The organism is Bradyrhizobium sp. RT6a, assembly GCF_040547675.1.
Classification (GTDB): domain Bacteria; phylum Pseudomonadota; class Alphaproteobacteria; order Rhizobiales; family Xanthobacteraceae; genus Bradyrhizobium.
Genome location: NZ_JBEPQC010000001.1, coordinates 725,881 through 838,803 on the forward strand (window position 1 = coordinate 725,881; position 112,923 = coordinate 838,803).

General features: G+C 63.6%; 109 protein-coding genes (2 of these 109 cut by a window edge). 47 read left to right on the plus strand and 62 right to left on the minus strand.

Features of this window, described 5'->3' with window-relative positions:
* Nucleotides 1–80 carry the 3' portion of a beta-ketoacyl-ACP synthase gene (locus ABIC03_RS03675; RefSeq protein ID WP_354055608.1) on the plus strand. 1,198 nt of this gene lie to the left of the window's left edge, so only the last 80 of its 1,278 coding nucleotides appear in the window; its start codon lies off the left edge, out of view; its stop codon occupies nt 78–80.
* Nucleotides 81–88: 8 nt separating this feature from the next.
* Nucleotides 89–1,021, plus strand: coding sequence for a lipid A biosynthesis lauroyl acyltransferase (locus tag ABIC03_RS03680; protein ID WP_354055610.1), 933 nt, complete (start codon nt 89–91; stop codon nt 1,019–1,021).
* 126 nt (nt 1,022–1,147) lie between these two features.
* Here the strand turns inward: ABIC03_RS03680 and ABIC03_RS03685 are convergent, their stop codons facing one another.
* The 7 genes from ABIC03_RS03685 to ABIC03_RS03715 all read right to left on the minus strand — a co-directional run bounded on the left by ABIC03_RS03685 (nt 1,148) and on the right by ABIC03_RS03715 (nt 9,942).
* Nucleotides 1,148–2,254, minus strand: a complete 1,107-nt coding sequence (locus tag ABIC03_RS03685; protein WP_354055613.1) for a polyamine ABC transporter substrate-binding protein — start codon at nt 2,252–2,254, stop codon at nt 1,148–1,150.
* Nucleotides 2,255–2,257: 3 nt separating this feature from the next.
* Nucleotides 2,258–3,436 carry an aminotransferase gene (locus tag ABIC03_RS03690; RefSeq protein WP_275167422.1) on the minus strand — a complete coding sequence of 393 codons (1,179 nt, stop codon included), beginning with the start codon at nt 3,434–3,436 and terminating at the stop codon, nt 2,258–2,260.
* An 8-nt stretch (nt 3,437–3,444) separates the two neighbouring features.
* On the minus strand, nt 3,445–3,771 hold the full coding sequence (locus ABIC03_RS03695; RefSeq protein WP_063996571.1) for a rhodanese-like domain-containing protein: 327 nt from the start codon (nt 3,769–3,771) through the stop codon (nt 3,445–3,447).
* 303 nt (nt 3,772–4,074) lie between these two features.
* Nucleotides 4,075–6,003, minus strand: coding sequence for a potassium transporter Kup (locus ABIC03_RS03700; protein WP_275167423.1), 1,929 nt, complete (start codon nt 6,001–6,003; stop codon nt 4,075–4,077).
* A 140-nt stretch (nt 6,004–6,143) separates the two neighbouring features.
* Complete coding sequence (locus ABIC03_RS03705; RefSeq protein ID WP_354055617.1) at nt 6,144–8,042, minus strand: potassium transporter Kup; 1,899 nt, start codon at nt 8,040–8,042, stop codon at nt 6,144–6,146.
* A gap of 272 nt (nt 8,043–8,314) precedes the next feature.
* Nucleotides 8,315–9,145 carry an OmpA/MotB family protein gene (locus ABIC03_RS03710; protein WP_007608835.1) on the minus strand — a complete coding sequence of 277 codons (831 nt, stop codon included), beginning with the start codon at nt 9,143–9,145 and terminating at the stop codon, nt 8,315–8,317.
* Between the two features lie 23 nt (nt 9,146–9,168).
* Nucleotides 9,169–9,942 (minus strand): motility protein A, encoded by a 774-nt coding sequence (locus ABIC03_RS03715; protein ID WP_275167425.1) that lies wholly within the window; start codon nt 9,940–9,942, stop codon nt 9,169–9,171.
* Nucleotides 9,943–10,252: 310 nt separating this feature from the next.
* On the opposite strand from ABIC03_RS03715, the gene ABIC03_RS03720 reads away from it, so the two are divergent.
* A complete protein-coding gene (locus tag ABIC03_RS03720; protein WP_502916911.1) occupies nt 10,253–10,564 on the plus strand; it encodes a hypothetical protein in 312 nt (103 codons plus the stop codon).
* Between the two features lie 18 nt (nt 10,565–10,582).
* Here the strand turns inward: ABIC03_RS03720 and ABIC03_RS03725 are convergent, their stop codons facing one another.
* The 4 genes from ABIC03_RS03725 to ABIC03_RS03740 form a co-directional block, all read right to left on the minus strand.
* On the minus strand, nt 10,583–11,302 hold the full coding sequence (locus ABIC03_RS03725) for an RraA family protein (RefSeq protein WP_354055620.1): 720 nt from the start codon (nt 11,300–11,302) through the stop codon (nt 10,583–10,585).
* Nucleotides 11,303–11,484: 182 nt separating this feature from the next.
* Nucleotides 11,485–12,366, minus strand: coding sequence for a CDP-alcohol phosphatidyltransferase family protein (locus ABIC03_RS03730; protein ID WP_354055622.1), 882 nt, complete (start codon nt 12,364–12,366; stop codon nt 11,485–11,487).
* A gap of 86 nt (nt 12,367–12,452) precedes the next feature.
* Nucleotides 12,453–13,157, minus strand: coding sequence for a phosphatidylserine decarboxylase (locus ABIC03_RS03735; protein WP_256379932.1), 705 nt, complete (start codon nt 13,155–13,157; stop codon nt 12,453–12,455).
* A 77-nt stretch (nt 13,158–13,234) separates the two neighbouring features.
* Nucleotides 13,235–15,190 (minus strand): ABCB family ABC transporter ATP-binding protein/permease, encoded by a 1,956-nt coding sequence (locus ABIC03_RS03740; protein WP_354055624.1) that lies wholly within the window; start codon nt 15,188–15,190, stop codon nt 13,235–13,237.
* 202 nt (nt 15,191–15,392) lie between these two features.
* Here ABIC03_RS03740 and ABIC03_RS03745 point away from each other — a divergent pair, with 202 nt between their 5' ends.
* Nucleotides 15,393–15,998: an LOG family protein gene (locus ABIC03_RS03745; protein WP_354055625.1), complete on the plus strand. Its 606-nt coding sequence runs from the start codon at nt 15,393–15,395 to the stop codon at nt 15,996–15,998.
* Here the strand turns inward: ABIC03_RS03745 and ABIC03_RS03750 are convergent.
* The 4 genes from ABIC03_RS03750 to cysS form a co-directional block, all read right to left on the minus strand.
* Entirely contained in the window at nt 15,995–16,372 is a 378-nt protein-coding gene (locus tag ABIC03_RS03750; RefSeq protein WP_354055627.1) for a VOC family protein, read from the minus strand. The genes ABIC03_RS03745 and ABIC03_RS03750 overlap by 4 nt on opposite strands.
* A gap of 145 nt (nt 16,373–16,517) precedes the next feature.
* Entirely contained in the window at nt 16,518–18,116 is a 1,599-nt protein-coding gene (gene cimA / locus ABIC03_RS03755) for a citramalate synthase (protein WP_354055629.1), read from the minus strand.
* Nucleotides 18,113–18,622: a GNAT family N-acetyltransferase gene (locus tag ABIC03_RS03760; RefSeq protein WP_354055631.1), complete on the minus strand. Its 510-nt coding sequence runs from the start codon at nt 18,620–18,622 to the stop codon at nt 18,113–18,115. The genes cimA and ABIC03_RS03760 overlap by 4 nt, the downstream gene beginning before the upstream one ends.
* A gap of 115 nt (nt 18,623–18,737) precedes the next feature.
* A complete protein-coding gene (cysS, locus tag ABIC03_RS03765; protein ID WP_354055633.1) occupies nt 18,738–20,120 on the minus strand; it encodes a cysteine--tRNA ligase in 1,383 nt (460 codons plus the stop codon).
* 293 nt (nt 20,121–20,413) lie between these two features.
* Between cysS and ABIC03_RS03770 the strand changes: the two genes are divergently transcribed.
* Together ABIC03_RS03770 and ABIC03_RS03775 are read left to right on the plus strand one after the other, a co-directional pair.
* A complete protein-coding gene (locus ABIC03_RS03770; protein ID WP_007592521.1) occupies nt 20,414–20,719 on the plus strand; it encodes a hypothetical protein in 306 nt (101 codons plus the stop codon).
* A gap of 130 nt (nt 20,720–20,849) precedes the next feature.
* Nucleotides 20,850–22,040, plus strand: coding sequence for a DUF2865 domain-containing protein (locus ABIC03_RS03775; RefSeq protein ID WP_354055635.1), 1,191 nt, complete (start codon nt 20,850–20,852; stop codon nt 22,038–22,040).
* Between the two features lie 166 nt (nt 22,041–22,206).
* On the opposite strand, the gene ABIC03_RS03780 is transcribed toward ABIC03_RS03775, so the two are convergent.
* From ABIC03_RS03780 to ABIC03_RS03790, 3 genes are all read right to left on the minus strand, one after another.
* Nucleotides 22,207–23,964, minus strand: a complete 1,758-nt coding sequence (locus ABIC03_RS03780) for an NAD+ synthase (protein WP_354055637.1) — start codon at nt 23,962–23,964, stop codon at nt 22,207–22,209.
* A 91-nt stretch (nt 23,965–24,055) separates the two neighbouring features.
* A complete protein-coding gene (locus ABIC03_RS03785; RefSeq protein ID WP_275167439.1) occupies nt 24,056–24,409 on the minus strand; it encodes a diacylglycerol kinase in 354 nt (117 codons plus the stop codon).
* Nucleotides 24,410–24,413: 4 nt separating this feature from the next.
* The gene (locus ABIC03_RS03790) at nt 24,414–25,802 is read right to left on the minus strand and encodes a class II 3-deoxy-7-phosphoheptulonate synthase (protein WP_354055641.1); all 1,389 of its coding nucleotides are present in this window, start codon (nt 25,800–25,802) and stop codon (nt 24,414–24,416) included.
* A gap of 181 nt (nt 25,803–25,983) precedes the next feature.
* Between ABIC03_RS03790 and ABIC03_RS03795 the strand changes: the two genes are divergently transcribed.
* On the plus strand, nt 25,984–26,880 hold the full coding sequence (locus ABIC03_RS03795) for an alpha/beta hydrolase family protein (protein WP_354055643.1): 897 nt from the start codon (nt 25,984–25,986) through the stop codon (nt 26,878–26,880).
* 7 nt (nt 26,881–26,887) lie between these two features.
* On the opposite strand, the gene ABIC03_RS03800 is transcribed toward ABIC03_RS03795, so the two are convergent.
* Both ABIC03_RS03800 and ABIC03_RS03805 read right to left on the minus strand, forming a co-directional pair.
* Nucleotides 26,888–27,151, minus strand: a complete 264-nt coding sequence (locus ABIC03_RS03800; protein ID WP_354055645.1) for a hypothetical protein — start codon at nt 27,149–27,151, stop codon at nt 26,888–26,890.
* Between the two features lie 187 nt (nt 27,152–27,338).
* Nucleotides 27,339–28,823, minus strand: a complete 1,485-nt coding sequence (locus ABIC03_RS03805; protein ID WP_354057492.1) for an aldehyde dehydrogenase family protein — start codon at nt 28,821–28,823, stop codon at nt 27,339–27,341.
* Nucleotides 28,824–28,936: 113 nt separating this feature from the next.
* Between ABIC03_RS03805 and ABIC03_RS03810 the strand changes: the two genes are divergently transcribed.
* Nucleotides 28,937–30,019, plus strand: a complete 1,083-nt coding sequence (locus ABIC03_RS03810; protein ID WP_354055653.1) for a substrate-binding domain-containing protein — start codon at nt 28,937–28,939, stop codon at nt 30,017–30,019.
* A 32-nt stretch (nt 30,020–30,051) separates the two neighbouring features.
* On the opposite strand, the gene ABIC03_RS03815 is transcribed toward ABIC03_RS03810, so the two are convergent.
* Nucleotides 30,052–30,627 (minus strand): hypothetical protein, encoded by a 576-nt coding sequence (locus tag ABIC03_RS03815; protein WP_354055656.1) that lies wholly within the window; start codon nt 30,625–30,627, stop codon nt 30,052–30,054.
* Between the two features lie 159 nt (nt 30,628–30,786).
* Here ABIC03_RS03815 and ABIC03_RS03820 point away from each other — a divergent pair, with 159 nt between their 5' ends.
* Nucleotides 30,787–31,725, plus strand: a complete 939-nt coding sequence (locus tag ABIC03_RS03820) for a LysR family transcriptional regulator (RefSeq protein ID WP_275167443.1) — start codon at nt 30,787–30,789, stop codon at nt 31,723–31,725.
* Nucleotides 31,726–31,747: 22 nt separating this feature from the next.
* Here ABIC03_RS03820 and ABIC03_RS03825 read toward each other — a convergent pair whose 3' ends face one another.
* From ABIC03_RS03825 to ABIC03_RS03845, 5 genes are all read right to left on the minus strand, one after another.
* Nucleotides 31,748–32,332 (minus strand): TIGR00645 family protein, encoded by a 585-nt coding sequence (locus tag ABIC03_RS03825; protein WP_007608795.1) that lies wholly within the window; start codon nt 32,330–32,332, stop codon nt 31,748–31,750.
* 31 nt (nt 32,333–32,363) lie between these two features.
* Nucleotides 32,364–32,999, minus strand: coding sequence for a TerC family protein (locus ABIC03_RS03830; protein ID WP_063992876.1), 636 nt, complete (start codon nt 32,997–32,999; stop codon nt 32,364–32,366).
* On the minus strand, nt 32,996–33,358 hold the full coding sequence (locus ABIC03_RS03835) for a hypothetical protein (protein ID WP_275167444.1): 363 nt from the start codon (nt 33,356–33,358) through the stop codon (nt 32,996–32,998). The genes ABIC03_RS03830 and ABIC03_RS03835 overlap by 4 nt, the downstream gene beginning before the upstream one ends.
* Nucleotides 33,359–33,360: 2 nt before the next feature.
* Nucleotides 33,361–33,834: a tellurite resistance TerB family protein gene (locus ABIC03_RS03840; protein WP_275167445.1), complete on the minus strand. Its 474-nt coding sequence runs from the start codon at nt 33,832–33,834 to the stop codon at nt 33,361–33,363.
* Between the two features lie 435 nt (nt 33,835–34,269).
* Nucleotides 34,270–34,650, minus strand: a complete 381-nt coding sequence (locus ABIC03_RS03845; protein WP_354055659.1) for a nuclear transport factor 2 family protein — start codon at nt 34,648–34,650, stop codon at nt 34,270–34,272.
* A gap of 167 nt (nt 34,651–34,817) precedes the next feature.
* Here ABIC03_RS03845 and ABIC03_RS03850 point away from each other — a divergent pair, with 167 nt between their 5' ends.
* From ABIC03_RS03850 to ABIC03_RS03880, 7 genes are all read left to right on the plus strand, one after another.
* Complete coding sequence (locus ABIC03_RS03850; protein WP_354055661.1) at nt 34,818–36,575, plus strand: MOSC domain-containing protein; 1,758 nt, start codon at nt 34,818–34,820, stop codon at nt 36,573–36,575.
* A 172-nt stretch (nt 36,576–36,747) separates the two neighbouring features.
* Nucleotides 36,748–38,214: a MocR-like pyridoxine biosynthesis transcription factor PdxR gene (gene pdxR / locus ABIC03_RS03855; protein WP_354055664.1), complete on the plus strand. Its 1,467-nt coding sequence runs from the start codon at nt 36,748–36,750 to the stop codon at nt 38,212–38,214.
* A gap of 72 nt (nt 38,215–38,286) precedes the next feature.
* Nucleotides 38,287–38,913, plus strand: a complete 627-nt coding sequence (locus ABIC03_RS03860) for an FMN-binding negative transcriptional regulator (protein ID WP_354055666.1) — start codon at nt 38,287–38,289, stop codon at nt 38,911–38,913.
* Nucleotides 38,914–39,004: 91 nt separating this feature from the next.
* Nucleotides 39,005–39,832: a class II glutamine amidotransferase gene (locus ABIC03_RS03865; protein ID WP_354055668.1), complete on the plus strand. Its 828-nt coding sequence runs from the start codon at nt 39,005–39,007 to the stop codon at nt 39,830–39,832.
* 21 nt (nt 39,833–39,853) lie between these two features.
* Entirely contained in the window at nt 39,854–41,080 is a 1,227-nt protein-coding gene (locus ABIC03_RS03870) for a carboxylate-amine ligase (protein WP_354055670.1), read from the plus strand.
* Between the two features lie 63 nt (nt 41,081–41,143).
* The gene (locus tag ABIC03_RS03875; protein ID WP_354055672.1) at nt 41,144–41,329 is read left to right on the plus strand and encodes a hypothetical protein; all 186 of its coding nucleotides are present in this window, start codon (nt 41,144–41,146) and stop codon (nt 41,327–41,329) included.
* A gap of 336 nt (nt 41,330–41,665) precedes the next feature.
* Nucleotides 41,666–42,805 (plus strand): hypothetical protein, encoded by a 1,140-nt coding sequence (locus tag ABIC03_RS03880; RefSeq protein WP_354055674.1) that lies wholly within the window; start codon nt 41,666–41,668, stop codon nt 42,803–42,805.
* A gap of 5 nt (nt 42,806–42,810) precedes the next feature.
* Here the strand turns inward: ABIC03_RS03880 and gor are convergent, their stop codons facing one another.
* Genes gor through rpiA form a run of 3 tightly spaced genes read right to left on the minus strand, consistent with a single transcriptional unit; the run spans nt 42,811 to nt 45,489 of the window.
* Nucleotides 42,811–44,199: a glutathione-disulfide reductase gene (gor, locus tag ABIC03_RS03885; RefSeq protein WP_354055676.1), complete on the minus strand. Its 1,389-nt coding sequence runs from the start codon at nt 44,197–44,199 to the stop codon at nt 42,811–42,813.
* 55 nt (nt 44,200–44,254) lie between these two features.
* Complete coding sequence (locus ABIC03_RS03890) at nt 44,255–44,773, minus strand: DUF2059 domain-containing protein (protein ID WP_354055678.1); 519 nt, start codon at nt 44,771–44,773, stop codon at nt 44,255–44,257.
* A 2-nt stretch (nt 44,774–44,775) separates the two neighbouring features.
* Nucleotides 44,776–45,489: a ribose-5-phosphate isomerase RpiA gene (rpiA, locus tag ABIC03_RS03895; RefSeq protein ID WP_354055680.1), complete on the minus strand. Its 714-nt coding sequence runs from the start codon at nt 45,487–45,489 to the stop codon at nt 44,776–44,778.
* Between the two features lie 176 nt (nt 45,490–45,665).
* Here rpiA and ABIC03_RS03900 point away from each other — a divergent pair, with 176 nt between their 5' ends.
* From ABIC03_RS03900 to ABIC03_RS03920, 5 genes are all read left to right on the plus strand, one after another.
* Entirely contained in the window at nt 45,666–46,355 is a 690-nt protein-coding gene (locus ABIC03_RS03900) for an HAD-IA family hydrolase (protein ID WP_354055682.1), read from the plus strand.
* Nucleotides 46,356–46,491: 136 nt separating this feature from the next.
* Nucleotides 46,492–46,989, plus strand: coding sequence for a hypothetical protein (locus tag ABIC03_RS03905; protein ID WP_354055684.1), 498 nt, complete (start codon nt 46,492–46,494; stop codon nt 46,987–46,989).
* 110 nt (nt 46,990–47,099) lie between these two features.
* Nucleotides 47,100–48,134: a GTP 3',8-cyclase MoaA gene (moaA, locus tag ABIC03_RS03910; RefSeq protein ID WP_354055686.1), complete on the plus strand. Its 1,035-nt coding sequence runs from the start codon at nt 47,100–47,102 to the stop codon at nt 48,132–48,134.
* Between the two features lie 169 nt (nt 48,135–48,303).
* On the plus strand, nt 48,304–48,885 hold the full coding sequence (locus tag ABIC03_RS03915; RefSeq protein ID WP_354055688.1) for a TRAP transporter small permease subunit: 582 nt from the start codon (nt 48,304–48,306) through the stop codon (nt 48,883–48,885).
* Between the two features lie 27 nt (nt 48,886–48,912).
* Nucleotides 48,913–50,568 carry a TRAP transporter large permease gene (locus ABIC03_RS03920; protein ID WP_354055690.1) on the plus strand — a complete coding sequence of 552 codons (1,656 nt, stop codon included), beginning with the start codon at nt 48,913–48,915 and terminating at the stop codon, nt 50,566–50,568.
* A 76-nt stretch (nt 50,569–50,644) separates the two neighbouring features.
* Here ABIC03_RS03920 and ABIC03_RS03925 read toward each other — a convergent pair whose 3' ends face one another.
* The 3 genes from ABIC03_RS03925 to ABIC03_RS03935 form a co-directional block, all read right to left on the minus strand.
* On the minus strand, nt 50,645–51,733 hold the full coding sequence (locus ABIC03_RS03925; RefSeq protein ID WP_275167462.1) for a TRAP transporter substrate-binding protein: 1,089 nt from the start codon (nt 51,731–51,733) through the stop codon (nt 50,645–50,647).
* 245 nt (nt 51,734–51,978) lie between these two features.
* Nucleotides 51,979–53,397 (minus strand): sensor histidine kinase, encoded by a 1,419-nt coding sequence (locus ABIC03_RS03930; RefSeq protein WP_354055692.1) that lies wholly within the window; start codon nt 53,395–53,397, stop codon nt 51,979–51,981.
* Between the two features lies 1 nt (nt 53,398).
* Entirely contained in the window at nt 53,399–54,073 is a 675-nt protein-coding gene (locus ABIC03_RS03935) for a response regulator transcription factor (RefSeq protein ID WP_007592584.1), read from the minus strand.
* Between the two features lie 309 nt (nt 54,074–54,382).
* Here ABIC03_RS03935 and ABIC03_RS03940 point away from each other — a divergent pair, with 309 nt between their 5' ends.
* Complete coding sequence (locus tag ABIC03_RS03940) at nt 54,383–55,441, plus strand: alpha/beta fold hydrolase (RefSeq protein WP_354055694.1); 1,059 nt, start codon at nt 54,383–54,385, stop codon at nt 55,439–55,441.
* 399 nt (nt 55,442–55,840) lie between these two features.
* Here ABIC03_RS03940 and ABIC03_RS03945 read toward each other — a convergent pair whose 3' ends face one another.
* The 3 genes from ABIC03_RS03945 to ABIC03_RS03955 all read right to left on the minus strand — a co-directional run bounded on the left by ABIC03_RS03945 (nt 55,841) and on the right by ABIC03_RS03955 (nt 58,784).
* Entirely contained in the window at nt 55,841–56,932 is a 1,092-nt protein-coding gene (locus tag ABIC03_RS03945) for a TRAP transporter substrate-binding protein (protein ID WP_027517246.1), read from the minus strand.
* Nucleotides 56,933–57,150: 218 nt separating this feature from the next.
* On the minus strand, nt 57,151–58,293 hold the full coding sequence (locus ABIC03_RS03950; protein ID WP_354055696.1) for an Mrp/NBP35 family ATP-binding protein: 1,143 nt from the start codon (nt 58,291–58,293) through the stop codon (nt 57,151–57,153).
* 53 nt (nt 58,294–58,346) lie between these two features.
* Nucleotides 58,347–58,784, minus strand: coding sequence for a VOC family protein (locus ABIC03_RS03955; RefSeq protein WP_354055698.1), 438 nt, complete (start codon nt 58,782–58,784; stop codon nt 58,347–58,349).
* Between the two features lie 182 nt (nt 58,785–58,966).
* Between ABIC03_RS03955 and ABIC03_RS03960 the strand changes: the two genes are divergently transcribed.
* From ABIC03_RS03960 to ABIC03_RS03980, 5 genes are all read left to right on the plus strand, one after another.
* Nucleotides 58,967–59,839 carry an NAD(P)-dependent oxidoreductase gene (locus tag ABIC03_RS03960; RefSeq protein WP_354055700.1) on the plus strand — a complete coding sequence of 291 codons (873 nt, stop codon included), beginning with the start codon at nt 58,967–58,969 and terminating at the stop codon, nt 59,837–59,839.
* A gap of 22 nt (nt 59,840–59,861) precedes the next feature.
* On the plus strand, nt 59,862–61,139 hold the full coding sequence (nhaD, locus tag ABIC03_RS03965; protein WP_354055702.1) for a sodium:proton antiporter NhaD: 1,278 nt from the start codon (nt 59,862–59,864) through the stop codon (nt 61,137–61,139).
* Nucleotides 61,140–61,276: 137 nt separating this feature from the next.
* Nucleotides 61,277–62,872, plus strand: a complete 1,596-nt coding sequence (locus ABIC03_RS03970) for a sensor histidine kinase (RefSeq protein ID WP_275167470.1) — start codon at nt 61,277–61,279, stop codon at nt 62,870–62,872.
* 44 nt (nt 62,873–62,916) lie between these two features.
* Nucleotides 62,917–63,129 (plus strand): DUF1289 domain-containing protein, encoded by a 213-nt coding sequence (locus ABIC03_RS03975; protein ID WP_354055704.1) that lies wholly within the window; start codon nt 62,917–62,919, stop codon nt 63,127–63,129.
* A 19-nt stretch (nt 63,130–63,148) separates the two neighbouring features.
* Nucleotides 63,149–63,703 carry a TIGR02281 family clan AA aspartic protease gene (locus ABIC03_RS03980; protein ID WP_275167471.1) on the plus strand — a complete coding sequence of 185 codons (555 nt, stop codon included), beginning with the start codon at nt 63,149–63,151 and terminating at the stop codon, nt 63,701–63,703.
* A 33-nt stretch (nt 63,704–63,736) separates the two neighbouring features.
* Here the strand turns inward: ABIC03_RS03980 and dusA are convergent, their stop codons facing one another.
* The 5 genes from dusA to ABIC03_RS04005 all read right to left on the minus strand — a co-directional run bounded on the left by dusA (nt 63,737) and on the right by ABIC03_RS04005 (nt 69,313).
* Nucleotides 63,737–64,732, minus strand: a complete 996-nt coding sequence (gene dusA, locus ABIC03_RS03985; protein ID WP_354055707.1) for a tRNA dihydrouridine(20/20a) synthase DusA — start codon at nt 64,730–64,732, stop codon at nt 63,737–63,739.
* 340 nt (nt 64,733–65,072) lie between these two features.
* Nucleotides 65,073–67,952 carry an ATP-binding protein gene (locus tag ABIC03_RS03990; protein WP_354055709.1) on the minus strand — a complete coding sequence of 960 codons (2,880 nt, stop codon included), beginning with the start codon at nt 67,950–67,952 and terminating at the stop codon, nt 65,073–65,075.
* Between the two features lie 210 nt (nt 67,953–68,162).
* A complete protein-coding gene (locus tag ABIC03_RS03995; RefSeq protein ID WP_354055712.1) occupies nt 68,163–68,516 on the minus strand; it encodes a putative quinol monooxygenase in 354 nt (117 codons plus the stop codon).
* Nucleotides 68,517–68,678: 162 nt separating this feature from the next.
* Complete coding sequence (locus tag ABIC03_RS04000) at nt 68,679–69,020, minus strand: hypothetical protein (protein ID WP_354055714.1); 342 nt, start codon at nt 69,018–69,020, stop codon at nt 68,679–68,681.
* Entirely contained in the window at nt 69,017–69,313 is a 297-nt protein-coding gene (locus ABIC03_RS04005) for a hypothetical protein (protein WP_354057493.1), read from the minus strand. The genes ABIC03_RS04000 and ABIC03_RS04005 overlap by 4 nt, the downstream gene beginning before the upstream one ends.
* On the opposite strand from ABIC03_RS04005, the gene ABIC03_RS04010 reads away from it, so the two are divergent.
* Nucleotides 69,227–69,652, plus strand: a complete 426-nt coding sequence (locus ABIC03_RS04010; protein ID WP_275167477.1) for a hypothetical protein — start codon at nt 69,227–69,229, stop codon at nt 69,650–69,652. The two genes, ABIC03_RS04005 and ABIC03_RS04010, sit on opposite strands and share 87 nt — an antisense overlap.
* On the opposite strand, the gene ABIC03_RS04015 is transcribed toward ABIC03_RS04010, so the two are convergent.
* Nucleotides 69,621–70,631, minus strand: coding sequence for an aldo/keto reductase (locus tag ABIC03_RS04015; protein WP_354055716.1), 1,011 nt, complete (start codon nt 70,629–70,631; stop codon nt 69,621–69,623). The two genes, ABIC03_RS04010 and ABIC03_RS04015, sit on opposite strands and share 32 nt — an antisense overlap.
* 517 nt (nt 70,632–71,148) lie before the next feature.
* On the minus strand, nt 71,149–71,505 hold the full coding sequence (locus ABIC03_RS04020) for a hypothetical protein (protein ID WP_354055718.1): 357 nt from the start codon (nt 71,503–71,505) through the stop codon (nt 71,149–71,151).
* Nucleotides 71,506–71,551: 46 nt separating this feature from the next.
* Between ABIC03_RS04020 and ABIC03_RS04025 the strand changes: the two genes are divergently transcribed.
* From ABIC03_RS04025 to ABIC03_RS04040, 4 genes are all read left to right on the plus strand, one after another.
* Nucleotides 71,552–71,929, plus strand: coding sequence for a helix-turn-helix transcriptional regulator (locus ABIC03_RS04025; protein ID WP_354055720.1), 378 nt, complete (start codon nt 71,552–71,554; stop codon nt 71,927–71,929).
* A 170-nt stretch (nt 71,930–72,099) separates the two neighbouring features.
* Nucleotides 72,100–72,564, plus strand: coding sequence for a (2Fe-2S)-binding protein (locus ABIC03_RS04030; RefSeq protein ID WP_354057494.1), 465 nt, complete (start codon nt 72,100–72,102; stop codon nt 72,562–72,564).
* A gap of 1 nt (nt 72,565) precedes the next feature.
* Entirely contained in the window at nt 72,566–74,821 is a 2,256-nt protein-coding gene (locus tag ABIC03_RS04035; RefSeq protein ID WP_354055722.1) for a xanthine dehydrogenase family protein molybdopterin-binding subunit, read from the plus strand.
* Between the two features lie 102 nt (nt 74,822–74,923).
* Nucleotides 74,924–75,463, plus strand: a complete 540-nt coding sequence (locus tag ABIC03_RS04040) for a hypothetical protein (protein ID WP_354055724.1) — start codon at nt 74,924–74,926, stop codon at nt 75,461–75,463.
* Between the two features lie 124 nt (nt 75,464–75,587).
* Here ABIC03_RS04040 and hydA read toward each other — a convergent pair whose 3' ends face one another.
* Together hydA and ABIC03_RS04050 are read right to left on the minus strand one after the other, a co-directional pair.
* A complete protein-coding gene (hydA, locus tag ABIC03_RS04045; RefSeq protein ID WP_354055726.1) occupies nt 75,588–77,048 on the minus strand; it encodes a dihydropyrimidinase in 1,461 nt (486 codons plus the stop codon).
* Nucleotides 77,009–77,749, minus strand: a complete 741-nt coding sequence (locus ABIC03_RS04050; RefSeq protein ID WP_354055729.1) for a maleate cis-trans isomerase family protein — start codon at nt 77,747–77,749, stop codon at nt 77,009–77,011. Before ABIC03_RS04050 ends, hydA begins: the two co-directional genes overlap by 40 nt.
* A 203-nt stretch (nt 77,750–77,952) precedes the next feature.
* Here ABIC03_RS04050 and ABIC03_RS04055 point away from each other — a divergent pair, with 203 nt between their 5' ends.
* Both ABIC03_RS04055 and ABIC03_RS04060 read left to right on the plus strand, forming a co-directional pair.
* Nucleotides 77,953–78,663: a GntR family transcriptional regulator gene (locus ABIC03_RS04055; RefSeq protein WP_354055731.1), complete on the plus strand. Its 711-nt coding sequence runs from the start codon at nt 77,953–77,955 to the stop codon at nt 78,661–78,663.
* A gap of 2 nt (nt 78,664–78,665) precedes the next feature.
* Nucleotides 78,666–79,415, plus strand: coding sequence for an aspartate/glutamate racemase family protein (locus ABIC03_RS04060; RefSeq protein ID WP_354055733.1), 750 nt, complete (start codon nt 78,666–78,668; stop codon nt 79,413–79,415).
* On the opposite strand, the gene ABIC03_RS04065 is transcribed toward ABIC03_RS04060, so the two are convergent.
* Nucleotides 79,412–80,803: an amidase gene (locus tag ABIC03_RS04065; protein WP_354055735.1), complete on the minus strand. Its 1,392-nt coding sequence runs from the start codon at nt 80,801–80,803 to the stop codon at nt 79,412–79,414. The genes ABIC03_RS04060 and ABIC03_RS04065 overlap by 4 nt on opposite strands.
* An 88-nt stretch (nt 80,804–80,891) precedes the next feature.
* Between ABIC03_RS04065 and ABIC03_RS04070 the strand changes: the two genes are divergently transcribed.
* From ABIC03_RS04070 to ABIC03_RS04085, 4 genes are read left to right on the plus strand one after another with little or no spacing between them, the layout of a single operon-like run.
* On the plus strand, nt 80,892–81,986 hold the full coding sequence (locus tag ABIC03_RS04070; RefSeq protein WP_275167485.1) for an ABC transporter ATP-binding protein: 1,095 nt from the start codon (nt 80,892–80,894) through the stop codon (nt 81,984–81,986).
* A 30-nt stretch (nt 81,987–82,016) separates the two neighbouring features.
* A complete protein-coding gene (locus tag ABIC03_RS04075) occupies nt 82,017–83,063 on the plus strand; it encodes an ABC transporter substrate-binding protein (RefSeq protein ID WP_008138281.1) in 1,047 nt (348 codons plus the stop codon).
* Nucleotides 83,064–83,067: 4 nt separating this feature from the next.
* Entirely contained in the window at nt 83,068–83,931 is an 864-nt protein-coding gene (locus ABIC03_RS04080; RefSeq protein ID WP_275167486.1) for an ABC transporter permease, read from the plus strand.
* Nucleotides 83,931–84,746 (plus strand): ABC transporter permease, encoded by an 816-nt coding sequence (locus tag ABIC03_RS04085; protein ID WP_275167487.1) that lies wholly within the window; start codon nt 83,931–83,933, stop codon nt 84,744–84,746. Before ABIC03_RS04080 ends, ABIC03_RS04085 begins: the two co-directional genes overlap by 1 nt.
* Here ABIC03_RS04085 and ABIC03_RS04090 read toward each other — a convergent pair whose 3' ends face one another.
* Nucleotides 84,747–85,082, minus strand: coding sequence for a hydroxyisourate hydrolase (locus tag ABIC03_RS04090; RefSeq protein WP_354055739.1), 336 nt, complete (start codon nt 85,080–85,082; stop codon nt 84,747–84,749).
* A 26-nt stretch (nt 85,083–85,108) separates the two neighbouring features.
* Here ABIC03_RS04090 and ABIC03_RS04095 point away from each other — a divergent pair, with 26 nt between their 5' ends.
* The 3 genes from ABIC03_RS04095 to ABIC03_RS04105 all read left to right on the plus strand — a co-directional run bounded on the left by ABIC03_RS04095 (nt 85,109) and on the right by ABIC03_RS04105 (nt 89,450).
* The gene (locus ABIC03_RS04095; RefSeq protein ID WP_354055741.1) at nt 85,109–86,305 is read left to right on the plus strand and encodes an MFS transporter; all 1,197 of its coding nucleotides are present in this window, start codon (nt 85,109–85,111) and stop codon (nt 86,303–86,305) included.
* The gene (locus ABIC03_RS04100) at nt 86,286–87,653 is read left to right on the plus strand and encodes an amidase (RefSeq protein ID WP_354055743.1); all 1,368 of its coding nucleotides are present in this window, start codon (nt 86,286–86,288) and stop codon (nt 87,651–87,653) included. The genes ABIC03_RS04095 and ABIC03_RS04100 overlap by 20 nt, the downstream gene beginning before the upstream one ends.
* A gap of 102 nt (nt 87,654–87,755) precedes the next feature.
* Nucleotides 87,756–89,450, plus strand: coding sequence for a sensor histidine kinase (locus ABIC03_RS04105; RefSeq protein WP_354055745.1), 1,695 nt, complete (start codon nt 87,756–87,758; stop codon nt 89,448–89,450).
* 112 nt (nt 89,451–89,562) lie between these two features.
* On the opposite strand, the gene ABIC03_RS04110 is transcribed toward ABIC03_RS04105, so the two are convergent.
* The 6 genes from ABIC03_RS04110 to ABIC03_RS04135 all read right to left on the minus strand — a co-directional run bounded on the left by ABIC03_RS04110 (nt 89,563) and on the right by ABIC03_RS04135 (nt 96,463).
* The gene (locus ABIC03_RS04110) at nt 89,563–90,480 is read right to left on the minus strand and encodes a DUF2950 domain-containing protein (protein WP_354055747.1); all 918 of its coding nucleotides are present in this window, start codon (nt 90,478–90,480) and stop codon (nt 89,563–89,565) included.
* Nucleotides 90,477–92,123, minus strand: coding sequence for a DUF3300 domain-containing protein (locus tag ABIC03_RS04115; protein WP_354057495.1), 1,647 nt, complete (start codon nt 92,121–92,123; stop codon nt 90,477–90,479). The genes ABIC03_RS04110 and ABIC03_RS04115 overlap by 4 nt, the downstream gene beginning before the upstream one ends.
* A gap of 104 nt (nt 92,124–92,227) precedes the next feature.
* The gene (locus ABIC03_RS04120; protein ID WP_354055749.1) at nt 92,228–93,220 is read right to left on the minus strand and encodes an ABC transporter substrate-binding protein; all 993 of its coding nucleotides are present in this window, start codon (nt 93,218–93,220) and stop codon (nt 92,228–92,230) included.
* 149 nt (nt 93,221–93,369) lie between these two features.
* Nucleotides 93,370–94,713 carry a TAXI family TRAP transporter solute-binding subunit gene (locus ABIC03_RS04125; protein ID WP_354055751.1) on the minus strand — a complete coding sequence of 448 codons (1,344 nt, stop codon included), beginning with the start codon at nt 94,711–94,713 and terminating at the stop codon, nt 93,370–93,372.
* Nucleotides 94,714–94,827: 114 nt separating this feature from the next.
* Nucleotides 94,828–96,060 carry an HlyD family secretion protein gene (locus tag ABIC03_RS04130; protein WP_275167495.1) on the minus strand — a complete coding sequence of 411 codons (1,233 nt, stop codon included), beginning with the start codon at nt 96,058–96,060 and terminating at the stop codon, nt 94,828–94,830.
* Nucleotides 96,053–96,463, minus strand: coding sequence for a hypothetical protein (locus tag ABIC03_RS04135; protein ID WP_354057496.1), 411 nt, complete (start codon nt 96,461–96,463; stop codon nt 96,053–96,055). Before ABIC03_RS04135 ends, ABIC03_RS04130 begins: the two co-directional genes overlap by 8 nt.
* Nucleotides 96,464–96,643: 180 nt before the next feature.
* Here ABIC03_RS04135 and ABIC03_RS04140 point away from each other — a divergent pair, with 180 nt between their 5' ends.
* Both ABIC03_RS04140 and ppk2 read left to right on the plus strand, forming a co-directional pair.
* Complete coding sequence (locus ABIC03_RS04140) at nt 96,644–97,096, plus strand: hypothetical protein (protein WP_354055753.1); 453 nt, start codon at nt 96,644–96,646, stop codon at nt 97,094–97,096.
* A gap of 38 nt (nt 97,097–97,134) precedes the next feature.
* Nucleotides 97,135–97,935, plus strand: coding sequence for a polyphosphate kinase 2 (gene ppk2, locus ABIC03_RS04145; RefSeq protein ID WP_354055755.1), 801 nt, complete (start codon nt 97,135–97,137; stop codon nt 97,933–97,935).
* A gap of 91 nt (nt 97,936–98,026) precedes the next feature.
* On the opposite strand, the gene ABIC03_RS39245 is transcribed toward ppk2, so the two are convergent.
* The 6 genes from ABIC03_RS39245 to ABIC03_RS04175 all read right to left on the minus strand — a co-directional run bounded on the left by ABIC03_RS39245 (nt 98,027) and on the right by ABIC03_RS04175 (nt 106,157).
* A complete protein-coding gene (locus ABIC03_RS39245; protein ID WP_502916912.1) occupies nt 98,027–98,458 on the minus strand; it encodes a hypothetical protein in 432 nt (143 codons plus the stop codon).
* A 174-nt stretch (nt 98,459–98,632) separates the two neighbouring features.
* Nucleotides 98,633–99,070: a hypothetical protein gene (locus ABIC03_RS04155; RefSeq protein WP_354055759.1), complete on the minus strand. Its 438-nt coding sequence runs from the start codon at nt 99,068–99,070 to the stop codon at nt 98,633–98,635.
* A 31-nt stretch (nt 99,071–99,101) separates the two neighbouring features.
* Nucleotides 99,102–100,802, minus strand: a complete 1,701-nt coding sequence (locus ABIC03_RS04160) for an aspartate:alanine exchanger family transporter (RefSeq protein WP_275167500.1) — start codon at nt 100,800–100,802, stop codon at nt 99,102–99,104.
* A 15-nt stretch (nt 100,803–100,817) separates the two neighbouring features.
* Nucleotides 100,818–103,571: a decarboxylase gene (locus tag ABIC03_RS04165; RefSeq protein ID WP_354055761.1), complete on the minus strand. Its 2,754-nt coding sequence runs from the start codon at nt 103,569–103,571 to the stop codon at nt 100,818–100,820.
* A gap of 172 nt (nt 103,572–103,743) precedes the next feature.
* Nucleotides 103,744–105,486 (minus strand): SulP family inorganic anion transporter, encoded by a 1,743-nt coding sequence (locus ABIC03_RS04170; RefSeq protein ID WP_354055763.1) that lies wholly within the window; start codon nt 105,484–105,486, stop codon nt 103,744–103,746.
* A complete protein-coding gene (locus tag ABIC03_RS04175; RefSeq protein WP_354057497.1) occupies nt 105,483–106,157 on the minus strand; it encodes a YoaK family protein in 675 nt (224 codons plus the stop codon). The genes ABIC03_RS04170 and ABIC03_RS04175 overlap by 4 nt, the downstream gene beginning before the upstream one ends.
* A gap of 128 nt (nt 106,158–106,285) precedes the next feature.
* Here ABIC03_RS04175 and aspT point away from each other — a divergent pair, with 128 nt between their 5' ends.
* Genes aspT through ABIC03_RS04190 form a run of 3 tightly spaced genes read left to right on the plus strand, consistent with a single transcriptional unit; the run spans nt 106,286 to nt 109,512 of the window.
* The gene (aspT, locus tag ABIC03_RS04180; RefSeq protein ID WP_354055765.1) at nt 106,286–107,974 is read left to right on the plus strand and encodes an aspartate-alanine antiporter; all 1,689 of its coding nucleotides are present in this window, start codon (nt 106,286–106,288) and stop codon (nt 107,972–107,974) included.
* Between the two features lie 11 nt (nt 107,975–107,985).
* Complete coding sequence (locus tag ABIC03_RS04185; RefSeq protein ID WP_354055767.1) at nt 107,986–108,873, plus strand: alpha/beta hydrolase family protein; 888 nt, start codon at nt 107,986–107,988, stop codon at nt 108,871–108,873.
* Nucleotides 108,874–108,900: 27 nt separating this feature from the next.
* Nucleotides 108,901–109,512 (plus strand): invasion associated locus B family protein, encoded by a 612-nt coding sequence (locus ABIC03_RS04190; RefSeq protein WP_354055769.1) that lies wholly within the window; start codon nt 108,901–108,903, stop codon nt 109,510–109,512.
* A 12-nt stretch (nt 109,513–109,524) separates the two neighbouring features.
* Here ABIC03_RS04190 and ABIC03_RS04195 read toward each other — a convergent pair whose 3' ends face one another.
* Entirely contained in the window at nt 109,525–109,899 is a 375-nt protein-coding gene (locus ABIC03_RS04195) for a response regulator (protein ID WP_275167506.1), read from the minus strand.
* 196 nt (nt 109,900–110,095) lie between these two features.
* Nucleotides 110,096–110,719: a response regulator transcription factor gene (locus ABIC03_RS04200; RefSeq protein ID WP_275167507.1), complete on the minus strand. Its 624-nt coding sequence runs from the start codon at nt 110,717–110,719 to the stop codon at nt 110,096–110,098.
* A 323-nt stretch (nt 110,720–111,042) separates the two neighbouring features.
* On the opposite strand from ABIC03_RS04200, the gene ABIC03_RS04205 reads away from it, so the two are divergent.
* Nucleotides 111,043–111,726: a helix-turn-helix domain-containing protein gene (locus tag ABIC03_RS04205; protein ID WP_354055772.1), complete on the plus strand. Its 684-nt coding sequence runs from the start codon at nt 111,043–111,045 to the stop codon at nt 111,724–111,726.
* Here ABIC03_RS04205 and ABIC03_RS04210 read toward each other — a convergent pair.
* Together ABIC03_RS04210 and ABIC03_RS04215 are read right to left on the minus strand one after the other, a co-directional pair.
* Nucleotides 111,704–112,162 carry a potassium channel family protein gene (locus ABIC03_RS04210; protein WP_275167509.1) on the minus strand — a complete coding sequence of 153 codons (459 nt, stop codon included), beginning with the start codon at nt 112,160–112,162 and terminating at the stop codon, nt 111,704–111,706. The two genes, ABIC03_RS04205 and ABIC03_RS04210, sit on opposite strands and share 23 nt — an antisense overlap.
* Before the next feature lie 105 nt (nt 112,163–112,267).
* Nucleotides 112,268–112,923 carry the 3' portion of an acetate/propionate family kinase gene (locus tag ABIC03_RS04215; protein WP_354055775.1) on the minus strand. 553 nt of this gene lie beyond the right edge of the window, so the window shows 656 of its 1,209 coding nt (coding positions 554–1,209); its start codon lies off the right edge, out of view; it ends in the stop codon at nt 112,268–112,270.

Genomic DNA, 112,923 nt, shown 5'->3' on the forward strand with positions numbered 1-112,923 from the left:
GCGTCACCGCTGTGATGTCGAACTCGTTCGGCTTCGGCGGCCAGAACGCCTCGCTGATCCTGACCCGCGAACCGGCCTGACCGGACGCATGGCGCTGCTTCCTGCGAGGACGAAGGCCCGCGCGCGGGAGACGGCCAAATCGATCGGTGGAGGCCTGATCGGCGCTGCCACCGTCGGCATGTTGCGCACCACGCGTTATTTCGATCCGGCCAAGACCTCGGAGTTTTTCGCACGCGTCACCAGGCTGATCGGGCCGCGCCTGCGCGAGCACCGCATCGGCCGCGCCAATCTCACCGCCGCGTTTCCGGACAAGCCGCCCGAGGAAATCGAATCCATCCTGATGGGCGTCTGGGACAATCTCGGTCGCGTCGGCGCCGAATTCGCCCATATGGACCACGTCTGGGATTATGACCGCGATCATCCGGAAAACAGTCGGATCGAACTGCCCAGCCGCAGCATCGAGCTGTTCGATCAAATCCGCGACGACGGCAAGCCGGCGCTGATCTTCGCCGCGCATCTGGCCAATTGGGAATTGCCGGCGCTCGCCGCGGTCGCACACGGGCTCGATGCGGCAATCCTCTACCGCCGCCCGAATATCGCCTCCGCCGACCGCATCATCCAGGAGATGCGCCAGGTCAACATGGGCACGCTGATCCCGGCGGGGCGCGACGCGCCGCTGCGGCTTGCGCAGGCGCTCAAGGACGGCAAGCACGTCGCGATGCTGATCGACCAGTATCTGACCGGCGGCGTCGAGGTCACCTTCTTCGGCCGCAAGACCCGCGCCAATCCGATGCTGGCGCGCCTGTTGCGCCAGGTCGAATGCCCGATCCACGGCGTCCGCGTCATCCGCCTTCCCGGCGGCCGCTTCACCGCCGAGATCACCGAAGAGGTCCAGCCGGTGCGCGACGCCGACGGCAGGATCGACATCCAGGGCACCACCCAGGCGATCACCAGCGTGGTGGAAGGTTGGGTCCGCGAGCATCCCGAGCAGTGGCTGTGGCTACACCGACGTTGGCGGTGATCCTGTTTCGTCATTGCGAGCGACTTGTCCGCCGTAGCTCGAAGAGCGAAGGCGGAAGCGAAGCAATCCAGACTCCCTCTGCGGAAAGATTCTGGATTGCTTCGTCGCTCGCAATGACGGGCGCGATTACCGTCCCGTCTTCACCCTGGTCCAGAGCCTATTGATGACCCGCTGGGTCGCCGGCTCGCGGGCCGTGATGACGAACAGCTTTGCGAGCGTTGCCTCGTCCGGATAGATATTCTTGTCGTTCAATATTTTCGGATCGACCAGCTTCTGGCTGGCGAGGTTGCCGTTGGCGTAGGACAGGAAGTCCGTATTCTTGGCGGCCACGTCCGGACGGTAGAGATAGTTGATCAGCTCGTAGGCTTCCGCGACGTTCTTCGCATCGGCGGGGATCGCGAGATTGTCGAAGAACATCTGCGCGCCCTCCTTCGGGATGGCGTAGCCGATCTCGATGCCGCTCTTGACTTCGGCAGCGCGGGCGCGGGCCTGCATGATGTCGCCGGACCAGCCGGCCACGAAGCAGATCTCGCCGGTGGCGAGCGCGCTTAGATATTCGGACGAATGAAACTTGCGCACGGAGGGCCGCACCTTGGCGACGACATCGGCGGCCTTCTCGAGCTCGGCCTGCTTGGTCGAGTTCGGATCGAGCCCAAGATAATTCAACGCCGCCGGAAAGATGTCGTCGGCGGAATCGAGCATGTGCACGCCGCAGTCTTTGAATTTTGCGAGGTTCTCCGGCTTGAACACGATGTCCCAGCTATCGATCTTCGCATCCGCTCCGAGAATCTGCTTCAGCTTGGCGACGTTGTAGCCGATGCCCGTCGTGCCCCACATGTAATTGGCGGCGTAGACATTGCCGGGGTCGTAGATCGCGAGACGTTCGGTCACCACCGGCCAGGCATTGGCCAGGTTCGGCAGCTTCGCCTTGTCGAGCTTCTGGAAGATGTTGGCCTTGATCTGGCGCTGGAGGAAATAGGCGGTGGGCACCACGACGTCATAGCCGGACTTGCCGGCCATCAAGCGCGTCTCCAGGGTCTCGTTGGCGTCAAAAGTGTCGTAGACCACCTTGATGCCGGTCTCCTTGGTGAAGGCCTCGAGGACATCGGGGGCCACGTAGTTCGACCAGTTGTAGAAGTTGACGACCCGCTCCTCGGCCCCTGCGGGGGCGGAGAGCAACGTCAGCGCGGCGGCGATCGCGAGGCCAAAACCAAAGCGGCTGACGATCGTCATCTCCTACCTCTTGCGCCCGCGCACCGCGTCCGACAGCCGCTCCAGCGCGGTATCGAGCGTCTCGTCCTTCTTGGCAAAGCAGAAGCGCACCACCGAGGTCACAGGATCCTGCTCGTAGAAGGCCGACACGGGGATTGCGGCGACCTTGTAGTCCTTCACGATCCGCCAGCAGAACTCGGTGTCGCTCTCGTTCAGCCCCAGCGGCGACAGGTCAACGGTGAGGAAGTAGGTGCCCTGCGACTTCAGCACCGGGAAGCCGAGGCTCTCCAGTCCCTTGGCGAGACGGTCCCTGCTCCGCGCCAGGTCCTTGCGCATCGACAGGAAATACTCGTCCGGCTTGCCGAGGCCGTAGGCGACGGCGGCCTGGAGGTTCGGCGCGGTGGTGAAGGTCAGGAACTGGTGCACCTTGGCGGCAACGCGCAGCAGCGGCGGCGCGGCGCAGACGAAGCCGATCTTCCAGCCCGTCAGCGAAAAGATCTTGCCGGCCGAACCGACCTTGATGGTGCGGTCGCGCATGCCGGGGATGGTGATCAGCGGGATGTGCTTGTGCTCGTCGAAGGTGACGTGCTCCCAGACCTCGTCGCAGATCGCGATAACGTCGAACTCCTGGCAGTAGCGCGCCAGCAGCTCGAGGTCCTCGCGCGGAAACACCACCGCGGACGGATTCAGGGGGTTGTTGAAGAGCACCGCCTTGGTCTTTGAATTGAAGACGCTTTTCAGCATGTCCTCATTCAGCCGCCAATGCGGCGGCTCAAGCCGGACCAGGCGCGGAATGCCGCCGGCCTGGCGAATGATCGGCAGATAGGAATCGTACACCGGCTGGAAGCACACCACTTCGTCACCGGGCTGGACCACGGCGAGGATGGCCGAGGTCAGGGCCTCGGTGCCGCCGGAGGTCACCATCACCTCGCTCATCGGATCGAGCTTGAGGCCGTGCCAGTGGCCGTAATGGGTCGCGATCGCCTGGCGCAGTTCCGGCAGGCCCATCATCGACGGGTACTGGTTGTAGCCGTTCAGCGAGGCATCGGCCGCGGCGCGGCGGATGTCCTCGGGGCCGGGATCATCGGGGAAGCCCTGCCCGAGATTGATGGCGGCATTGTCGCGCGCGGCTTGCGACATTGCCTCGAAGATGGTGACGGGAAGGTCCGCGAAGACCTTGTTGAGGGACGAGCTCTTGGACATCGGCGGGGTCAGCCGCCGACCTTGCTGGGAAGACCCGCCGCCTTCCAGCCGAGCATGCCTCCGGCCAGATGCTTGTCGTAAGGCAGGCCCGCGGCCTGCGCCGCCAGCGAGGCCGTCACCGAACGCTTGCCCGAGCGGCAGGCGAACACGACCTCCTTACCCTCGGGATCGGGGATCGCTTTGGGATCGAAGGTCGAGAGCGGCACGACCACGCCGTAGGGATAAGCCTCGGCCTCGACCTCGTTCGGCTCGCGCACGTCGACGAGGAGATAGCGCCCTTCCGCGACACCCTTGGAGACCTCGTCCGGGGTCAGATCCTGTACTTGATTTGCCACATCATCCTCCAACGTCGCGGGCCGCTGCCGGGGCGATCCCGGCGGCCGGCAACCTCGCCTCTCGGCCGGTGAAAATCAAGCGCTACAAAGGCTTGAGCTGCCTTGCGCAAGTTAAAGCTAAATCGCAGCGACTTGAAGCGCGACCTTCAGGATGCCTGAAGCTCCTGCTTCACACCCTCACCGCTAACTCAGTGTCATTCCCCGCGAAAGCGGGGAATCCAGTACGCCGCGGCCTCCCCGTATCTACGCATGGTCTCTGGATACTGGATCGCCCGGTCAAGCCGGGCGATGACAGCGGCGGAGCTAAATGGTGACCTGGGTGCCGACCTCAACGACGCGACCGGAGGGGATCTGGAAATAGTCGGTGGCGTCGTTGGCGGAACGGCTGAGCGAGATGAACAGCCGGTCCTGCCAGCGCGGCATGCCGGAATGGGCGGCCGGCTTGAGCGCCCTCCGCGACAGGAAGAACGAGGTCGACATGATGTCGAACTGCCAGCCGAGCTTGCGGGCGATCGCCAGCGCCTTCGGCACGTTGGGCGATTCCATGAAGCCGAACTTCAGCGTCACCTTGGAGAAGGTCGGCGAGATCTGCTCCAGCTTCACCCGCTCGGCCGGATCGATGCGCGGGGTCTGTGCGGTCTCGATGGTGAGAATGACGTTCTTCTCGTGCAGCACCTTGTAGTGCTTCAGACTGTGCATCAGCGCGGTCGGGGCGCTGAGGGGATCGCTGGTCAGGAACACGGCGGTGCCGGGCACGCGTTGCGGCGGCCGCTTCTCGAGCATCGCCACGAGGTCGGCGAGCGGGAATTCGAGCTTGCGCGACTTCTCGAACAGCAGCCGACTGCCGCGCCGCCACGTGTACATCAGGATGATCATGAGCGCGCCGAGCGCCAGCGGCACCCAGCCCCCCTCGAATACCTTGAGCAGATTGGCGGCTAGGAAGGTGAGGTCGAGGAACAGGAACGGCGCGATCAGGGCGGCAGCCGTGAACGGCGACCACCGCCAGACCTTCCAGATCACCACGAAGCCCATCATCGCCGTGACGACCATGGTCCCGGTGACGGAGATGCCGTAGGCCGAGGCCAGCGCGCTGGAGGAGCGGAACAAGAGCACCAGCAGGACCACCGCGACCAGCAGGAGCTGGTTGATGCGTGGGATGAAGATCTGGCCCGAATGGGCTTCGGACGTATGGCGAATTTCAAACCGCGGCAATAGACCGAGCTGGATCGCCTGACGCGTCAGCGAATAGGCACCGGTGATGACCGCCTGGCTCGCGATGACAGTTGCGGCGGTCGCCAGCACGACCATGCAGCCGCGGAAAAAACCTTGCGGAAAGAGCTGGAAGAACGGGCTGACGATCGCGCCGGGGTCGCCGAGCACGAGGGCGCCCTGCCCCAGATAGTTCAATGCCAGCGACGGCACCACGATGAACAGCCAGGCGGTCTGGATAGGTCGCTTGCCGAAATGGCCGAGGTCGGCATAGAGCGCCTCGGCACCGGTGACCGCCAGGAACACCGCGCCGAGCGTCACAAAGCCTATGATGCCGTGGTGGATCATGAAGGACACGGCGTAGAGCGGGTTCAGCGCGAACAGCACCTGCGGCTGCTCGATGATCGGATGGATCGCCGCGATCGCGATCACAGCGAACCAGACGCACATGATCGGCCCGAAGAAGGCGGCGACGCGAGCGGTCCCGCGGGATTGCACGGCAAACAGACCGACCAGGATGATCACGGTCAGCGGTACGATGTAGGGCTCGAAGTGCAGCGTGATGTCCTTCATGCCTTCGATCGCCGACAGCACCGAGAGCGCCGGCGTGATCACGGCGTCGCCGTAGAACAGGGCGCCGGAAATGATGCCGAGCAGGACGATGGTGGCTCCGCGGGTGCCGACTGCGCGCTGGGCCAGCGCCATCAGCGCCAACGTGCCGCCCTCGCCGTTGTTGTCGGCACGGAGCAGGATCACGACGTATTTGAGCGTCACCACGACGATGAGCGCCCACAGGATCAGGGAGAGCACGCCGAGCACGGCTGCCGGCGTCGGCACCCCCTCCGCGCCAGAGGCCGCCATGACGGCTTCGCGGAACGCGTAGAGCGGGCTGGTGCCGATATCGCCATAGACGACGCCGATGCTGCCGAGTGTCAGCGCACCGAAACGGGCGGTGGTGTGGGCATCGCCATGCCCATTGGCCGCCGCCGTTTCCGGGGCGGAAATCGCTACATCACTTGTCATGGGAGAGCCTGATGGCCTCTAAAATGCTTCACTGCACAACGGCAGAAGGGCGCGCGGCTTATAGGCCTGCGCTACCGGCATAGCCTAGCCCGATTTCGGGGCTTAGGCATGCAATTTCGCATAGCTTCGCCGGCCGCCTCTTAGATGGTGACCTGGGTTCCGACTTCAACCACCCGTCCGGTGGGAATCTGGAAATAGTCGGTGGCGTCGTTGGCGGACCGGCTCAGCGCGATGAACAAATGGTCCTGCCAAAGCGGCATGCCGGACTGCGCCGACGCCTTCAGTGAGCGCCGGGACACGAAGAACGACGTCGACATGATGTCGAACTGCCAGCCCTGCTTGCGCGCGATCGCAAGCGCCTTGGGCACATTCGGCTGCTCCATGTAACCGAAGCGCAGGCGGACCTTGAAAAACTTGTCGCTGATCTTCTCCATCCGGAAACGCTCCGACAGATCAACCCGCGGCGTATGCGCGGTCTCGATGGTCAGGACCACGTTATGCTCGTGCAGCACCTTGTTGTGCTTGAGATTGTGCAGCAGCGCGGTCGGCACAAAAGAGGGATCGCTGGTCAGGAACACCGCGGTGCCCTTGACGATATGCGGCGGCCGCTTCTCCAGGCTCCGGATCAGATCGTCCAGCGGCACCTCGATGCGGCGCGTTTTCTGGATCAGGATCCCCGACCCTCGCCGCCAGGTCCAGATTGTCCCGGCCATGATGACGCCGAACAGCAGCGGCACCCAGGCGCCTTCCAGCAGCTTCAGAAGGTTCGCGCTGAAGAAGCTGATGTCGACCACGACGAAGGGCAGGATCACGGCTGCGGCCGTCGCGGCGCGCCAGTTCCACAATTTCCAGATCACGATGAAGCCCATGATGCCGTCGGCAACCATGGTGGTGGAGACCGCGATGCCGTAGGCGGATGCCAGGTTGCTGGGGGTGTGGAACAACAGCACCAGCAGCATCACACCAATGAGGAGCAGCCGGTTTACCCGCGGCAGATAGATCTGGCCGGCGTGGGTTTCCGAGGTGAAGCGCACCTCGAAGCGCGGCAGGAGGCCGAGTTGCACAGCCTGATAGACCAGCGAATAGGCTCCGGTGATCACCGCCTGGCTCGCGATCACGGTCGCGGCGGTCGCAAGGCCGACCAGCGGCAGCACGAAGTGCTCGGGCACCATGCGGTAGAAGGAATGTTCGATCGCGCTGGGATCGGACAGCACCAGTGCGCCCTGCCCGAAATAGTTGATCAGGAGCGAGGGCAGCACGAAGAACATCCAGGCCGACTGGATCGGCTTGCGGCCGAAATGGCCAAGATCTGCGTAAAGCGCCTCGCCGCCGGTCACCGCCAGGAACACCGCGCCCAGCGTCACCAGGCCGATGGTGCCGTGCGACAGCAGGAATTGCAGCGCGTAATAGGGATTGATCGCAGCGAGTACCGACGGATCGTCGGCGATGTGAATGGCGCCCAGCACGGCAAGAACGGTGAACCAGACGACCATCACCGGCCCGAAGGCCGAGGCCACCAGCGCCGTCCCCTTGCTCTGGACCGCGAACAGCAGCGCCAGGATGAGAACGGTCAGGGGAACGACATAGTGCTCGAAGGCAGGAGTTGCGAGTTTCAGACCCTCGACCGCCGACAGCACCGAGATCGCCGGCGTGATCATGGAATCGCCGATGAACATGGAGGCGCCGACGACGCCGAGCGCCGTCAGGAACCAGCTCCGCCGCCCGAGCGCGCGCTGGCCGAGCGCCATGAGGGAAAGCGTGCCGCCCTCCCCGTTGTTGTCGGCGCGCAGCAGCAGCAGAACGTATTTGGCGGTGACGACGATCAGCAGCGCCCACAGGATCAGCGAGAGCACGCCGAGCACCATGACCCGCGAGACCGGCTGGCCATGAGCCGCGCCCCTGACCGCCTCGTGAAATGCGTAAAGTGGCGACGTGCCGATGTCGCCGAAGACGACGCCGATGCTCCCGAGCGTCAGGCCCCAGAAACCAGAGGTGACCGGCCCGTCCTGAGCTTCGGTCGATGTGATGCTCGCCGTCATATGAAACTGGAACGCTTCTGCCCGAGAATTGATCCGGCGCCTTTTGACGGTTCCGGCGCCCCTGTCAATCGGCACATCACCATAGCAGGCGCCGGGGCAGATGCTGTGACGCCGCAGCAACGGTCGTCGCCCACGCGACGACATGCCTCAGGTACGATGGTGGCACAAGAGCCCTGAGCCTTTCCGTCCCGATTGAAGCGGAACGGGCTCTACATCCTTGTTTTGTCGCGTTTTCTTCAGACGAAGCGGCGTCCACCTCGCTCGGAGACGCCCTAAGGCTTCAGATTCGGCGGCAGCGGCGGATCTTCACGCATCAGGGTGATGGTCACCCGCCGGTTGGCGGCAAGCGACGGATCGTCCGGGAACAGCGGCTGGGTGTCCGCCTTGCCGGAGACGGCAAAGACATGGGCGCCCGGCAGGCCCTCGCGTTCGAGGATCTGACGCACCGCATTGGCGCGGTCGGCCGACAGGTCGAAGGCACCGTAGTCGCTGCGGGTCGGCACAAATCCAGCCGCGGTGTGGCCGGCGATGGAGACGCGCAGCGGCGTCGCCTTGAGCGGGACAGCGAGCTTTTCGATCAGGCGGCGGGTGCGGTCATAGGGCACTTTGGAGCCGTCGGCGAACATCGAGCGGCCGTCCTGGTCCACGATCTCGAGGTTGAGACCCTGCTTGGTCTCCTCGAACATGATGTGCTTGGACATCTCGGTCAGTTCCGGCATGTCCTGCAACGCCTGGCGCAGCGAGGCCGCCGCCAGCGCAAAATTGCGGTCGACCTTGATCTTCGCGCCCGACGTGCGGTCACGATCCTCCTGGTCCGGCGTCGGCGTGTTGGAGGAGTCCTCAGGCTGAATGTGATCGACGTTCTTCAGCCGAGGGCGGGTCGGCAGGCCGTCGGACTCGACGATGCCGGAGTAGCGCGCTTCGGTCTGGACACCAAAGGCGTCGCGCATTGAGCCTGCGACGACCTTCAGCTTGTTGGCATCCTGGGTCGAAAACGCGACGAGCATCACGAAGAAGCTCATCATCAGGCCCATCAGGTCGGCGAAGGTCACGAACCAGCCGTGACCGCCTCCGTGTGAATCGCCGCGCTTCTTCTTGGCCATATCTCAAATCCCGGCGGGCAGAATCAGGCCGGAACCGGCTCGCCTTCGGCGTGGCGGTGCTTCTCGGGCAGATAGGCCAGCAGCATTTCGCGGACCAACGTCGGACTCTTGGAGTCGCGGATCATCAGGATGCCGTCGATGATCAGCGTGCGATTGGTCTCTTCGTCCAGGAGCTTGCCATGCAGCTTGTCCGCGATCGGGGTACAGAACAGGTTGGCGACCAGCGCGCCGTAGAGAGTCGCGAGCAGCGCGGTCGCCATGAACGGGCCGAGCTTTGACGGGTCGGTCATGTTGGCGAACATCTGCACCATGCCGATCAGCGTGCCGACCATGCCAAAGGCCGGGGCGCAGTCGCCGATGGCGCGGTAGATCTTGCTGCCTTCGTCCAGATGCATCAAGAAATTGTCGCGGTCGCGCTCGAGATTGTCGCGAATGAAATCGAGGTCGTAGCCGTCGGCGACGTAGCGGATGCCCTTGGCCAGGAACGGCTCGTCGGTCTCTACTTTTTCCAGCCCCACCGGGCCCTGCTTGCGGGCGATCTCGGCGATGCGGGCGAGCTCGTCGACCAGATCGTGCGCCGACAGACGGCTCATTGTGAAGGCAAATTTGGCGCCGAGCGGCAGGCCATGGATCAGCGTCGAGAGCGGAAAGCGGATCATGGTCGCAGCCGTCGAGCCGCCGAAGATGATGATCATCGCATGCTCGGAGACGAACATGTGGAGATCGCCGCCCAGCAGCATCATCGTCGCGATGACGATAATGCCCGCCACGAGCCCGATGCTCGTCATGATATCCATGGGAGACTCCAACGCGAACGCAACAACGGCCGTCCTGGCCGATGGCGCGGCCCAACCCCGAACCGCATCGGAGACCCTAGTGAGCCGCGATTAAAGACGCGTAAAGGTTAAGTTGAGCCGGCGCGCCCGGCGGCCGCAGCGCGCTGAAAGGCGCCGGCTTTTGCCGACTGCCGACAGGCATTTCAACATTTTGCTAACCATACGGCGCCGCGCGCACCCATCACCGTGCGTGCGCGAAAGCTTCGGCTGCGGCCCTGCGCCACATCGGGCGCGACCGATCAGTTGGTATTCTGGACCGGACCGGCCCCTCATGGCGGAAGGCATCGCAATGGTGACGCTGTTCAGTCTTCTCACCGCGCTTCCCGCAGTGCTGGCGCTCCACATGCTCGAACCCGAGCTCGTCCTGCCGGCCTTCAGCGTGCTGCTCTTTGTCGAGGCGGCCCTGGCCGTGATCGCAGCGCGCCTGATCCGGATGCCGGACAATGCGGAAGATATCACCCTGTGGGATTTTGCCGGCGGCTTCACCTTGATCGGATGCGCTGCCGCGGTATTCGGCGAGCCGGATCAAGCCGCCCTGTTCCTGACGGACCAGGGCGGCCTGCGAGCAACGTCGCAGCCGTAGATCGTTCCGGTCCGGCCGTTAGTGGATCTCCGCCGACCGCTTCAGTGCGGCCTTCAGCTTCTCCAGCGAGAAGTCGGGACTGCGGGCGATTTCGAGGATCGGCGTCTCGCGGCGGCCGCAGAGCTCGGCGGCCTCGGGCAGCTTTGCGGCGATGTCGCGCGGGATCACGATGGCGCCGTGCAGATCGGCGTGGATCAGATCGTCCGACTTCACGGTCATGCCGGCAACGCGCACCTCGCCGCCAAAGCTCTCGGCATGCACCCACGCATGCGACGGGCCGATCGAGCCGGCCAGCGCCTGGAATCCAGGTGCCCATTGCGGGATGTCGCGGATCGAGCCGTCAGTGATCACACCGAGGCAGCCGAGCGCCTTGTGCACGTTGCTCTGCACCTCGCCCCAGAACGCACCGTAGCCGACGTCGGGACCGTCGATGTCCTGGATCACCGAGATGCGCGGACCGTGGCCAGTCCCGACATATTCGTAGTAGTCGATGCGGCGCTTGGACTGCTCTTCCGGCGGTAGCGAGTTTTTCAGCACCGAGCGGATCGCGACCGTGCGGGCGTAGCCGACGATCGGCGGCAGATCGGGGAATGGGCAGACCAGTGGCTTGGTGGTGTAGCCGATCAGCCGGCGCTCGGGCGCCACGATCTCCATGGCATTGCAGATCGTCGGGGTGTCATAGCGGCCCAGCGCTTCGAGGACGGAAGCGGGCAGCGGCCCGGTCGCAGTATTCGTCACGGCGTTCTCTCCCAGATTGGCGGCCGCTGTTGGCGCGGTGCCGCCGGCACTTGGCGATATAGCCGAGATCGGGTCTCAACCCAACTCAGGGCGCCTCATGGCAGATATCCAAGTCTTGTTGATCAGTGGCTTGCTGCTCTGTGGCTTGCTGCTCAGCGCCTTGCTGCTTAGTGCCCTGCCGTTCAGTGCAAGCGGTCGGGCCGGTCGTCGTCGCGCGGCGGCTCCGACAGGTTTGTCAGCGTCGGTGCCGACGGCGGCGACGAGACTTCGCCTCCTGCCGACCCGGTGGCTTCCAACGCGCGCGCCTGATCGCGATAGGATTTGTAGCCGAGCGGCAAAGCGAGGAGATACAGCACCGTGCCGATCGACAGCACGTGCCAGGGATAGGCGATCAGCAGCGCGATGAAGACGATGACTGCGACGAACGCAGGCAGCACCAGTTCGGGCGGCACCCGCATGCGCTTGGTCTTGCCGGAGAACACCGGTAGGCGCGACACCATCAGGAAGGCGATCAGCAGCGTATACGCAGCCGTCACCGCCGCAGGCAGCCGGCCGAGATCGAGGAACGCGACATAGATCGGCAGCAGTACCGTGATCGCGCCGGCCGGCGCCGGGACGCCGGTGAAGAAATTGGCGGCGAAGGCCGGCTTGTTGGGATCGTCCATGGTGGCATTGAAGCGCGCCAGGCGGAGGCCACCGGAGATCGCAAACACCATGGCGGCGATCCAGCCGGCATTGCCGAGTTCGTGCAGCTGCCAGAAATACAGCATCAGGCCGGGCGCCACGCCGAAATTGACGAAGTCGGCGAGGCTGTCGAGCTCGGCGCCGAACTTGGACTGCCCTTTGATCATGCGCGCGATGCGGCCGTCGATGCCGTCGAGCGCCGCCGCGAACACGATGGCGTAGACCGCGAGCGACATCCGCCCCTCGATCGAGAGCCGGATCGAGGTCAGGCCGGCGCAGATCGCCAGCAGCGTGATGACGTTGGGCACCAGCATGCGCACCGGGATCGGGCGGAACCGCCGCCGGCGTACGTCTGGATCTCTAGAGTCGTAGGGCGTCATGGCTCGTCCTCACCTTGGGGCGAGATATAGCAAGCCGCGTTCCCCTCCGCCATTGCGGCGGAGGACCCCTCAGGCCGACTTATTGGTTAATTGGAGCGGTAGGCGCGACTCGGGTCGTCTCCGGCGAGATCGGCCAGAATCGTCTCGCCGGCGATCGCGGTCTGCCCTTCCGAGACCAGCGCCTTGGTGCCCAGCGGCAGATAGACGTCGAGCCGCGAGCCGAATCGGATCAGGCCGAAACGCTCGCCGGCGCCGATCGCCTGCCCTTCTTTGACGAAGCAGACGATGCGCTTGGCGACCAAGCCCGCGATCTGGATCACGCCGATCCGCGCCGTCGGCGTCGTGATCACCAGCGAGTTGCGCTCGTTGTCCTCGCTCGCCTTGTCCAGCTCGGCATTGATGAACAGGCCGGGGCGGTAGGCAATACGGTCCACCCTGCCCGCGATCGGGCTACGGTTCACATGGCAGTTGAACACGCTCATGAACACCGAGATGCGCGGCAGCGGCCGGTCGCCGAGCCCGAGCTCGGCCGGCGGCAGCGCCATGGTGATCATCGAGACACGGCCGTCGGCCGGCGACACCACGAGCCCCTCGCGCACCGGCGTCACCCTGACGGGGTCGCGGAAGAACAGCGCGCACCACACGGTCAGGATGGTGCCGATCCACCCCAAAGGCGACCACAGCCAGAACAGGACGAGGCTTGCCAGCGCAAAGCCACCGATGAAGGGATAACCCTCCTTGTGGATCGGCGGGATCTGACGCTGGATCGAATCGAGAATGGACATCGCTATCTGCCGCTCAGGGTTGATGGCGCAGGTCGTCCCGCGCGGTGGTGTTGTTTAGGCCAGAGTTGGGACCGGAGACAAGGTCACTCCGCCGCGGCAGGCGTCGTCAGGACATCGGCGACCGGCGGAGGCTCCCGGTTGGGCGCCTCGCCGGAATCGGCCATCCTGGCCAGTTTCTCGCGCGCCGCCTCGGCTTCGCGCTGCCTGTTCCACATGCTGGCGTAAAGTCCCCCCTCCGCGAGCAGTTTCGCGTGGGTGCCGCGTTCGGCGATGCGGCCCTGGTCCAGCACGATGATCTCGTCGGCGCCGACGATGGTCGAAAGCCGATGGGCGATCACCAGCGAGGTGCGGTTCTTCGCCACGCGCTCGAGCGCGCCCTGGATCTCGTGCTCGGTGTGGGTGTCAAGCGCGGAGGTCGCCTCGTCCAGCACCAGGATCGGCGGCGCCTTCAACACGGTGCGCGCGATCGCGACCCGCTGTTTTTCGCCACCGGATAGTTTCAGGCCGCGTTCGCCGACCTGGGTCTCGTAGCCTTTCGGCGCCATGCGGATAAAACGATCGATCTGCGCCAGCTGCGCTGCCTGCTCGACCTCGGCATCGCTGGCGTCCCAGCGACCGTAGCGGATGTTGTAGCGGATGGTGTCGTTGAACAGCACGGTGTCCTGCGGCACCATGCCGATGGACGCGCGCAAGCTCGCCTGCGTGACTTCGCGAATGTCCTGGCCGTCGATCAGGATCTTGCCGCCGGAAATGTCGTAGAGGCGAAACAACAGGCGTGAGATGGTCGACTTGCCCGCACCGGACGGTCCGACGATCGCGACCGTCTTGCCGGCCGGCACCTCGAAGCTGATGCCCTTGAGGATCGGACGGGACGGCTCATAGGCAAAGCGCACGTCCTCGAAACGCACATTGCCCGCGGAGACCACCAGCGGCTTCGCGCCCGGCGCATCCTTGATCTCGGCCTCGCGCCCCAGCACGTTGAACATCTTCTCGATGTCGATGATCGCCTGCTTGATCTCGCGATAGACCATGCCCATGAAGTTCAAGGGCTGGTAAAGCTGGATCATCATGGCGTTGACCAGCACGAAATCGCCGACCGTGTTGGTGCCGTTGCGCACGCCGATCGCACACATCAGCATGGTCGCGGTCAGCCCCAGCGTGAAGATCACGGCTTGCCCGGTGTTGAGCACGGCAAGCGAAGTGTAAGCCTGGACGCTCGACTCCTCGTAACGCGCGACCGATCGGTCATAGCGCTGCGACTCACGGGTCTCGGCGCTGAAATATTTGACGGTCTCGTAGTTCAGCAGCGAGTCGATCGCCTTGGTGTTCGCCTCGGTGTCGGCATCGTTCATCTTGCGGCGGATGCCGATCCGCCACTCGGTCGCGATGTAGGTATAGTACATGTAGACCGCGACAGTGACGAGGGTCGCGAGCACGTAGCGCCAATCGAACTGCCACAGCAGCACGGCCATCAGCAGCGAGACCTCGACGATGGTCGGGATCAACTGCAGGATCACCATGCGCACGATGACCTCGATACCCTCGCGGCCGCGCTCGAGCACGCGCGTCAGGCCGCCGGTCTTGCGCTCCAGGTGGAAGCGCAGCGACAGCTCGTGCATGTGGATGAAGGTGATGGTGGCGAGCTTGCGCACCGCATGCATGGCAACGCGCGCGAAAATGCCGTCGCGCCATTGCGTCAGCACCGCCATCACGATGCGCATCACGCCGTAGCTCGCGGTCAGCAGCAACGGCGAGGCGATTACCCAGAGGTGCCAATTGTCGGCCTGCACCGGCGCCGTGTTGGCGCCGGTCAGCGCGTCGGTCGCCCATTTGAAACTGAAAGGAACCGTCAGCGTGATCAGCTTGGCGGCGAGCAGCAGCACCATCGACCAGACCACGCGCATCTTCAGGTCGAAACGGTCGCCCGGCCAGATATAGGGCCACAGATGCGCCAACGTGCCCATCAGCGTGGCCCGCTCCAGCGGCCCCCCGGCGGGATCAGGAACGTTGGGGCCGGCGGGCGATTGAGCTTGGTCCATCAAGAAGCCTGAAAAGCCCGTCAGATGCGGGCAGCGTTGCCATTAAGGATTTTCGTTTGTCATATAGAGCCTTAACGATGCCCATGCACCCCGCCAGATGGCGAATCTTCGATTGTTCTTCGTCGTTTACCGGTAGATTTCCGGAAGTCCCGAATCACCGATTGGGCTTGACGCCTCTTCGCTGCAATGCATCATGGCACCAATGAGCACGATCAAAACCGTCTGTGTCTATTGCGGCTCCGGCCCAGGAACAAATCCCCGTTTCACCGAAGGCGCCAAGGCGTTCGGCAAGGCGCTCGCTGAGAACAAGATCCGCCTCGTCTACGGCGGCGGCTCGCTCGGCCTGATGGGCTCGGTCGCGACCTCCGTGCTCGATCACGGCGGCACCGTCACCGGCATCATCCCCGATTTCCTGCGGATGCGCGAAAACGCGCTGACCCGCGTGCAGGAGATGATCGTCACCCCCGACATGCACGAGCGCAAGCGGCTGATGTTCGAACGCTCCGACGCCTTCGTGGCGCTACCTGGCGGCGTCGGCACGCTGGAGGAGTTGGTTGAGCAATTGACCTGGAAGCAGCTCGGACGTCATGCCAAGCCGGTGCTGCTTGCCAACATCGATAATTTCTGGGAGCCGCTGTTCTCGCTGCTGTCGCACATGCGTCAGACCGAGTTCATCCGCGCCGGGCTTTCGGTCGACATCCTCAAGGCCGATCGGATCGAAGAGATTTTGCCGAAGCTGAAGGCGGCTGCGGCACAGATCGACGATGCCGAAAAGCAGCTCGCCCCGGAAATGGCGCGCAAACTTTAGTCCGCAGGAAACGTCACCGCCTCGATCCGGTTACCATCGGGGTCGACGACAAAGGCTGCGTAATAACGCACGCGATCGTGCGGGCGGATACCCGGCGCGCCGTCGGACGTGCCGCCGGCGGACAGCGCGGCAGTGTGAAATGCATCGATTTCGGCGGTCGTCTTGGCCCGCAGGCAGATATGCACGCCGCTCTCCGGCGGCACGCGTGGCATGCCCTCGCGCAGATTGATCCAGACTTCGGGATAGGCCTTGCCAAAGCCGATCGTCCGCGGCCGCGTGACGACGCGCGTGAGCCCGATGGCCCCGAGCGTTGCTTCGTAAAATGTCGCCGAGCGTTGCAGATCGCTGACGCCGACGGAGATGTGGTCGATCATGGGTCACGCTCCCCTCTCTCCTCGTCATTGCGAACGAAGCGAAGCAATCCAGACTGGCTCTGCGGAAGCACTCTGGATTGCTTCGTCGCTTCGCTCCTCGCAATGACGGCATTGATGGCGCCGCCATAGCTCACATCACTATTCCCTACGCCGGCGCGCCCGACTTCACCAGCTTGTAGATCACCGAATCCATCAGCGCCTGGAACGAGGCATCGATGATGTTGGGGGAGACGCCGACCGTGGTCCAGCTGTCGCCGTTCTCGTCCTCGCTCTCGATCAGGACGCGCGTGACCGCGCCGGTGCCGCCGTTGAGGATACGGACGCGATAGTCGATCAGCGTCAGGCCTTCGATATATTTCTGGTACTTGCCGAGATCCTTGCGCAGCGCAACGTCGAGCGCGTTGACGGGGCCGTTGCCTTCGGCCGCCGAGATCAGATGCTCGCCGGCGACGTCGACCTTGACCACCGCCAGCGCCACGGTGACGCGCTCGCCATGCGAATTGTAACGCTGCTCGACATTGACGTCGAACTGTTCGACCTCGAAATAATGCGGCACCTTGCCGAGCGTGCGCCGCGCCAGCAGCTCGAACGAGGCGTTGGCGGATTCATAGGCGTAGCCTTGCGCCTCGCGCTCCTTCAACTCCTCGACCAGCCGCGACAGTTTCGGATCGCTCTTCTCGTAGGCGATGCCGGCGCGGTCGAGCTCGGCGATGACATTGGAGCGGCCGGCCTGATCGGACACCAGGACCTTTCGGTGATTGCCGACCAGCTCCGGCAGGACATGCTCGTAAGTCTGCGGATCCTTCAGCACGGCGGAGGCGTGGATGCCGGTCTTGGTGACGAACGCGCTCTCGCCGACATAGGCTGCATGACGGTTCGGCACCCGGTTGAGCATGTCGTCGAGCGTGCGCGATACCTTGACCAGAGTTGCGAGCTTCTCCGCCGTGACGCCGATCTCGAAGGCGTCGCCATACTCGGCCTTCAGCTTCAAGGTCGGGATCAGCGAGCAGAGATTGGCGTTGCCGCAGCGCTCGCCGAGGCCGTTCAGCGTGCCCTGGATCTGCCGCGCCCCGGCGCGCACCGCGGCCAGCGAATTCGCCACCGCCTGCTCGGTGTCGTTATGGGCGTGGATGCCGAGATGATCGCCGGGGATGTGCTTCGTCACCTCGGCAACGATGGCTTCGACCTCGTTCGGCATGGTGCCGCCGTTGGTGTCGCACAGCACCACCCAGCGCGCGCCGGCTTCATAAGCAGCTTTGGCGCAGGCGAGAGCGAAACTGGAATCCTCCTTGTAACCGTCGAAGAAATGCTCGCAGTCGAGCATCACCTCGCGGCCGGCGGCCTTTGCTGCTGCGACGCTGTCGCGGATCGAGGCGAGGTTTTCCTCCTTCGTCGTCTCCAGCGCCACGCGCACCTGATAGGCCGACGACTTCGCCACGAAGCAGATCGCGTCGGCTTTGGCTTCCAGCAGCCCGGCTACACCGGGATCGTTGGAGACCGACCGGCCGGCTCGCCGCGTCATGCCGAACGCAGTGAAGCGCGCATGCGAAAACTTCGGCTTGGTGCCGAAGAACTCGGTGTCGGTCGGATTGGCGCCGGGATAGCCGCCCTCGACATAGTCGATGCCGAGTTCATCGAGCATCTGGGCGATGATTTGCTTGTCGGTCAGCGTGAAATCGACGCCATTGGTCTGCGCACCGTCGCGCAGCGTGGTGTCGAACAGATAAAGGCGCTCCTTGCTCATTGCAGTGCTCCCGATGCGGGTCCGCTGCCGAGCGTCTTCTGCATTGTGGTGTTGGCCAGCCACTCGTCGTTAACGGTGATGCTGTTGCGCTGCATGGCGACATAGCCGCGCTTGGCGAAAAAGCCCTGCGCGTTGTCGCTGGCGTCGACCGTCAGCTTGTCGGCACCGCGGCCGCCCGCAAGCTTTTCCAGCGCATCGACCAGCATCGTCGCGAGGCCCTGCCCGGCCACGGCCGGATGCACATAGAGCATGCGGATATGATCCTTGCCGCGCAGCGACGCAAAGCCCACGGGCGATCCCTCCAGCGTTGCGATCAGCGTCAGGTCGGAGGCGAGTCGCTTGCCGAACTCTTCGTCCTCCGCCGCCGTCATCCAGGCCTGCTGCTGCGCTTCGTTATAGTCGTCGCCGGTCAGCTCTTCGATGCTGGCCGTGAAGATCGCGGCGAGAACCGGCACGTCCTCCGGCAGGAAGGGCCGCAGGCCGGGCTTGGGGAGTGCTTGTGCCATCGTCTTCACCACATCCCATAGAGTTTCAGCGCCAGCGCCACGGCAGCGCCGAGCAGCAGGATTTTCAGCGCGATGTAATAGAACCAGTGCCGCGGAAAGGGCGTGTCGGGCCGCTTCATCGCGCGACCTCCCACGTCGTCCCTTCCTTGGAATCCTTGATCGCAACGCCCATCGCGGCAAGCAGATCGCGGATACGATCGGACTCCGCAAAGTCCTTGCGCGCTCGCGCTGCCGTCCGCTCCGAGATCAGCCGCTCGACTTCCTTGGCATCGACGCCGCTCGCCAGCTGCTTGCGCCCTTCCCACTGCGCGGCACTCTCGGAGAGAAAGCCGAGCAGACGCAACGAACCCCCGAGAGCACCAACATCGCTGCCGCGCAGGCCATGCAGCGCCGTAATCGCCAGCGGCGTGTTGAGGTCGTCGAGCAGCGGCTCGACCACTGACGGGGCGGGCTTGCCGGCCGTGACGTCAGCCGCAACCCGATACCAGTCGTCGAGCGTCTTGGCGCTCTCCTCAAGCGACTTCATCGTCCAGTCGATCGGCGAGCGGTAATGCGTCTTGAGCATATTCAGGCGCAACACTTCGCCCGGCCAATCCGCGAGCAGCTCGTGAATCGTGACGAAATTGCCGAGCGATTTCGACATCTTCTCGCTCTCGACCTGCAGGAAGCCGTTATGCATCCAGTAATTCGCCATCCGCTCCCGGTGGAAGGCGCAGCAGGTCTGCGCGACCTCGTTCTCGTGATGCGGAAACACGAGATCGATGCCGCCGCCATGGATGTCGAAGTACTCGCCGAGATGCTTCCAGGCCATGGCCGAGCACTCGACATGCCAGCCCGGACGGCCCTGCGCGGCGATGCCGGCCGGTGACGGCCATGACGGCTCGCCGGGCTTGGACGGCTTCCACAGCACGAAGTCGGTGTTGCCCTTCTTGTAGGGCGCGACATCGACGCGGGCGCCGGCAACCATCTCGTCCAGCGAGCGGTTGGACAGCGCGCCATAGCGCGGCAGCCCGGAATTGGCCGCGTTCATCGCCTGCGGCGAGAACAGCACGTGATCCTCGGCAGCATAAGCAAAGCCGCCGGCGACCAGCCGTTCGATGATCTCGCGCATTTCGCCGATGTGTTCGGTGGCGCGCGGCTCGACGCTCGGCCGCAGCGCACCGAGTGCGTCGACATCAGCGTGAAACTGTCTGCCGGTCTGCTCCGTGACTTTTCGGATCGCCTCGTTCAGCGGGAGGCCGGGAAAATCGCGCGCGGCACGGTCGTTGATCTTGTCGTCGACGTCGGTGATGTTGCGGACATATTTGACGTGCGCCTCACCGTAGAGATGGCGCAGCAGTCGGAACAGCACGTCGAACACGATCACCGGCCGGGCATTGCCGATATGGGCGAAGTCATAGACCGTCGGTCCGCAGACATACATGCGGACGTCCTTGGCATCGAGCGGCACGAAGGTGCGCTTTTCCCGGCTCAGCGTATCGTAAAGGCGCAATTCCATAAGGATACCCGTCGGCTGTTGGCCGGGCGTCCAGTGCTCTCAATGGTTTTGAGAAAAGACGGCTCCAGCCAGCGAATCGCTAGCTCGTAATCTCGCGGCAAATGGCGCAAATGACGAGGAGACCGTTCATGACGGAACATATGGGCTATGAGGCGGCCCCGCGTCAAGAGAGCCGCGGAAATGCCGCTTTATCTCCGCACTGCGCAGCTGTCACGCATAGATGGTTCATCTCCTTAACCATTTGAGCCCATTCTGGAACTGGCAGTTCCTTCTTTTTTTGCCCCGGTGTTTTTATGCGATCATTGCTCGCGCTCATTTCCTGCGCCTCAATCCTTGTTGTTTCCAGCGCTCTCGCCGAGACCCGCGTCTTCATCATCCCCAACCAGGCGGACGGTTACGGCGTCGATCAGTGCCTGGCCAAGAGCGACAAATGCGGCGCGCAGGTCGCGCGCACCTACTGCCAGTCACGCGATTTTGCCCAGGCTTCGGCCTATCGCCGGGTCGATCCCGACGAAATTACCGGCTCTGTCCCCAAATCCGGCGCAAACTGCTCCCATGGCCATTGCGACGAATATGTCGCAATCACCTGCCAGCGCTGAATTCGCTCGGAACTGGCGTACTTTAGGCCCAATCGCTGGCCTCTGAAACGACGTGACGATGCCGCAGGAAGCGGCTATGGGAGGGCGCGCTTCGGCCCCCCACATCACGCGTGGCCGTGACCTCGCTAGAATGGCGGATATGCCTGAATTTTTGTCTCTCTCCCGTGCTCGCTCGATCCTTGCCTGCGCCGTGCTCTTGAGCACGGTCATGCTCGTCAATAACGCGTTCGCACAGGCCGGACCGCCGGGACCGCCGCCTCAGCCCGGCCAGAACGGGCTCGGACCCAATCCGATGTGCGCGCGCCTGGAAGGCCAGCTCGCCGGTCTCGATCGTGGCGGCGGCGGTGATCCCGCGCGCGAAGACCAGATCCGCCGCTATCAGGAATCCCAGACCAAGCAGCAAGCCGAGCTCGACCGCGTCACCATGCAGGCCAAGCGCATGGGTTGCGATTCCTCCGGCTTCTTCTCGCTGTTCAGCGGCCAGTCCGCGCAATGCGGTCCGGTCAATACCCAGATCCAGCAGATGCGCGCCAATCTGGACCAGATCACCGGCAACCTCGAACGCCTGCGCGGCGGCGGCCCCGGCGGCTTCAGCCCCGAGCGTGACAACCAGCGCCGCTCCGTGCTGGCAGCGCTGGCACAGAACAATTGCGGCCCGCAATATGCCAACGCCGCGCAGTCGCAGGGCGGCGGCAACTTCCTGAGCAATCTGTTCGGCGGCAACAACCCCAACAATCCGCAAGGCGTGCCGCCGTCCGATCTCGGCCCGCAATCAGGCACCTATCGCACCGTGTGCGTGCGCACCTGCGACGGCGCTTATTTCCCGGTCTCGTTTGCGACCGTGCCCGCGCGCTTCCCCGACGACGAGAAGACCTGCAAGGCACTGTGCCCGGCCGCCGAGGCCGTGCTCTACACCCATCGCAACCCCGGCGAAGACATGAACTCCGCGGTCTCCACCAGCGGCCAGCCCTACACGGCCCTGCCGACCGCGTTCAAATTCCGCAGCGAGTTCAACCCGTCCTGCTCCTGCAAGGCTGCGGGCCAGACCTGGGCCGACGCGCTGAAATCCGCCGACGACAAGGCATCGGCCGAGCAGCAGGGTGACATCATCGTCACCGAGGAGAGCGCCAAGAAGATGCAGCAGCGGCAGCTCAACAAGGGCACGCCTGCGAATGCAAAGAAGGGCGCGGCTCCGGCACCGACGACTGCTGGCGCGCCGGCAGCAACGCCGCCGGCGGAAACGGGCACCCCTGCGACATCATCCGAGAACAAGCCGATCCGTTCGGTTGGGCCAAGTTTCCTGCCGCAACAGCAGAAGTAGGTCACCACGCACAACTGTCATGCCCCGCGAAGGCGGGGCATCCAGTACTCCGTGTCATCACTTGGGTTTCGACAACGCCCGCCGCGGCGTACTGGATCATCCGCCTTTGCGGATGATGACGGCGTCGTACGTGGCGACAGCGTCCATCCACGAACTTCGGCCAGCCTCACCCCTCGAACGCGTCGATCGAGGCTTTGCTCCCACGCGACACCAGCGTCTCGTCCGGGGCGGCGAGCTGCTCGCCTTTGTCGCGAAAACGGTTGGTGATGGGATAGCGGCGGTCGCGGCCGAAATTCCTGGCCGTGACCTTGACGCCGGGCGCGGCCTGGCGGCGCTTATATTCGGCGACATTGAGGAGATGATCGATGCGGATGACCGTCTCGCGGTCGAAGCCGGCGGCGATGATCTGGTCGAGCGGCTCTTCGCGCTCGATGAGACGCTCCAGGATGGCATCGAGCACGTCGTAAGCCGGCAACGAATCCTGGTCGGTCTGGTTCTCGCGCAGCTCCGCGGTCGGTGGACGCGTGATGATGTCGGGCGGGATCACCTCACCGGCCGGCCCCAGCGCCCCCTCGGGCTTCCACGAATTGCGCAAGCTTGCCAGCCGAAACACCTGCGTCTTGTAGATGTCCTTGATCGGATTGAAGCCGCCGTTCATGTCGCCGTAGAGCGTGGCGTAGCCGACCGACATTTCCGACTTGTTGCCGGTTGTCACCACCATTAGGCCGGTCTTGTTGGAGATCGCCATCAGCAGCGTGCCGCGGGTGCGGGCCTGGAGATTTTCCTCGGTGACATCGGGCGGCAGATTCTTGAAGACGCCGGAGAGGATGGTCTCGAACGCGGTCACCGCTTCCGCGATCGGCAGCACCTCGTAGCGGATGCCGAGATGGTCGGCGAGCTCGCCGGCGTCGGCAATCGAGCTAGCCGCGGTGTAGCGATAAGGTAGCATCACGCCGTGCACCTGATCGGCCCCGAGTGCATCGACCGCGATCGCTGCGCACAGCGCGGAGTCGATGCCCCCGGAAATGCCGAGCAGCACACCGGGAAAGCCATTCTTGGCGACGTAGTCGCGCAGACCCAGCACGCAGGCCGCGTAGTCGGCGTGGTCGCCGTCGGGCTGCGCGGCGATCGGACCGGTGCAACGCCAATCGTCGCCGCTCCTCGTGAAGCGCAGTGTAGTGACGCTCTCCGCGAACGCCGGCAATTGCGCCGCAAGCGAGAGATCGCCGTTGAGCGCGAAGGAAGCACCGTCGAACACCAGCTCGTCCTGGCCGCAAACCTGGTTGAGATAGACCAGCGGCAGGCCGCTCTCGGTGACGCGCGCGACCGCGACCGACAACCGCACGTCGGCCTTGTTGCGGGCGTAAGGAGATCCGTTCGGCACAAGGATGATCTCGGCGCCGGTCTCGGCCAGCGTCTCGACCACGTTCTCGTAGTCCTCGGACTCCTCCAGCCAGATGTCCTCGCAGATCGGCACACCGATACGCACGCCGCGCACGGTGACGGGACCGGCCGCGGGGCCGCGCGAAAACAGCCGCTTCTCGTCGAACACGCCGTAGTTCGGCAGATTGCATTTGAAGCGCAAGCCAGCGATACGGCCGCCATCGAGCAGCGCGCAGGCATTGTAGAGCCTGCCCTCCTCGACCCAGGGCGTGCCGATCAGCATGGCCGGCCCGCCATCGGCGGTCTCGCGCGCGAGCGCTTCGATCGCAGCGCGGCAGGCGGCCTGAAACGAAGGCTTCTGCACCAGATCTTCCGGCGGGTAACCGGCGATGAACAATTCCGGAAACAGCACGAGATCGGCGCCGTCGGCGGCTGCCTGCACGCGCGCTGCGCGCGCTTTCGCGGCATTGCCGTCGATGTCGCCCATGGTCGGATTGAGCTGGGCGAGCGTGACCGCGAATGCGTTGAGACGTTCGGTCATGGCGCTCCGATCAGAGCATGATCCGGAAAAGTGTGAAGCGGTTTTCCGAAAAGATCATGCCCAAAAAACAGTCTAAAGCGCGAGACGCGCTTTAGAGAAATCCCAAACGCTCGATGATGGCGATGATCCAGAACGCGCCGGCCATCAGGAGCGCAATACCGACCGCGGCCGAGCCCATGTCCTTGACCCGTCCGATCTGCTTGTCGTGATCCATGGTCAGCCGGTCGGCAAGCTTCTCGATCGCAGTATTGAGCAGCTCGACCACCAGCACGAACGCGACCGCGCAGATCAGCTCGACCGCGCGCATCGCGGTCGCGCCGACGAACCATGCGAGCGGCAGCGACAACAGGAGCGCAACGATCTCCTCGCGGACGGCCTGCTCCGAGCGGAACGCAAAGGCCAGACCGTTACGGGAATTGATCGTGGCCTTCCAGATTCGCAGCAAGGTCTTAGAGCCCCGCCGCGGCCGGCATCGGCCTGACCTTGCCTGCGCGTTCCTGCTTGAGCAGTTCTGCGACCAGGAAAGCCATGTCGATGGATTGCTCGGCGTTGAGCCGGGGATCACAGACCGTGTGATAGCGGTCGTTGAGATCCTCGTCGGTGATCGCGCGGGCGCCGCCGAGGCACTCGGTGACGTCCTGACCGGTCATCTCCAGATGCACGCCGCCGGCATGGGTGCCTTCCGCGGCGTGGATCGCGAAGAACGACTTCACCTCGGACAGGATGCGGTCGAAAGGCCGCGTCTTGTAGCCTGACGTCGAGGTGATGGTGTTGCCGTGCATGGGATCGCACGACCAGACAACCACCTTGCCCTCGCGCTTCACGGCGCGGATCATGTTCGGCAGGTGCTCGCCGATCTTGTCGGAGCCGAAGCGGCCGATCAGCGTCAGCCGGCCCGGTTCGTTGTCGGGATTGAGCACGTCGATCAGCTTCAGCAGCTCGTCGGGCTTGAGCGACGGGCCGCACTTGAGCCCGATCGGATTCTTGATGCCGCGGAAATATTCGATATGGCCGTGGTCGAGCTGGCGGGTGCGGTCGCCGATCCAGATCATGTGACCCGAGGTCGCGTACCAGTCGCCGGTGGTGGAATCGACGCGGGTCATCGCCTGCTCGTAGCCGAGCAGCAGCGCCTCGTGGCTGGTGTAGAAATCGGTCGCGCGCAGCTCGGGATGGGCCTCGAGATCAAGGCCGCAGGCGCGCATGAAATTGAGCGCATCGGAGATCCGGTCGGCCAATTCCTTGTAGCGGCGGGACTGCGGACTATCCTTGAGGAAGCCGAGCATCCACTGATGCACGCTGCCGAGATTGGCGTAGCCGCCGGTCGCGAACGCACGCAGCAGGTTCAGCGTCGCGGCCGACTGGCGATAGGCCATCAGCTGGCGCTGCGGATCAGGGACGCGCGCTTGCTTGGTAAAGGCGATGTCGTTGACGATGTCGCCGCGATAGCTCGGCAGCTCGACACCCTCGATCTTCTCGGTCGACGAGGACCGGGGTTTCGCGAACTGGCCGGCGACGCGCCCGACCTTCACCACCGGGACGGCGCCGGCATAAGTCAGCACCACCGCCATCTGGAGCAACACGCGAAAGAAGTCGCGGATATTGTTGGCGCCGTGCTCGGCAAAGCTCTCGGCGCAGTCGCCGCCCTGCAGCAGGAAGGCCTCACCGGCTGCGACCCGCGCCAGCGCCTTCTTCAGATTGCGCGCCTCGCCCGCGAACACCAGCGGCGGAAAGGTCGCAAGCTGCGCCTCGACGTCGGCCAGGGCCTTGGCGTCGGGATAATCGGGCACCTGTAGCACCGGCTTGCTGCGCCAGGACTCGGGCGTCCACCGCTCGGACATCGCAATCTCTCCGTGAAGCAAAAAGCACAACCTGATCTGTGGGTTGCGAGGGTCGCCTTATACACAGGCTGGCCACCGGCCGCCAGTTGTAAATCCGTCTGGCACTGCAAAGCCTTGCGGGGAAAGCCAAATTCGCATTTGCTGGGAAACGGCTTGGAAACTCGCAAGATACCTTCGGCCCATGGACGTGGCACTGGACGACGTTTTCATCGACGAGATCAGCTTCCCGGCGACCGACGGGTATGCGCTGAGCGGTACGCTATTCTTGCCGCGCGGCACCAAACGTCATGCCGTGTTGGTCAATTCGGCGACCGCCGTCCCGCGAAAAATCTATCGCGGCTTTGCCTCCTATCTCGCCCATCGCGGCTGCGCGGTCCTGACCTACGACTATCGCGGCATCGGCGACTCCCGGCTGCCGGCGATGGTCGGCTACAACCAGCCGAAATCGCTGGTCGGCTTCAAGGCCTCGATGTCGGACTGGGCCGCGCTCGACGTCACCGCCGCAGTGCACTGGATGCGCCAGCGCTACAATACCCTGCCCTTGACCTATGTCGGGCACTCCTTCGGCGGCCAGGCGCTCGGGCTGATCGCCAACAACACGGACATTTCGCGCGCCGCGTTCGTGGCCTCGCAGGCGGCGACCTGGCGGCTGATGACGTCGCCGGAAAAATACCGCGTCTTCGCCTTCATGAATTTTGTCGGCGTGCCGCTCGTCCACGCGCTCGGTTACGCGCCGGGCTGGGCCGGCATCGGTGAGGATTTGCCCAAGGGCGTCTTCCTGCAATGGGCCGATTGGGTCTCGAGCCCGCGCTATCTCTTCGATTCAAAGCTGCCGGCGCTGGAGAATTTCGCCAAGTTCAAAGGCGAGCTGCGCACACTCTGCTTCTCCGACGATCCCTGGGCGACGCGGCCCGCGGTCGAGCTGCTTGCGAGCGGATTCACCGCGATCAAGCCGGAGGTGCTCAACGTGAAGCCGTCCGACGTCGGCGCCAAGGCGATCGGCCATTTTGGCTTCTTCCGCCCCGACCATCGCGACACATTGTGGCGCGGCGTCGCGGAGTGGATCCAGGGAGAGTAGACGGCACTTACCGGAGGATCGTTGTCAGCGACGAGTAGCGCTTGTTCGGCTTGGCCTCGCCCGGCGCAAACTGCGCGAAGGCGTCGCTGACGCGGACGGCCGGCGGCGTATCGCCGGCGAAACGAAACTCCTTCGGCCGCGGCGCGTAGAAGCTGGCGCTGTAATAGGCGTCGTCGAAGCGCGCCTCGCCGATCCCGAACATTGCGTCGCACGCGAACAGAAGTGCGTAGACTCCCGCGATCGCGACGACGATCTCCCTGAGAACTGACATGCTGATGCCCAACCCTGTTGCAGGCAGAATGCACGCCGGTTCCAAAGCCGGGGTTTAAGGCCGCATAGTTCTTGTTCGCAGGGTTTGCCGCCGCTGAGCGGAATGCAGACAACTTTATCGATCTCGAAAAAAGAGCCCGCCTGCACGGGTGGTCAGGCGGGCTCCAGGCTTGGCCGCTCGGGAGGTATCAAACGGCCAGGTTCATCCAGACAGCCTTGGGCTCGGTGAAATTGTCGAGCGCGGCGGAACCGTGCTCGCGGCCAAGGCCGGAGTCGCGCTCGCCGCCCCAGGGCAGGCGCACGTCGGTGTAGCCATAGGTGTTCATCCACACCGTGCCCGCGCGCGCCCGCTTGGCGAAGCGCTGCAGCCTGCCGATGTCGCGGCTCCAGACGCCGGCGGCGAGGCTGTAAGCCGTGCCGTTGGCAATTCGCAAAGCGTCGGCCTCATCCTTGAACTTGATGACGCTGACGACGGGCCCAAAGATCTCCTCCTGCGAGATCCGCATCTCGTGCGCGACATTCGCGAACACCGCGGGGCTCATGAAGTAGCCGCGGTCGCCGACCTTCTCGCCACCGGTGACGAGGGTCGCGCCCTCCTTCCGGCCGATCTCGACGTAATCGAGGATCGACTTCATTTGCTTCTCTGAGATCACGGGCCCGAGCACCGTCTTGCGGTCGAGCGGGTCGCCGATCCTGAGCGACTTTGCGCGCGCCGCCAGTCGTTCGACGACCTCGTCATAGGCCTTCTCCTGTACCAGCACGCGGGAGCCGGCCGAGCAGACCTGGCCTGCGTTGAAGAAGATGCCGGAAGCCGCAGCTTTCGATGCGGCTTCGAGATCGGCATCGTCGAAAATGACGTTGGCCGACTTGCCGCCCAGCTCGAGCGAGACGCGCTTGAAATTGCTTGCGGCGCCCTTCATGATTCCTCGTCCCACGCCGGGAGAGCCGGTGAAGGTGACCTTGTCGACGTCGGGGTGATTGACCAGCGCGTCGCCGACGACGCGGCCGGGGCCAGTGACCACGTTGAAGACGCCCGCCGGCAGGCCGGCTTCGAGCGCGAGCTCGGCGATGCGCAGCGCCGACAGCGAGGTCAGCTCGGCCGGCTTCATCACGAGGGTGCAGCCGCAGGCCAGCGCCGGCGCGAGCTTCCACATCCCGATCATCAGCGGGAAATTCCAGGGCACGATCGCCGCGACCACGCCGACCGGCTCGCGCACGGTATAGGTCAGGGCATCATCGCGCACGGGCACGACGTCGCCGCTGATCTTGTCGGCCCAACCGGCGTAGTAGATCAGCGTGTCGACGGCGGCCGGAAAATCCTGCCGCGATGTCGCGGCGATCGGCTTGCCCGCATCGATCGACTCGAGTTCGATGATCTCCTCGGCGTGAGCCTTCAGCAGCTCAGCCCAGCGCAGCAGGATCTGGCCGCGTTCGGACGCCCGCATCGTGCGCCATGGGCCTTCGAAAGCCCGGCGCGCGGCGGCGACCGCATGCTCCACATCGGCCTCGTTGCCTTCGGCGACGACGGCGATGACCTGCCCGGTGGCCGGATTGAGCGACTTGAAGGTGCGACCGGAGCTTGCGGGGATGCGGCGGCCGTCGATCAGCAGATGCTGTGGCCGGGACATGAACTCGGTGGCCGGCGAGTGTGCAAAGTCATATGCAACAGACATCATATTTCCTCCCGTTCTGGTATACCAGACTAGGCGCCTAGTGCCTGGAGTAAATATGATATGAATTGCAAATGGATCGCCGTCATATGAAGTGTAGTTCATAAGGAAGACCAATGCTTCAGATCGAGATCGAGGCCGTCTGGCGGTTTCGCCGCGAGGGCAATCCGCGCACCGCCATCGTCATGCTCGGCGTCCTCAACGAGATCAGGAGAACCGGGAAGATCACCAGCGCAGCCAAGGACGCGCACCTCTCCTATCGCCACGTCTGGAATCTGATCGAGCAATGGTCGGAGTTCTTCGGCACGCCGCTGGTGGAAACCCAGCGCGGCAAGGGCTCAAAGCTCACACCGTTCGGCGAGCGGCTGGTGTGGGCGGGCGAGCGCATGCAGGCCCGCCTCGGACTTCAGCTCGAAAATCTGGCGCAGGAGCTGGCGAACGAGATCAAGCCGTTCCTCGAGCAGCGCCCGTCGGTGATCCGCGTGCATGCCAGCCACGGTTTTGCGGTCGCAAAACTGCGCGAATTCCTCGACCGCGAGCCCGGCATCGGCGTCGATCTGCGCTATGTCAGCAACCAGCATTCGCTGGTCTCGCTGGCGCAGGGGGCCTGCGATCTCTCGGGCCTGCATCTGCCGCACGGCGCCCTACGCGCCCAGGGCATCAAGGCCGCGCGCGAGTGGCTCGATCCGCGCGAGGATCGCATCATCAGCTTCGTCACACGCGAAATGGGATTGATGGTCGCGCGCGGCAATCCGCTGCGCATCGCGTCTATTGATGATCTCACCGGACCAAAAGTCCGTTTCGTCAACCGCGACCACGATTCCGGCACGCGGCTTCTGTTCGACCAACTGCTCGCGGCAAATGGAATCGACGAGAGCCGCATCAACGGCGCGCAACAGATCGAGTTCACCCACGCCGCGGTCGCAGCCTATGTCGCAAGCGGCATGGCCGATGCGAGTTTCGGCGTCGAAGCCGCCGCCCGGCATTTCGGCCTCGATTTCATCCGGCTCCTGACCGAGGATTATTTCTTCGTCTGCAAGCGCGCGTTCCTGGACACCGGGCCGATGCAGCGCATCCTGGAGATCATCCGCAGCGCCGATTTTCGCGCGGCCGTCGCCACCCTGCCGGGTTATGTGCCGTCGGACACCGGCACCGTCACCGGCGTGAAGGCGTTTCTGGAGATGCACGCCGTGCGATGATGCCGAAGGATTCCATCGCCTGTCCGCGCCGGTCAGATCGCCGGCTCGTCCTTCAGCGCTGACATGACCTGCTCGCCCTGCGCGGTCAGGCGATACGTCACCAGCGGACGGCTCGACGGAGGCTTTCGCGCGAGCTCGACGATGTAGCCGCGCACCATCAGCGCTTCGAAGCTGCCGTAATAGCCGAACATGCTGATCTGGTTCTGCCTGAGCAGCCTGAACTCGCGCAGGAGACGTATCTCGTTGCCCGACAGCAGCGACCGGCGCACGCGCTGAACGAACCGTACGCGCTGCTCAAACCAGACCTGGTCCGGCAGTTCGTGCGAGACTGGTGCCGGGGCCCGTTCGCAGGGACGCGCGTCCTGCGCAATCTCGACCGTCACCTGCGGCAGGCATGGCATGCTGCTGCTGACAACCGCGTCCTTCGCCACGTCGAGCAACACGAGCGGCCAGCGCCGCTTGTTGTCCACCATAACAGGCGGTGGCACGACGCTGTCGCGCACCAGCTGCTCGAAGCGTCCGGCGGTCACGCCGACATAGGCAGCCGCGCGACGGCGATCGACCAGACGCGTGTCCGGCGCGACCTCGCAAACAATGTTCTCGTCCACCCCGGATCCCCTCGCGCCTCGTTGCGCATGGCATGACGGTCCGGCGGGACCGGCCAAGCCGGCGGCGAACCTAGGTGGGAGAAGCGCGCTCGAAAAGCAGAGAATTTCGTACATGTTGATGCCGTTTCGGCAACAGTTATAGTCAGACCCGGGGGTCCCATGCGCTTTCACTCACCGGCCATCCAGTACTTCCACGCCGTCCGCCGCACCGGCTCGATCCGGGCCGCGGCGCGCGTGCTGAACGTTGCCTCGTCGGCTGTAAGCCGCCAGATTCTCAAGCTTGAACAGGAGGTTGGGTCACCGTTGTTTGAGCGCAATGCGCGCGGCCTGACGCTGACGACGGTCGGCGAGATGTTGGCCCGGCACGTCATGAACGTGCTCCAAGACCTCGATCGCTTCCGCTCGGACGTCGCGTCCCTGTCGGGGACCTGGCATGGCACCGTCAGCATTGCCTGCATCGAGTCGCTCACGGAATCGGTGCTGCCGGACCTGATCGCCTCCCATCGCGGCCGGGCCCGGCGCGTCAGCTTCACCGCCGAGGTGAAGGGATCGTCGGATGTGCTGGAGGCACTGAGCCGGGGCGAGGCCGACATCGGCATCGCCATGGCGCTGCGCCATCCGCCGGACCTGCGCCAGGTCGCCTTGAAACGGTTTCGCCTGGGTGCAGTCGTCGCGCGCGAGCATCCGCTGGCGCGCGGCAAGACGGTCACGCTGACCCAATGTCTCGCTTTTCCCGTCATCCACGCGCTGCCGGAGCTGTCGATCTACCATCTGCTCCAGCCGCTGATCGCTCAGCTGTCCGAGACGCCGGAGCCGGCGATCCAGGCCAACTCGATCGACCTGATGCGCGAACTCGCCGCGCGCGGCGTCGGCGTCGCCTTCCAGACCCAGCTCGGCATCGGCAGGCTGTCACGTGACAGCCGGCTCGTCTTCCTGCCGCTCGACAATGCCGGCAGCCCGGTCTGGTCCGATCTCGGCATCTACGTTCGCGCCGAGCGCACCCTGCCCGCCTACACGGAATCCTTCCTCCAAGAGCTGGTGCGCGAATTGGGCGAGCGCGAGCGGCAGGAAAACGCGGCCTACCCGCAGATCGCCTGATCAGGCGCCGCCGGTCGAGTGCTCAGCCGTGGCCGGCTCCCTTGCGCTGGCCGCTCTCGCTGAGGCGGTCGACCCAGGCGATGCCAATGGCGGAGATGATGAAGGTCAGATGGATCAGCACCTGCCACATCACGCCGCTCTCGGTGAAATTGCTACGCGTCGTGCCGAGATTGCCCGCCTCGATGAAGGTCCTGAGCAGCGAGATCGAGGAGATGCCGATAATCGCCATCGCAAGCTTGATCTTGAGCACGCTGGCGTTGACATGGCTCAGCCATTCCGGCTCGTCCGGATGACCGCTGAGGTTCAGTCGCGAGACGAAGGTCTCGTAACCGCCGACGATCACCATCACCAGCAGGTTCGAGATCATCACGACGTCGATCAGCCCGAGCACGACCAGCATGATCTGTTGCTCGCTGGCGTCGAATGAGTGCACGACCAGGTGCCAGAGCTCCTTCAGGAACAGCAGCACATAGACGGCCTGCGCAACGATCAGGCCGACATAAAGCGGAACTTGCAGCCAGCGCGAGCCAAAGATGAGTTGGGCGAACGCGCCGATTTGCGGCGCCGGCACGGAAACCGCCGAAGGTGCTTTGGGTTCGGACGTCATTGATCACTCCGGATGATAGACAGACGTTGCCTCAGAGACTCGCGATCACAGGCGCGAGCTCGAGCGACCCGCGATAGATCATCTCGAAGGCGACGTAAACGATGATGGCGAGGCCGACATAGCCGATCCAGCGCTGCTTCTGGAGCACGCGGCCGAGCAAATCGGCGGCGACGCCCATCAGCGCGACCGACAATAACAGGCCGAAGGCGAGGATGTAGGGATGCTCGCGCGCAGCGCCCGCGACCGCGAGCACGTTGTCGAGCGACATCGAGACGTCGGCGGCGACGATCTGCACGGCCGCCTGTCTAAAGGTCTTTCGGGAGGCAGGAGCAGCGCTGCTGCCGCCGTGGCTGAACGCGAACTCGTTCGCATGCGCGGACTGCTCGCGCAGCTCCCGCCACATCTTCCAGCATACCCAGAGCAGCAGCACGCCACCGGCGAGCAATAGCCCGATCACTTGCAGAAGCTGGGTCGCGACGCCGGCAAAGACGATGCGCAGGGCGGTGGCGGCGATGATACCGACGACGATTGCGCGCCGCCGCTGCTCGGCCGGCAGGCCCGCTGCGGCAAGGCCAATGACGACGGCATTGTCGCCGGCGAGCACGAGGTCAATCAGGACGACCTGAAACAGAGCGGTCAGCGCTTCGGTTGTGATGAATTCAGTCATGATTGGTCATTTTTCGGTGCGGACGAATCGAGCCAATGCGGCTTCTTCCGCTCGACCCAATCCAAAACCTTGGCGCGCGAGGATCGCAGCGCGGGCACGTCTTCAGCGAGCAAAGCCAGGCCGAGCGGGAGCATCCAGACGCCGAGCACCGGCAGGAAGGAGAGCACGCCGCCGACAATGAGCAGCGCGCCCGAGGGAATTCTCACCCAGCGGCTGGACGGCTTGAGCAGATAGGTGACGGTGTCGCCCATGCGCGGCGGCAGGCGAAGGACAAGCTTGTCGAGGCGCGGGTCGCCGCCGGCCATCTGGCCGGTAGCGCCCGCAGTCCCCGTCTTATCCTCGTCCGAAACTGCGCTCATGCTTATTCCTCGGCGGCGATGCGCTGATCGGCACGCACTGCACCCGGCGCCACCTGCTTTGCGCGCGGCAGCACCAGCGTCAGCAAGCGCAACAGCTTGATCGCCTGCACTTCATGGGGATGCACGTCCTCGTCCGCGGCCGCGACGCGCTCCGACAGTTCCATCAAATGAGCCGACAGCGGCAGGTCCGAAACCGGACGCAAATTGTCGATCACGACATTGGCGAAATCCGGTTCTTCGAGACGTTCGGCAAGCTCGTCGAACATCGCGTAGAGCCGGTCGTCAGACATGTGCGGTGCCAGCTTGCGATCCCGGATGAAACGGACGACCTCGTCGCGTTCGACCGGCGAAACTTGCCGGTCGGCGACCGCAACCAGCGCGCCGACGATCACCAGCGCTACCGCAGCCTGCTCGTTCAGGCTGGACGGCTCGGTGATCTCGATTTCGATCGGATTTGAATGCTTGGCGTCGGACATCGTTGCTCCCGTATCTTGCGAAATGACCGCACGGGGCTGCGATGGGGACGATTGGGTCGGAGAGACTCTCAAGAAGGCCCGACGATCGGCCGATCCATCGCATTCGCGCGGGACAGGTCATCCGACATCGCGAGGTTTTGCCGACAACGTCGACTTCCTCGCCAGAGGGGCCCGGATTCTTGTTCCTTTTACACATAAAGGTGGGGCCGTCGGAATCAAGACGACGCGACTGCGACTAGCCGCCGCATCGGGTTCCGTGTTGCCACATTGGCTAAGCAGTTCTGCGTGCTCCGCACCTGCGATCATGTCTTTTGCTGTCATCGCCCGCAGGCGGGCGATCCAGTACTCCGAGACGTCCGTAGTTTGTCGAGAAGCCGCAGCGTACTGGATTCCCCGCCTGCGCGGGGAATGACAGCGGAGTGCGGAGCGCTCAGCCTACCCCGTCCGCTCGACAAGATTCGCCCGCGAGGGCGACGGCTCGAACCTGTCGCCGAAATATTGCGTCTCGTGCGCCACCAGGCCGTCGCGGAATTCCATGATGCTCACGACGTAAGACGGCACAGCGTCATAGGTCAGCACGAACTCGCTCACCCAGAGATCGTTAGCGCCGACGATCCGCCGAACCGTGAAGCGCTTCTTGCTCGGCTGCACGAACCGGCTCTGCTGGATGTTGCTGCGACCGCGGATCCGCTCGCCGGACTGCGGATAGTCGAGCACCGCGTCCTCGCGATAGATGTCGTGCTCGGCCTCGAAATCGTTCGCATCCGAAGCGATCCAATGGCGCTGAAGCGCGGCCAGCTTGCCCTGATCATCCATCGTGATCTCCCGTTGTCCCGACTGCGTCCTCGTTACGCCATTTCAGATTGGCGCGCAGGCAGCCGGTGACAAGACTTGCTCGCAACCTCTAACAAAGACTAACGAGCCAAAAAGGCCCTCCGGATGCAAGGATGGTGCAGAGCCGCGCAGTGATTGGGGAACCCGCAATGGCACGTCTGCTTTCGGTCAATGTCGGTCTGCCGCGCAACGTCGCCTGGCAGGGTCGGACCGTCCACACCGGCATCTGGAAGGCGCAGGTCACAGGCCCGCGCAGGGTGCGCCGGCTCAACATCGATGGCGACGGCCAGGGCGATACGGCCGGCCATGGCGGCGAACATCGTGCCGTATTCGTCTATCAGGACGATTCCTATCGATATTGGCAGGAGCATTTGGGTCGATCGAACCTCGTTCATGGCCAGTTCGGTGAGAACTTTACGGTTGAGGGCCTCGCCGACACCAACGTGTGCATCGGAGACCGCTACAGGATCGGCTCCGCGCTGTTCGAAGTGACGCAGCCGCGCGTCACCTGCTACCGGCTCGGCATTCGCATGGACGAGCCGGACATGGCTGCGCTGCTGGTCAGGCACGGCCGGCCCGGATTCTATTTCCGTGTGATCGAGGAAGGCGACGTCGAAGCCGGCGACGAGATCACGCGGATCGCCGTGGGACCCGAGCGCATGAGCGTGTTCGAGATCAATGCGCTGCTTTACACGCCGCCGCATCCGCGCGAACGCCTGGAGCGCGCGCTGCGGATTCCCGCGCTGAGCCGCGGCTGGCAGCGTTCCTTCGAGGCGCTGCTCGAGCAGCAGAAGGACAACAAGACCGCGGGAAACGCGGGGCTTGGGCCGGCGTCGAGCCCAGCTCCGGCCTGGCGCGGATTCCGCTCCTTTCGCGTAGCGCGCAAGATCGCGGAAAGCGGCAACGTGACGTCGCTGATCCTCGAACCTGCCGACGGACATCCCGTGGCGACCGCGCTGCCCGGTCAATACGTCGTCATCAGGCTCGAGCCTTCCGCTGCGCAGGCGATGACGCGCAGCTATTCGCTGTCGAGCGGCTCCGATGCAACGTCCTATCGCATCAGCATCAAGCGCGAAGCGCACGGCGCCGCCAGCCGCTACATCGCCGACGAGCTGCTGGCCGGCGCTGCCGTGCAGCTCGGTGCGCCGCGCGGCAGTTTCACGCTTCGACCAGGGGCCCGGCCCGTCGTCCTGCTGAGCGCCGGCATCGGCGTCACCCCGGTGCTCGCAATGCTCCACGCGCTCGCGGCGGAAGCGACGACGCAGGTCGTGTGGTGGCTGCATGGCGCCCGCAACGGCCGCGAACAGGCGTTCGCCGCCGAGGCGCGCGAATTGCTAAGTGGGCTCTCTCATCACCGTAGCCACGTCTGCTACAGCGCGCCTGACCCGGGCGATCGTCTCAATGTGGAGTTCGATACAGCCGGACATCTCGACGCACGCCTGCTCCAGAGTCTGAGCGTGCCGCGTGACGGCGATTTCTATCTGTGCGGACCAGCAGCCTTCATGAGCGATCTGAAAGCTGGCCTCACCACGTTGGGCATCGCACCGGATCGCATCCACACCGAATTGTTCGGCGCCGGACCATCCTTGACGCCCGGCATAGCGTCCTCCCCGCAGAAGCGAGTGCACCCGCCGGTCGGCGCTCCCGGCCCCGGCCCTGTGGTTTCGTTCGCCCGCAGCGGCCTCAATGTCTGCTGGGGGCCATCCTACGCCAGCCTGCTGGAGCTGGCCGAAGCCTGCGATGTCCCCGTGCGCTGGTCGTGCCGGACCGGCGTCTGCCACAATTGCGAGAGCGGATTGATCGCGGGGGCGGTCGACTATGCGCCGGATCCGCTCGATCCGCCGGCGGACGGCAATGTCCTGATCTGCTGCTCACGCCCCCGCAACGACGTCGTGATTGATCTATAAAAGTGGAGACCTGTCATGCGAGGTGGCGCCCCGGCCTCCTTGCGTTGTGGGACCAGGGCCGCAAGGAGCATTTTCATCCCTACGGCAAGGCTTACGTCGAAACTCTCGGCGAACGGGATTAGAACCACATTCCGACATGGTCCGCTCGGGCGAATGCCGGCTCGGAATGTGGATGATCCAGATGAAGACCAAACCCGCCCCCCGTGCCGACCGCATGGGCGCGCGCCAGATCTACGAGGCCCTGAGAGATCAGATCGTGGCGCAGGTGTACGGGATCAACGGGTTGCTGCCGTCCTCCCGCGCGCTGGCCGGCGAGATGGGCGTGGCGCGCTCGACCGTCACGGTCGCCTACGAACAGCTCGCCGCCGAAGGCTTCATCGAGACACGCCATGGTGCGCGGCCGCGTGTGGCCCGCGCCGTCGTCGAACGGGGACGCACGCGCGTAGTGTCGCAGCCATCGGCGCGGAAGGTGCGGCTGTCTGCGTTCGGTGAGCGATTGCTTCAGGACCCGCCGCGCTGGACCGAGCCGCCGCGCGGGCTCGTCGCGAACTTCCGCTATGGCGAGCTCGCGCCGTCGGATTTCCCGGTGCTGGCATGGAAGAAGGCCGTGACTGCCGCGATGGCGCGCAAGCCCGAGCGGCTGGCCTATGACGATCCCTGCGGCGCGCTGCGGCTGCGGACCGCGCTTCAGGGCTATCTCTGGCGGTCGCGCAGCGTCCGCTGCGAGGTCGATCAGATCGTCGTCGTGAACGGCTCGCAGCAGGGCCTCGACATCTGCGCCCGCCTGCTGCTCGACGCCGGCGACCGCTTCGTGATGGAGGATCCCGGCTATCAGATGGCGCGGCATACTTTCGCAGCGACGGGCGCCGAGACGAGCCCGATCCCGGTCGATGCGGATGGACTGGAGACCACGCGGCTCGATGGCGTCGAAGCCCGCCTCGCCTATGTCACGCCGTCGCACCAATATCCGCTCGGCGGCGTCATGCCGATCGGACGCCGGCACCAATTGCTCGCCTGGGCCAGGGCAAACGACGCCTACGTGATCGAGGACGATTACGACAGCGAGTATCGCTACGACACCAAGCCGATCCCGCCGCTGCATACGCTGGAAGGCGGCGACAACGTGATCTATCTCGGCACCGTCTCCAAGACGCTCTCCCCCACCTTGCGGATCGGCTATCTGGTGGTGCCCACCGCCCTGCGATCCCTGTTCGCCGCCGCTAAGCAGATCATGGACCGGCACACGCCGCTGATCGAACAGGACGCTCTCGCTTCGATGCTCGAAAGCGGCGCCTATGACGGCCACATCAGGCGCGTGCGCCGGCGCAACGCCGAACGCCAGGGGGCGCTGCTCGACGCGCTCCGCCGCCGGTTCGGGAATCGCGTCCGGATCGAGGGCACGGCCGCAGGCCTGCACATCGTGGCGTGGTTCGATGATCTGCCGCAGAAGCGTGAGGACGCGTTGATCAAGGCGGCCCATGCCAAGGGCCTCGGCATCTATCCCGTCTCGGCACTGTTCGTCGGACCTCGCCGACCGAGGAAGATAGTCGGCCTCGTCATGGGCTATTCGGCGCTGGAGGTCGCACAGATCGAGCGCGGCTGCAGGCTTCTTGCACAGGCCGTCGCCGAACTGGACTGATCAAACAGACGATAACTGGCAGTTTCTTATAGGCCAGATTCCGGCTATCTCCAGATCGACACCGGAGATACCATGTACATCCCTCCTGCCTTCAAAGACGACATCGAGAGCATCCGGGCGACCATTCGCGGCGCCCGGCTCGCCAGTCTGGTCACGGCCACCAGCGAAGGCCCGGTCGCCACGCCGCTGCCGCTCTTTCTCGACGAGAGCGAAGGCGAGCACGGCGTGCTGTACGGACATGTGGCGAAAGCCAACCCGCAATGGAAACTGCCGCCGATCGGAGATGCGCTGGCAATCTTCAGCGGTCCCGACGCCTATGTGACGCCGTCCTGGTACGCGACAAAGCAGGAGACCGAAAAGGTCGTGCCGACCTGGAACTACGTCGCGGTCCATGCTTACGGCCCGGTTGAATTCTTCCAGGAGCCTGAGCGCCTGCTCGATGCCGTGACGCGGCTCACGAACAGGCATGAAGGATCACGCGCCAAGCCGTGGGCCGTTACTGATGCCCCCGAAGATTTCATCGCAGCGCAGCTGCGCGGAATCGTCGGCGTGCGCATTCCCGTCGTGCGGTTCGAAGGCAAGCGCAAGATGAGCCAGAACCGTCCCGAGGCCGACCGTGTCGGCGTCGCACAAGGACTCGCAGCAAGCGAGAGCGCACACGATCGGGAAGTCGCGCCGTTGATTCCGGTTCCGGTGTAGTGACCACTTGGTTCCCGACACTCGCGTCGGGAACCATCGTCCTGTCAGGTTGGTTGATACATTTCAGCAAGCATCTCCTGACAGGATTCCTATGTGCCGCTGGATCGCATACCGGGGCGAGACGACGTCCTTCGAACCCTACGTCACCGAGCCCGAGCATTCGCTGATTGCGCAAAGCATCCGCTCGCTTCAGTCGACGGCCGGCTCGAATGGCGACGGCTTTGGTCTCGGCTGGTACGGCGAGCATCCGGAGCCTGGTCTTTATCGTGAAACACGCCCCGCCTGGTCGGACGAGAATCTCCGCTACCTCTGCCGCCATCTGCGCTCGCATCTGTTCTTCGCTCACGTGCGTGCCGCCACCGGCACGGCGGTCACCCGGCAGAACTGTCATCCCTTTGCCTGCGGCCAGTGGATGTTCATGCACAATGGTTTCGTCGGAAGCTGGAATCGCCTGCGGCGTAAGGTCGAGGCGCTGATCCCCGACGCCTACTACCCCTCACGGACAGGCACGACCGATTCGGAAGCTGTCTTTCTCGCCATGATGGGCGCGGGTCTCGACGCCGATCCGCTCGGCGCAACGCGTCGCGTGCTGCAAGCCCTCGTCGGCCTCGTCAACGAAGGCGAGCTTCGTGAGCGGCTACGCTTCACCAGCGCCATCGCCAATGGCCGGGATCTCTATGCCTTCCGGGTTGCGGTCAACGATGCCGCCAACACGCTGTATTTCCGCGAGGCTGGCGGCCAGGTCATCGTCGTGTCCGAGCCGTTCGACAAGGAAACGGACTGGACGGAAGTGCCCGCGAATCACGCTCTGGTCGCGCGCGCGTCAGAGAGCGTGAAAATTGTTCCGTTCGACCTTGCAATTTCCGGTGGGGCCGACGCGGAACCCGCCCCGGTTAGAAGGATTATCGCCCGCAGGTAAATACCTTGGCCGGGTGGCACGATGACATTTGCTTCAGACGTTTTGAAACTGCTGCGGCTTGATTCATCGGAAGACAAGCAGCACCTCGTCATTCGCTCGGCTGGAGGACGCGGCAAGGCCGCGGAATATTCGTTCGGCATCGAGGAGGAATACTTCCTCGCCGATCGCCGCAGCCTGGAGGTCGCGATCCAGACCCCCAATGAGCTTTTCGAATCTGCGAACTGGTCGACTGGGGGTCAGGCGATGCGAGAGATGTTGCAGTCCCAACTCGAGGTCGCCACCAACGTTCATATCGACGTCGCCGACGCGCGCGAAGAGCTTCGCTTCCTGCGCCGCGAGGTCGCGAACGTCGCGGCACAATACGGCTTCGTGATCATGGCCTGCGGCACGCATCCGACCGCGGTCTGGCGCATGTCGCAACCAAGCCCGAAGCCGCGCTACGAGGAGATGATCGAGGATTTGCGCAGCATCGGCCACCGCAACCTGATGTGCGGCATGCACGTGCACGTCCAGCTGCCCGATCCCGAAAAGCGCATGGCGGTAATGCGAGCGATGCTGCCGCATCTGCCGTTGTTCATCGCCCTGTCGGCCTCCTCGCCGTTCTGGAATTCACACAAGACCGGACTGAAGGGCTACCGGCTCGCCGCCTATTCCGAGCTGCCGCGCACCGGCCTGCCCGAATTGTTCGAGAGCAGGCAGGATTACGACGAATATGTCGGCGCGTTGCAGCGCTCCGGCGTGATCCCCGATGAAAGCCACATCTGGTGGGCCATGCGCCCTTCCATGAAGCACCCGACCCTCGAGCTGCGTGCGCCCGATACCTGCACCTTCGTCGACGACGCCGTTGCCATTGCCTCGCTCTATCGCTGCCTGACCCGCTATCTCTATCTACGGCCTCATCTGTCGAAAGAGGTCACCGCGGTCGAACGCGCGATCGCGGTGGAGAACAAATGGCGCGCCCAGCGCTACGGCACCGATTGCATCTTTGCCTCGAAGGACGGGCCGGTCGAGATCTCCGAGCTGCTCTCCCGCGTGATCGGGGACATCGCCGAAGACGCCGGCGCGCTGAACTGCGCCGCCGAGGTCGAACACTGCCGCACCATCGTGGAACGAGGCAGCTCGGCTGAATTCCAGCTTCGCGCCTTCCGCGACAATGCGGAGGACATCGCCGCCGTGTCGCGCTGGATCGCAGACGCGACGATCTCGGGGACGAGCACCCCGGCCGCAGGCGTCGCCGCGCCCTCATAGCGTCCGCGCAAGCTTCGGGAGCGACAATGTCGGTCCTGAATCCGGAAGGTCGCGGAGAGAACCATGAATCGCATCAAATGTTGCGCCGGCTGCGGCCATGGTCTCATTCCGATGCTCTCTGCCAAAGGGCTCGCGGAGCTCAGCTGCCTGTGGTGCGAGCTCATCGAGGCGCGTGCAGCGGACATGGCGAAGTGGGCTGACAGCCCATACGGCAAGCCCGAGCGGATCGTCCGTCGATCTTTCGAATGAACGGCTTCAGACACCCGGACGCCGACTTCTCCTGATCGGCACGGCTGCACGTCCGCGCCAGAATGCCGACAAATTAGACAAGACACCTCTCGTCGCCGGGTTTGCAGACGGGGCGAACATGGCCATGCAGGCTGACGAAGCTTGTCATCTAACCTCAGGTGCAACCTCGATTTTTCTTCGCGTGGCGGCGGGTGGCAAAGCCTCGGTGCCGCGCGGCGCCTCGACTGGCCCAAAATTCGCAGGGCAGCATCAGGCCTGATCCCCTGCTCTCCCGATTGGAGCAGCAAGATGCGTGCGCCGAGAGACGGGGTGAGCGGCCCAGAATCGGAGAATGCCATGAACGTGCATGCCGCCGGCGATCTCAAAATCACCGGCCTCACCCGCCCGGACGGCGCGCCCCTTCGCCTCAACGCTCAGGATTTCGTGGCGATCGACCGCGACCGGAATGCGAAGTTCGAGGCGACGTACCGGCCGCAAGCCCTCTACAATCGCGCCAACGAGGGTTTCCACGCCAACAACGAAACCTTCCTGCTGCACGAAGTCGCGACCAATCTGCCGATCTATCTGCCCGACACCGGTCCCACAGATTTCCATCTTCATCTGCCGCCGGGCGGCTTTCAGCTCGTGTTGGTCACCTCGGGCGCGTTCACGTTCGATTATGACGGGCGCTTCTACAATGTCGGTCCCGGCGCGGTGATGCTGCAAAGCGCGATCGTGCACCGCCAGCTGTTCTACACCTGGTCGGGATTGTCGACCGAAGAGAATTTGAAGACGCCACAAACGGTGGCGCCGGATCCGATTTCCATGGGCTATTCCGGCAAATTCCTCGAAGCCTTCATCACCGATCCGACGACCTTTCCAAATCCGACCATTGTCGGCCCGGATCAGATCAACGAAGACGAGACACCACGGGTGGCATGGAGCCACTCCCTGCATGATCGCCCTGCGGACGCAGGCTTTTGGCTTCAGGACCCGCTGGCGCTGGATGCGCTGTTCAAGCCGCTCACCGACGGCCCGGTCAAATCATCCATGCCGGTCTATGTGCGCGACATCGGCATCGAAGTGCCGAGCGGCCATCTCGTCACCGGCCACATCATCGCAACCGATCCGCGCGGCCAATCGCTCCTGCCCAAGAGCACGTTGGCAGCAGCGGACGCCGCCTGTTTCGCCAAGGGTGAGGTCGTGATCTACCGCGTCATACGCGGCACGGCCGAATTCAGGAACAAGACTGGCGAGACCTTTGAGCTCGCGGCCGGCGACGTGGTGACGGCGGGGAAGAACGCCACAAGCCTCGTCGGTGTCGGCGAGAACACGCAGGTCCTGCGGCTCGGCCTTCTGAAAGGCATGAACGATCTTCGCAGCTGGACGCCGACACAGCGCGACGAGATCGACGGCCTCGCCGGTCAGATCATCACGCAGAGGGACATCCGTCCCCTGCGGACCGAGGGCAAGCCGGTGGGCTACCTCTACGGCTGAGCGGGCTACTCCGCCGCCTGGCGGACGTGGCGTGCGGTCGGGATGCGCATGGTGACGAGCTCTTCGGCCGCGGTCGGATGCAGCGCGATCGTCGCATCGAAATCGGCCTTGGTCGCCTTCATCTTCACCGCAATCGCGACCGCCTGCGTGATCTCCGCCGCGGCATCGCCGACGATGTGACAGCCGAGCACGCGATCCGTTGAACCGTCGACGACGAGCTTCATCAGCACGCGGGTATCGCGGCCCGACATCGTCGCCTTGATGGGACGGAACGTGGTCTTGTAGATGTCGACGTGGCTGAATTGCGCCCGGGCCTCGGTCTCGGTGAGGCCGACGGTGCCGACCTCCGGCTGCGAGAACACGGCGGTCGGGATGTTGGCGTGATCCACCTGCACCTCGCGCTTGCCGAACACGGTGTCGGCGAACGCATGGCCCTCGCGGATCGCGACCGGCGTCAGGTTGAAGCGGTGGGTGACGTCGCCGATCGCATAGATGCTGTCGACCGAACTCTTCGAGAAATGGTCGACCGCGATGCCGCCGTTCCGCGGGTTGATGGCGACGCCGGCCTTCTCCAGGCCGAGATTGGCCACCGCCGGATGGCGGCCGATCGCGAACATCACCTGGTCGGAGGCGAGGCTCGATCCGTTCGACAGATGCGTGGTGAATTCCTCACCGTGCCGATCGACCTTCGCCACCGTGCAGCCGGTGAGGATGGTGATGCCCTGCTTCTCCATCTCGGCGCGGACGTGGGCGCGAACGTCCTCGTCAAAGCCGCGAAGAATGTTGTCGCCGCGATAGATGACGGTGACGTCGGAGCCGAAGCCAGCGAAGATGCCGGCGAACTCCAGCGCGATGTAGCCGCCGCCCTGGATCACGATCCGCTTCGGCAGCTTGGCCAGGTGAAACGCCTCGTTGGAGGAGATCACGTGCTCGATGCCGGGAATCGGAGCGCCGTGATTGGGCGCGCCGCCGGTGGCGATCAAAATGTATTTTGCGGTGATCTTCCGGTCGTTCTCGAGCAGGCGAACGGTGTGCTTGTCCTCGATCACCGCGCGGCTCTTGACGATTTGCGCGCCCGACTTTTCGACATTGGCGGTGTAAGCCGCCTCCAGACGCGCGATCTCCTTGTCCTTGTTGGCGATCAGCGTCGGCCAGTCGAAGGTCGCAGGTGGAACGGTCCAGCCGAAACCGGCGGCGTCCTCGATCTCATGGCGGAAATGCGAGCCGATGACGAACAGCTTCTTCGGCACGCAGCCGCGGATCACGCAGGTCCCGCCCATGCGGTACTCTTCCGCGATCATCACGCGGGCGCCGTAACCGGCCGCGATGCGGGCGGCACGCACGCCGCCCGAACCGCCACCGATGACAAAGAGGTCGACGTCGAATTCAGCCATTGTCCACTCCGACCTCTTTCAGAACATGATCCGGATTCTGATCAGATAGGGACTGTCATATCTCCTTGCCACGCTTGCGCATCTCGGCGCGGAAGTTGCCCATCACGGTCTCGGAGAAGTTCTGGGCCCAGGAGTTCATGAAGGCCATGCTCAGCCCGATGGCGCGCGGCTCGGCCTCGATCAGCTTCTTGCCCAGCGGCGACTTGTAGAAGGTGACGAGATCCTTCAACTCCTGCTCGGTGAACTCGCTGGCATAGACCTGCGCCATGCCTTCGCCGATTTCGCTCTCGCGGCCCTTGAGCTGCTGGGCGACGACCTGGGCGACCTCGGTGAGGTCCTTCTGGTAGTTGAGGTTCTGCTGGATCAGCGCGATCTTGGTCTTCTCGACCAGGCCGGGCACGGCGTTCGCGTACATCGCACTGGCGTTCTTGATCGCCAGGATTTCCTTGGCGGCCGCGATGGCCGCCGGCGACGATTTCGGCGCCGCTGGCTGCTGGGCCCCGGCCGGGGCGACCGAGAGAGCCAGTCCCACAGCGAGGGTCGCGACGGGCAACAATTTCCAAACGCTCTTCATTCCTAGTCTCCCTTCGGCTTTCGCCGTTCAATCACGCGAATTCCCTCGCCACCCGCCAAAACAGCCGAGCTGGCCAAGCCGATGAACAAACCATGCTCGACGACGCCGGGGATCGCGCTCAACGCCGTGGCGAGGCGGGCGGGATCCTCAATCTTTTCGAGCTGGGCATCGACGATCCAGTGGCCGCCATCAGTGACGAAAACGTGGCCGTCCTTGCCGTTGCGGACCGCCATCTGCCCGGAAACGCCGCATTCCGCAAACGCCTTCTCGATCGCGCGTCGCGTTGCGCCTAGCCCGAACGGAATAACTTCGACCGGCAGCGGAAAGCGGCCGAGTGTCGGCACCCATTTGGTGTCGTCGGCAATCACGATCATGCGATCCGAGGCGGCCGCCACGATCTTCTCGCGCAACAGCGCTCCGCCGCCGCCCTTAATCAGATTGAGCTCGGGATCGATCTCGTCGGCGCCGTCGATTGTGATGTCGAGATGGTCGATCTCGTCCAGCGTGGTCAGCGGCACGCCGCAGCGGATTGCATCGAGGCGCGTCGCCTCGGAGGTCGGCACGCCGATCACTTTCAGTCCGGCGCGGACCCGCTCGCCGAGCAGCTCGACGAAGTGTTTCGCGGTCGAGCCGGTGCCGAGCCCGAGCTGCATGCCGTCTCGGACGTCCTCGAGGGCGCGCGCCGCAGCCTGCCGCTTCAATTGGTCCATGTTCACGTTTGCGCCGTCCCTGAATGACGAGTGTGCTGCCGGATAGGCTTGCGGCGGCCTGTGTAGCCTCGTTTTCCCTCGGAGAACAGGGTCTGGGGGAACAGGCCTCCGGGCCCGCCTTATAAGGTGATCTTATGGCTTCGGCCCTTGCGCGGGCGGGGCCGGGCCGGTAGCGCTGGACCATGACCCCCTCCCACACCATCGTCTTCGATCTCGACGGCACGCTTGTGGATACGGCGCCCGACCTGATCACCGCGCTCAATTACGTGCTCGACCGCGAAGGGCTGCCGCCAGTGCCGATGGCCTCGGCCCGCAACATGATCGGCGCCGGCGCCCGCAAGCTGATCGAGCGGGGGCTGGAGGCCGAGGGCCGCAGCGTCACGGTTGCCGACATGGACCGTATGACGGCCGATTTCATCGCCTATTACGCCGACAATATCGCCGTCGAATCCCGCCCCTTCGAGGGGTTGGAGGCCGCACTCGACCATTTTGCGGCCCAGGGCCATCGCCTCGCGGTCTGCACCAACAAGCTCGAATGGCTGTCGAAGCGCCTGCTGGACCAGCTGGACCTGAGCCGGCGCTTCGCCGCGATCTGCGGCGCCGACACTTTTGGCGTCCAGAAGCCCGATCCCACCATTTTCCGCGAAACGGTGGCGCGGGCCGGCGGCGAGGTCAAAGCCAGCATCATGGTCGGCGACGCCGGACCCGATGTCGGCGTGGCCCGGCGCGCCGGAGTTCCCGTCGTCGGAGTGAGCTTCGGCTATACGGACGTGCCGATCGCCGAGCTGAAGCCGGACCGGCTGATCCATCACATGCGCGACCTGCCGGCCGCCGCCAGCAGCCTGATGACTGCGCACGCAGATCTCAAGTAATTGACATCTCTTGGTTATTGCGCGGAATCCCGCGTTAACCATCTGCTAACTATGCGCGGCCCGCCGGTTGCTCGTTCGGAACGACGCTCCTAAGTTCGTCCGGGGATGTGGCGGTTCGTCGCACTAGGTGGATGTCATGCGTCGTGTCATCTCGTTTGCGTTAGCTGGAGTAAGCGTCCTCGGGGCAACAAGCCTTGCCGGCTGCTCCTCGATGTCTTCGATGTCCTGGGACATGTTCAAATCGGCCCCGCCGAGCGTCCAGGTCCGGCTCGAATCCAATCCTCCGGGTGCTGACGCCACGACCTCACTGGGTGGAGGCTGCAAGACCCCCTGCACCGTCTCGGTTCCTGCCCCCGAGGCCCCCTTCACAGTCGCTTTCGCGCTGCCAAAACACCAGCCGGTGAGCGTGCCGGTGAACGTCATCAGGAATCCCGGCGACTTCACGACGCCCGCCTCGGTCACCACCGACCCCAACCTGGTTTTCGCGGAGCTCCAGCCGGCACTTCCGCCGAAACCGGTCCGCAAGCCGCACCGGCCGAAGAAGCCGAAACCGGCGGCGCCCGCCGCTGCCCCTGCTGCTGCCGCGCCGGCCGCGGCCTCGCCGTTCCCCGATCCGAATACAGGCAAGCGCTGACCTCCGTCATCCCCCCAATTGTCTCTGACGCGTTCGATGCTTAGATTGCTTCCAGGACACCGCTGAAGCAAAAGCTGCTCGCGTTGCCGCAAGTGACAAGGCATTTTGGTATGAACGGACTTTCCGCGAGCCCCCGCACCGCGCTGTCGAGCGCGATGACCGATCCGTTCGGACGGACCATCTCGTATTTGCGCGTCTCCGTCACCGACCGCTGCGACCTGCGCTGCTTCTACTGCATGTCAGAAGACATGACGTTCCTGCCTAAGGCGGATCTGCTGACACTGGAGGAACTCGATCGGTTGTGCTCGGCCTTCATCGCCAAGGGCGTGAAGAAGCTGCGGCTCACCGGCGGCGAACCGCTGGTCCGCCGCAACGTGATGACGCTGGTGCGCTCGCTGTCGCGGCATCTCAAGAGCGGCGCGTTGAGCGAACTGACGCTGACCACCAACGGCACCCAGCTTGCGAAACACGCAAGCGAGCTCGCCGATTGCGGCGTCCGCCGCATCAACATCTCGCTCGACACGCTCGACCCGCAGAAGTTTCGCGAGATCACCCGCTGGGGCGAGATCGACAAGGTGCTGGAAGGCATCGAGGCGGCACGCGCTGCGGGCCTCGCGGTCAAGATCAACGCGGTGGCGCTGAAGAACCTCAACGAGGACGAACTTCCCGACCTGATGCGCTGGGCCCACGGCAAGGGCATGGGGCTGACGCTGATCGAGGTCATGCCGATGGGCGAGATCGGATCGGGACGAATCGATCAATACCTGCCGCTGTCGCTGGTGCGCGCGCGCCTCGCCCAGCAGTTCACGCTGACGGATCTGGCCGAGAGCACCGGCGGGCCGGCGCGCTATGTCAGCGTTGCCGAGACCGGCGGCAAGCTCGGCTTCATCACCCCGATGACCCATAATTTCTGCGAATCCTGCAACCGCGTGCGCGTCACCTGCACGGGAACGTTGCACACCTGCCTCGGCCACGAGGATGCCTCCGATTTGCGCAAACCTCTGCGTGCATCGGACGACGATTCGCTGCTTGCGGATGCGATCGACCGGGCCATTGGGCTGAAGCCCAAGGGGCACGATTTCATCATCGACCGCCGCCACGACCGCCCCAGCGTCAGCAGGCACATGAGCGTCACCGGCGGCTAGCATCGGCTGCCCGGCCGCGGCTTATTCCCCTTAACTATCAACAAACTTCCAATTGACTGGCGGCAAACTCGCTGGTTTGGTGCGGCTGCCTCATGCCTGCGCGGCGAGACAAGCCAACGCGCCACTCGGCGCAGTCAAGACGGCCGGGGCAAATCGGGGAGGACTAATCTTGCAAGCGCTCCTGAAGCTGAGCAATGGAATTGACGCGTTCACACGTTGGACGGGCAAGCGTTTGGCTTGGCTGATCCTGCTCGCCGTCGTCATCTCGGCGGTGAATGCGATCATTCGGAAGACGTTGGACACGTCCTCCAACTCGTGGCTCGAGCTGCAATGGGTGCTTTTCAGCATCGTGTTCCTGCTGTGCGCGTCCTGGACGCTGCTCGACAACGAGCACATCCGGATCGACATCTTCAACAGCATGATGCCGAAGCGGGCTCGCAACATCATCGACATCATCGGGCACATCTTCTTCCTGATCCCGCTGACCATTGTCATGATCGTGACCGGGATACCGTTCTTCCTGCGCTCGCTCCAGATCAACGAGCAATCCGGTAATGCCGGCGGCCTGCCGCAATGGCCGGCAAAAGCCCTGATCATGATCGGCTTCGCCCTCCTGCTCGTCCAAGGCATCTCCGAGCTGATCAAACGAATTGCAATCATGCGCGGCATGATCCCGGACCCTCACGAGTCGCAGGTATCCGCACTAGAGGCCGAGGTCGAGCACCTCGTTGAAGCGATCGAAAAGAAGTAGCCGCTGGCGACGGTTTAGGGGGAAGTCATGACTGCGTTTATCATCGCCAATCTGGCGCCCATCATGTTCGGGACGCTCGTCGTCGTGCTGCTGCTCGGCTATCCGGCGGCATTTTCGCTCGGCGCCGTCGGCCTCTTCTTCGCAATCATCGGCGTCGAGCTCGGGCAATTCCACCCGGACTTTCTCCAGGCCCTGCCCGAGCGCGTCTATGGCGTCATGAACAACGACACCCTGCTCGCCATTCCCTTCTTCACCTTCATGGGACTGGTGCTCGAGCGCTCCGGCATGGCCGAGGATCTGCTCGACACCATCGGCCAGTTGTTCGGCACCATCCGCGGCGGCCTCGCCTACGCGGTGGTGTTCGTCGGCGCCCTTCTCGCGGCGACGACCGGCGTCGTGGCGGCTTCGGTGATCTCGATGGGCCTGATCTCGCTGCCGATCATGCTGCGCTACGGCTACGACCGCCGCGTAGCGACCGGCATCATCGCGGCCTCCGGCACGCTGGCGCAGATCATTCCGCCGTCGCTCGTCCTGATCGTGATGGCCGACCAGCTCGGCAAGTCGGTCGGCGACATGTACGAGGGCGCGTTCATTCCGGGCCTGGTGCTCGCCGGCCTCTATGCAAGTTACGCGTTCCTCGTGACCATGATTTTCCCGAACGCCGCCCCGGGCCTGCCGAAGGAAGCGATCGGTTTCCGCGAGGAGAGCGGCGACCGCGGACTCAAGTCGCTCGGCGTGCTGTTCCTGGCGAGCTGCGTCTTCGGCTGGTTCATGATGCGGAACTCGGAGACACACGGCGCCGACTTCGTCGTGCTCAGCATGTTCTTCGGCATCCTCTTCGCGTTCTTCGTCGCCATCGCGAACTGGGTCCTCGACAAGCTGACGGGCTTCCGTTTCCTCTCGAAGATGGCGCAACAGACCACCTTCGTCATGGTGCCGCCGCTGTTCCTGATCTTCCTGGTGCTGGGCACGATCTTCATCGGTGTCGCGACGCCCACCGAAGGCGGCGCCATGGGTGCAGCCGGCGCCCTCATTCTCGGAGCCGCGAAGCGGCGGCTGACCTGGGACCTGATCCGTCAGGCCACCGAATCAACGGCGAAGCTGTCCGCGTTCGTCGTCTTCATCCTGGTCGGGGCACGCGTGTTCTCGCTCACCTTCTACGGTGTCAGCGGCCACGTCTGGGTCGAGCACCTGCTGACCTCCCTGCCGGGCGGCCAGGTCGGCTTCCTGATCTTCGTCAATGCCTTCGTGTTCGTGTTGGCGTTCTTCCTCGATTTCTTCGAACTCGCCTTCATCGTGATCCCGCTGCTCGGGCCCGCTGCCGAGCATCTCGGCATCGACCTGATCTGGTTCGGCGTCATCCTCGGCGTCAACATGCAGACGTCATTCATGCACCCGCCATTCGGATTTGCGCTGTTCTATTTGCGCTCGGTCGCGCCGAAGGAGCGCTATACCGATCGCGTCACGGGCAAGCGCATGGAGCCGGTCACGACGGGACAGATCTATTGGGGTGCGGTGCCGTTCGTTGTGATCCAGATGATCATGGTGCTGCTCGTGATCATGTTCCCTTCGATGGTGATGCACTACAAGGGCGTGCAGTCCACCGTCGATCCCAACAGCATCAAGATCGACATTCCCCAGATCGATCTGCCGCCGCTCGACTTCGGCCAGCCGAAGCAATAGCGCCCGGCCCGCCCGCAAAAAAGAACCCGGAGCTTTCGCTCCGGGTTTTTTCGTTTGGGCCGATCGTGGCTCGCAATCAGCTCTGCGAGTTGCGCGCCATGAAGTTGTCGTAGCCGACTTCGGCGACCTGGAACCACTGATATCCGTTGTTCGAGAACGCGGTCAGCGATTCGTAGACCTTCTTGAAGTCCGGATTGCTGGCCGAGACTTCGGTGTGCAGCTCCTTTGACGCCTTGAAGCAGGCCTGCATGACCTCGGGCGAGAACGGATGCAGCTTGGCGCCGGCCGCGAGCAGGCGCCGCAACGCCGGTGGATTGGCCTGGTCGTACTTCGCCATCATCCAGTTGTTGGCATAGTGCCCCGCCTGCTCGAGGATGCTCTGATAGTGCTTCGGCAGCGCGTTCCACTTGTCCTGGTTGACGAAGGCGAGAAGCATGGGCCCGCCTTCCCACCAGCCCGGGAAGTAATAATGCGGCGCGACCTTGACGAAGCCGAGCTTCTCGTCGTCATAAGGTCCGACCCATTCGGCAGCGTCGATGGTGCCCTTCTCCAGCGCCGGATAAATGTCGCCTCCGGCGATCTGCTGCGGCACCGCGCCGAGTTTGGCCATCACTTTTCCGGCGAAGCCCCCGATGCGGAATTTCAATCCGCTGAAGTCCTGGGGAGTCTTGACCTCCTTGCGGAACCAGCCACCCATCTGACAGCCGGTATTGCCGGCAAGCAGCGAGACGACGTTGTACTTCTTGTAGAACTCGTTGAGGATGTCCCTGCCGCCGCCGAGTGTGTACCAGGCCTGGTTGATGCGCATGTTCGGTCCGAACGGCACCGCCGATCCGAAGGTGAAGGTCGGGTCCTTGCCAAAATAATAGTAGGACGCAGTGTGGCCGATTTCGCAGGTGCCGTTCTGCACGGCATCGAGCACCTGAAGGCCCGGCACGATCTCGCCGCCGGCAAATGTCTGAATCTGGAATTTGTTGTCGGTCGCTTCCGCGACCATCTTGGCCATCATCTCGGCGCCGCCATAGAGCGTATCGAGTGATTTCGGCCAGCTCGTCGGCATGCGCCATTTGATCTCGGGCGTCGTCTGCGCGATCGCTGGAGCGGCGAGCGTGGCGACACCCGCCGCACCAAGCCCGGTGACCTTGATGAAGTCTCGTCTTTTCATGATTTCCTACCCTGATGGATTGTGACGGTGGGCCTTCTTGCCGAGGCTTGGAGGCCAGCATGGAACATGTCTCGTCCGATTTCCATCCCTCACGATGTGAGGGATGGAAATGCTCAGCTCCCGCGCCATCGGGTCCTACGACTTTAGGCTTAGATCGATAGCCGGTGATCGGAAGACGGAGCACGAAGTGGTGCAGACCCGTTGGACGCCTGGCGACCACACGGCGCCATCGAGACGGCGCAGGTTCAACCTGCCTCCGCTCCGGCCGCCGAATTGGGGCCGGCTGGCTGCACGCCATCCGCCAGCCTGAAGCGCAGCGTGAACTGCGCGCCGCCGCCCGGAAGATTCGCCACCGCAACCGTCGCCGCGTGATCATCCGCGACGGCGCGCACGATCGAAAGCCCGAGGCCGGCGCCGTCGCTGCGCTGGCGGTCGGCGCGCCAGAAGCGGTGGAAGATCAATTCGCGCTCGGCTTCCGCAACTCCCGGGCCGCAATCGCGTACGCGCACCGCACCGTCCTCGCTCACATCGACATCGACCGACGTGTCCTTTGCCGTGAACTTGATGGCGTTTTCGGCGAGGTTGAAGATCGCGCGCTGGAGCATCACGGAATTGCCGTGGATCAGTACCGGTGCCTCGGTGCCCCTCAGCGCGATATCCTTGTGCTGCGCGATCGCAAACGGCGCGATCGACCCAACCACCTCGGCGCAGACCGCGCGCAAATCCGCGGTCTCGCCGGGATCGAGCACCAGCGTGTCGAGTTCAGCGATCTCCAGCAGCTGCACGACGATGCGGCTCATGCCCTCGATATCCGCATGCAGCGCCTGCTTTGCAGCGCCGTCGCCGAGCGTCTCGATCCGCGTGCGCAGGATCGCGAGCGGCGTGCGCAATTGGTGCGCGGCGTCGGCGGTGAACTGCCGCTGCACCCGAAAGCCATCCTCGAGGCGGTCGAGCGCCTGGTTGACGGCGGTGACGAGCGGCATGATCTCGCGCGGGATCTGCTCCGTCGGCAGGCGGATGTCCGTGCGCGCCGGGCCGATATTGCTCGCCTCCTCGGAGGCCTTCCACAGCGGCGCGACAGCGCGGCGAAAGATGATGATGTCGATGGCGAGCAGGACCAGCAGGATCGGAATGGTGATCCACCCGACCCGCCGGAAGAAGTTCGACACGATATCGTCGATGATGACGTCGCGGTGCCCGAGGTCCTCCGCGACGCGAATGCGTATCACCTTGCCGTCAATGGTGCGGGTGACACCGGCGCCGGAAATCGTCTCGGAGAGCGGCGGTGCGGCCGTGGCAGTGCCGGTCTTGCGCCGCGACGAGAACAGCAGTTGTCCTTCGGCATCGCGAATGTCGTACTGGTAGCGGCCATAGGCTTCCGAATAAAGGCCCTTGAGACTGTCCGGCAGGTTGAACGTCAACAGGCCGTCGGGCTGGGCGACGATGCGCTCGGCCAACACCTCGGCCTGCGCGCGCATGGCGTCGCGATGCAGCTGGTCGATCTCGGAATTGAGCAGCCAGAACAGCACCAGCGGCAGGAAGATCGCGACCACCGCGACCGCCACGATGTGGAGGAACACGATGCGCCAGATCAACGATTTGAACGTCGGCGACCTCGCACGGATCCCGGCGCGGAATCCGGCGTGAGGTCCGATCCGGGCCACGCTATTTCTCCTCGGCCATGAGATAGCCGACGCCACGGATGGTGTGGATCACAACTTTGGCGCCATGCTCGGCGAGCTGCTTGCGCAGCCGCGAGACGTAGACCTCGACCGCGTTGGAGGCGACCTCGCCGTCGAGCCCGAAGATGTGGTCCTCGACGTTCTTCTTCGGCACCACCCGCCCCTGCCGGCGCAGCAGGATCTCAAGCACCGAGGTCTCGCGCGCGGAGATGATGCGCGGCTGGTCGTCGACGAAGATCTGGCGGCTTTCGGTGTCATAGACGAGGTTGGCGAGGCGCAGCGAGCGGCCGAGCAACTGGCCCGGACGGCGCAGGATCGCCTCCAGCCGCGCCACCAGCTCCTCCATCGCGAACGGTTTTGCGAGATAGTCGTCGGCGCCGCTGCGCAGGCCGCTGACGCGATCCTGCAAGCCGCCGCGCGCGGTCAGCACCAGAACCGGCAAGGGCTCCATCTGCCGGCGCAGCTCGCGCAGCACCGACAGGCCATCGCCGTCGGGTAGTCCGAGGTCCAGGATCATCGCGGCATAGCTGACGCTGCTCACGGCTTCGCGCGCCTCGGCGGCGCTGCCGACGATGTCGCTCTCATAGCCAGCCGCCGACAGCCCGCCGGCAACCAGCCGCGACAGCTCGGCATTGTCTTCGACGATCAGAAGGCGCATCGCATTTTCTCGCGGGATGTTCCGGTATCACCGCGCGGCTCGCGCCGCATCGTCGATCTCTTCCACCATCCCGGGCATCTCGGCCAGCGAAAAAGCACCCGGGCCGGCCGCTCCCTTCCGTCAGGTTCCTGTAAGCCAGTCAGGGCACGTGCGGATGAGGTCGCGGATAGCGCCGAAACTTGCCTCCTTGGCCCGCCGCCGGCGCCGCATCGATCCTGCCAAGGAACGAACACCCCGGCGAACCGTTTAACTCAGCTGCAACATTTCTCATTTGATGGGGCGTCGTGCAGACCACCTAAGGTAATGCACATGCGCCTTGCACGACGAACACGTTCCAGCTCCCTTCTATCCGATTGCTTGACCGCTATCACGCGACATCCGGGCGGCGCCGCGTTTGCTGCCGCAGGTACCCTCATTGCGGCTACCGCAATCATAAATCGGCGGCTCGCGAACAAAGCGCAACGCGATAATCCTCCGCAGGGGCGGTTCATCGACGTCGAGGGCGTTCGCCTGCACTATTTGGAACGCGGCAGGGGCAAGCCGCTGGTTTTGTTTCACGGCAATGGCAGCATGGTCCAGGATTTCGACTCGAGTGGATTGATTGATCTCGCAGCCGAGAACTACAAGGTCATGGTGTTCGATCGTCCCGGTTTTGGGCACAGCTCGCGGCCGCGACACGTCGTCTGGACCCCGGAGGCCCAAGCGGACCTGTTCAAGAAGGCGTTCGATCAGCTGGGCGTCTCTCAAGCGATTGTTCTTGGCCATTCGTGGGGAGCGTCGGTTGCGGTTGCGCTGGCGACAAGACATCCTTCGTTCGTGCAGGCTCTCGTGCTGGCCTCGGGCTATTATTTCCCGACTCCCCGCTCGGACAGCGCCGCGTCGGTGCTGTCCGCCCTACCGGTGGTCGGGGACGTCATCAGCTCCACGATTTCGCCGCTGGCCGGTTGGGTGATGTGGCCCGCGATGTTGCGCAAGCTGTTTGGCCCGCGGCCGGTCCCGGCCAAGTTCGCGGGCTTTCCGAAAGAAATGGCGCTGCGCCCATCACAGATGCGGGCCACAGCGGCCGAAGCGACGATGTTGATCCCCGCCGCATTCTCAGGTTCGAAGACTTATGCAGAACTCAAGGTGCCCACAATCATTATCGCGGGCCAGGACGATCGCCTGATCGATATCAAGCAGTCGGTCAGGCTGCATGGCGAGATCAAGCAGAGCAAATTGCGCCGGATCGACCGAGCGGGACACATGATTCATCATTCTGCAACCACTGACGTGATGGCCGCTATCGACGAAGCTGCTGCCGAGGCCGTGTTGACTCATGGACGGGAAGGTCCGGGCGTACAGCAGCCCCGAGAGACTTCCGGCGCGTGACGAGCGCGAGGAGCCACCCGAGACAACAATTTCGGATTTTACGATAATGCCTTTATGCCACTGTTTTGCCCGACGAGTCAAACGGTCTCGCTGAAGCACCCGCGCCTGCCCCGCTTTGGCTGCCAAAAATGCGAAGTTGCCATCGACCGCGCGATGCTCGGGCCTGCCCCCAATTAGCTCCATCGCATCAAGCGTTTGGCTGCACTCGCAACGCGTTGTCCGCTCACCCCTCGTCTACTGTGCATGGGGTTGTTTTTCAGATTTTTTGTTTGAGGCCACGCCCGTACCCCGGCGACACCGCCGCTCGGCGGCTTCCGCCTCGCCTATTCCGATCGCGTCGTCCCAAAGAAAAAGCCCGGCCTCGCGAACGAGACCGTCGTCTTGTGACTGGTTCGAAGATCAGCCGCGGGTACGCGAGCGGATCATGAAGCTGTCGTAGGTGTATTCGGCGACCTGCCACCACAGATATTCGTCGGAGCGGTAGGCCTGCATGGCATCGATCGACTTCTTGAAGTCGGGATTCTTGGCCGAGATCTCGCCCCACAATTCGTTGGTCGCCTTGAGACAGGCTTCCAGGACCTCATTGGTGAACGGGCGAAGCTGCGTTCCGCCGGCGACCAGACGCTTCAGGGCGCCGGGGTTCACCATGTCGTAGCGCGCGGCCATCCAAGTGTTGGTGTTGACGGTCGCGTTGGTGAGGATCGCCTGATAGTTCTTCGGCAGTTCGTTCCACTTGTCGATGTTGGCGAAGGCGTGAACGGTCGGACCACCTTCCCAGAAACCCGGGTAGTAGTAGTACTTGGCGACCTTGGCGAAGCCGAGCTTCTCGTCATCGTAGGGACCGACCCATTCGGCGGCGTCGATGGTGCCCTTTTCGAGCGACGGATAGATGTCGCCGCCGGCGAGCTGCTGCGGCACCACGCCGACCTTCTGGAGCACCTGACCGGCGATGCCGCCGATGCGCATCTTGAGGCCCGAGAGGTCGGCAACCGTCTTGATCTCCTTGCGGAACCAGCCGCCCATCTGGGTGCCGGTGTTGCCGCAGGGGAAGCCGACCACGTTCGACTTCTTGAAAAACTCGTTGGCGAGTTCGTTGCCGCCGCCCTGGTACAGCCAGGAATTCTGCTGGCGTGCGTTCAGGCCGAAAGGCACCGATGCGAAGATCGCGAAGGTCGGGTCTTTGCCGACGTAATAATACGACACCGTATGGCACATCTCGACGGTGCCCTTCTGCGTCGCATCCAGCGCCTGCAGGCCCGGAACGATTTCACCCGCCTGGAAGACCTGGATCTGAAACTTGTTGTCGGTCATCTCGGCGACGTACTTCGCCATCTGCTCGGCACCGCCATAGATGGTGTCGAGCGACTTCGGGAAGCTCGACGTCAGGCGCCACTTGATCTCGGGCGAGGACTGCGCGATCGCCGGCGAGGCTACCGCGGCGGTCGCCGCCGCACCGGCTGCCGACACTTTCAGGAAATCACGACGCTTCATCTTTAGTCTCTCCTTGTTGGGGCGTTTCCCCTAACTTCCTCTTTGCTGCCGCTCATTCCGGCGACGCGTTCTTGGGCCGCGTCGAACCGAAGGGGCTTGACTGCCGTGGGCCTTTAACACGGAAGCCCCGCTTTCGAAACGCGACATTGGCATGACAGGGCTCTACGAAAGTCGCATGTCCCCAGAGTATTGGTTTGAAAGGGTTGGCTTGGATCCGCTCAGGGCGCGGCGATGACGCCCTTGAGCTGGTCCCGCACCTGTCCCGCAATGGCGCGGTAGATCGCCGCATGAGGACCATCCGGTTCGCTGTCCACCACGGGCGTGCCGGCATCCGAGGTGGCGCGAATCGCCATGTGCAGGGGGATCTCGCCCAGGAACGGCACCCCGAGCTTCTCGGCCTCGTGGCGCGCGCCGCCATGGCCGAAAATGTCGGATTTCGTGCCGCATTGCGGGCATTGGAAATAGCTCATGTTCTCGACGATGCCGAGCACGGGCACGTTGACCTTCTTGAACATCGCAAGCCCCCGCCTTGCGTCGATCAGGGACAGGTCCTGCGGGGTCGAGACGATCACGGCGCCCTTCAAGGGGACGTTCTGCGCCAGCGTGAGCTGGGCATCACCGGTGCCTGGCGGCATGTCCACGACGAGGACGTCGAGCTGGCCCCATGCGACGTCGCGCAGCATCTGCGTCACCGCCGACATCACCATCGGTCCGCGCCAGATCATCGCGGTCTCTTCCTCCACCAGGAAGCCGATCGACATGATGGCCAAGCCAAAGCGCCTGAGCGGAATCATCTTGCGCTCGCCATCCAGCTCCGGCTTCTCATGCAGACCCGTCAGCCGCGGCACCGATGGGCCGTAGATGTCGGCATCGAGCAGCCCGACCTTGAGGCCGAGATCGCGCAGGCCCAGCGCAAGATTGAGCGCGGTGGTCGACTTGCCGACCCCGCCCTTGCCCGAGGCGACCGCGATCACGGCAGCGACGCCCGGAATCTCGGACTGCCGCGCCATCGGCGATTGGGCGCCGCCCTGTGGCGGCGGCTTGTGGGCGTGGACCGGTTGCACGCCCGGCGTGCCACGGCTGGGAGTTGGCGGCGGCGGTGGCGCCGCGCCGGCCTTGCGCTCGGCCGTCAGCGCCACCATGACGGTGCTGACGCCGGGAATCGCGCGCACCGCAGCCTCGGCCTCGGCCCGGACGGATTCCCAGGCGCGCGCCTCGGCGGCATCGACATTGATCGAGAAGAACACCTTGCCATCGGCCGCGCTGATCGCGCTCAGCACATTGGCATTGGTGAGCGCGACCCCGCGGGGCGACTTGATCCTGGCGAGGCTGTCGAGAACCTGTTGCTGCGTCACGCTCAAAGCGCATCTCCTAGAATTCAAGATGCCCCATTAGAGCGGAAACGCCCAAAAGGCTACTGCCTGCCGATATCGTCAGCCATCTCGGCGGGCGCCGCGCCCTGCTCCAGCGCCGCCTCATAATTCAGCTCGATCATGACCCCGTTGGGGTCGTGAACGAAGATCTGCCAGAGTTCGCCGCCGGGCACCTGGCGGGAGTCGAACTTCATCCCCTTCGAGGCCAGCCGTTGTTTCATGCCGTCAAACCCCCGGCTGGCGAAGGCGACATGGTGGACAACGCCGGAATCCGGCTTTTGTGGCTCGGCAGTCGGAGAAATATCGACGAGGTGCACCACCGGCTTATCCTCGCTGTACATCCAGGCGCCGGGGAAGGCGAAATTCGGCCGGGCGCCTTTTTCCAGGCCCAGCACGTCCTCATAGAAGCGGACGGTCTCGGCCAGATTCCGGGTCCGGATGTTGAAATGATCGAGCACGCCCACGCTTACGCCGCCCATGCCTTCGCTCCCTTTTTTTGAAGTCCTTAGGTCCGCCATCCTAGCACAGGCGGGGGCCAAACGAAGCCGTTGCCCTCCGGCCTCAAGGGTTTATGGTGCGCCCGATCTGCCGCAATGGCGGAACCGGGCGCCCCTCGCCCGGCAAGAACCGTAAAACCCAAACTACGGACAAGGTACCACAGATGGCTAAAGTCGCTTTCCTCGGTCTCGGCGTGATGGGCTTCCCCATGGCCGGACACCTCGTGAAAAAAGGGGGCCATGAGGTCACCGTCTATAACCGCACCGGGGCCAAGGCGAAGGAGTGGGCGGACAAGTTCGGCGGCAAGACCGCGGCGACCCCGAAGGCCGCGGCTGAGGGCCAGGATTTCGTGATGTGCTGCGTCGGCAACGACAACGATCTGCGCGCGGTCACGATCGGTGCCGACGGCGCGTTTGCCGGCATGAAGAAGGGTGCGACCTTCGTCGACCACACCACCGCTTCCGCCGAGGTCGCCCGTGAGCTCGATGCGGCCGCCATCAAGGTCGGCTTCAAGTTCATTGACGCACCCGTGTCCGGCGGCCAGGCCGGTGCCGAGAACGGCGTGCTGACGGTGATGTGCGGCGGCGCGCAGGACGCCTATGCCGGCGCCGAGCCGATCATCACAGGCGCCTATGCGCGGATGTGCAAATTGCTCGGGCCCGCAGGCTCCGGCCAGCTGACCAAAATGGTCAACCAGATCTGCATCGCCGGCCTCGTCCAGGGCCTCTCCGAGGGTATTCACTTCGCCAAGAAAAGCGGCCTTGACGTCGCGGCCGTGATCGAAACCATCTCAAAGGGCGCCGCGCAGTCCTGGCAGATGGAGAACCGCTACAAGACCATGAACGACGACAAATACGATTTCGGCTTCGCGGTCGAATGGATGCGCAAGGATCTCTCGATCTCGCTGGCCGAAGCCCGCCGCAATGGCGCCAATTTGCCGGTGACCGCGCTGGTCGACCAGTTCTACTCCGAGGTCGAGAAGATGGGCGGCAAGCGCTGGGATACGTCGAGCCTGCTCGCGCGCCTCAATCGCTGACACCTGACGAAGTGATCCTGCCTTGCTGATCGCACTCGCCGCAATTTTCGTCCTCGCCTATGCGGCGATCGCGCTTGAGCATCCTATCGGGGTGAACAAGAGCGCGTCTGCGCTACTCGGCGCAGGCGTGCTCTGGACAATCTATGCGCTCGCGACGGGAGACCACACGCTGGTCGGTCGTCAGCTCGATGAGTCCGTCGCCGCCACCGCGCAGATCGTGTTCTTCTTGATTGGCGCGATGACCATCGTCGAGGTCATCGACGCCCATGACGGTTTCGAGGTCATCACCTCCCGCATCAGCACGACCAGCCAGGTCCGTCTGATATGGCTGATTGGCTTCGTGACCTTCTTCCTCAGTGCCATTCTCGACAATCTGACCACCACCATTGTCATGGTCTCGCTGATCCAGCGGTTGATCGCCAAGCGCGACGACCGCCTGCTGTTTGCCTCGCTCATCGTCATCGCCGCAAATGCCGGCGGTGCATGGACCGTGATTGGCGACGTCACCACGACCATGCTGTGGATCGGCGGACAGATTTCGCCGGTGAATATCATGGGCGCGGTGTTCCTGCCCTCGCTGCTCAACCTGCTGGTGCCGCTCGCATTCATCAGCTTTTCGCTCAAGGGCAAGACCATCGCACCGCCGCCGAAAGAGGACGGATTGCAGAGTGTCGATCCGTTCGAGCGGAATGTGATGTTCTATCTCGGACTCGGCGTACTGATCGCGGTGCCCGCCTTCAAGACGATCACGCACCTGCCGCCCTTCATGGGTGTCCTGCTCGGGCTCGGCATCGTGTGGTTGGTCGGCGAGATCGTTCATCGCAACAAGGATGAGCATGTCCGTGGTCCGCTCACGCTTGCCAATGCGCTGACGCGGATCGACATGGGCTCGATCGTGTTCTTCCTCGGCATTTTGCTCGCCGTCGCCAGCCTCGAACATGCCGGCGTGCTCTCTATGGTGGCCAAATGGCTGGACACCACGATCGGCCGACAGGACATCATCGTGATCGTGCTCGGGCTGCTCAGCGCCGTCATCGACAACGTGCCGCTGGTCGCCGCGACCATGGGCATGTACGACCTGGCGCGTTATCCACCCGACAGCTTCCTCTGGGAGTTCATCGCCTATTGCGCCGGCACCGGCGGTTCGATCCTGATCATCGGTTCGGCCGCAGGCGTCGCGGCCATGGGGCTCGAGCGCATCGAGTTCCTCTGGTACGCCCGCCGCATCGCCGTTCCCGCGCTCGCCGGCTATCTGGCGGGCGCCGTGGTGTACATCGCGCAGCACGCGGCGCTGCATTGAGCGGCTCACGCCGGATCCAAAATTAACGCCGGGTTAACGTAATTCTTTAGCTCCTTAAGTCACCTCTTAAGGATTTCTTGCCAGAGATAGACAATGCAGAAGGCCCGTCCCGCGCGGGCAGGAATTGTTGTTGTGCGATGAGTAAACCCGCTGAAAAGCCCGAGGTTGTGCAGCTTCCGGCCGAGCCGGTGAGCGTGCCGTCGGCGAGCCATCGCCGGGCTGCGGCACAGCGGGTTCGCGAGGCGCGCGACAAGTTAACGTCGACCAGTGGAACCCGGCCGGCTTTCGACGCCGAGATGCTGCGCCATTACGCTCAGACGCGACTGTCGGCCTCCTATGTCGTAATGCTGCTTGTGGTCGCGACGGGCGTCCTGTTTGGGCTGTGGATGCAGCCGATCCCGGCCGCCGCCTGGACCGCCGGCATGCTTTGCATCCATGCCGCGATGATCCGCAGCTGCCACCGCTTCCTGGCCGAGCCCGCCTCGCCCGCGGCAACGCGCACATGGCAGACGCGCTTCGTCGTGCTCGACCTGCTCTATGGCCTTTGCTGGATGGCGATCCTGATCCATCCCGTGCTCGACATGATCACGGAATCGCTGATGATGTTCCTGATGCTGCTGGTGATCGCAGTATCGAGCATGCTGGCCGCCAATCTGCCGATCGCCGCCCTTGCCGCCACCGCGCCGGTCGCGGTCGCGATGGCGCTGAGCTTCGTGATGACCGGCTCGCTGGACAATTACATCCTGGCCGCGCTCGCCGTCGCCGCCGAAGGCTATTTCGTGCTGCTGGCTCACCGCCTGCATTCTTCGACCTTCGCCACGCTCGAGGCGCGGGCCGAGAAGGACGCGCTGATCGGCGAGCTCGAACAAGCCAAGGCGATCTCGGACGAAGCGCGCCACCGCGCCGAATCCGCCAATGTCGCGAAGTCGCGCTTTCTGGCGCAGATGAGCCACGAACTGCGCACGCCGCTCAACGCGATCCTCGGCTTCTCCGAGGTGATGAAGAGCGAGATTTTCGGCGCGCATGCCGTGCCGGTCTACAAGGAGTACTCGGCCGACATCCACAATTCCGGCGTCCACCTGCTCAACCTCATCAACGAGATCCTCGATCTGTCGCGGATCGAGGCCGGCCGCTACGAGCTCAATGAGGAAGCGGTCTCGCTGGTCGGCATCGTCGCCGACTGCCATCATCTGATGAAGCTGCGCGCCTCGAGCCGCGGCATCACCATCCACGAGGTGTTCGAGCAGGCGATGCCGCGGCTGTGGGCCGACGAGCGCGCGATCCGCCAGGTCGTGCTCAATCTGCTCTCCAACTCGATCAAGTTTACCCCACAAGGCGGCGAGATCTGGCTCAAGGCGGGCTGGACGGCCTCAGGCGGACAATATCTCTCGGTGAAGGATACCGGCTCCGGAATCCCCGAAGACGAGATCCCGGTCGTGCTGGCCTCGTTCGGCCAAGGCTCCAACTCGATCAAATCGGCCGAACAGGGCGCCGGTCTCGGCCTGCCGATCGCCAAGAATCTGATCGACCTGCATGGCGGTACGTTCACGCTGAAATCGAAGCTGCGCATCGGCACCGAAGTGATCGTCACCTTCCCGCCCGAGCGCGTGATGAGCGCGCTGGCGCCGATGTCGGATGATTCTCCGCCGCTCCAACCCGAGAGCTCCGCGGTAGCGGACGAGAAGCGCCGGCCCCGTCGCAAGCCGATCATGAGCGCAGGTACGGGCTCGTAACGAGATGCTTGCAGACATGCCCGACCATCCGCCACTATGTCCGAATGAGCAAAGAAACGCCGTGCGTGGCCGTCTGCATGATCGATCCCAAGACCAGGCTGTGCTTCGGCTGCGGACGTACATTGCCGGAGATCGCGCGCTGGCACGCCATGGAGAGCGCGGAACGGCTCGCGGTCATGGCGCTGTTGCCGGCGCGCATGAATCAGGCTGGACTTGCGCCCATCGCGGGATCGCCGGAACGCACCTGGCCGGCCTGAGCGCATCGGGAGGTGCGCCATGATCCGGTTCCTGCTCGTTCTCATCATGCTCGCCTGCACGGCCGGTGCCGTCGTCGCCTATGGCGATTCCGACCAGATCGCGCGCGCGAGCAGCAAGGTCTCGCATATTTTTCGCACGCAGACCGCAGCGCCCGCCCCCGCCGTGCAGATCCAGCGCGGCCAGGGCGGCGAATTCGCGCTGCGCGCGAAGATCAACGGCGTGGCCGCACCGATGGTCATCGACACCGGCGCGACTTCGGTGGTGCTGACCTGGGAGACTGCGAAAGCGATCGGGCTGCCGCTCGAGATGCTCGAATACGACGTCGATCTCGAAACCGCGGGCGGTCGCACCAAGGCGGCCCGCCTCACGATCGACCGCCTCTCGGTCGGCCACCTCGTCGAGAAATCGGTCCCCGCCCTCGTCGTGCCGCGCGGTCAGATGAAGACCAACCTGCTCGGCATGAGCTTCCTCGATCGCCTGGAGAGCTGGGGCGTGCGTGCCGACAAGCTGATGCTCACCGGTTATCCGGAGCTCCAGACCAGTCACCGCCGCTCTCGACTCGCGGTCGACTAGACTCTTGCAATCCGGCTCTTCGTGTGACTACGGCTAGGCCGCCGCCTCGGCCGGCGCGCGGGCACCGACACGCGCAATCGCATCGCGCAGCACCTCGAGGCCGGCGCCCGGCTTCACACCCTGCTCGGCAAGATGGCGGCGGAAGGCGCGCGCACCGGGCACGGCGTGGAATGCGCCGACGAAATGCCTCATCATGGAGTGCAGCCTCGTGCCGCGCGCGAGCTGCTGCTCGATATAGGGCATCATCGCCTCGATCGCATCCTGCATCGAGGCATGCGGCGCCGCGTCGCCGAAAATGTCGGTATCGACCGAGAGCAGCCGCCACGGTTCCTGATAGGCGGCCCGTCCGAGCATCGCACCGTCAACTTGATCGAGATGTGCTTTGGCCTCGTCGACACCGGGGATGCCGCCGTTGATGATGACAGGCACATCGGGCATCGCGCGCTTGAGGCGATAGACGCGATCATAGTCGAGTGGCGGGATGTCGCGATTCTCCTTCGGTGACAAACCGCTGAGCCAGGCTTTCCGGGCATGCACGATCAGCGCATCGCAGCCGGAGGCGACGACCGCGCGGGCAAGCTCGTCGAGCGCGACTTCCGGATCCTGGTCGTCGATGCCGATGCGGCACTTCACGGTGACGGGCACGGCAACCGCTCCCTTCATCGCCTCGACGCACCTCGCCACGAGATCAGGCTCTGCCATGAGGCAAGCGCCAAAACGGCCGTCCTTCACGCGGTCGGAGGGGCAGCCGACATTGAGGTTGATCTCGTCATAACCGAACTCCTCGCCGATCCGCGCCGCCAGCGCCAGCTCGCGCGGATCCGACCCGCCGAGCTGAAGCGCGACCGGGTGCTCGATCAGGTCGAACCCAAGCAGCCGCCCCCGGTCACCATGAATGATGGCACCAGTGGTCAGCATCTCCGTATAGAGCAGCGCCCGCCTCGTCAGGTGACGGTGGAACACCCGGCAATGCCGGTCGGTCCAGTCCATCATGGGCGCCACGGAAAAGCGATAGCTTTGCGCTTTCAATGATTTACCTTTATCGTCTCAATAGGATGAAGCACGAACCTGTGCACTCCAACCTGGCCGAAATTGCACACGTTTGTACCCGTTTTGGCCTTTCGGTGCACACGTCGCGTCCACGAATTAGGAACTGGCGCGTCCAGGTCCGTCGCAGAGCCGCTATGTGTCAGAGACCTTCCGCCGTCGCAAGGACGGTGAAGATTGGGCGCTCGACATGGAGCGCAACATCGACCGCCGCAAAGCCCTCGATCGGCGAGTTCGCCAAAGGGGCCAAGCCGTTCCGTTCGCCACCGGCGGCCCGCTATATTCGACCGTCAAGCCGTCATTCAGCATGCTGCTCGCAGCACTAATTTTTCGCTCGCGCTCGGCGCAAAAGTTCCCAAGCCTCAATGAGGTCTTTTGATCCGAAGCCCTCGCTGAACTCTTCATAGATCGGGCCGAGCAACTGGGCAGCCTTGCGCCTGCGACCAAGTGCGATCCAGTGCCTCGCAAGATCGGTGCCGATACGCAACTGGAACGTCAGTGCGCCGATGGACCGCGCTTCGGCGAGAGCCTCCTGCAGCCGCTTTTCAGCCAGCGGAGCCTCACCTGCGCGAAGCAGCACCGATGCATCGATCCGCAGCAACTCCGACCGGCACCAGCGTTCGCCCTGGCGTTCCTGATGCGCGAGAGCCCGGGTAATGGCTGCGCGCGCTTCGTCGATACGTCCCTGTCTCAGCAGCGCGCGGGCGAGGACCGCGAGATAGCTGCCAATTCGCATGAGAAAGCGGCATTCGATGAGTTCGTCGATCGCCGCTCGGATGTCCTCCACCGCGCGCGGGTCGCCGCGCAGGTCGCGAAGGCACGCGGAGAAGTAGCGCTCGACCGGGACCCAGCGCGAGATGCGCTCCCGCTCGAGATTGGCGCGCATCCTTTCCGTGTAGCTTTCAAGGGCTTCCAGATTTCCCGTTTCGAGCGACACCGGTAGCGCAGCAAGGCCGAGCGCATTCGACTGGGACACCCATTGGCCACTGCGGCCTGCGGCCTCGACCGCGTCGCTGGCCAGTCTGGACGCGTAGTCCGGCTGTCCCTGCATCCAGGCAACGAATGGCAGATTGAAGCGGACCGTGATGTAGCGATAGACCTCGTTCGCGTCCTTGCGCGAACGGCTATCGGCCAGCGAATAGGTCGCAGCGAGGCGATCGAGAACCGGGCGACTTCGGCTCAACTCGCCGGCGAAGGCTCGGGCCCAGGCAAGTGCCCGATCGGCTTCGGACGTTGCCGTCAGGTCGCGGTCGCGCTCAGCGAGCTCGGTGGCTTCCTCGAGATAGGTTATGGCACGCGGGACATGTCCGATCTGAAGCAGATAAAATGCAAACCCCACCAGCGCGCGCTGCTGATATTCGCAATCCCGCGCGCGCCTTGCAAATTCGATGGCATCGAGCCAGGCAACTTCGTTCTCGTTCGACAATTTACGGGCGTAGAACAGGCTCCATCCGAGCGCACAGGCAAGTTTTGCCCGCAGCAGATCATCGCATTCGACGGTCCTGGCCAGAGCAAGCGCCGTTTCCAGCCGCGCTTGAGCCTCCGACAGGATCGAGGTCTCCGACCACAAAGTGATCCCGGCGACCGTCAGTCTGATTCCGAGGATAGGATCACCATGCTTGCCAAATGCCCACGATAGCGCAGCCCTCAGATCGGCGATGCGGCCGAGATAGCGATTCGTCCAATCAGCCGGCTCGCGCCAGTTCCATTCATCTTCAGACTGTTCGAACAGCGCCAGGACGCGCTCCGCATGGTGGCGTAGCGCCTGATGGCAAGCACGATCCCTCTCCCGCCGCTCGGCTGCATATCGCCGCGTGCTGTCGAGCAGTCGGTAGCGCAAGCTCGGCCCGTCGGACTCTGCGCTCAGAAGGGATTTGGCGACCAAACTGCCGAGCCCGGTCGCGACGTCAACCGGATTCAGCTCGGCGCCCTCAGCGACAAAAGCCGCATCTTCGGATTCGAACGCATCGTTGAACACGGACAGCAAGGCAAACAGCCTTGCGTCCTTGTGCGAGAGGAGCCTGAAGCTCCAGTCGATCGTCGCCATGAGGGTTTCATGACGCGGAGGCGTGACTTCGGCGCCTGCTGCACGAAAACCCAGGTTCCCGTCCATCGCCGCCACCAATTCGAGAGGAGCGAATGTGCCGATCTGGGCCGCCGCCAGCTCGATAGCCAGAGGAAGGCCATCGAGCGCATGGCATATCGAAACAATGGCCGGGCAATCCTCGTCCTTAAACTGGTAGTCCGACCATTCGGCCGCACGGCAAACGAACAATTGCACCGCCGGGAATTTCAGCGCCTGCACAGCTGTTGTGGTCTCGCCCACTCTGGGCGCGGCAAGCGAGCCAAGCCGCACGACATGCTCGGTCGCGGTACCAAGCGCCTCCCGGCTCGTCGCGAGCAGAACCGACGGCGACGTGTCGTCCGCGAAGCTCCCGGCGAAGATGGTCGCCGCAGGCAGCACGTGCTCACAGTTGTCGAGGATGATCAGCATCTGGCGCGACCTAACATACTCCAGCACGACGGCCAGGCTGTTGTCCGAGTTGCCCCGGATCCCAAGCGCCGTCACCAGCGCGGGGCCGAAAAGCATCGGATCGGAGATTGTGGTGAGATCGACGAGGCACGTGCCATCGCGGCATTGGGGGGCGAAGACTTGCGCCACGGCGACGGCAAGCGTCGTCTTGCCGACGCCACCGGGCCCAACAAGGGTGACATGCCTCTTCCGGGCCAACAGCTCGGCAATCTCCGCCATGTCCGACTCGCGGCCAACGATGCCACGCAAGGAAGGCGGCCGTGACGGGACGACGGGATCAGCGCGCGCCGGATCGTCGGTGATGTCGGTGGCAATGGCCTGCACATCGGCGATGAACCTATAGCCTCGACGGGCGACCGTCGCGATATACACAGGCTCGATCTGCGTATCGCCCAGCGAACGCCGCAAGCTCCACATGTTGACCTTGAGGTTGCTGTCGTGGAGGAACGTGCCCGGCCAAGCCGCCGCCATCAACTCATTCTTGCTGACGAGGTCGCCAGAGCGCTGCACCAGCAGGTGCAGGAGCTCGAATGCACGCCCTCCCAACTTCACCGGGCGCCCATCCAGAAGCAGCAACTGGCGCCGAGGAATCAGTCGAAATGGGCCGAAAGAGAACGCCGATTCCTGCGGGCGCCCGCTCCGTTGTCGTGTCTCCGTGACAGCCAGCATCGATACTTGCCGCTCGATCTAATAGATCAAGCGGAATTATCATGCATTGCGAAGAGGTTGAATAGCGCGCTTCCGAATTAGCACGATTGCGAAGAGCAATTTGCCGCAGGAACGTCATAGCGCAGATTGCGTATCCAGCGGCCGGTGCACCCGCTCAGATAGTGCTTGTTCACATGCGAGCCGCCGATTGAGTGCTCGATCGGAATCCGGCTATTTTTCCGGCGTGGCAAGGATTGCCATATGCATGACTTCGACGCCGCCCTCGGCAAGCTCCGGCAGCTTGGCAAACCATTCCTGGACAGAGGGCATGGCATTATGTGCGTCAAAATCGGCCTTGCTGGCGAAGACCTCGTAGAAGATGAAGTGGCCTGGCTTTGTCCGATCTTCCGCGAGAAAATAGACCGGATTCCTGGGATCGCTCCGAACCTTGGCAATGAGCGGCAACGTGGCTGCGCGCAGCGCATCTTCCTTACCCGGCTTGGCTCGCACCTGCGCCACCACCGAATAGGCGCCTTCCGGAATTTCCTGGTAGCGGATTCGCGGCGCTTCTTCGGCGACCGCCAAAGACGCGGCTCCGGTGATCGAGACGGCGAACAGCAGGGCGGCAAGCGAGTTACGGACGAGAATTGGCATCATGAGTATCTTGAATTGTCAGTCACGAACGCTTCGCAGGGCCAAGCTGGCAACCGGCTGGAGATCGGATGTCCGTCGCCCGTGATCTGTGGATCAGCGTGTGATCGCCTGCTGCCGTTTCGCGAGGGCTTCGCTGAAACGCTTCTTCACCGGGCCCAGCGCCTTGACGAATTCAAGTTGCTCGCCTTCCGGACCCTTGCAATAGATCAGTTCCCAGCCGTTCGAGGGCTCCTCGGTGACCCGGTTCGTATTGGCGCTCTGCGGCGCGGCTTTCCTTTCCGCCTCGGTCGTGACCCGGACCGTCCGGTTTGCCCTCACCCGCGTCAGGCCGCGGCGAGCGGATTCGGCTTCGAGGTCGGTGATGAACTTGTTGAAATCGACATCGTCGCGAACATAGAAGCAGATATGCATCATGCGCGGAAACGCGGGACTCATGTGCTCCACCGGTTCGGCAAAGCTCTTCGAAGTGCCCATCGGCTGATCGGACTCGCGATACTGCAGCAGCTCAAGCACCATGTTGTCGAATTGAATGAAGCGGACATCCAGCCGCTGCGCGCCGCTCCGCAAATCGGGGACCCCGATGGTACGGGGATTGACCCCACGAGCGTTCGCCTCAATCTCCTAGTCGGCCAGCAGGTGTTATGCACTCCGTCACCTTTGAAATCGCCGTGACGGAAAACTTCGGTACCGCCCAGTACGTCAGTATAGAACTGATAGGCCCGCTCCATGTTCTGCACCGTAAGTCCGAAGTGCTGGACACCCTGGAGTCGCGCGCCAAGCGGCGCCTGGTTGCGTTCGACAGCCGACATTGCATCCGTGCCCTGAGCTGCGGCGACTGCGGCGGGGCGCGTGCTGGCGGCAACACCGGTCACCACGGCAGCACCGACCGCTCGAAGCACGCTACGGCGCCCCGTTCCCGTCGCGTTGTCCCGGTTGTCCGTCATGTCCGTCTCCTTGGCCGTTGTTTGATTCACGAGCAGTTCCTGTCGGTCGACGCGCAGCCGAGCCGAAAAGTCGGAGCGCCGATTGCGCCGTTCAATCGGCGGGAAGCGGCGCGGCGGGATTGACCAGACCTGCCGAACGGAGTTCGTGCCAGAAATCGGCAGGGATGGATTCGAGGAGAGCTGCGCGATCCTCAGCGATGCGGCTCGGACGGCTCGCGCCCGGAATGACGGCCTGAACCACCGGATTCGCCAGCGCAAACTGCAAGCCCGCTGCTTTCATGCTGATGCCGTAGCGGTCAGCGATCGCCTTGATCCGCGCCACTTTGCCGAGGATCTCGGGAGTTGCCGGCGCATACTCGAAATTCGGTCCGCCGACGAGTGCCCCGGAACTGTAGGGACCACCGACGACGATTGCGAGCTCGTGCTCTGCGACCATCGGCATCACCCTCTGAAGCGCCCGGGCGTGGTCGAGGAGCGTGTAACGGCCCGCGAGAAGAAACCCGTCAGGACGCGGGCCTTCCAGCCCAAGCAGCAGTTCGATCGGCTCAACGCGGTTGACGCCGAGCCCCCATCCCTTGATCACACCCTCGTCGCGGAGCCGGTCAAGCGCCTTGAAGGCGCCCTTGCGCGCATCTTCGAAGACCGACAGCCACTCGTCGCCGTAGAAATCCTGCGCGACGTCATGCACGAAAACGATATCGATACGGTCGGTGCCTAGCCGCTTCAGGCTGTCGTCGATCGAGCGCAACGTGGCATCGCGTGAGTAGTCGTTCACAATCTTGTTGGGGCGTCCATATCTGAAGACGCCACCCTTCTCGCCGAGGTCGCGGGCACCGATATCCTCGATCTCGTCCTGAATCAGACGACCGACCTTGTTGCTGATCACGTAGTCCCCGCGCGGCTTGGCGGCGAGGGCAGCGCCGATGCGGATTTCTGCGAGACCCGCGCCGTAAAAGGGGGCAGTGTCAAAATAACGGATGCCATCGTCCCAGGCCGCGTTCACCGTCGCGAGGGCTTCGTGCTCCGGAATGTCGCGAAACATGTTGCCGAGTGGCGCCGCTCCGAAGCCGAGCCTGCTGGACAGAATATCCCTAAGGGCCATATCGCATGTCCTTCGTTGTGGCAGGCGAAGCCATCCGTCGAGGGATGATCGGGAGAACGTCGACTGCAGCAATCGCAGTTAGATGAGCCATCACTAGATTGCGGGCCCATTGTGGTATTTCCGATTCTTGCGAGATGACGGACGCATCTTGCTCATCCGGCGCGAGATCAGCTTTCGAAACTGGCGGGCGCATCGCCGAAGCCCCTGCTCTGCTTGCCTTTTACCTCTTTTAACCGCCCCGCCTCTGGACACGCGTGCGGCGGTTTGTGAGAAATCCCTGAGCGGGCAGCGAACGAGACTGCGACTGTCCGCTGGATGAAATCATCGCTCGCTCGCGTACGGGGCCGGGACGGAGGTCATGATGGCGTTCGTCACGCATGGAGATCAAAAATATCAGAACAGCGAGAAGCTCGCGAAGACCAGCGAGTGGCCTGCGCTGAGCATTGAACACCGGAAATTCGAGGCGGGCCACCAAGCAACCCCCGCCCCCATTTGCACCGAGCTCGTCATGCTGCTGTCAGGCGGCGGGATGGTCCACCGGATCGGCAATGGCGAAGTCCAGAAGAGCCTTGCCCGGCCGGGCATGAGCTACCTCGTACCGGCGGGTACGCAGGAGAGCCATCTCGAGCTTTCGGACCGGATGGAATGTCTCCATCTCTACCTTCCGCCGGCGCTGCTGGACCAAAGTGCCCTCGCCGACTTCGATATCGATCCGGCGAAGGTCGAGATCGCCTATGCCCACGGCCTGCCCGACCAGGTTCTCTTCCACGTCTGCTCGCCCTTGCGTGACCTGCTCCATCGTCCGCGCCAGCCGACAGATGCGTTGTTTGTGGAAGGCATCCAGGTCGCGCTCGCTGCACATCTTCTGGCGCACTACACGATCGACCGGTGGCGGCCGCCCGAGAAATCACCGTCGCTCGATGCGCGACGGCTCCAACGCGTGCTCGACCATATCGAGGCCTCGCTCGGCCTTGACATCAGGCTTGAAGAGCTGGCAGGCGCAGGCCTGCCTCAGTCCCTATCATTTTTCGAGGCTCTTTCGCGAGGCGACAGGCCTCTCGCCACACCGCTACGTGACCGATCGGCGCGTCCGGGCCGCGCGGCAAGAACTGGCACGCAACCATTCGTCCCTGGTCGACATTGCGCTGGAGTTCGGTTTCGGGTCCCAAGCCAATTTCACGCGCATGTTCCGCAAGGCCACCACCCTCACACCGGGGCAATACCGCGAGCTGTGCTGCGGCCCGCTCGACGTCAGGACCGACCGCATCGCTGCGGGACTCCGCAGAGATTGCGCATGAAAGCGCAGGATTCGGCAATACCGCTCGGCACGCATGAGACAGTGCTGTTGGGGCGAACAAATGGATGTCCCGATCGCAAGCGGCCACATGTCGATTGGCGTGAGGGAAGCAAGATGTCAGGACACCAGTTCCAACACGACCGCATCAACAATCCGCAAGGACGTAGCGACATGATCGAACTCACGGTCAATGGGATCAAGCGCCAGGTTGACGTCGTACCCGAAATGCCCCTGCTCTGGGTGTTGCGCGACGAACTCGGCATTACAAGCCCGAAGTACGGTTGCGGTGTCGCGCAATGCGGCGCCTGCACCGTGCATATCGATGGAAAAGCCGTTCGATCCTGTCAGTCCCGAATCGGCGAAGTCGCGGGCAAGTCGGTGGTCACGATCGAAGGATTGGAGAACAGGGATCAGAATCCGGTTCTTCAAGCTTGGATCGACCATCAGGTCCCACAATGCGGCTACTGCCAGACCGGCCAGATCATGCAGGCCATCTCGTTGCTTGAACGCGCTTCTAAGCCGACGGACGAGCTTATCGACCAATTGATGTCCGGCAATCTGTGCCGGTGCGGCACCTACCCGCGTATCCGCGCTGCGATCCACGCGGCTGCCGCAAAGAAAATGGCGGAGAAGTGAGATGGAGGACATCAAGAATATTTCCCGTCGCGCTTTCGTTTTCGGCTCCGCCGCGATAGCGGGCGGAATAGCTTTCGGCTCCTACGGCGATGCGGCCATGGCTGCTACGGCAACGAACGGCAATCCCCTGGCCGCGGGGCTCGGGCCGAACTCAGTCACCTTCAATCCCTGGGTCGAGATCAGCCCGGACAAGATAACGCTCATTGCCCAACACGCTGATATTGGTCAGGGCGTCGGCTCGGCGCAGCCGATCCTGATTGCAGAAGAAATGGACCTCGACCCTGGGCAATTCGAGGTCCGCTTTGCCGGACCGAGTCCCGCTTACTTCAACACCGGGTTTGCCAATGAGAATGCGCCGTTCCTGTCGGCGGACCATAGCCCGGCGGCGGAGGCCGCGCGTGCCGATGCGCTCGAAGCTTTGCGAAGGTCGGGCCTGCAAATGACTGGCGGGTCAAGCTCGATTCCGGACACCTACGAAAAGTTGCGTATCGCCGGCGCGGTCGCGCGCGAAACGCTCAAGGCTGCAGCGGCCAAGCGTTCCGGTGTCGCGCTGGCCGACATCAGCACGCAGTCTGGCCACGTCGTCCTGCCCAACGGCACCAAGATTCCCTACGTGGAACTTGCAGCGGAAGCCGCCCGGATCGCGCCGGTGCTCGATGCGAAGCCGCGCGATCCGTCCAAATGGCGAATGGTCGGCAAGCCGATGATGCGCCTCGACGTCCGATCGAAGGTCATGGGCGAGCTGAAGTTCGGTATCGACAAGAAGATGGCCGGCATGATGTATGCCGCCGTCAAATTGAACCCCAACAAGGGCCAGCCGCTGAAATCTTACGAGGCAGGCAAGGCGCAGTCGATGCCGGGGGTCAAGAAGATCCTCAAATTGAAGAACGGCGTCGCTGTGATCGCAACCAACAGCTGGTACGCCATGAAGGCGGTCGATGCGATCCAATGCGTGTGGGCGCCCTCGACCTACCCTGCCGAACAGGCTCGCCATTGGAAGGTCCTTGAAGGATCGTTCAAACCGCAATTCCTGGGCAAGGAATGGCGGAAAGTTGGGGACGTAGAGGCTGGGCTGAAACAGGGCACGCTCGTCAAAGCCGAGTATCGCGCGCCTTATGTCGGGCATCAGCCTCTGGAGCCGCTCAATGGGCTCGCCATTGTCTCCGATTCCGGCATGGAAATCTGGGTCGGCCATCAGAGTCCTCAGGCCGTCCAAAGCATCGCGGCAGCTGCCATCGGCCTCAAGCCGGAACAGGTGACGTTCCACAATCAATGGACCGGTGGAAGCTTCGGTCACCGTCTGGAGTTCGAGAATATCCGCGTCCTGGCCGAGATCGCCAATCAGATGCGGGGAACGCCGGTCAAGCTGGTCTTTTCGCGCGAGCAGGACTTCCTGCAGGACATCCCGAGGCAGATTGCAATCGCCCGCCACAGAGGCAGTGTCGACAAGGGGAAGATCGTCGCGGCCGATCTGCAATTGGCTTCGACGGCTCCGCTGAAAGGGTTGCTCGAACGGATGGGAGCGCCGTCGAAGGACCCCGACCCGCAGTTAGCCGCCGGTCTGTGGAACGTCTATTACGACCTGCCCCATTTCCGGGCCACGAGCTATGAAGCGCAAGGGCTGTCGCCAAGCACCACATGGCGGTCGGTCGGAGCCTCGACGGCCGGCTTTTTCACCGAGAGCTTCATCGACGAGCTGATCCACGCGGCGGGGCTTGATCCGTTGAAGGCGCGCATCGCGATGTGCTCCGTTCCCACCTACCGCAAGGTGCTGGAGACGGTTGCGGAGATGTCGAACTGGAACGGGCCACTCGGCAACGGCAGAGGCCGGGGCGTCGCGTTCGTGGAATCCTTTGGGACACCGACGGCCGAGGTCATCGAGATCACAATGACCGACAAAGGCGTCAGGATCGACAAAGTCTGGGTCGCCGTCGATGTCGGCAAGATCGTCGATCCCGTGAATCTGGAAAGCCAGGTGCAGGGAGGTGTGGTCTGGGGACTCGGCCATGCCATGAACTGCCAGCTCACCTACGCCAAGGGTGCGGTCCAGCAAACCAACTACGACCACCACGAAGCGATGCGAATCTATCAATGTCCGGTCATCGAAGTCCGCGCACTCGAGAACGACCCGAAAGTACGCGGCATCGGCGAGCCTCCCGTTCCTCCGGCCGCGCCCGCGCTCGCCAACGCGATATTCGCGGCTACAGGCAAGCGCATCCGCGAAATGCCGTTCAACAAGTTCATTGATTTCGTGTGAGGCAGAGCCATGAAAATATCGCTGATTGCGCTCGTCATCGCTGCTTCATCCGTCGCGGTCCTCACAGGCATTGTCGCGGCGAAGGACGAGGTTGCCAAAGATGTGCTGCGGCCGGGCAGCGTCAGCCGCAGCGAGGGTTTGAAGGCCTGGAATCGGATTGAAGCGGTGGTGACACATCCCCGCTGCGCGAATTGCCACGTTGACGCCAAGGCGATTCCGATCTGGACGCCGGCTGGCGAAACCAAACCTCGCGTGCATGGCATGAACATCCACGGCGGAGAAAGCCGCAAGGGCGAGGAGGCGGTCCCTTGCTCGACCTGTCACATGACTTCCACGCAAGCAAACGAGCCGGCTCCCGCTCCGCCCCGCGCCGGGATCGATTGGCAACTCGCTCCCGTTGCTTTCATCTGGTTCGGAAAGAGCGGCGCCGAGATCTGCGCGCAACTGAAGGACCCCAAGCGCAATGGCGGCCGCGACGCCGCCGGGCTGGTGGAGCATCTGCGCCATGACGCGTCATTGAGCGGCTTCATTCCGCGCGGTTGGGCGCCCGGCGCGGGCCGGACGACGCCTCCAGGCAGCTTCGAGGAACATGTCAAGGACGTCGCCTTGTGGGGGGCGGCCGGTCAACCTTGTCTGAATTGAGCGATCGGTTTTGCCGCATGCGAGGGCTGGACACGAACATATGACCGGCATTGTCTGTGGACTTGAGACGACCATCGCCCGCGCGCACGGCCGGCACAGTTGCGCAGCAGCGTGTTGAGCCCGATCAGATCAGGCTCGACCTGCCGCGGCTGAGAACCTCGCCTGCGCCTTTGGTGCCGACGATCCTGCCGTGTTCGTACACCACCCGGCCACGGGCGATCGTCGTTACCGGCCATCCCGTGACGTCGAACCCTTCCCATGGCGTGTAGTCCGAGCCGTGATGCAGATCGGCCTGCCGAATAGGTTTCTTCAATTTGGCATCCCAGAGCACGATATCCGCATCGAAGCCGACGCCGATCGAGCCCTTGCGCGGATAGAGGCCGTAGATGCGTGCATGGTTAGTCGCCGTCAGCTCGACGAATTTTTGCAGGCTGATCCGTCCCTTCGATACGCCTTCGGAGAACAGGATGGGCAGTCGGGTCTCGACACCCGGAATGCCGTTCGGCACCCAGCGGAACGAGGTGCGGCCGTTCGGCGTCAGCTTGCCCTTGGGATCGTCGTAGCGGAACGGGCAGTGATCGGACGAGAAGGTCTGGAACACGCCCGTGGTGATGCCCTCCCAGATCGCCTGCTGGCTTTCCGCATCTCGGGGCGGCGGCGAGCAGACATATTTCGCGCCTGACATGTCCATGTTCAGGCCCTTCATGTCGTCGGCAGTGAGCGTGATGTATTGCGGGCAGGTCTCGGCATGCACCGGCAATCCGCGCTGCTGGGCCCAGCGCACCTGCTCCATCGCCTCACGACCGGAGACGTGGACGATCATGATGGGGACACCGACGATCTCGGCATGGCTGATGGCGCGATGCGCCGCCTCGCGCTCGACGGCCTGCGGCCGGGACACGCCATGGAAATACGGGGCGATATGCCCCTCTCGCTCGAGTTTTGAGGTGAGAAAACGGATGGCGTCGTACCCCTCGCAATGGACCATCACCAGCGCTTCCTCGCGGCGCGCGACCTCGAACACCTCGAGCAGCTGCTTGTCGCTCAGCACGAGGTCGTCATAGGTCATGAACACCTTGAACGAGGTGTAGCCGTCCTTCACCAGCGCCGGCAGCTCCTGCCCGAGCACGACCGCGGTCGGATCGGAGATGATGAGGTGGAACGCCGTGTCGATATAGCATTCGCCTTCGGCGAGTTTGCGGTAGTTCTCGACGCAGGTTCGGAGCGACGTGCCCTTCACTTGAAGCGCGAAGGGCAACACCATGGTGTTGCCGCCGGCGGCTGCCGAGCGCGTCGCCGACGCGAAATCATCGGCCATCACCACGTCGGGGCCGGACGGCTGCGAGATGTGGACATGGCTGTCGATCCCACCCGGCAGCGCCAGCAGACCGGTTGCGTCGATCTCGCGCGCTGCGCCCTCGACGCTCTCGGCGATGCTGACGATGCGGCCGTCGCGAATGCCGATATCGGCGCGGAACTCGTCGCCGGCCGTCACGATGGTGCCGCCGCGAACGGCGAGATCGAATTGCGCCACAGGAGTCTCCATCACTTGATGACCGGCATGGTCTGGAATATCCGGCCCCATTCCGCAATAGCCGCAACGTCGCCGCCGGCGAGGCTCAGGGTCCGCCACAGCGTGACCGCGACGGAATCCAGCACGGCGATATCCAATTCCCGTTCGAGCGAAGCGGCCAGCGCGGCGCCGTCGAGGTTGGTGCAGAGGATAACGATCGCGTCGGCGCCTTCCGCAGCCACGGCACGGATCATGTCCGCGATCGTTGCAGGCGCGACCTCGCCGAAAGAGAAATTATCGCGCAAGCCCAGATGCCGCTCCGCATGCGAGGTGATGCCCTCCTGAGCCCACACGTCCGCGATCCGCCGCTGCACGTCGTCCGTATAGGGTGAGACCAGGCCGACACGTTTGGCGCCAAGTGTGCGGGCGGCATCGATGCAGGCGAGTGTGGAGGTCGTTGCCGGCACGCTCGCGCGCGCTGTGATCGCCTCGCAAAGGCTCCGGTCGCGGTCGATGCCGAGCCAGCTCGCGGACGTGCCGTTCCAGGCGATGGCATCGACTTTTGCATCGGCGAGCAGATCCGCTGCGGGCAGAATCACCGAGGCGTCGAACTGGTTCAGCGCGGCGGCGTCGAGCGCAATCTCGGTAACGCGGAAACGTGAGAAATGCGCGGTGACGCCGTCGACGCCGGCGAGCATCGCACTGGTGACGGGCTCGAGCACCGAATTGGAGGATGGCGTGATCATGCCGAGACGCCTGCGCAGTACTAACATCGATCGCGTTCGCTCCATTTGCGGCGAAGCGCGACTGCGCTCCTCAGCAGGATCATCCGCATCCCTCGCACCCGCGCAACCCGCAATCTGCATACTGCATGCAACTTGTTCGATATGCTTTTATTTTTAGCTACATACGTCTCCTATTTGAGCACGGGTTTGACAGAGATTGGATTAGATTGCGCGCAAGCAGCGAGGCTTGAGTGCAGCAAAAATCCGAACCGAACCAGAGCCGAAAGTCGCCCAAACTCAAGCGGATGGGCCTGCATGAGCGCGCCGCTGCGCGGATGCGGACGATGATCATTCGCGGCGAGCTGGCGCCGGGATCGCAGACCCAGGAGACCAAGCTCTCGAAGGAGCTAGGCGTATCGCGCACCCCGCTGCGCGAGGCGATGAAGGTACTCGCGGCCGAAGGACTGATCGAGCTTCGCCCCAACCGCAGCCCGCGCATTGCCGGCATCGCGGTCGGCGGCATCTCGGAATTGTTCGAGGCGCTGGCCGGCATCGAACGTCTGGCCGCCGAGCTCGCCGCGGAGCGCGCCACCGAGCGCGATCTCGCCCGCCTGCGCACGCTTCAGACCCGCATGGAAGGCCATCATCGCAACGGCAAGCTCGACGAGTACTTCGCCATCAACGGCGAGATCCACAACACCATCGTCCGCATGGCGCGCAACACGCCGCTGCGCGAGGCGCACGAGACGCTGATCTCCCGCGCCGAACGCGCGCGTTACCTCGCGCTCGGCGCCGACCGCCGCTGGAGCAATTCGGTCGACGAGCACGCCGGTATCCTGGCGGCTATCGAGGCGCGCGACAGCGAAGCGGCCGGCCGCCTGCTCGGCGCCCATGTCCACCGCACCGGCACTGCGCTGCTCGAAGTCATCGCGGCCTCTCAAGCCAACCGGACGGCGGCGTAACCATGAAGCTGCTGCTGCTCAACCCGAACACCAGCACCGAAGTCACGCAACTGATGACGGGAGTCGGGCAGCGCGCGGCTGCGCCAGGGACCGAGCTGATCCCCTGCACCGCGACCCGCGGCGTGCCCTACATCTCGACGCGCACCGAGGCGCAGATCGGCGGCGCCATTGCGCTTGGGATGCTGGCCGAGCAGCATCGCAATGTCGACGCCGCGATCATCGCCGCCTTCGGCGACCCCGGCCTGTTCGCCGCGCGCGAAACTTTTGACATTCCCGTGGTCGGCATGGCGGAAGCAGCGATGCTGACCGCCTGCATGGCCGGGCGCCGCTTCGCCATCGTCACCTTCGCCCAGGCGCTTGGCCCCTGGTACGAGGAATGCGTCCGCGCCCACGGGCTATGGGAGCGTTGTGCCGGCATCCGCATGCTCGACACGCCGTTCCAGGCGATCTCCGAGGTCGGCACCGAGAAGGAGGATGTGCTGGTCGGTCTCGCCCGGCGCGCGATCGTGGAAGACGATGCGGACGTGCTGATTTTTGCAGGTGCGCCGCTCTCGGGCCTCGCTGAGCGCGTCGCCGACCGGATCCCCGTCCCGGTCGTCGATCAAGTCATCGCCTCGGTGAAGCAGGCCGAGGCCCTGGTGACGCTGCGCCTGCGCAAGGCAATTGCTGGCACGTACCGCCGTCCCGCCGCCAAACCCACGCTTGGCCTTGCCGATGCGCTCGCCGCCCGGCTTGAGCATCGCGACAGCTAGGGGAGCTTCGGCCAGCGATGCGAAAAACCAAGTTCGTTCTGGATGGCACGGCCGAAGGCAAACAGACGGGATTCGCATCCCGGTGGTGCGATGATCTGGATGCCGAACGGCAACTCGTTCTCCCCTCGCGGCGCCGGCATGGTCAGGACCGGGAAACCGACCAGCGACACGATGAAGGTGACGGCGAGATAGTCGATCGGCGTCTCCAGCGCCGCGCCATCGATCGCGGTGACGTCGCTGATCTCATTTGGCCAGGGCAAAACGGACGCCGCCGGCGCGACCAGGAAATCGGCACGGCTGAACAGCTCGCGAAAGCTGCGGTAGATCGCGGTGCGGCGCCGTTCGGCGTTGAGATAGTCCTCCGCGGAGAGCTTTGCGCCCGCCTCGATGTTCCAGATCACGGTCGGCGTGAGCTCGGCGCGGCGCGTCCGCAGCAGCTCGCCATAGCTGTTGGCGATGTGCGCGGCGCGCAGCGCCCGAAATGTCTCGATCGCACCGCCGCAATCGGGTGCGGACGGCACGACATCGGCCGCGGCCGCGAGCGCCTCGCAGGCGGCAGCAAAACGCGCGCGGACGTCGCGCGCCACCGGCGCGACGCCGAAATCGGGCGTCACTGCAATTCTGGGACGTCTTGCGACCGGCCGATCGTCGGTGACGACGCCGACCGAAAGCGGATCATTCGGGTCACCTGCCCCACAGACCGACAGCACGAGTTCGAGATCGTCGACATCGCGGGCGAGGAAGCCATGGGTGGCGAGCATGTCCCAGCCGAGGGGGCGATACGGCGACGGGATGCGGCCGGGCGTCGGCCGGATCGAAACGACGTCGCAGAAGCTCGCGGGTGTACGCACGGAGCCGCCGAAATCGGTGCCATGCGCCAGCGGCACCATGCCGGCCGCGACCGCAACAGCGGAGCCGCCGGACGAACCGCCCGAGGTCAGCGCGGAATCGAACGGATTGCGGGTCGGGCCGCACAATTTATTGGTGCAGACCGCGCCGAAGCCGAATTCCGGCGTGTTGGTCTTGCCCAGAATGATCGCACCAGCGCGCCGCAGCCGCGCGACCACGAGATCGTCCTCAGCCGGAACGTGATCACGAAACAGAACCGACCCATAGGTGGTCGCGAGCCCCGCCGTGTCCGTGAGGTCCTTGATCCCTACGGGCACCCCATGCAGCAGGCCGATCGGCGCGGGCGCAGCATCGCAGATTTGCGCGGCACGGCGGGCGCCCTCCGCATTCACAGTCATGAATGCCGCCAATTGCGCGTCTCGGTGCGCAATCCGTTCGAGATGCGCCTCGACAACCTCGCGCGACGACAGCTCGCCCTTCGCAATGGCGCGCGCAAGGACCGTGGCAGTGAGGTCGCAAACCGATCGATCCGATGTCATTGCGCCACAATGCCAAAACTCGCAGCGAAAAGCGACCGTCGCGGGCACGAGACTTGCTTTCTTCCTCGGGTGAACGGGAGGCAACATCATGGCTGATGCGCAAGGCGGCCGATCGCTCGTCGTCGACGCCGTCACCCACCGCTATCCGAGCGGTGCGCTCGCAGTCGAGAACATCAATCTCGACATCAAGGGCGGCGAGATCATCGCCCTGCTCGGCCCCTCCGGCTGCGGCAAGACTACCCTGCTGCGCATCATCGCCGGCTTCATCGCGCAGACGCAGGGACGGATCATCATCGGCGACGACATCGTCGATGCGCTGCCGCCGAACCGCCGCGCGGTCGGCATCGTGTTCCAGAACTACGCACTGTTCCCCCATCTCAGCATCAGCGAGAATGTCGCTTACGGGCTTGCCGCGCGCGGCATCGACAAAGCGACCCGCCAGCGCGAAGCGCAGCGCCTGCTGGATCTGGTGCAGCTGCCGACCATGTCGGAACGGTTGCCACGTCAGCTCTCCGGCGGCCAGCAGCAGCGCGTGGCGCTCGCTCGCGCGCTGGCGATCAAGCCGTCGATCCTGCTGCTCGACGAGCCCTTTGCCGCGCTCGACAAGAATTTGCGGCTCGACATGCAGATCGAAGTCAAGCGGCTCCAGCGCGTCTCCGGCATCACCACGCTGATCGTGACCCACGACCAGGAAGAGGCGCTGTCGATGGCTGATCGCGTCGCCGTGCTCAGCCACGGCAAGCTCGAACAATTCGGATCGCCGTCCGACGTCTATGACCGGCCGCAAACGCTGTTCGTGAACACTTTCGTCGGCGCCAGCAATCGCATGCCCGGCGTCGTCGTCTCGGCGGATCGGACGGCGGCAAAAGTCCGCCTCGACGCCGGCGCGGAAATCATCGCGCGTCCCGCCGGCGGCGCCCTCGCCGAAGGCGGCCGCGTCACCGTGTGCATACGCCCCGAGCATCTGCAGTTCGTCGGTGACGAGACCGGCTTTGCCGGCGTGGTCGGCATGTCGCTGCCGCTCGGGGCCACGGTCGTGCACGAGGTCACCACCGCCGACGGCTCCGGCGTCAAGATCTCCCAGGCGCGCATCGGCGAGACGCGCACGCTGGAGAGCGGCGCCGCGGTGCGCCTTGCCCCGCTCGCTCCGTCGCTCGCCAACGCCTTTCCTGCAACGCTTTAGATCCAATCTTTGTCCAGAGGGAGTTCGACCATGATCATGAACCGCCGAAGCCTGATGACGACCGCACTCACACTCGGCGCCATGAAGGCGTTTCCCGGATTGAGCTACGCCCAGGCCCGCCCGCTGGTGTTCGCGACCTTCACCGGAAGCTGGGAGGAGGCGCACAAGGCCGTGCTGGTGCCGGCCTTCCGCAAGGCCAACGCGGACGCCGCGATGGTGCTCGACCCCATGCTCTCGGTTGACCAGATCGCCAAGGTGAACGCCGCCAAGGCCAATCCGCCGATCGACGTCATGCTGCACGATCCCGGTCCGGCGCTGGTCGCGATCGGCCAGGATCTCGTCGAGCCATACCCCGTCGAGAAGAGCGCCTATTACAAGGACCTGATCGCCGAGGCGCAGGAGCCGATGGGCCCTGCCCCGTTCTTCCAGGTCGTCGGCCTTACCTACAATCCGGAAGCCGTCAAGACGCCGCCGACCTCCTGGGCCGATCTGTGGAAGCCCGAGTTCAAGGGCCGCGTCGGCATCACCAACCTCAACTCGACGCTCGGCACCGGTTGGCTCGTCGAGATTGCCAAGATGCGCGGCGGCTCGGAGGCCAATGTCGATCCCGGCTTCAAGGCGATCGAGGAGCTGAAGCCCAATCTCGCCGCGGTCGCCGCCAACCCCGGCGCGCTCGCCACCCTGTTCCAGCAGGGCCAGATCGATATCTCGCCCGGCAATTTCAACGCCATCCAGATCCTGAAAGCGCGCGGCGTGCCGGTCGAGTTCGTGGCTCCGAAGGAAGGCGCCATCGCCTTCAAGACCACGATCCACATCGTCAAGAATTCGCCCAACCGCGAGCTCGCCTTCAAGCTGATCGAGGCGTCGTTGACGCCGGAGGTACAGACCACGCTGATGAACCCGCCCTATCTGATCGTGCCGACCAATTCCAAGGTGACGATGGGCGGCGAGATCGCGCGCGTGCTCGCCAAGGACACTGCGGAGCTGAAGCAGAAATTCGTGTTCCAGGACTGGAAGAAGATCAACGAGCAGCGCTCGGCCTGGATCGAGCGCTTCAACCGCGAGATCAAGATCTAACACCATGGGCGCAGCACCGGCATCACGAGACGTCACCTCCTATCGGATGGGATTGGCAGCGCCGCTGGCGCTGTTCTTCCTGGTCTTCTTCGTGGCGCCGCTGCTGCAACTGCTCTGGCTCTCGCTGCACAACGACACGGCCGCGGTCCATTGGGGGCTCGGCCAATATCTGCAGTTCCTCACCGATCCCTTCAGCCTCAGCGTGCTCGGCTCGACGCTCCTGCTGGGGGCGGAGGTGACGGCCGTCTGCCTCGTGCTCGGCTTTCCCATTGCCTGGTTCTATCAGAGAGTTGGTCCGCGACTTCAGACCATCATCATCCTGATCGTGCTGCTCCCGCTTTTAACCAGCGTCGTGGTCCGGACCTTCGCTTGGATCGTCATCCTGGGCCGCCAGGGCATCATCAACGCCACGCTGCAATCGCTCGGCATCATCGATACGCCCATAAAGCTGCTCTACACCCAGTTCGGCGTGGTGATCGCGCTAGCGCAGGTGCAGATGCCGCTGATGACGTTGCCGCTGATCACCGCGCTCGGCCGGATCGATTCCAATCTCGACGATGCCTCCTGCTCGCTCGGCGCCGGAAGCTGGCGCACCTTCTTCAAGATCGTGCTGCCGCTGTCGCTGCCCGGCGTGATTGCCGGGTGCACACTGACCTACGCCGCGGCGATCACGGCCTTCATCACCCAGTCGCTGATCGGCGGCGGCCAGATGCTGTTCATGCCGATGTATCTCTACCAGCAGGCTTCAACGCTGCAAAACTGGCCGTTCGCATCGGCGATCTCGATTATCTTCCTGCTGGCCGTTCTCGCGGTCGTCTCCGTCTTCACCACGCTCGGCCGCCTGTCGCGCGGCTATGGAGGCGCGTGATGAGCGGACGCAAGCGTACCCTGGAGGCGTTCAGCTTCGAGCTGGTCATGACCGTGATCGCGATCGTCGCGCTGATCATCATCATCGCGCCGTCGCTGGTGGTGCTGATCGTCTCCTTCACCAGCGGCTTCTCGCTGCGTTTTCCGCCGCCGGGCTATTCGCTGCGCTGGTACGCCGAATTATGGAACGCCTGGCAGCTGCACTTCGCAGCCAAGAACAGCCTCCTCGTGGCGTTATGGGCGACGGGCCTGTCCGTGGTGCTCGGCGTTGCCGCAGCGCTGGCGATCTCTCGCTCGCCGACGCTGTCGGCGCGGCTGCTCGATTCCCTGTTCATGTCGCCGCTGGTGCTGCCGGCGCTGGCCTTCGGCCTTGCCGCCTTGATGCTGTTCTCGCTGGTCGGACTGCCGGTGTCGACGCTGACATTGGTGATCGGCCATACCGTGGTCTGCGTCCCCTATGTCGTGCGCAACACGATTGCGGCGCTTGCCCAGCTGGAGCCGACCCTGCTGGAGAGCTCGGCCGTGCTGGGCGCCAGCCGCATCTACACCTTCCGGCGCATCGTGCTGCCGCTGATCCGGCCGGGTATCATTGCGGGCGCCTTCATCGCCTTTATGTCGTCCTTCGACAACGTGCCGGTGTCGCTGTTCCTGCGTGATGCCGCAACCGACATGCTGCCGATCCGGATGTGGCAGGACCTCGAGGGCAAGCTCGACGTCACCATCGCCGCGCTGTCGGGCGTGCTAATCATTGCGACCGTCGCGCTGGTCGCCATCATGGAGCGCGTCACGGGATTGTCGCGGCGTCTGACCAACTGATCAAGCGCCGCGGAACAGCGAATAGCCCCAGCGCGTGAATTTCAGCGGCAAATGAAAATGCTCGTTGACAACCTTGATGCGAAAGCGGAACGGCGTCACCGTGAGAAAACCGTCGCGCTCGCCAAAGAACTCGCCGAGATGAAACAGGACCTCGTACTCGCCTGCCGTCACGCCCGCGCCCTGCGCAACGGGATGATCGAGCACGCCGTTGGCACCAAGCCGTCCGTCGGCGATACGCAGCGAGTCCGGATCGATCCGCCAGATCTCGACGCGCAGGCCCTGCGCTGGGCGTCCGCTCGCTACATCGACCGCGTGGATGGAAATGCCGCCTGCCACTATGTTCCTCCAATGAACGCAGCGCCATGGTAGACGCAAACACGGCCGTTCGGCCAGCGCCCGCATTGTTGCCGGCGCTTGGCGCCATGACCTCGCTGCAGGCGCTGGTGGCGCTGGCTCTGTTCGCGCCGGGCGTGGTGGCACCGCGCGCCCATATCGAGGTCTGGCAGCTCTCGATGTTCTCCTGCGCCGTGTTCGCGGTCGGCATTCCCGCCTCGTTCTGGGGCGGCGGGTTCATCGCTCGCCTGGGCTCGCTGCGGATCGCGAGCCTCTGCGCGGCGGCGATTATCGCCAGCATGCTGCTGGCTTCGCTCGGCTCGACGGCGGCCCTGCTCGCAGCCGGCCTCTGCCTTGGCCTCGCCTTCGGACCTGAGACGCCCGCAAGCGCGGCGCTGCTGGCGCGGCTCGTGACGACCGAGCGGCGCGCGTTCGTGTTCTCGGTTCGCCAGACCGGAAACCAGATCGGCGCCGTCTGCGGCTCGCTGGTTCTGCCCGCGATCGCAATCTCGCTAGGGCCCGCCTGGTGCTATGCCGCCGTGGGCGCCTGTGCGCTGCTGGCGATAGCGTGGTTCGAGCGCCTGCGGCCGGCCTACGTCGCCAAGGTCGCTCCACTGCCGGAGCTTGGCCTTCGCACGCGGCTGGCACTGGTGACCGCGGACCGGCGCATCGCAATGCTGGCGCTGGCCTCGATGCCGTTCAGCGCGATGCAGGTGTCGCTCAATACGGTTTTCGTCACGCTCGGCACCCGCGAGCTCGGCCTCAGCCATGTCGAGGCCGGCATGGCGCTTGCCTGCGCCCAGGCCGGCGGCCTGATCGGCCGGCTCGGCTGGGGCTTCGTCGCGACGCGCCTCAATGCCTCGCGAGGAGTTCTCGTCGTTATCGGCCTCGGCATGACTTTCTGCGCCGCGCTGCTGGGCCTCGACGGCGCATCGCTCGGACGGACCGGCCAGTTCGCGATTGCAGCTCTGTTCGGGCTGACAGCCTCGGGCTGGAACGGTGTCTTCATCGCCGAGATCGCACGCCTCGCCCCGGAGGACAGGATTGGCGAGACCACCGGCGCGGTGCTGACCGCATCCTATGCCGGCCTCTTGGCAGCACCGGCCCTGGTGTCGCTCCTGGACGGCGCAGCCAGTCTCGGGGCCGCCTTCTTCGCCTTGGCGTGCCTCGCCCTCTGCGGCACGTTGGCACTGATCTGGGGAGGCGATGAAGAAGCAAGAAAGTAGCGCGTGCGAGATTGCGGCCGACGTCTCCGCCGGACGAACGGGTGCGGTCGAGACCGCCAAGGCCGCGCTTGCGCGCATCGAGGCCGCCAAGGCGCTGAACGCGGTGGTGACGACCGCTCCCGCGCGTACGCTTGCCGACGCCGCAGCGATCGACGATCGCCTGCGTGCCGGCGAGACGATGCCGCTCGCCGGTGTCCCCGTCATCGTCAAGGACAACATCTGGGTCCGCGACTGGCGTGTGACACAGGGATCGCGCCTGTTCGCCGAATTCGTCGCGCCGCGGGATGCGATTGCGATTGAGCGGCTGCGCAAGGCCGGCGCCGTCGTCGTCGGCATCGGCGCAACGTCGGAATTCGCCTGCAAGGGCGTGACCACCTCGCCGCTGTATGGGCCAACACGGCATCCACTCGATCCCACGTTGACGCCCGGCGGCTCGTCGGGCGGCCCGGCCGCCGCGGTTGCGGCCGGCCTCGTGCCGCTAGCGATCGGCACCGATGCGGGCGGCTCGAGCCGCAGGCCGCCGGCTCACGTGGGCGTCGCCGGGTTCAAGCCGTCCTATGGCGCGATCCCCTATGGGCCCGGCTTGGCCGAACCGTTCTTCGGCCTCTCCGTCATCGCGCCGATCGCCACTGATGTTGCCGACATCGCGCTGGCGTTCGAGGCCATGGCCGGCGTCGATCCGCGCGATCCGGATTCAGCCGGCATCGCTCAAAAGGCCAAAAATATCGCCGGTCTGCGCATCGCGTTCTCGCCACGCCTTGGGCTCGACGTCGCGGTCGACGACGTTGTCGCTGACGGGCTCGTTTTCGCCATCGCGCGTCTCTCCGCCGCAGGCCTCAGCATCGCCCAGCGCGATCCCGTCTGGCCGGCGGGCGCGACGGAAGAGGCCATCATGCCGCTTCAGCACGCCGGCCTCGCCGCACTCTATCGAGACGCCTTCCGCGCGGATCCGAGCGTCTTCGATCCTGACATCGCCAAGCAGATCGAGCGAGGGCTGTCATGGTCTGGCGCCGACGTTGCCGGTGCGCTGGTGGCAAGCGCCGCGATCGCCAATGCTTTCGCGGCATTCTTCACCGAGGTCGATCTGCTGCTGGCGCCAACCGTCCCCTGTGTCGCTTGGCCATTCACCCAGCTCGGACCCGACATGATCGGTGGCCGCGCGGCGAGCCCGCGCGCGCACGCGGCGTTAACTCCCTTTGTCAATCATGCCCGGCTGCCGGCGATTTCGATACCGTGCGGAACAGACGGGTGCGGACTTCCATTTGGCCTTCAGGTCATCGCCGCGCGCGGACAGGACCGCACGCTGCTTCAAGCAGCGCAAGAGATCGAGGCCATGCTGCGAACATAAATCCTGCCGGTAGATGTCTCTGCCGGAACACGCCGATCGCCCTATGGGCTTTCAACGGGCGCGGGGACGAGTAAGATGCTGTCTCGTGGGCCCGGAGGCGGCATGAGCCAGCGCAAGTTCATGGGACTTGTCGGCGGTGCGACAGCATCAGGGTCGGGTATTGCGCTAGCGAGCCAGCGATCAGCCAACGCGGCCGCCGAGCCTGCTCATGACGATGAGCAAGAATTCCCATTGATCATCGCAAACATACCCGCAACCCCTCGTCAAAAGGCCTGGGCGGTGAGTGTCGCCGTCTTGCTCATCGTCCTTGCAGCCGTCATCGCGCCGTTCGCTCGGATCCAATTGGGCCAGATTAATGGTTTCGTTCCGACATTGCAGACCACATTGGCTCTGGCCGAGTTCATCACGGCAGCCCTGCTGTTTGCTCAATTTGCGATCCAGCCCCAACGGGCACTTCTCGCACTGGCAAGCGGATACGTTTTCAGCGGATCGTTCGCATTCCTGCAAACGCTCGCCTTTCCGAACGGATACGCTCCCGCAGGTGTCATTGGAAATGGACTGGATAGCCCCGCTTGGCTTTACGTGCTTTGGCACACGGCTTTTCCCGCAGCGATCCTGGTGTACGGATTCACAAAGGATTATTCCACCGCCGGCAGACCAGGCAGACCTGCGCTAACCGCGATCATGCTAGCTCTCGGCTGCATCGCCGCTACGGTGACGGGATTGACGTGGATGGTGACCGCGAAAGCCGAACTTCTCCCTAGCTTCTACATGATCGACGTCAGGCATCAGACGCCCCTCGGTAATCAGGTCAACCTCATACTTCTGCTATGGAATGTGACTGCTCTGACCGTCATGTTTGCACGCATGCGCACCATTCTTGACCTTTGGCTGATGGTGACTTTACTCGCCTACTTGCCCAATTTCCTGGTGGCGATCATCGGCAGCTCGGTACGGTTCACCATCGGTTGGTATGCAGCACGCGGTTTCGTTCTGGTCGGCAGTTGCATGTTGCTGACCGTATTGCTCATCGAAACGATGTTTCTCTATTCACGCCTCGCCAGCGTCATCGCCCTGCAGCGGCGCGAACGAGCGAACCGGCTTCTCAGCATCGACGCGGTCACTGGCGCGATCGCCCATGAGTTGAGATCGCCATTGGGAGCCATCTCGCTCAATGCTGCGACGGGCCTCAGTCACTTGCGAGCTGCATCCCCTGAACTTGCGGAACTCGAGAACATCCTCTGTGACATCGAAGCCGACGGCGGCCGGGCCGCTGACATCATATCGAGCATTCGCGAGATGACAATCAAAACGGCACACGGCGGCGCTTCGGCAAACGTCGAGGAGATCGCCGAGCTTACGCTGAGACTTTTGAAGCACGATCTCCTGACCAATGGTGTATCAGTAGCGACGGAGCTTCAGGGCAACATACCTCCAGTCGCCTTGGACGGCACTGAGCTTCAGCAGATTGTCCTGAACCTCTGCAAGAACGCGATTGACGCAATGAGTTCTGTCCCCGCCGATCAACGGCAGCTCCGTCTGAAAACCGCGCTCGATGGTAGCACAACCGTCCATTTGTCCGTCGAGGACTCCGGCACCGGCATCACACCGCGTCATCAAGAGCGCATCTTCGACCCTTTCTTCACGACGAAGCAAGGCGGTATGGGGTTGGGACTGGCGATCTCCTCCAACCTGGTCGCAAGGTGCGGAGGAAGGCTGAGGCTGGTCAAGTCGGACGTCAGGGGCTCCGTTTTCGAGTTGGAGATTCCAATCTCCGCTCAGTCTTCTGCGCAATAGCGGTACGAGGCGTCACCATCGTTCCGCCTTTCGCTCACTTCAGAGAGATCATGATCGTGCTGAGGTTGGCGACCGACACGAGGATGCCAGACGCACTATCTACGTGCGTCGCTCAGGGTTTTGCACTATCGACCTTCTTCCAGGTCTGGTCCGGATCGAATGCAGTCATGCGAGGAGCGAGGACCTTGGTCCGAGGCCCGAGATCCTTCTGGTAGACAACGCCCGCATGATTGACCAGGAAGGTCATGACGCCGGAATTGCCGTACTCGGCGGGCCAGGCGACCAGCGCAAAACCTCCGATCATCTTGCCTTTGACGACGTAGTTGAGCGCGCCGCCTGGCGCGTTCGAGCCCTGCCCTTTCAGGATGCGGAAATAGTAGCCGTGATAGGGCTCCGGGCCATCCCCGGCCTGGTACCCTTCAGCCGAAGCCTGCGCTACCAGTGCGCCGAGCGGGCTCTGGTCGCTGTCGTCGCGCCAGAACAACCCGTCCTTCTTGCCCGCGCTGCTGACGATGCGCTGTGCGTACACGTCGGCCCCTTCGCCGCGATCCTTGTCAGCGTAGTCGTTCTCGGCATCGACAAAGGCAAGACTGGTCTGGATCGCGTCGAGCTCATTGCGGCCGATGCGGCGATACAGCACTTCGATGCGGCCTTCGGCGGCATCGAATTCCCAGCCGGTCTTGGTGTTGACGAGCGGGATCGGGAACGGGAAGTCGTCCGGACCCAACATCAGCATCGCCTTCTTGTTACCCTCCGTCTTGACCGAATGCTTAGCATCATACATCGAGACGAAGCGTTTCCGGATGTCGACGTCGGCAACCTCATCACCGGACGAGACGATGTCCTCGGCAGCGCTGCCGAGCACTTTCAGGATGGCCCGGTCCGGCCCGCTTTTGACGGCGGCAGCGAGCGCCGCTGCCGCATCCTCCGGTGTCGGATAGGATTGCTGCGCCAGGGATGGCCAGCTCAGGAGCGCCAGCGCCATGATGGCCGGCAACGCCGCACGAAGAAGCGACTTCAAACTCATCATTGTGTCACCCCCGCAGGAATCCGCGCGCCGCTCTCGAGCCAATCACGATAGGTACGGAATTTCAGACCGAGCTTTTCGTAATAGACCCGGAGATAGCCGTCGGCTCCGCGGGTGACGGCTACCGGCTTCACTTCCTCGACTTCCTGCGCAATGACGCCGACATAGGCCTTGTCGCTGCCGATATAGCTGAAGCGGTAGTAACCAAGGCCGCTTGCGAGATGGCCGAGCAGAACGACATCGTGCTTCAGCCCGATATCGGAACGTCGTCCGCCGCCACCACCACCACCACCACCGCGGCCACCGCCACCGCCACCCTGGAAGCCTCCGCCGCCGCCTCGGCCGGCGAAGCTCGCACCTCCGCCGCCGCCACCGCGCGGTCCCATGCTCGCCATGCTCGCCTGGCCACGGGCCGATGCTGCAGCCGCCGAGCGGCCCGACGACACGTTCAGGGCACCGCCACCACCGCGGTTCGCGGCCTTGGCGCCACCGCCGCCCTTGGCACCGCCCGCTTTAGGGCTGGCACTTTTTGCGCCGGCATTCTTGGCACCACCACCCTTGGCAGCGCGATCGCCACCACCTTTAGCACGATCGCCCCCCGCCTTGGCACGATCCCCCGCGCCTTGTCGGTCACCGCCTCGATCACCTGCGCGGTCGCCGGCACGATCTCCTGCGCGATCTCCCGCACCTGGCCGATCCTGCCCCGGCTTCTGCTGTCCGTCGCGGCCGCGGAAATCCATCCGGTCGGCGGCGCCGGCCTTCAGGTTGCTGTTGCCAAAGCGCTGCTGAACGTTGGCGTTGTTGTACCGCACCCCTTGGCGATGCGAAGGATTGTGCTGCCAGCCATTTCCGATGTTCGTGGTTCGGTGATTGATATAGACGTTGCGGTTGCCCCAGTTGCAGCCGCCGCCCCAATAATTGCCCCAGCGGCCGATGGCCCAGGCCGTGCCGAAGGCGAGACCCGCCGCGACGACGCCTGCGCCGATGTAGGACGGGTAGCCGAAGTAATATGGTGGATACTCGGTGTAGGGCCACGCGCCGTAGACTGTCGCAGGCTCGTAGTACGGCACGTACATCGTATCGGGAACCGCCGGCTCGATCACGACCACCTGCCTGCTTTCCTCGGTCTTGACGCTCACCTTCTGCTGCTTGGTGGTCACCAACTTTTTATTGTCATAAGCCTTGGTCCGCAACCGCTGGACCGCATCCATCACATCCGGTTGCTGTGCGAGCACGGCGTCGCCCAGCGCCTTGGTCCAGTCGAGCTTGTCGCTCATCATGGCTAGGACCTCAGCAGTCGAGGCCAGCGCCTTGATGCTGTCATCCCACGGCTGCTTCTCGACTTCAGTCTTCAGGGCATCACCCTTCAGAGTCTTGCGCTCTTTCAGCCAGCGATCGGCCTGAACCACTTCCAGAGGATAGGTGGAAGCCGCCAGCACGTTGGCAAGCAATTCGTCGGGATAGAGCGCTATCGGCGCGACCAGAGCTTCGAGCTGCTCCGGTTTCAGAAGCTCTGCGGCTTGCGCGGGGGGATTTGCCTGCTGCGGGCTGGAGGCCGGCGCCTTATCTGCGGTCTGCGCCGCCGCCGCCAGCGGAATCGCGATCACGAGCGCAACCGCCATCAAGATCCTGCCGCAGCGAAACATCAGATCCTCCATGCACATTCCCGGCGATCATCAGACCGGAGAGCTGACATTTGTTGATCGAGATCAACGAAACGCTGCCTCATCTCCCGGGACGCCCGAGCAAGCTAGTCGATCAGCTCAGCCTCCATCAGCAATCGTTCCGGGACCGCCAGTCCGAGGGCGTGGACGGCTCTCATGTTGATGACGAGGTCAAACCTTGTGGCGAATTGCACCGGAAGACTGCGGACCTCGGCGCCGCGAAGGATGCGAGCGACATAGCCAGCGCCGTCGCGAAACTGTTGCGTCAGGTCGGCGCCATAAGACATCAGCCCGCCATTCACAGTATAGAAGCGCACGGCGAAGATCGCCGGCACGCGGCGCTGAGCGAGCAACGGGATTGCCATGCCGCTCTGAGTACTGAAGAAGCCGCCATCCGGCAGCACGACGACCCCGCTGCCATTCCGCGCCGCAGTATCGATGGCCACGGCGATATCGGCGCTGCTGCGGACGGCGGCGCCAGTAACCGTCATGCGCAGGCGACTTTCCACCTGGTGTGCGGCCTGAAGGTATAGGGGCGCATATGGCGCGGTCTCGGGATTGTACAGAAGCACCGCACTGCTCATGCTGGGCACCATGTCCTTCAACAGGCTCAGCCATTTCCCGCTCATGGCATGCTCGTAAAGCGAGAAGCCTGTAAGATTGCTGGTCGGCCTTGCCAGATCGACGACGAGGCCTGTCCCGACCGGGTCCGAGAGCCCGACAAAGATGATCGGAATGATCTGCGTTGCAGCCCGCAGCGCCCGTGTCGTCGCCGTGCTGGTCGCAAACAGCACGTCGGGTCTGGTGGCAACAAGTTCGCGAGCTTCACGTTCCTGCCATGTCGGATTGGAGCCCGGCCAGCGCACATCGAGTCGGTAGTTCTGATTGGCGATCCAGCCGAGATCGGCGAGAGCCTGCTGAAGGGCATTGACGCGCATCTGAGCGCCGCCATCGCCCACCACATTGCCAGTCAGCACGCCGACCGACGGCATCGGCCGCGGTGCCCCGTCCTGAGCGTGCGCGAAGACCGGACAAGCGGCTGCAGCCCCGACCAAGGCCATGAACTCACGACGCTTCATCGCCCGTCCGTTATCCCCCGAATGTCCCGCACCCCTCGCATGACGCGATTGCTGAAGGAAACGGGGTTGGCGGCCGGAGGGTTTGATCAAGATCAAGGTAGCTGAGCTTGGGTTCGGCCGTGGTGTGACTTGATTTGGAGTGACCACCGTCAGGTGCGGTCAACTGGCTGACCGAGCGCTTGCTCATGTCCGTGCGCGGACAGCAGGATCCGACGGTCGTGAATCAGGCTCTGAAGACGATGCGCAGCGACATTCAATGTCGTGACATCGAGCGCATTCTCGTCTCCTGCAGCGGCCTTGGCGCGCTGGCCCTGGAGCACCCGGTCGATCTCCACCTCGATATCGGACAGTTCGGCCTCCGCCTCCGTCCTGCGTATCCGCGCGCCCAGCGCATACAGCAAGTCCAGGCCCCGTTCGTCTTTAGAGGGATCACGCACCTGAAGGAATTTCCAAGCCGCCGCCAATACGGAGATGAGGCCGCCGAAAATCATGGGCGCGAGGAAGATCGCGTTTCCCCATTCGTCCAGAAAGCTCTGCTGCGTTCCGTTGTAGAATGCTGCGGCGCCAGGATGGACCGGGAGGAAGGCGTCCGAATCCGTGCTCGGCGTGGTCATTTGCGAGAGGATCGGCAATTCGCCGAGCAGGTCCCTGCGCGCCTTCATCAGCGCGTCGGCCAGGCTACCCGCCACCTCTGCGCTGAGCTGCTTTTGCGCGACCACATAGAACGAAACCCGCAGCGTGGTGAGATCCTCGCTCGGGACAGGCGGCGAACCGCGCAGCGTGCCCTTCGGGACATCGAAGCTTTCATAGGCGCGCTGCTTTTCCGCGATGGCACCAGCCGCCTCGACGGGAAGAAGGACCGGCGCGGTCTTCGGCGTCTGCAGAAAGAGGCCGCGCAAGAGAGCGAGATACTTTTCGGCAAGGGGAACGACGACCAGAATCGCCCGTACCTCCTTGGCGTCGAGTGCCCGCCGCGCGTCTGCCGGCTGGAGATTGCGGAATGTCACGTTGGCGCGCCCCAGGCCGTATTCCTCACTGATGACGTTGACGATGTTGCGATTTATCTCGCCGCCGATCACGCCGACACTGGCGCGTTTCAACCCGGCGATATCGGTAATTGCCGAGCCCGGCGGCGCAACCAAGAGGACAACGGCATGGGCGAGAACCACGATGGCCTGCGCCTGCGATAGGTCGCCGATGTCACCGCGGACGACAGCCAGCTCGGCCTTCTCGGCCGCAAACTGCTCGGCAGCATCAACCGCGTTGGTAGTTTCCACCAGCTTGAGCCGGACCGGGGCGTTCACGACGGCAAGCCGGCTCGCCAACGCCGATACCAGACGCGCGGCCTCCCCGTCCAAGGATCCAACCGCGATGGTCAACGTCGTCGGGCGGGAATACCAGCGGTATCCGAGCAGGCCGGCCCCAAGCACGAGCACGACAGCGCTGGAGACAATGACGGAACGAAGCCAGATCGGCATTTTCGCAGGGACCATATGGCGCTCACGGTGAATCGGAGATCCGGCGGCCGCACGGGCTCATTGACACCCGTCCGGCTCAGCTGCGGCTTATTGCTCAACCGGTGCGATCCAAGCCAAGAGCGGACCCATTCAGTGCCCGCTGAGCACCAGCGTCTTGATAGGCAGCAGCAGCGCCTGAATTCGCAAGAGCATGGCGTGCACGAGGCCGACGCCATCGACGACATGCAGAGCGACGGCCCGAGCAGTGCCCGTCTCCTTCGCAGTGATCTCCTCGTGATTGCTGGTATAGGCATTGACGATGCAGCTGCTGCCCGGCGTCAAGCCTTCAAGTCCGCCCTTGTAGAGCGGCTCCAGGAAGGCAAGTATCGAACCCGGCTTCCGTGCATTCTGAAGTTCAATCAATTCCTGGCCAGCCTGGACCTGGCCGGCGGCGATGTAATCCTGCACATCGGTGACAACGAGCGGAATGATCACCCACGGCTTGGAGATGCAGGTCGCTTCCGCGACCATCCCTACCTTCATCACCCCCGCTTCAATCTGTCCAAACCCGGCCTGCAGCCTACCCCTGCCGGCATCCGCCGGTATCAACACGCCGGCTGGTCGCATGATCTGGGCGACGAGATCGCCAGGTCGAACGAAGAACTGTTCGACCCGCCCGTCGACGCCGGCGCGAACGAAGGTCTTGTCGAGATCGACCTGCGCTTCAGCCAACGCCGCCTGGCCGCTCGCTTTTTCAGCCGGCAACAGCGTTGAAAGCCGCAACATCGCCGACGTCTTGGACGCGGTGGCCGAGTCCACACCAGCCTGCCGCTGGTTGACCACGACCTGTAGTTTCTCGATATCGCGTTGCGGGACGATACCGGGATTGCGGCGCTGCAGCTCCGTCTTGACGTCCAGCTCGTCCTTGGCCTGCTGAAGGCTGGCCTTGGCTTCCTGGATCTGCGCTTCGGCCTTGACCACGTCGTTTTCGGCGCTTGTCATCGCGGCGTCGACCTCGGCGATCTTGCGCGTGGCCGTCTCCAAGGCGGCCTTCTGCTTCGAACTGTCCAACCTGAACAGCACATCGCCTTTCTTCACTGCCTCGCTGTAGCCGACATTGACTTCCGCGACGCGGCCGGAGCCTTCAGGAAGGATGGGGACCGTCCGAAAATAGAGCGCGGCCGAGGTCGTTGACGGGTGAAAGTAGAAGATCATCGTGATCAGCGAAATCGTCAGCATCAGGCAGCCGGTGATGCCCCATCGCAATTCATACCAGATGGAAAAGAAAGTGATCTCCTTGCCGAAACGTTTGCCCTGGGCATAGCGGCGGTAGAGGTAGTCCGGCAGGATGGTCAGGAGGGAGCAGAACATGAGCTCAAACATGGCTGTGTTCCTTTCCCTTGACGATCGGCTTTTCAACCGGCGGCAAGCTGGAGAGTTCTGGCTCGCGACCCTCGCCGGGCGCGGCGTCGGCGATCCTCTCGACCGAGCCTGCGATACTCCGCAGCGGCGTGCCGAAATCCGGCAAGTCGATCATCGCGAGCAGAAGGCCGGCCACCCAGAAAATGTGCATGTGCGTAAAGAGCGAGATGATGCCGAGCACGGCCACGATCTCGAACTGAAGCTTCTGCGACTTGTGGGCCATTCGTTCCGGCAGGCTGTGCAGCTTCCAATAGAGCGTGCCAACCCAGAGTACTGTGCCGATCAGGAAGATCCCCATCACCACCATCAGCACGTCCGTGCCACTTCCCGGCGCGAGATAGAACGGCAGATGATGCGGGGCCATCGGATGAAGTTGCTCGCTCAATGGTCGCCTCCACAGAAGGGATCAGGGCGGTCTGCGCGCCGATTAGTTACCCTGGCCGCGCAGGTGAGAAAATTGCTTGATATGAATCAAGGGTCCGAACGGCGCGAAACGTAGCCTAGCCCTGACTCCGATCCCACAGCAAGCCAGGAACGCACAATCATGCCCGGCATCGATGAGCTCATTCCCAACGCACTGCAAATTCGCAAGGAAGCCGCGCTCGAGGAGGCCAGAAAGGCTGAGGAATACGTTCGCCTTGCCGCCGCGGCCGAAGCCGAGAAACGCGCTCTGATCGAACGACTGAGCAAACCGTCCGGCAAGACCGAGGAGGAGAAGATCAAGCTCGCCTCGACCATCATCCAGCGCGCGGTTCGCAACGGCCTGACCGAAGTGCAGGTCTATCGCTTCCCGAATACGCTGTGCACCGACAAGGGCCGCGCGATCAACCAGATGGAGGCGGGCTGGGAGACAACGCTGACTGGAATTCCAAAGGAGATCTTCGAGCTCTGGACCGAATACCTCAAGCCGCGCGGCTATCGCATCGGCTATCAGGTCATCGACTTCCCGGACGGCGTGCCCGGCGACATCGGGGTCACCATCTCCTGGGGCGACTGATCACGGTTTGGCCAACTCGAGGCAATGGAACGCGAAGCATGGCAAAGGCTGAAGCCTCAGAGCGGATGAAGCGCAAAGACTACGAGAAGGAGCTCGAAAAGCTCCAGATCGAGCTTTGCCACCTCCAGGACTATGTGAGGGAAAACAAGCTTCGAGTCATCGTCCTGTTCGAAGGCCGCGATGCGGCCGGCAAGGGCGGCACGATCAAGGCGATCACCGAAAAGGTCAGCCCGCGTGTATTCCGGGTAGTGGCGCTGCCGGCACCATCGGATCGCGAAAAGACGCAGCTTTTCTTCCAGCGCTACATGAAGCAGTTTCCGGCCGGCGGCGAGATCGTGATCTTCGACCGGAGCTGGTACAACCGCGCCGGCGTCGAATATGTCATGGGGTTCTGCTCGCCCGCCGAGCACGACCGTTTCCTGTCGCTCTGCCCGCAAATGGAAAAGTACGCCATCGATGGCGGCATCATCCTGATCAAGATCTGGCTCGAGGTCGGGATGGACGAGCAGGAGCGCCGCTTCAACGCCCGCATCGACGATCCGGTGCGGCAATGGAAGCTGAGCCCGATGGACCTCGAATCCTTCAAGCGCTGGTATGATTATTCGCGCGCGCGCGACCTGATGCTCAAGAAGACGAGCACGAAGGAGGCGCCTTGGTACATCATTCGCTCCGACGACAAGCGGCGGGCGCGGCTGAACTGTATCGCGCACATCCTGGAGGCTATCCCGCACAAGCGGATCAAGAAGGACAAGGTGAGGCTGCCGAAGCGTTCCGACAAAGGACGCTACAATGACCAGGCCGGCCTGCGCGGAATGAACTTCGTCGCCGAACGCTATTGACAAAGTGGTCGGGCCGCACTGCCGGTGCGGTCCGATCGTTGAGTCCGGGGCCAATGCTGACGGTGTATTAGAGCCCGCCAGCGGCGCATTCTCAGTATGGATACTGGTTGGGGCAGACCCAGTTTCCGTACGTGTCCTGATAGCAACCATTGTTGTAGTTGTTATTGTAGTATCCGTAAGCGCCCGCGGCGGCCGCACCGACGGCAGCAGCACCGTAAGCCGCGCCTCCGGGATAACCGGCGACGGGACGGCCGGGACGGCCCGCAACGGGGTAACCTGGACGGCCAGGACGACCAGCAATCGGATGGCTGGGCCGCGGACCTCCTGCGTAGTGGCGTCCGCCTCCGCCATGGATGCGTCCGGCATGAACCCCGCCGCCATGGAAGCCTCCGGCGCGCATGCCCCCTCCACCTCCGCGATAGCCACCACCGCCACCTCCGCGGCGGGCATAGGCATCATCGGGAATGAGCGTGGCCGTGAGAAGAACGACGGCCGCAACAAAAGCTAGTAGATAACGAAGCATGGCATGTCCTCCCTCGATATGGGTGCCGTGATCCGCTTCGACGATGCCTCGCGAAACGCGGTTGGCACCCGACCTGGCGCTGATTTGCGGGCGCTTCCCCGACCTACGTGCATGAGAAAAGCAGCCGCCATTCAGCTAGAGCGCCGCGACCGCCGAAGCGGCACGACTGCCGCTCTACCGCTTCAAAGCTATCGTCACGCCCCCCACAGCGGCTGACAGCTCCGCACCGACCTTCGGCCCGCTAAGCTGCAGAATCACGCCGTTGCCGTTTTGTAGCTGAACGGCACCTGCGCCAGCAGCGATAGCACCGCCCGCACCGCCGACAGCGTAGGAGCCTTCGATCGACTCCGGTCCCCTCAGGTTGAGGGCGCGACCGACCAGCTTGGTGGTCGAGGCGCCGATCGTGAAGCCGACGCTCATACCCGAGACGGTGAAGGGATATTTGTGGCCGCGATACAGCAGAACGCCCTCGCCCCCACCGATGCCAACGATGAATCCGCCCTTGGTGAAGACAACGGCAACTTGGCCGGTCTCTGCCCGGGATGGCGTGCTGAATCCGGCGACGCTTGCCAGCGAGGCGACCAGGGCGGCATAGATAGCGACTTTTCTCATGACTTTTCTTTCCTCTGGTTTTGACGCCGAGCTATTGAGCCAGGATCATTGCGAAGTAGCCGAACACGGTGAGCAGAATGCCCGATACGGCGTAGCCGACCGGGAACCCAATCCAGGGCACGGAGCTCTGGATTTCCACCGCGGCCTCGCGGCAAGGGCCGGAGTGCGACCGCGCACCGGCAACGCCGCCCATCAGCACGGCCGGGTTGATCTTGAAGACGTGGAAGCCGATCGCCCAGACGATGAACGGCGGAATCGTGCAGGCAATGAAGCCGGCAACGAAGATCTTCAGTGCCACGGCCCCGGTCAGCTGCGCCAATAGTCCCGCGCCGGCATTGATGCCGACGATGGCGACGAAGACCACGAGACCGAGATCCTCAAGCACATTGCGTGCCGCGTTCGGCGTATTGCCGAAGAAGCGCAGCCGTGAGACCAGCGATGAGACGATCACGCCCGACAGCAACAGACCGCCGGCGTTGCCGAGGCCGATCTTGGCACCAAAGGCCGGGAATTCGATCATCCCGATCAGGAAGCCGATGATCATGCCTGCGGCGAGCGTCAACAGATCGGTCGAGGTGTTGGTCCGTGCAATGCGGCCCCACATCTCGCCGAGCTCGTTGACGGCCGACTTGATGCCGACCACCGAGACGATGTCCATCCGCTGCAACTCGGTCTTGAGACCGGCCGGAATCTGCACGCCGCCACGTTCGACCTTGGTGACCTGCAACTGACCGGCAATGGCCGTCTCGCGGAAGGATTCAAAGGTCCGTCCCGCCATCGCCTTGTTTGTGACGAGGATGTCCGCCTGATCCATGGGAATGCCGAGCGCCTTGGCGTCGGCAACTTCCGGCCCGATCAGGCCCATCTTGTCGGTGAGATGCTCAGTCGAGCCGCCGAGCGCGACGACGTCGCCCTTTTCCAGAACGAGTTCGGGGTCGGCACCCAGCGGTTCTCCTCGGCGCGCCACATTGACGATGCGGTATTCGGGATTCATCGTGCGGAATTTGGCAATGCTCATGCCAACCTGGGCTGGATTATCGAGCCGGTAGGCACGGAGGCCGAACTGCCGGTAACCGGTCAGGCCGCCACCCTCGAGGTCCTTGACGCCAAACTCCTGCTCGTACTGCTTGGCTGCGGCCTTGGCGTCGACGCCCCACCAGCGCGGCAGGTATTTGCAGATCAGGATGATGCCGACGGTGCCCCAGATATACGTGATGCCGTAAGACAGTGCGATCATGCCCGACGCATCCTCGGGCTTCATGCCTTCAGGGAGCTTCACCACACCCGAGGTGATAGCCTGCTCGGCCGAACCGATCGCGGCAGACATGGTCTGAGATCCCGCCAGCATGCCGCCGGCAGCACCAATTGGCAGCGCAAACAGCTTGGCGCAAATCACGACCAGCGCAAGTCCGACAACACTGGACACGAGCGCAAGGATGCAGAACTTGAGGCCGTCGCCTTTCAGGCTGTTGATGAAAGAGGGCCCGACACGAAGGCCAACCCCATACATGAACAGGTAATAGAAGAGGCTCTTGGCGAAGTTGTTCAACTCGAGCTTCACGCCATAGACCGACGCCCACACAGATAGGCCGGCGCCCACCACGATGGCGCCGGCAACCATGCCTAGGCCGTAACCCTTGATGCTGGCCCGGCCGATCCAGACGGCGACGCCAACGACGAAGAACAGCAACAGAAACGGGTTCTGCTGCAAGAACGTGAAAAAGCTCTGCATGTCCGTCCCCTTTTATTACGATGCAGCCTTCAGCTTCGGCGTCGCACCGGGCTTGGGCCGGCCGATCTTCGCCAGGGCTTCGGCGCGTACGAGCTTCAGCCCTTCCTTGGCGTCGTAGCCGTGGATTTCCTTCACATCGAGCTTTCGCATGAAGTCGATGGTCTCCTGCGTGATCACCTGTCCCGGCACCATGATCGGAAAGCCCGGCGGATACGGGATCACGAAACTCGCGGAGACGAGGTCCGGCCCGGCCTTGAGGCGGCGGTCGATCTCGGAATCGCCGAGCCGGATATATTCGCACCCCGCTGCGTCATAGGCCGAGTAGAAGCCGCTACGGATGTCGCCCTCGTTGGTCTTGGTGCCGGCATCGCCACGGAAACTGTCGTGGAAGTGCGAGAAATTCGGCAGGTCGGGCACATCGGTCATCAGGCTCTTCACCCGCGCGTCGAAGGTCTTCTTCGCGTTGGCGCCGCCCTGAACCAGGCCACGGTCGACCTCGCCCGCGATCTCGGCCAGCACCCTCACCAGATGGGCGACGTCGCTGCGGGTGTTGTTGATGTTCGATTGGAACAACACCGAGTTGCGCGATGTCTTGTTGATCTGGATATTGTAGTCATTGGCGAGGATGCCCTTGAACTGCGTGCCGTCGTAGCCCGCGGTGCCGCACACCAAGGTCATGCGGGTCGGATCGAGGCAGAACTCGTCGTCGTCCAGGCTCTTCAGGACGCTCGCCCAGTTCATGCCTGTTGCGAGATAGTCGGTGAAGCCGCTCTGGCGATACTGCGCCGGCACCATGGCGTCCGCACCGAGAATCCGGAAGTATTTCGAGATCAGCGGATTGCTGTTGACCGCCTTGCGGATCGCGAACGCGATTTCGATCGCGTTGGCCACCAGACCGTAGCCCTCCAGCTCCATCTGGCGCCGCGAGACGTCAAGACTGGCGATGAGCTGCTGGTTCGGGCTGGTCGACGCGTGCGTGAATACCGCTTCCTTGAACTGCTGCTCGACGGTGTGGAATTCGACGTCCTTGACCGACAGCATCGAGCCCTGTCGGATCGCCGACATCGACTTGTGGGTCGAGTTGGTTTGGTAGACGCGCAAGCGGATCTGACGCGGATCGGGGATCAGCCGGGTCTTGAGCAACGTTTCGTCGGAAGGCGACTTACCGAGCTCGGCCTGCTGCTTCTCGTAAGCCGCGACCGATTTCGGATCATGCATCCAGGTCTCGATTTCGTTGGCGGCGCCCATCGCGGTCCGTCGCCGCAGGAACGGAGAGAAGCGCGCGAAGCCGAACCAGGCTTCGTCCCACAGGAAGATCAAATCCGGCTTGATCGCAAGGCATTCCTCCATCACCCGGCGGGTGTTGTAGATGTGGCCGTCGAAGGTGCAGTTGGTCAGGTCGAGCATCTTGACGCCGTCCAGCCGGCCATCGGCCCGCGCATTCAGCAGCGCCTGCTTGATGGTCTTCAGCGGCACCGCGCCGTACATCGAATACTCGGTCATCGGGAACGCTTCGACATAGATCGGCTGGGCGCCGGCCAGCACCATGCCGTAGTGGTGCGACTTGTGACAGTTGCGATCGACGATCGCGATATCGCCCGGCCCGAGCAGCGCCTGCACTGCCATCTTGTTCGAGGTCGAGGTGCCGTTGGTCACGAAGAACACGCGATCCGCGCCGAGCGCCCGCGCCGCCTTGTCCTGCGCTTTCTTAATGGTACCGGTCGGCTCCAACAAGCTGTCGAGGCCACCGGTCGTCGCGCTGCTCTCGGCCAGAAACAGGTTCAAGCCGTAGAATTCACCCATGTCGCGGATCCAGTCGGACCTGAACACAGACTTGCCGCGCGCGATCGGCAGCGCATGGAACGTTCCGATCGGACGTTGTGCATATTTCTTGAGATTGTCGAAAAACGGCGTGTCGAAGCGATCCTGGATACCTTCAAGGATGGAGAGATGGAGCTCGAGAAGCTCTTCAATGGAGTAGAATATCCGCCGAACCACGTTGGCGTCGGGGTCTCCAGCCATTTTTTCGACGTCGCGATTCGACATCAGATAGATGTCAAGCTCCGGACGTACCCGCTTGATGATGTGCGCGAGCCGGAGCGCAGATGCGTCGGCCTCGTCATTGAGGCCCGCGCCGGCCGTCATGGTCCGCAGGATTGGCGCGTCGTGACGCGAACGCAGACCGAACCCTTCGTTGATGACGACGGCCGCGATGTTGGGATTGAGCATTGTCGCGCAGAAGGCATCCTCAAGGCTGCCGACGATCACCGGCTCATAAACAAACGAATCCACCGGACGTCGCAGCTTTCGCCATTCGGCGGCGAGCGCCGGCCAGTGGTTGGAAGAGACGCCGGTGATAATCAGTGTTTCGAAATAGGGCCGATGGCCCCCATGCGATCCGAAGGTCGAGGGCACCAGCTCGGGCGAGGCATCGGCGCCGTCGTCCTTGGGATCCCAGTCGCCGGCGTGCTGGCGGAAGGATCGTGTCATCAAGGCCTGCGTGATGCGCGTCGTAAGGCCAAGTGACTCCGCCGCATCCCCGGCCGTTGCCGCTTCCCGCAAGGCCGCCATCAATTGCAGGCCGGGATAGCCGTGAAACTCCTCTATGACGGAAAGATCAGCCAGCGCCGCATCGTACTTCGTGCGGTCGCCGCCGCGCGACCATGCCTTCGCTGCCTCGACCAGATCGCGCCAATCATCCGCCCGTCCGCCGGGCCCGGAAATGAACTGATCGATGCGCTTTTCTGCAGCCTTGGCGTCCTTGGACATGTCTCTCTCCGGATCTTTGCGACGTCTCGTCCGGGATCGTGATGCCCGCCCACCTCGGTCCATTGATCCAAGTCAAGGGTCGAGCACCTTGCAGAGGCCCGGAACAATTTGCGATGCGGACATCGTCCAAGGCGCTACCGCGTGATCGATTGAGGACGATGGTGAGATCGCATCAGAGCCGGCCCGCCCATAAGTCGGGTGTATCTTTTGGATTGGGATCAGATGATTGCCCGGTCGTGCTCTCCCCGAGTACGCTGTCAACCGAACGAAGCCACGCTCCGCTGTCGGTCTTTTCCGCCAGGCCTTCGGCCCGCAGCAAATCGCGCAATTGTGCGTGCGCGCCGACGATTCGGAACGTGATATTCCGGGAGGCGAGTTCGTCATAGAGATCGTGCAACATGCGCGCGCCGGCCAGATCGATGTAGGGGGATGCCGATAGATCGCAGACAACCAGTTTGGCGCCGACCGACAGCGGCAAGGTGCCTAACACTGTTTCCAGGATCGTTTCAGCATTGATGTAGAGCAACGAGGCTTCGGGTCGAAACGCGATGATGCCGACCAATGGCTCGACGCCCTCATGCCTCGCATTATCGGAGTAACGGCCGGTACCGGGGAGCCGGCCGAGGAAAGCAACATTCGGACGCGAGGCCCGCGCCAGGAGCAGGAAGATCGACGCGACGACCGCCAGCAAAATGCCCTGCAGGATGCCCAGGAGCAACACTGACAGAAGGGCAATCGCCGCGGCATAAAAGTCGATGCGGCTGACTTGCCACATCCGCAACAGCGCGCGGATGTCCACCAGCCTGTAGACGGCGGCGAGGACGATCGCCGCCAGCACTGCCTTGGGCAAGTTTGTCAACAGACCCGTGAAGAACAGCAGGCACAGCGCAAGCGTCGCCGAGCAGATCACCAGGGCCAGCGGCGTGCGCGCCCCGGCATTGTCGTTGACCGCAGATTGCGACAGCCCGCCGGCCACGGGGTAGCCGTGGCCGAAGGCGGTGACGAGGTTCGCCGCGCCAAGCCCCAAGAACTCCTGCCGGACATCGAGGGCATAGCCGTGCTTGGCAGCAAAGCTGCGGGCGGCGGAGACGCCTTCGATATAGGCCAGCAGTACGCATCCCGCAGCCAGCGGGAAGAGCTCGTCGGGCTCCAACAAACCAAAACTCGGCAACCCGATAGCCGGCAATCCCTCTGGGATTTGCCCGGTGACTGGTACGCCAAGCGACGGAAGGCCAAGCAGTGTTGCCAAAACAATCGACAGCGCCATGATCGTGAGCCCGACCGGCCTTCCCGGCAGCCGCCGCTCTCCCACCAGCAGGAACGAGAGCGCGATGGCTCCGATCGCCAGAACCAGCCAATTGATGCCGCCGAGCTGCCCGGCAAGCTTGATGGCGCGATCGAAGAAATTGTGACCGCCTCCGGCGACGCCGAACAGGCTCGGCAACTGGCTCATCATGATGGTAAGTCCCGCGCCGGCCTTGAATCCGACCAGGATACTGTCGCTCACCAGGCGGACGAGAACGCTGAGCTTGAACAACCACGCGATCAGGCACAGCAGCGCCACCGCGCACGCGGCCAGGCTTGCGATCTCGGCGTATTTCGCCGCATCTCCGCCGGACAGCGTCCCGACCGTCGCCGCAATCATCAACGAGATCGCGGAGGTCGGACCGACCGCAAGCTGGCGAGACGACCCGAGCAACGCATAGCCGATGCCGCCGAGCATGTAGCCGTAGATGCCGATCTGGGGCGGCAGGCCCGCCAGCGTCGCATAGGCCAGTGACACGGGGATGGCGTAAGCCGCGAGGGTGATTCCGGCGATTGCGTCCGAACGCAGCCAGGCACTGTGATACTGCGCAAGCCAGATTGCGGGCGGAAACAGAAAGGTCCAGCGCGATCTGCGGTCAGATGAGGTCATGGCCTGGCCTCGTCGCCTGGACTTTCGCAACGCAACAGCACGACCAGGAGCGCGATCACGGGAACGCCGAGCGCCAGGTTCGGGATCTGTTTGGTCGCGAAGGCGCCAAGCGCGGCACCGAGGCCGAACGTGATGCACAAGACAGCGAAAACGCCCGAGGGCCGCAGCGCCCCATCGCCAGAAGCTACAGCAAACACCCCTTCAATTGCCTGCCGCATGTTGCCCGTGATCATGACGGAGCTGTAGGGCACGCCCTCAACTCTCGTGAAGACCGCGCTCTGTACGGCGGCGACGAACGAAATGCCAAGTGTACCCGCGAGATCCGGCAGGCGATTGTGCAGGACGGCGATAACGACCAGCAGGAGGATTTCCAGCAGAACGCTGATGGCAATGGCGCGCTCTCCCGCCGCGCGGCGCAACCATGACGCGACGACGATACCGACCGCGAACGCAAGGATCGGTGGGACGAAGTGGAGCGCTTTCGCCCAGTCGCCGACGGAGCCATGGACCCACAGCAGGACGAGATTGGCCGTCTGGGCGTTGGCCATGACGCCGTGGACGATCCACGTATAGGCGTCGAGGTAGCCGCCGGTGAAGGCCAGCAACAGCGCGACAGGCACCGTTTCGTCGCGGCGTATCGACGAAGCGGCGGTGGTATCCATCGTACTCATGCCCCAACGTCGGGTTTTGAAATCCTGCAACTCAACAGGGAGCGTCTGGCCGACCGCGAGGTTGATCTGGATCAAGCATCGGCGGCTATCACCAACCAGATTGGCGCAAATGGCTGGAGGGCCCGCCCATGAGCACGGTCAGATGGATCATATCCGCCGCGCCGGAAATTTTCCTGCTGCTGTCCGTCGCGCTCGGCACCATTCTTGGTCGCGTCAGAATCCGCGGCTTTTCGATAGGCACCACCGCGTGCACGCTCATCGTTGCCGTCCTGATCGGGCAGCTTGGCACCTTCACGTTTCCTTCCCTGCTCAGGATTATTCTCTTCAGCCTGTTCGTGTTCACGATCGGCTACCGATCCGGACCCGAGTTCTTTGCCTCGCTGAGCATCCGGACCCTGGCTCAGGTCGCGCTCGCGCTCGTGCTTGGTGGTACCGGCCTCGTCATCGTTCTCATATTTGCCCATGTGTTCGCGCTCGGTCCCGGCACCGCTTCCGGTCTTGCTGCGGGAGCCCTGACACAATCGTCGGTCATCGGCACCGCATCTGGCGCACTATCCCAGCTCGGACTGACCAAAGAGGTGCTGCAGCAACAGGACGCCAATATCGCCGCCGGCTACGCCGTCACCTACGTACTCGGCTATATCCTCACGCTCCTGTACGTGCCGTTTGTCGCGCCGAAATTGATGCGGATCGATCTGAAAGCGGAAGCTGCAAAGCTCGAGGCGGAGCTTTCGGGCGGCAACCCGCCACAAACTGAAAATCTGCATTATCGTAAATTCCAGGCCCGCGCGTACCGGGTTTCGGCAGCGGCGGGACGGACCGTCGGCGCCGTCGAAGACCAGATCGGCAGCCGCAGCGTGATCGAGCGGATCGTGCGCCAGGGCGCTGACGTCGAACCGCATCGCGATACTGTTCTTGAAGCGAACGACGACATCGTTATCGCAGGCCGCACCGCCGCCATCGTCGCTGCAAAGCCGATTGTTGGCACCGAGATCGACGCTGACGAGATCCTGAAGGCGCTTCCCGGCAACGTGGTCGAGGTCCTCGTCGACAATCGCAAGCTCCATGGCCGCTCAGTCAAGGAGGTGGCTGAACGCGTTGGCGACGCTGCGCGCGGCGTGTTCCTGCGCACCTTGACGCGGATGGGACGCGAGGTCCCCCTGAGCGCCGATACCCGCGTCTATGTCGGTGACGTCATGACGCTGGTCGGCAGCACCCGCAACATCGAGCGCGCCGCCTCGCAGGTTGGACAGATCCTGAGCTCCGACGACCGTACCGACATTGCATTCCTTGCCGCAGGCATTGCCGTAGGTCTTCTCGCCGGTCTCGCGAGCGTCAAGATCGGTTCAGTGCCCCTGACTCTGGGCGGCGGCGGCGGTGCCTTGATAGCGGGACTTTTCTGCGGCTGGCTGCGCTCGCGCCGGCCGACCATGGGTGCGATGCCGCCCGCCGCGCAGCAAACGCTGAGCGACCTCGGGCTCGGCGGCTTCATCGCGGCGATCGGACTCGGCAACGGCCACGCAGCCTGGGTCGCGATCCAGTCGCACGGTATGCTGCTGGTCGGCATGGGCCTGGTCGTCACGCTGGTACCGCTGATTGTGACCACCCTGTTCGCGCATCGCGTGCTTCGCATGAACCCGGTCATCATTTGCGGAGCGCTCGCCGGCGCCATGACGGTCGATGCCGCCGTGACCGGCGCCTGCGAAGTTGCAGAAAGCCAGACGCCGGTGCTCGGCGTCGCGGTGCCCTATGCTGTCGGAAACGTTGTGCTGACCGTGCTTGGACCGATCATCGTGGCCAGCACTTTCGCCGGTTGAAGGAGGCGCGCGTGAATCTCCGCCATGCTTCAACAGTGACTTACCTGGCGGCAGCATTGAGTATCCTGGCCTGCATTATTGCTCCAGCACGTGCCGACGACAATGTCCGCATCCAGGAGGAGGTCTGGGCTCTGCCGCTACCGCTGCCGATGTTCGCCTATGTAGTGCGGCCCGTCGGCGACGGCCCCTTCCCGCTGGCGATCATGAACCACGGCGTGTCGCTCAAGCCCGTCGATCGCAGCTTCTTCCCGTTGGTGGAGTTCCGTGGCGCCGCCAAATGGTTTGCCAAGCGCGGCTACCTCGTGGTTGCACCAGTCGGCACCGGCTATGGGGCAGCCGCGATCGATATTCCCGAGCATGGTCTCTACGGACCGTTCTTCTCCAAGGTCGGAAATTGCACCAATCCGAACTTCCACGACGCCGGCCGTGCAGTTGCGCAAGCCGATCTCTGGATCATCGACTACATGGTGGCCGAGAAGCGCGTTCTGCCGAAGGACGTGATCGTCATTGGACAGTCCGCGGGCGGCTGGGCTTCCATTGCGCTCTCGAGTGCAAACCCGCCGCAGGTCAAGGCAATCATCACATTCGCAGCAGGACGCGGGGGCCGCGTCGATGGCAAACCCAACAACAATTGCGCACCGGACAAGCTGGTCGAAGCGACTGCCGATTTCGGCCGAACCTCGCGGGTGCCAATGCTATGGTTCTATATCGAGAACGACACGTTCTTCGGCCCTGCCCTGTCGAAGCGCATGCATGAGGCCTTCACTGGGGCCGGCGGCAGGGCCGAATATCATCTGATGCCGCCCTTCGGCAACGAAGGACATTTCTTCGTCGGCTCGCATGACACGATCCCGATGTGGTCACCGCTCGTTGAACGATTTCTGGACGCGCAAAAATAGCCGCAGAGGCTAGCGTGGAGGCAGAACATGATTGACGCAACTTCAAGACCTTCGCCTGGGCGTGCGCTCGCCTGCTTTTCCATGTTTTTCGCGGCGGTTGTTGCCGGACCAGCGTCGGCGCGAAATGCAGCCGCGCCAAGGCCGACCGCAGAGGCGAAGCCCGCCGAAATCGCACCTCGCGGGCAGCGCGAGGCCAAGGACATCACCTATGGCGACTGGAAAAAGCTGTGCGTGAAGCCTGGTGGAACGCCGGCGCTGTGCCGGACCTCGATCACGGGGCGGTTTGCGACGGGCCAGATGGCAATCCGCCTGGACCTGATCGAGCGTGACGGCGACCCCATTGCGCGCCTGCAAGTGTTTGTTCCCGTCGGCATGTATCTGCAGAGGCCCGCCAAGCTGACGATCGATGGAGTAAGCGCCCAGTCATTGCCCTACACCTGGTGCCTGACCAATACCTGCATTGCCGCCGACGCAGCGGATCCCAAGTTCGTCAAAGACATGGATGGAGGCAAGGTCCTCCTGCTCGAACTCACCGATTCCAACCTTCTGTCTCTGACGACGTCGTTGCCGCTGGCACAGTTCGGCCCGGCTCACAAAGGCGCGCCCACACAGATCCTGGAGCAGGACATCGAGGAGTGAGCAGCGGCGGCTTCAGCCATGCTCTGCGCAGGCGCGTTCAATGGAGTCGATGAGTGCGCTTGCTGCGAAGGGTTTGGCCAGATAGGCGGCGCACCCAGACTCAATCGCGGCAACCTGATTCGCCCGGCAGTCGTTGCCGGTAATGTAGATGACGGGGACCGTGGCACCCTCGCTGGCGAGCCTGCGGCGGAGTGAGATACCCGACTCGCCGTTTAGATTGATATCCAGAACGATGCAGCACGCCTCTTCTATGCACCCATGACGAAGCAACGCACCCGCGGAATCAAAAGCAACCGCATCAAAGCCGTGCTTCCGAAGCAGCCGCTCCAAGCTTCGGCGCATTGATAAATCATCATCCACGACGTAAATCGGCTTACGTGCAAACAATGGCCCGTCTTTCTGATTGGAAACCTGTCACTCGCGTCGCAACGAACGCTACGGGGCAAAGGTTCCTGCGCTAATCCGACGGCTAACGACGCCGGTATGTAGGCGGTCCAGGCCGAACTATGTCAATAACATTTCATATTGTCCCATCGTACAGGTCTGATCACCGACGTGACGAAGCCACGAAAACCGGCCTGCATCACATCTTTGCCGAATCCAGAAGGCCGAGCCGCTCTGCAGCGGACACCAGTTCGGCAAACGATAGTACCTGCATCTTTGTCATCACTTGGTGGCGGTGCGCCTTCACCGTGCGTTCGGTCGTTCCAAGCTCATAGGCGATCTGCTTGTTGATTTTACCGCGTACGATCAGGTCGAACACCTGTCGTTCGCGCCGCGATAGAGACCTCAAGCGAGAACGTAGCGAATCGAGCTTGCTGTGTTGACTCCGCGCCGCCTCCTGTTGAGCCATTGCCCGCTCAATCGCATCGATCAACTGTTCCGACGACACCGGCTTGGTCAGAAAATCCTCCGCGCCGGCCTTGATCGCACGGACCGTCGTCGCGGTATCCGCATGTCCGGTCAGAAAGACGATGGGCAGCGGCGAATGGCATTGGACGAGGGAGGCTTGCAACTCCGGCCCGCTCAGGCCCGGAAGCTGCACATCGAGCAAGATACATCCCGGATCGTCGGACCCTGGCGGATCATCCAGTAACTGCTGGGCGGACGCGTAGGTCACAACTTCATACCCAGCCAGTTTAAGCCGACGCTGGATCGCCGTCCGGAAGGACGCGTCGTCGTCCACGACATAAACGAAGCCGGGCAAGTTTTTTCCTCGCTGGGTACTTCAAATGCAGAAAGACCAGACGTTTAGTACCTGATAGTACCTGAGCAAAGCAGCACAATTGGAATGCCACAACCGCGAACGGAGCGTCTGTTTTCGGCATATTGCCGCACCATCTGACAGACACTCTGACGGGTTCTCGTCCAGCGCATCGAACCCTTCCTGTACCTTGGTACAATGCACCTACAGCCAATGGTTGAAAACCCCACTTATGGCCTAAACAACCTTCGCGGGAAGCGGATTTTCGGCGGCTCCTCATTCCCGACGATGGAAATACCGCGTCACCATCAGTTCGGGAGTTGGCCATGTTCGTTCGCACCGCTGCCGACGCCTCCTCGCGACTTTATTCGCTCCGCGAGCTAGGGTTAAACACCGATTCAAACCCAATCATCAGTTTAAACGAATTTACCTACAAGAAAGGCTCGGAAGTCTACGGCGAGAAGGAGCCTGCGGATTACGTTTATCAGGTGAAGAGGGGCGCGGTGCGAAGCTATAAGCTGCTGTCCGACGGCCGGCGCCAAATCGGCGCATTTCACCTGGCCGGCGATATTTTCGGGCTCGAGAACGGCGGCGTGCACCGATTCACGACTGAAGCGATCGTCGACACCACGGTTCGTCTGGTCAGGCGCCAAAGCCTCGAGCTGGTTGCTCAGGGCGACCCCATGGTTGCCCGCAACCTGCTGAGCATGACCACCAAGAACCTTCAGCATGCGGAAGACCACATGCTGCTGCTTGGCCGCAAGACGTCGCTGGAGCGAGTCGCAGCCTTCCTGATCGAGATGGACAAGCGGCTGACGGCTGCTGGCATCATGGCGCTGCCGATGTCGCGGCGCGATATCGCCGACTATCTCGGATTGACGCTGGAAACCGTCTCCCGCGCACTATCGCGGTTGCATGAGCTCGGGATCCTCGGCTTCATCGGAAACACCCAGCGCCAGATCGTGCTGCTGGACAGGCTGAAGCTCGCTAGCCTCGATCTCCAGAACTAGACTTAGGTGCCGCAATCGCGGCGAGATGCTCGACCGTCTTGCGCAGAACCTCAAACAGGACCGCAGTCGACCATCCGAACATCAGGATTCCGTTCATAGCTGTCATGGGTCCCGTCAGCCGCCACCCCGCCACGGGCGTAATGTCCCCATAACCAAGCGTGGTGTAGTTCACGAACGTGAAATATAGCAGATCGCTGCCCGGAGGCGCCGCGCCGACTGCCGCATAGGCGAGCGCCCAAATGAGAACCTCGACAGTGTGCGCGACCATCAAAATGACAGCAGTGGTGACCATCACGGCCATCAGGTGCGACCGGGGCCGCGCCGTGTGCCTCAATCCGGCGGTACGAGCGATATCGATGGCCGCAACGGTCACCAGCGCGTGAATCATGATGTTGATCACGCTGATCAAGGTACCGAGCAGGAATTGAACCGCCATTACACACTCCTGGTGCCGACATCGAAGAAGCCGTCCGATAATCCCGCAAGCGCCGACCACGCCCCCCCTCAACGCCTGGCCGCAACCCGGATCAAGGAGAACGTATCACGATGCCCCGTTTGGAGCTGTCGAGCTACGGTTCATCAGCAGCGCCAACGTGTGTCTCGCGATCATGAGATCCTCGTCGGACGGCACGACGTAAACTGGAATGCGGCTGGCGGAAGACGATATCAGCTGCGATTGCCGCGCATTCTGCGCCATATCAAGCTTGACACCGAGCCATGCGAGCCGCTCCGCCACGCGCGAACGGATCGACGCGGAGCTTTCGCCGATCTCGGCGGTAAAGACAAAGGCATCGAGCCCTTGCAACGCAGCTGCGAGCATACCGGCGTTAAGGCCGACCCAATGAACGAAATAGTCGATCGCAACTTTTGCGTCGACATCCTCACTTGCCTCAAGCTGACGCATATCGCCGCTGAGGCCCGAGAGGCCGTTCAACCCGTAATCTCCGAGGAGAAACTCCTGCACCCTGGACGCTGCCATTCCCTTCTCCGAAATGAGATAAAGCACAACTCCGGCGTCGATCTGCCCTGGTGGCGCTTCCATCGGCAGTCCGTCTATCGGGGTGAATCCCATGGTGCTCTCGACGCTCCGTCCTTCATGGAGCGCGCACATTGATGCCCCACGCCCGAGATGCGCGACAATCACCCGCCCCATCGCGATTTCTGGCGCAACCTTCAGCAAAGTCCTCGCGATATATT

What these genes read in the sequence shown, in the direction of transcription:
- gor (WP_354055676.1), bottom strand. Translation starts at nt 44,199, where the DNA reads ATGGCTGAATTCGACGTCGACCTCTTTGTCATCGGTGGCGGTTCGGGC.
- ABIC03_RS04115 (WP_354057495.1), bottom strand. Translation starts at nt 92,123, where the DNA reads ATGTTTCGCTGCGGCAGGATCTTGATGGCGGTTGCGCTCGTGATCGCG.
- ABIC03_RS04070 (WP_275167485.1), top strand. Translation starts at nt 80,892, where the DNA reads ATGGCTGATGCGCAAGGCGGCCGATCGCTCGTCGTCGACGCCGTCACC.
- ABIC03_RS04030 (WP_354057494.1), top strand. Translation starts at nt 72,100, where the DNA reads ATGATCGAACTCACGGTCAATGGGATCAAGCGCCAGGTTGACGTCGTA.
- ABIC03_RS03935 (WP_007592584.1), bottom strand. Translation starts at nt 54,073, where the DNA reads ATGCGCCTTCTGATCGTCGAAGACAATGCCGAGCTGTCGCGGCTGGTT.
- ABIC03_RS03865 (WP_354055668.1), top strand. Translation starts at nt 39,005, where the DNA reads ATGTGCCGCTGGATCGCATACCGGGGCGAGACGACGTCCTTCGAACCC.
- ABIC03_RS04080 (WP_275167486.1), top strand. Translation starts at nt 83,068, where the DNA reads ATGGGCGCAGCACCGGCATCACGAGACGTCACCTCCTATCGGATGGGA.
- ABIC03_RS04130 (WP_275167495.1), bottom strand. Translation starts at nt 96,060, where the DNA reads ATGTTTGAGCTCATGTTCTGCTCCCTCCTGACCATCCTGCCGGACTAC.
- ABIC03_RS03955 (WP_354055698.1), bottom strand. Translation starts at nt 58,784, where the DNA reads ATGGGCGGCGTAAGCGTGGGCGTGCTCGATCATTTCAACATCCGGACC.
- ABIC03_RS03690 (WP_275167422.1), bottom strand. Translation starts at nt 3,436, where the DNA reads ATGTCCAAGAGCTCGTCCCTCAACAAGGTCTTCGCGGACCTTCCCGTC.
- ABIC03_RS03700 (WP_275167423.1), bottom strand. Translation starts at nt 6,003, where the DNA reads ATGACAAGTGATGTAGCGATTTCCGCCCCGGAAACGGCGGCGGCCAAT.
- cysS (WP_354055633.1), bottom strand. Translation starts at nt 20,120, where the DNA reads ATGGAATTGCGCCTTTACGATACGCTGAGCCGGGAAAAGCGCACCTTC.
- ABIC03_RS03705 (WP_354055617.1), bottom strand. Translation starts at nt 8,042, where the DNA reads ATGACGGCGAGCATCACATCGACCGAAGCTCAGGACGGGCCGGTCACC.
- ABIC03_RS03795 (WP_354055643.1), top strand. Translation starts at nt 25,984, where the DNA reads ATGGACGTGGCACTGGACGACGTTTTCATCGACGAGATCAGCTTCCCG.
- ABIC03_RS03925 (WP_275167462.1), bottom strand. Translation starts at nt 51,733, where the DNA reads ATGAAAAGACGAGACTTCATCAAGGTCACCGGGCTTGGTGCGGCGGGT.
- ABIC03_RS04015 (WP_354055716.1), bottom strand. Translation starts at nt 70,631, where the DNA reads ATGGCCCTTAGGGATATTCTGTCCAGCAGGCTCGGCTTCGGAGCGGCG.
- ABIC03_RS04125 (WP_354055751.1), bottom strand. Translation starts at nt 94,713, where the DNA reads ATGGTCCCTGCGAAAATGCCGATCTGGCTTCGTTCCGTCATTGTCTCC.
- ABIC03_RS03720 (WP_502916911.1), top strand. Translation starts at nt 10,253, where the DNA reads ATGGCGGAAGGCATCGCAATGGTGACGCTGTTCAGTCTTCTCACCGCG.
- ABIC03_RS03845 (WP_354055659.1), bottom strand. Translation starts at nt 34,650, where the DNA reads ATGGATGATCAGGGCAAGCTGGCCGCGCTTCAGCGCCATTGGATCGCT.
- ABIC03_RS03810 (WP_354055653.1), top strand. Translation starts at nt 28,937, where the DNA reads ATGCTTCAGATCGAGATCGAGGCCGTCTGGCGGTTTCGCCGCGAGGGC.
- ABIC03_RS03740 (WP_354055624.1), bottom strand. Translation starts at nt 15,190, where the DNA reads ATGGACCAAGCTCAATCGCCCGCCGGCCCCAACGTTCCTGATCCCGCC.
- ABIC03_RS04170 (WP_354055763.1), bottom strand. Translation starts at nt 105,486, where the DNA reads ATGACCTCATCTGACCGCAGATCGCGCTGGACCTTTCTGTTTCCGCCC.
- ABIC03_RS04060 (WP_354055733.1), top strand. Translation starts at nt 78,666, where the DNA reads ATGAAGCTGCTGCTGCTCAACCCGAACACCAGCACCGAAGTCACGCAA.
- ABIC03_RS03710 (WP_007608835.1), bottom strand. Translation starts at nt 9,145, where the DNA reads ATGGCCAAGAAGAAGCGCGGCGATTCACACGGAGGCGGTCACGGCTGG.
- hydA (WP_354055726.1), bottom strand. Translation starts at nt 77,048, where the DNA reads ATGGGGCCGGATATTCCAGACCATGCCGGTCATCAAGTGATGGAGACT.
- ABIC03_RS03715 (WP_275167425.1), bottom strand. Translation starts at nt 9,942, where the DNA reads ATGGATATCATGACGAGCATCGGGCTCGTGGCGGGCATTATCGTCATC.
- ABIC03_RS03805 (WP_354057492.1), bottom strand. Translation starts at nt 28,823, where the DNA reads ATGTCTGTTGCATATGACTTTGCACACTCGCCGGCCACCGAGTTCATG.
- ABIC03_RS04140 (WP_354055753.1), top strand. Translation starts at nt 96,644, where the DNA reads ATGCCCGGCATCGATGAGCTCATTCCCAACGCACTGCAAATTCGCAAG.
- ABIC03_RS03680 (WP_354055610.1), top strand. Translation starts at nt 89, where the DNA reads ATGGCGCTGCTTCCTGCGAGGACGAAGGCCCGCGCGCGGGAGACGGCC.
- ABIC03_RS04120 (WP_354055749.1), bottom strand. Translation starts at nt 93,220, where the DNA reads ATGAAGCGTCGTGAGTTCATGGCCTTGGTCGGGGCTGCAGCCGCTTGT.
- ABIC03_RS03970 (WP_275167470.1), top strand. Translation starts at nt 61,277, where the DNA reads ATGAGTAAACCCGCTGAAAAGCCCGAGGTTGTGCAGCTTCCGGCCGAG.
- ABIC03_RS04065 (WP_354055735.1), bottom strand. Translation starts at nt 80,803, where the DNA reads ATGACATCGGATCGATCGGTTTGCGACCTCACTGCCACGGTCCTTGCG.
- ABIC03_RS03770 (WP_007592521.1), top strand. Translation starts at nt 20,414, where the DNA reads ATGCGATCATTGCTCGCGCTCATTTCCTGCGCCTCAATCCTTGTTGTT.
- ABIC03_RS03780 (WP_354055637.1), bottom strand. Translation starts at nt 23,964, where the DNA reads ATGACCGAACGTCTCAACGCATTCGCGGTCACGCTCGCCCAGCTCAAT.
- ABIC03_RS03945 (WP_027517246.1), bottom strand. Translation starts at nt 56,932, where the DNA reads ATGAAGCGTCGTGATTTCCTGAAAGTGTCGGCAGCCGGTGCGGCGGCG.
- ABIC03_RS03825 (WP_007608795.1), bottom strand. Translation starts at nt 32,332, where the DNA reads ATGACGTCCGAACCCAAAGCACCTTCGGCGGTTTCCGTGCCGGCGCCG.
- ABIC03_RS04190 (WP_354055769.1), top strand. Translation starts at nt 108,901, where the DNA reads ATGATTGACGCAACTTCAAGACCTTCGCCTGGGCGTGCGCTCGCCTGC.
- ABIC03_RS04155 (WP_354055759.1), bottom strand. Translation starts at nt 99,070, where the DNA reads ATGAGAAAAGTCGCTATCTATGCCGCCCTGGTCGCCTCGCTGGCAAGC.
- ABIC03_RS04075 (WP_008138281.1), top strand. Translation starts at nt 82,017, where the DNA reads ATGATCATGAACCGCCGAAGCCTGATGACGACCGCACTCACACTCGGC.
- ABIC03_RS03875 (WP_354055672.1), top strand. Translation starts at nt 41,144, where the DNA reads ATGAATCGCATCAAATGTTGCGCCGGCTGCGGCCATGGTCTCATTCCG.
- ABIC03_RS04105 (WP_354055745.1), top strand. Translation starts at nt 87,756, where the DNA reads ATGAGCCAGCGCAAGTTCATGGGACTTGTCGGCGGTGCGACAGCATCA.
- ABIC03_RS04165 (WP_354055761.1), bottom strand. Translation starts at nt 103,571, where the DNA reads ATGTCCAAGGACGCCAAGGCTGCAGAAAAGCGCATCGATCAGTTCATT.
- ABIC03_RS03745 (WP_354055625.1), top strand. Translation starts at nt 15,393, where the DNA reads ATGAGCACGATCAAAACCGTCTGTGTCTATTGCGGCTCCGGCCCAGGA.
- ABIC03_RS04010 (WP_275167477.1), top strand. Translation starts at nt 69,227, where the DNA reads ATGCACTCCGTCACCTTTGAAATCGCCGTGACGGAAAACTTCGGTACC.
- pdxR (WP_354055664.1), top strand. Translation starts at nt 36,748, where the DNA reads ATGATCCAGATGAAGACCAAACCCGCCCCCCGTGCCGACCGCATGGGC.
- ABIC03_RS04025 (WP_354055720.1), top strand. Translation starts at nt 71,552, where the DNA reads ATGCGCGACGGCTCCAACGCGTGCTCGACCATATCGAGGCCTCGCTCG.
- ABIC03_RS04035 (WP_354055722.1), top strand. Translation starts at nt 72,566, where the DNA reads ATGGAGGACATCAAGAATATTTCCCGTCGCGCTTTCGTTTTCGGCTCC.
- ABIC03_RS03835 (WP_275167444.1), bottom strand. Translation starts at nt 33,358, where the DNA reads ATGAGCGCAGTTTCGGACGAGGATAAGACGGGGACTGCGGGCGCTACC.
- ABIC03_RS04050 (WP_354055729.1), bottom strand. Translation starts at nt 77,749, where the DNA reads ATGTTAGTACTGCGCAGGCGTCTCGGCATGATCACGCCATCCTCCAAT.
- aspT (WP_354055765.1), top strand. Translation starts at nt 106,286, where the DNA reads ATGAGCACGGTCAGATGGATCATATCCGCCGCGCCGGAAATTTTCCTG.
- ABIC03_RS03980 (WP_275167471.1), top strand. Translation starts at nt 63,149, where the DNA reads ATGATCCGGTTCCTGCTCGTTCTCATCATGCTCGCCTGCACGGCCGGT.
- ABIC03_RS04160 (WP_275167500.1), bottom strand. Translation starts at nt 100,802, where the DNA reads ATGCAGAGCTTTTTCACGTTCTTGCAGCAGAACCCGTTTCTGTTGCTG.
- ABIC03_RS03905 (WP_354055684.1), top strand. Translation starts at nt 46,492, where the DNA reads ATGCGTCGTGTCATCTCGTTTGCGTTAGCTGGAGTAAGCGTCCTCGGG.
- ABIC03_RS04095 (WP_354055741.1), top strand. Translation starts at nt 85,109, where the DNA reads ATGGTAGACGCAAACACGGCCGTTCGGCCAGCGCCCGCATTGTTGCCG.
- ABIC03_RS04085 (WP_275167487.1), top strand. Translation starts at nt 83,931, where the DNA reads ATGAGCGGACGCAAGCGTACCCTGGAGGCGTTCAGCTTCGAGCTGGTC.
- ABIC03_RS03800 (WP_354055645.1), bottom strand. Translation starts at nt 27,151, where the DNA reads ATGTCAGTTCTCAGGGAGATCGTCGTCGCGATCGCGGGAGTCTACGCA.
- ABIC03_RS03960 (WP_354055700.1), top strand. Translation starts at nt 58,967, where the DNA reads ATGGCTAAAGTCGCTTTCCTCGGTCTCGGCGTGATGGGCTTCCCCATG.
- ABIC03_RS03940 (WP_354055694.1), top strand. Translation starts at nt 54,383, where the DNA reads ATGCGCCTTGCACGACGAACACGTTCCAGCTCCCTTCTATCCGATTGC.
- ABIC03_RS03790 (WP_354055641.1), bottom strand. Translation starts at nt 25,802, where the DNA reads ATGTCCGAGCGGTGGACGCCCGAGTCCTGGCGCAGCAAGCCGGTGCTA.
- moaA (WP_354055686.1), top strand. Translation starts at nt 47,100, where the DNA reads ATGAACGGACTTTCCGCGAGCCCCCGCACCGCGCTGTCGAGCGCGATG.
- ABIC03_RS03880 (WP_354055674.1), top strand. Translation starts at nt 41,666, where the DNA reads ATGAACGTGCATGCCGCCGGCGATCTCAAAATCACCGGCCTCACCCGC.
- ABIC03_RS03750 (WP_354055627.1), bottom strand. Translation starts at nt 16,372, where the DNA reads ATGATCGACCACATCTCCGTCGGCGTCAGCGATCTGCAACGCTCGGCG.
- ABIC03_RS03890 (WP_354055678.1), bottom strand. Translation starts at nt 44,773, where the DNA reads ATGAAGAGCGTTTGGAAATTGTTGCCCGTCGCGACCCTCGCTGTGGGA.
- ABIC03_RS03730 (WP_354055622.1), bottom strand. Translation starts at nt 12,366, where the DNA reads ATGACGCCCTACGACTCTAGAGATCCAGACGTACGCCGGCGGCGGTTC.
- ABIC03_RS03830 (WP_063992876.1), bottom strand. Translation starts at nt 32,999, where the DNA reads ATGACTGAATTCATCACAACCGAAGCGCTGACCGCTCTGTTTCAGGTC.
- ABIC03_RS03820 (WP_275167443.1), top strand. Translation starts at nt 30,787, where the DNA reads ATGCGCTTTCACTCACCGGCCATCCAGTACTTCCACGCCGTCCGCCGC.
- ABIC03_RS04100 (WP_354055743.1), top strand. Translation starts at nt 86,286, where the DNA reads ATGAAGAAGCAAGAAAGTAGCGCGTGCGAGATTGCGGCCGACGTCTCC.
- ABIC03_RS04000 (WP_354055714.1), bottom strand. Translation starts at nt 69,020, where the DNA reads ATGAGTCCCGCGTTTCCGCGCATGATGCATATCTGCTTCTATGTTCGC.
- ABIC03_RS03900 (WP_354055682.1), top strand. Translation starts at nt 45,666, where the DNA reads ATGACCCCCTCCCACACCATCGTCTTCGATCTCGACGGCACGCTTGTG.
- ppk2 (WP_354055755.1), top strand. Translation starts at nt 97,135, where the DNA reads ATGGCAAAGGCTGAAGCCTCAGAGCGGATGAAGCGCAAAGACTACGAG.
- ABIC03_RS04135 (WP_354057496.1), bottom strand. Translation starts at nt 96,463, where the DNA reads ATGGCCCCGCATCATCTGCCGTTCTATCTCGCGCCGGGAAGTGGCACG.
- ABIC03_RS03850 (WP_354055661.1), top strand. Translation starts at nt 34,818, where the DNA reads ATGGCACGTCTGCTTTCGGTCAATGTCGGTCTGCCGCGCAACGTCGCC.
- ABIC03_RS03990 (WP_354055709.1), bottom strand. Translation starts at nt 67,952, where the DNA reads ATGCTGGCTGTCACGGAGACACGACAACGGAGCGGGCGCCCGCAGGAA.
- ABIC03_RS04110 (WP_354055747.1), bottom strand. Translation starts at nt 90,480, where the DNA reads ATGATGAGTTTGAAGTCGCTTCTTCGTGCGGCGTTGCCGGCCATCATG.
- ABIC03_RS39245 (WP_502916912.1), bottom strand. Translation starts at nt 98,458, where the DNA reads ATGCTTCGTTATCTACTAGCTTTTGTTGCGGCCGTCGTTCTTCTCACG.
- ABIC03_RS04005 (WP_354057493.1), bottom strand. Translation starts at nt 69,313, where the DNA reads ATGGAGCGGGCCTATCAGTTCTATACTGACGTACTGGGCGGTACCGAA.
- ABIC03_RS03760 (WP_354055631.1), bottom strand. Translation starts at nt 18,622, where the DNA reads ATGGCACAAGCACTCCCCAAGCCCGGCCTGCGGCCCTTCCTGCCGGAG.
- ABIC03_RS04205 (WP_354055772.1), top strand. Translation starts at nt 111,043, where the DNA reads ATGTTCGTTCGCACCGCTGCCGACGCCTCCTCGCGACTTTATTCGCTC.
- ABIC03_RS03975 (WP_354055704.1), top strand. Translation starts at nt 62,917, where the DNA reads ATGAGCAAAGAAACGCCGTGCGTGGCCGTCTGCATGATCGATCCCAAG.
- cimA (WP_354055629.1), bottom strand. Translation starts at nt 18,116, where the DNA reads ATGAGCAAGGAGCGCCTTTATCTGTTCGACACCACGCTGCGCGACGGT.
- ABIC03_RS03870 (WP_354055670.1), top strand. Translation starts at nt 39,854, where the DNA reads ATGACATTTGCTTCAGACGTTTTGAAACTGCTGCGGCTTGATTCATCG.
- ABIC03_RS03775 (WP_354055635.1), top strand. Translation starts at nt 20,850, where the DNA reads ATGGCGGATATGCCTGAATTTTTGTCTCTCTCCCGTGCTCGCTCGATC.
- ABIC03_RS03860 (WP_354055666.1), top strand. Translation starts at nt 38,287, where the DNA reads ATGTACATCCCTCCTGCCTTCAAAGACGACATCGAGAGCATCCGGGCG.
- ABIC03_RS03920 (WP_354055690.1), top strand. Translation starts at nt 48,913, where the DNA reads ATGACTGCGTTTATCATCGCCAATCTGGCGCCCATCATGTTCGGGACG.
- ABIC03_RS04210 (WP_275167509.1), bottom strand. Translation starts at nt 112,162, where the DNA reads ATGGCGGTTCAATTCCTGCTCGGTACCTTGATCAGCGTGATCAACATC.
- ABIC03_RS03685 (WP_354055613.1), bottom strand. Translation starts at nt 2,254, where the DNA reads ATGACGATCGTCAGCCGCTTTGGTTTTGGCCTCGCGATCGCCGCCGCG.
- ABIC03_RS03840 (WP_275167445.1), bottom strand. Translation starts at nt 33,834, where the DNA reads ATGTCCGACGCCAAGCATTCAAATCCGATCGAAATCGAGATCACCGAG.
- ABIC03_RS04175 (WP_354057497.1), bottom strand. Translation starts at nt 106,157, where the DNA reads ATGAGTACGATGGATACCACCGCCGCTTCGTCGATACGCCGCGACGAA.